This is a genomic window from Glycomyces niveus, assembly GCF_017592475.1.
Classification (GTDB): Bacteria; Actinomycetota; Actinomycetes; order Mycobacteriales; family Micromonosporaceae; genus Glycomyces; species Glycomyces niveus.
In genome coordinates this window covers 173,015-254,241 of the sequence record NZ_JAGFNP010000007.1, presented here as the reverse complement: position 1 = coordinate 254,241, position 81,227 = coordinate 173,015, and the positions used below count along the sequence as shown (strand labels likewise).

General features: G+C 67.5%; 72 protein-coding genes and 5 pseudogenes (1 of these 77 cut by a window edge). 38 read left to right on the top strand and 39 right to left on the bottom strand.

The annotated features are described in order from the left end of the window. Window positions 1–682 precede the first annotated feature (682 nt). Together J5V16_RS14805 and J5V16_RS14800 are read right to left on the bottom strand one after the other, a co-directional pair. Window positions 683–934 carry a DUF397 domain-containing protein gene (locus J5V16_RS14805; protein WP_208497130.1) on the bottom strand — a complete coding sequence of 84 codons (252 nt, stop codon included), beginning with the start codon at window positions 932–934 and terminating at the stop codon, window positions 683–685. Continuing rightward, the gene (locus J5V16_RS14800) at window positions 888–1,736 is read right to left on the bottom strand and encodes a Scr1 family TA system antitoxin-like transcriptional regulator (protein ID WP_208497128.1); all 849 of its coding nucleotides are present in this window, start codon (window positions 1,734–1,736) and stop codon (window positions 888–890) included. Before J5V16_RS14800 ends, J5V16_RS14805 begins: the two co-directional genes overlap by 47 nt. 563 nt (window positions 1,737–2,299) lie before the next feature. On the opposite strand from J5V16_RS14800, the gene J5V16_RS14795 reads away from it, so the two are divergent. From J5V16_RS14795 to J5V16_RS14785, 3 genes are all read left to right on the top strand, one after another. Then, window positions 2,300–2,635 (top strand): hypothetical protein, encoded by a 336-nt coding sequence (locus J5V16_RS14795; RefSeq protein ID WP_208497126.1) that lies wholly within the window; start codon window positions 2,300–2,302, stop codon window positions 2,633–2,635. A 146-nt stretch (window positions 2,636–2,781) separates the two neighbouring features. Further along, window positions 2,782–3,543 (top strand): hypothetical protein, encoded by a 762-nt coding sequence (locus J5V16_RS14790; protein ID WP_208497123.1) that lies wholly within the window; start codon window positions 2,782–2,784, stop codon window positions 3,541–3,543. Beyond that, window positions 3,543–4,001, top strand: a complete 459-nt coding sequence (locus J5V16_RS14785; RefSeq protein WP_208497121.1) for a hypothetical protein — start codon at window positions 3,543–3,545, stop codon at window positions 3,999–4,001. The genes J5V16_RS14790 and J5V16_RS14785 overlap by 1 nt, the downstream gene beginning before the upstream one ends. A gap of 166 nt (window positions 4,002–4,167) precedes the next feature. Here the strand turns inward: J5V16_RS14785 and J5V16_RS14780 are convergent, their stop codons facing one another. Next, on the bottom strand, window positions 4,168–5,289 hold the full coding sequence (locus tag J5V16_RS14780; protein ID WP_208497119.1) for a hypothetical protein: 1,122 nt from the start codon (window positions 5,287–5,289) through the stop codon (window positions 4,168–4,170). A 277-nt stretch (window positions 5,290–5,566) separates the two neighbouring features. Here J5V16_RS14780 and J5V16_RS14775 point away from each other — a divergent pair, with 277 nt between their 5' ends. Genes J5V16_RS14775 through J5V16_RS14765 form a run of 3 tightly spaced genes read left to right on the top strand, consistent with a single transcriptional unit; the run spans window position 5,567 to window position 8,768 of the window. Further along, window positions 5,567–6,538, top strand: a complete 972-nt coding sequence (locus J5V16_RS14775) for an MBL fold metallo-hydrolase (RefSeq protein ID WP_307792972.1) — start codon at window positions 5,567–5,569, stop codon at window positions 6,536–6,538. Window positions 6,539–6,582: 44 nt separating this feature from the next. Continuing rightward, window positions 6,583–7,497 carry a DUF6891 domain-containing protein gene (locus J5V16_RS14770; protein WP_208497117.1) on the top strand — a complete coding sequence of 305 codons (915 nt, stop codon included), beginning with the start codon at window positions 6,583–6,585 and terminating at the stop codon, window positions 7,495–7,497. Between the two features lie 47 nt (window positions 7,498–7,544). After that, a complete protein-coding gene (locus J5V16_RS14765; protein WP_208497115.1) occupies window positions 7,545–8,768 on the top strand; it encodes a hypothetical protein in 1,224 nt (407 codons plus the stop codon). Between the two features lie 48 nt (window positions 8,769–8,816). On the opposite strand, the gene J5V16_RS14760 is transcribed toward J5V16_RS14765, so the two are convergent. Next, on the bottom strand, window positions 8,817–9,671 hold the full coding sequence (locus J5V16_RS14760; RefSeq protein WP_208497112.1) for an NAD-dependent epimerase/dehydratase family protein: 855 nt from the start codon (window positions 9,669–9,671) through the stop codon (window positions 8,817–8,819). A gap of 283 nt (window positions 9,672–9,954) precedes the next feature. Here J5V16_RS14760 and J5V16_RS14755 point away from each other — a divergent pair, with 283 nt between their 5' ends. The 4 genes from J5V16_RS14755 (at window position 9,955) to J5V16_RS14740 (ending at window position 13,720) form a co-directional block, all read left to right on the top strand. Continuing rightward, window positions 9,955–10,800 carry an MBL fold metallo-hydrolase gene (locus J5V16_RS14755; protein WP_307792971.1) on the top strand — a complete coding sequence of 282 codons (846 nt, stop codon included), beginning with the start codon at window positions 9,955–9,957 and terminating at the stop codon, window positions 10,798–10,800. Between the two features lie 9 nt (window positions 10,801–10,809). After that, on the top strand, window positions 10,810–11,472 hold the full coding sequence (locus tag J5V16_RS14750) for a nucleoside/nucleotide kinase family protein (RefSeq protein WP_307792970.1): 663 nt from the start codon (window positions 10,810–10,812) through the stop codon (window positions 11,470–11,472). 509 nt (window positions 11,473–11,981) lie between these two features. After that, complete coding sequence (locus tag J5V16_RS14745) at window positions 11,982–12,350, top strand: PadR family transcriptional regulator (RefSeq protein WP_208497109.1); 369 nt, start codon at window positions 11,982–11,984, stop codon at window positions 12,348–12,350. 2 nt (window positions 12,351–12,352) lie between these two features. After that, window positions 12,353–13,720 (top strand): permease prefix domain 1-containing protein, encoded by a 1,368-nt coding sequence (locus tag J5V16_RS14740; RefSeq protein ID WP_208497106.1) that lies wholly within the window; start codon window positions 12,353–12,355, stop codon window positions 13,718–13,720. A 37-nt stretch (window positions 13,721–13,757) separates the two neighbouring features. Here the strand turns inward: J5V16_RS14740 and J5V16_RS14735 are convergent, their stop codons facing one another. From J5V16_RS14735 to J5V16_RS14705, 7 genes are read right to left on the bottom strand one after another with little or no spacing between them, the layout of a single operon-like run. Next, window positions 13,758–14,759, bottom strand: coding sequence for a sugar phosphate isomerase/epimerase family protein (locus J5V16_RS14735; RefSeq protein WP_208497105.1), 1,002 nt, complete (start codon window positions 14,757–14,759; stop codon window positions 13,758–13,760). Continuing rightward, window positions 14,752–15,597, bottom strand: coding sequence for a sugar phosphate isomerase/epimerase family protein (locus tag J5V16_RS14730; protein WP_208497104.1), 846 nt, complete (start codon window positions 15,595–15,597; stop codon window positions 14,752–14,754). The genes J5V16_RS14735 and J5V16_RS14730 overlap by 8 nt, the downstream gene beginning before the upstream one ends. Next, window positions 15,594–16,790, bottom strand: a complete 1,197-nt coding sequence (locus J5V16_RS14725; RefSeq protein WP_208497103.1) for a substrate-binding domain-containing protein — start codon at window positions 16,788–16,790, stop codon at window positions 15,594–15,596. The genes J5V16_RS14730 and J5V16_RS14725 overlap by 4 nt, the downstream gene beginning before the upstream one ends. A 17-nt stretch (window positions 16,791–16,807) precedes the next feature. After that, entirely contained in the window at window positions 16,808–17,797 is a 990-nt protein-coding gene (locus tag J5V16_RS14720; RefSeq protein WP_208497102.1) for an ABC transporter permease, read from the bottom strand. Then, complete coding sequence (locus J5V16_RS14715) at window positions 17,794–18,795, bottom strand: ABC transporter permease (protein ID WP_208497101.1); 1,002 nt, start codon at window positions 18,793–18,795, stop codon at window positions 17,794–17,796. The genes J5V16_RS14720 and J5V16_RS14715 overlap by 4 nt, the downstream gene beginning before the upstream one ends. Further along, complete coding sequence (locus J5V16_RS14710; RefSeq protein ID WP_208497100.1) at window positions 18,792–20,291, bottom strand: sugar ABC transporter ATP-binding protein; 1,500 nt, start codon at window positions 20,289–20,291, stop codon at window positions 18,792–18,794. The genes J5V16_RS14715 and J5V16_RS14710 overlap by 4 nt, the downstream gene beginning before the upstream one ends. Further along, the gene (locus J5V16_RS14705) at window positions 20,288–21,385 is read right to left on the bottom strand and encodes a Gfo/Idh/MocA family protein (RefSeq protein WP_208497099.1); all 1,098 of its coding nucleotides are present in this window, start codon (window positions 21,383–21,385) and stop codon (window positions 20,288–20,290) included. Before J5V16_RS14705 ends, J5V16_RS14710 begins: the two co-directional genes overlap by 4 nt. 70 nt (window positions 21,386–21,455) lie before the next feature. On the opposite strand from J5V16_RS14705, the gene J5V16_RS14700 reads away from it, so the two are divergent. Continuing rightward, entirely contained in the window at window positions 21,456–22,703 is a 1,248-nt protein-coding gene (locus J5V16_RS14700; protein WP_208497098.1) for an ROK family transcriptional regulator, read from the top strand. A gap of 2 nt (window positions 22,704–22,705) precedes the next feature. Beyond that, window positions 22,706–23,635, top strand: a complete 930-nt coding sequence (locus J5V16_RS14695; protein ID WP_208497097.1) for an aldo/keto reductase — start codon at window positions 22,706–22,708, stop codon at window positions 23,633–23,635. A 42-nt stretch (window positions 23,636–23,677) separates the two neighbouring features. Here J5V16_RS14695 and J5V16_RS25515 read toward each other — a convergent pair whose 3' ends face one another. Then, window positions 23,678–26,929 (bottom strand): DUF4132 domain-containing protein, encoded by a 3,252-nt coding sequence (locus J5V16_RS25515; RefSeq protein ID WP_208497096.1) that lies wholly within the window; start codon window positions 26,927–26,929, stop codon window positions 23,678–23,680. 59 nt (window positions 26,930–26,988) lie between these two features. Continuing rightward, window positions 26,989–27,192, bottom strand: coding sequence for a TetR/AcrR family transcriptional regulator C-terminal domain-containing protein (locus J5V16_RS14685; RefSeq protein ID WP_208497095.1), 204 nt, complete (start codon window positions 27,190–27,192; stop codon window positions 26,989–26,991). On the opposite strand from J5V16_RS14685, the pseudogene J5V16_RS25750 reads away from it, so the two are divergent. The 4 genes and pseudogenes from J5V16_RS25750 (at window position 27,098) to J5V16_RS14665 (ending at window position 29,332) form a co-directional block, all read left to right on the top strand. Next, window positions 27,098–27,350, top strand: a pseudogene (locus tag J5V16_RS25750) (DUF1905 domain-containing protein). The gene J5V16_RS14685 and the pseudogene J5V16_RS25750 sit on opposite strands and share 95 nt — an antisense overlap. A 304-nt stretch (window positions 27,351–27,654) precedes the next feature. Beyond that, window positions 27,655–27,966, top strand: coding sequence for a hypothetical protein (locus J5V16_RS14675; RefSeq protein WP_208497094.1), 312 nt, complete (start codon window positions 27,655–27,657; stop codon window positions 27,964–27,966). Window positions 27,967–28,053: 87 nt separating this feature from the next. After that, entirely contained in the window at window positions 28,054–28,764 is a 711-nt protein-coding gene (locus tag J5V16_RS14670; RefSeq protein ID WP_208497093.1) for a MerR family transcriptional regulator, read from the top strand. Between the two features lie 91 nt (window positions 28,765–28,855). Then, the gene (locus tag J5V16_RS14665) at window positions 28,856–29,332 is read left to right on the top strand and encodes a hypothetical protein (protein ID WP_208497092.1); all 477 of its coding nucleotides are present in this window, start codon (window positions 28,856–28,858) and stop codon (window positions 29,330–29,332) included. A 177-nt stretch (window positions 29,333–29,509) separates the two neighbouring features. Here the strand turns inward: J5V16_RS14665 and J5V16_RS14660 are convergent, their stop codons facing one another. Both J5V16_RS14660 and J5V16_RS14655 read right to left on the bottom strand, forming a co-directional pair. Next, on the bottom strand, window positions 29,510–30,520 hold the full coding sequence (locus tag J5V16_RS14660; protein WP_208497091.1) for a hypothetical protein: 1,011 nt from the start codon (window positions 30,518–30,520) through the stop codon (window positions 29,510–29,512). A gap of 103 nt (window positions 30,521–30,623) precedes the next feature. Then, window positions 30,624–30,992 carry a hypothetical protein gene (locus J5V16_RS14655; protein ID WP_208497090.1) on the bottom strand — a complete coding sequence of 123 codons (369 nt, stop codon included), beginning with the start codon at window positions 30,990–30,992 and terminating at the stop codon, window positions 30,624–30,626. 96 nt (window positions 30,993–31,088) lie between these two features. Here J5V16_RS14655 and J5V16_RS14650 point away from each other — a divergent pair. Then, window positions 31,089–31,193, top strand: a pseudogene (locus tag J5V16_RS14650) (endonuclease NucS); the annotation flags it as partial. Window positions 31,194–31,255: 62 nt separating this feature from the next. Beyond that, window positions 31,256–32,875, top strand: a complete 1,620-nt coding sequence (locus J5V16_RS14645; RefSeq protein WP_208497088.1) for a recombinase family protein — start codon at window positions 31,256–31,258, stop codon at window positions 32,873–32,875. 914 nt (window positions 32,876–33,789) lie between these two features. Here J5V16_RS14645 and J5V16_RS14640 read toward each other — a convergent pair. Next, complete coding sequence (locus tag J5V16_RS14640) at window positions 33,790–34,572, bottom strand: replication-relaxation family protein (RefSeq protein WP_208497087.1); 783 nt, start codon at window positions 34,570–34,572, stop codon at window positions 33,790–33,792. A gap of 23 nt (window positions 34,573–34,595) precedes the next feature. Further along, a complete protein-coding gene (locus J5V16_RS14635; RefSeq protein WP_208497086.1) occupies window positions 34,596–37,022 on the bottom strand; it encodes a type IV secretory system conjugative DNA transfer family protein in 2,427 nt (808 codons plus the stop codon). A gap of 604 nt (window positions 37,023–37,626) precedes the next feature. On the opposite strand from J5V16_RS14635, the gene J5V16_RS14630 reads away from it, so the two are divergent. Continuing rightward, a complete protein-coding gene (locus J5V16_RS14630; RefSeq protein ID WP_208497085.1) occupies window positions 37,627–38,391 on the top strand; it encodes a transposase in 765 nt (254 codons plus the stop codon). A gap of 772 nt (window positions 38,392–39,163) precedes the next feature. On the opposite strand, the gene cyaB is transcribed toward J5V16_RS14630, so the two are convergent. Continuing rightward, entirely contained in the window at window positions 39,164–39,715 is a 552-nt protein-coding gene (gene cyaB, locus J5V16_RS14625; RefSeq protein ID WP_208497084.1) for a class IV adenylate cyclase, read from the bottom strand. A gap of 14 nt (window positions 39,716–39,729) precedes the next feature. Next, on the bottom strand, window positions 39,730–40,569 hold the full coding sequence (locus J5V16_RS14620; RefSeq protein ID WP_208497083.1) for a hypothetical protein: 840 nt from the start codon (window positions 40,567–40,569) through the stop codon (window positions 39,730–39,732). Window positions 40,570–40,885: 316 nt separating this feature from the next. On the opposite strand from J5V16_RS14620, the gene J5V16_RS25080 reads away from it, so the two are divergent. From J5V16_RS25080 to J5V16_RS14600, 5 genes are all read left to right on the top strand, one after another. Then, window positions 40,886–41,020 carry a hypothetical protein gene (locus J5V16_RS25080; protein WP_255537420.1) on the top strand — a complete coding sequence of 45 codons (135 nt, stop codon included), beginning with the start codon at window positions 40,886–40,888 and terminating at the stop codon, window positions 41,018–41,020. Further along, complete coding sequence (locus J5V16_RS14615; protein ID WP_208497082.1) at window positions 41,017–41,301, top strand: hypothetical protein; 285 nt, start codon at window positions 41,017–41,019, stop codon at window positions 41,299–41,301. Before J5V16_RS25080 ends, J5V16_RS14615 begins: the two co-directional genes overlap by 4 nt. 218 nt (window positions 41,302–41,519) lie before the next feature. Continuing rightward, window positions 41,520–42,662: a TauD/TfdA family dioxygenase gene (locus J5V16_RS14610; RefSeq protein ID WP_208497081.1), complete on the top strand. Its 1,143-nt coding sequence runs from the start codon at window positions 41,520–41,522 to the stop codon at window positions 42,660–42,662. A 53-nt stretch (window positions 42,663–42,715) separates the two neighbouring features. Then, window positions 42,716–43,513 (top strand): DddA-like double-stranded DNA deaminase toxin, encoded by a 798-nt coding sequence (locus J5V16_RS14605; protein WP_208497080.1) that lies wholly within the window; start codon window positions 42,716–42,718, stop codon window positions 43,511–43,513. Continuing rightward, on the top strand, window positions 43,510–43,752 hold the full coding sequence (locus tag J5V16_RS14600; RefSeq protein ID WP_208497079.1) for a hypothetical protein: 243 nt from the start codon (window positions 43,510–43,512) through the stop codon (window positions 43,750–43,752). The genes J5V16_RS14605 and J5V16_RS14600 overlap by 4 nt, the downstream gene beginning before the upstream one ends. A 68-nt stretch (window positions 43,753–43,820) precedes the next feature. On the opposite strand, the gene J5V16_RS24495 is transcribed toward J5V16_RS14600, so the two are convergent. The 5 genes and pseudogenes from J5V16_RS24495 to J5V16_RS14580 all read right to left on the bottom strand — a co-directional run bounded on the left by J5V16_RS24495 (window position 43,821) and on the right by J5V16_RS14580 (window position 50,699). Further along, a complete protein-coding gene (locus J5V16_RS24495) occupies window positions 43,821–45,512 on the bottom strand; it encodes a helicase-related protein (protein WP_243901222.1) in 1,692 nt (563 codons plus the stop codon). Between the two features lie 534 nt (window positions 45,513–46,046). After that, window positions 46,047–46,955 (bottom strand): annotated as a pseudogene (locus tag J5V16_RS25745) (DEAD/DEAH box helicase); the annotation flags it as partial. Window positions 46,956–48,679: 1,724 nt separating this feature from the next. Next, window positions 48,680–49,432: an SLATT domain-containing protein gene (locus tag J5V16_RS14590; RefSeq protein WP_208497077.1), complete on the bottom strand. Its 753-nt coding sequence runs from the start codon at window positions 49,430–49,432 to the stop codon at window positions 48,680–48,682. Between the two features lie 192 nt (window positions 49,433–49,624). Next, window positions 49,625–50,101 (bottom strand): cell division protein SepF, encoded by a 477-nt coding sequence (gene sepF / locus J5V16_RS14585; protein ID WP_208497076.1) that lies wholly within the window; start codon window positions 50,099–50,101, stop codon window positions 49,625–49,627. A gap of 280 nt (window positions 50,102–50,381) precedes the next feature. Further along, entirely contained in the window at window positions 50,382–50,699 is a 318-nt protein-coding gene (locus tag J5V16_RS14580) for a hypothetical protein (protein WP_208497075.1), read from the bottom strand. A gap of 35 nt (window positions 50,700–50,734) precedes the next feature. On the opposite strand from J5V16_RS14580, the gene J5V16_RS14575 reads away from it, so the two are divergent. Then, on the top strand, window positions 50,735–51,397 hold the full coding sequence (locus tag J5V16_RS14575) for a hypothetical protein (protein WP_208497074.1): 663 nt from the start codon (window positions 50,735–50,737) through the stop codon (window positions 51,395–51,397). 9 nt (window positions 51,398–51,406) lie between these two features. Here J5V16_RS14575 and J5V16_RS14570 read toward each other — a convergent pair whose 3' ends face one another. Then, the gene (locus J5V16_RS14570) at window positions 51,407–51,949 is read right to left on the bottom strand and encodes a DUF3885 domain-containing protein (protein ID WP_307792968.1); all 543 of its coding nucleotides are present in this window, start codon (window positions 51,947–51,949) and stop codon (window positions 51,407–51,409) included. Window positions 51,950–52,010: 61 nt separating this feature from the next. On the opposite strand from J5V16_RS14570, the pseudogene J5V16_RS14565 reads away from it, so the two are divergent. Beyond that, a pseudogene (locus J5V16_RS14565) lies at window positions 52,011–52,109 on the top strand (endonuclease NucS); the annotation flags it as partial. Between the two features lie 39 nt (window positions 52,110–52,148). On the opposite strand, the gene J5V16_RS14560 reads toward J5V16_RS14565, so the two are convergent. Continuing rightward, window positions 52,149–52,808 carry a hypothetical protein gene (locus J5V16_RS14560; protein WP_208497072.1) on the bottom strand — a complete coding sequence of 220 codons (660 nt, stop codon included), beginning with the start codon at window positions 52,806–52,808 and terminating at the stop codon, window positions 52,149–52,151. Between the two features lie 36 nt (window positions 52,809–52,844). Further along, window positions 52,845–56,153, bottom strand: coding sequence for a DUF4132 domain-containing protein (locus J5V16_RS14555; RefSeq protein WP_208497071.1), 3,309 nt, complete (start codon window positions 56,151–56,153; stop codon window positions 52,845–52,847). 115 nt (window positions 56,154–56,268) lie between these two features. Here J5V16_RS14555 and nucS point away from each other — a divergent pair, with 115 nt between their 5' ends. Next, window positions 56,269–56,934: an endonuclease NucS gene (gene nucS, locus J5V16_RS14550; RefSeq protein ID WP_208497070.1), complete on the top strand. Its 666-nt coding sequence runs from the start codon at window positions 56,269–56,271 to the stop codon at window positions 56,932–56,934. A 55-nt stretch (window positions 56,935–56,989) separates the two neighbouring features. Here nucS and J5V16_RS14545 read toward each other — a convergent pair whose 3' ends face one another. Together J5V16_RS14545 and J5V16_RS14540 are read right to left on the bottom strand one after the other, a co-directional pair. Further along, window positions 56,990–57,421 carry a hypothetical protein gene (locus tag J5V16_RS14545; protein WP_208497069.1) on the bottom strand — a complete coding sequence of 144 codons (432 nt, stop codon included), beginning with the start codon at window positions 57,419–57,421 and terminating at the stop codon, window positions 56,990–56,992. A 187-nt stretch (window positions 57,422–57,608) separates the two neighbouring features. Next, on the bottom strand, window positions 57,609–59,699 hold the full coding sequence (locus J5V16_RS14540; RefSeq protein WP_208497068.1) for an alpha-galactosidase: 2,091 nt from the start codon (window positions 59,697–59,699) through the stop codon (window positions 57,609–57,611). A gap of 250 nt (window positions 59,700–59,949) precedes the next feature. Here J5V16_RS14540 and J5V16_RS14535 point away from each other — a divergent pair, with 250 nt between their 5' ends. The 3 genes and pseudogenes from J5V16_RS14535 to J5V16_RS14525 form a co-directional block, all read left to right on the top strand. Beyond that, window positions 59,950–61,038: a mannose-1-phosphate guanylyltransferase gene (locus J5V16_RS14535; RefSeq protein WP_208497067.1), complete on the top strand. Its 1,089-nt coding sequence runs from the start codon at window positions 59,950–59,952 to the stop codon at window positions 61,036–61,038. A gap of 7 nt (window positions 61,039–61,045) precedes the next feature. Beyond that, window positions 61,046–61,567, top strand: a complete 522-nt coding sequence (locus tag J5V16_RS14530; RefSeq protein WP_208497066.1) for a hypothetical protein — start codon at window positions 61,046–61,048, stop codon at window positions 61,565–61,567. A gap of 329 nt (window positions 61,568–61,896) precedes the next feature. Beyond that, a pseudogene (locus J5V16_RS14525) lies at window positions 61,897–62,148 on the top strand (WhiB family transcriptional regulator); the annotation flags it as partial. Window positions 62,149–62,476: 328 nt separating this feature from the next. On the opposite strand, the gene J5V16_RS14520 reads toward J5V16_RS14525, so the two are convergent. After that, a complete protein-coding gene (locus J5V16_RS14520; protein ID WP_208497065.1) occupies window positions 62,477–62,908 on the bottom strand; it encodes a metallopeptidase family protein in 432 nt (143 codons plus the stop codon). A 121-nt stretch (window positions 62,909–63,029) separates the two neighbouring features. On the opposite strand from J5V16_RS14520, the gene J5V16_RS14515 reads away from it, so the two are divergent. The 5 genes from J5V16_RS14515 to manA all read left to right on the top strand — a co-directional run bounded on the left by J5V16_RS14515 (window position 63,030) and on the right by manA (window position 67,751). Continuing rightward, complete coding sequence (locus J5V16_RS14515) at window positions 63,030–63,464, top strand: DUF3499 domain-containing protein (protein WP_208497064.1); 435 nt, start codon at window positions 63,030–63,032, stop codon at window positions 63,462–63,464. Between the two features lie 79 nt (window positions 63,465–63,543). After that, a complete protein-coding gene (locus J5V16_RS14510) occupies window positions 63,544–64,923 on the top strand; it encodes a phosphomannomutase/phosphoglucomutase (RefSeq protein ID WP_208497063.1) in 1,380 nt (459 codons plus the stop codon). A gap of 3 nt (window positions 64,924–64,926) precedes the next feature. Next, complete coding sequence (locus J5V16_RS14505) at window positions 64,927–65,100, top strand: Trm112 family protein (RefSeq protein ID WP_205326859.1); 174 nt, start codon at window positions 64,927–64,929, stop codon at window positions 65,098–65,100. Between the two features lie 153 nt (window positions 65,101–65,253). Further along, window positions 65,254–66,450 (top strand): SIS domain-containing protein, encoded by a 1,197-nt coding sequence (locus J5V16_RS14500; protein WP_208497062.1) that lies wholly within the window; start codon window positions 65,254–65,256, stop codon window positions 66,448–66,450. 152 nt (window positions 66,451–66,602) lie between these two features. Continuing rightward, window positions 66,603–67,751: a mannose-6-phosphate isomerase, class I gene (manA, locus tag J5V16_RS14495; RefSeq protein WP_208497061.1), complete on the top strand. Its 1,149-nt coding sequence runs from the start codon at window positions 66,603–66,605 to the stop codon at window positions 67,749–67,751. 74 nt (window positions 67,752–67,825) lie between these two features. Here the strand turns inward: manA and J5V16_RS14490 are convergent, their stop codons facing one another. Continuing rightward, window positions 67,826–68,860, bottom strand: coding sequence for a GNAT family N-acetyltransferase (locus J5V16_RS14490; protein ID WP_208497060.1), 1,035 nt, complete (start codon window positions 68,858–68,860; stop codon window positions 67,826–67,828). Window positions 68,861–69,197: 337 nt separating this feature from the next. Here J5V16_RS14490 and ahcY point away from each other — a divergent pair, with 337 nt between their 5' ends. After that, the gene (ahcY, locus tag J5V16_RS14485; RefSeq protein ID WP_208497059.1) at window positions 69,198–70,646 is read left to right on the top strand and encodes an adenosylhomocysteinase; all 1,449 of its coding nucleotides are present in this window, start codon (window positions 69,198–69,200) and stop codon (window positions 70,644–70,646) included. Between the two features lie 51 nt (window positions 70,647–70,697). Here ahcY and J5V16_RS14480 read toward each other — a convergent pair whose 3' ends face one another. The 6 genes from J5V16_RS14480 to J5V16_RS14455 form a co-directional block, all read right to left on the bottom strand. Further along, window positions 70,698–71,570, bottom strand: coding sequence for a hypothetical protein (locus J5V16_RS14480; protein WP_208497058.1), 873 nt, complete (start codon window positions 71,568–71,570; stop codon window positions 70,698–70,700). 125 nt (window positions 71,571–71,695) lie between these two features. Next, complete coding sequence (locus tag J5V16_RS14475) at window positions 71,696–72,586, bottom strand: serine hydrolase (protein WP_208497057.1); 891 nt, start codon at window positions 72,584–72,586, stop codon at window positions 71,696–71,698. A gap of 169 nt (window positions 72,587–72,755) precedes the next feature. After that, window positions 72,756–73,934, bottom strand: a complete 1,179-nt coding sequence (gene moeZ, locus J5V16_RS14470; protein WP_208497056.1) for an adenylyltransferase/sulfurtransferase MoeZ — start codon at window positions 73,932–73,934, stop codon at window positions 72,756–72,758. Window positions 73,935–74,033: 99 nt separating this feature from the next. Further along, entirely contained in the window at window positions 74,034–74,879 is an 846-nt protein-coding gene (locus J5V16_RS14465; protein ID WP_208497055.1) for a DUF3152 domain-containing protein, read from the bottom strand. Window positions 74,880–74,947: 68 nt separating this feature from the next. Further along, entirely contained in the window at window positions 74,948–75,934 is a 987-nt protein-coding gene (locus J5V16_RS14460) for an alpha/beta fold hydrolase (RefSeq protein ID WP_208497054.1), read from the bottom strand. Window positions 75,935–75,939: 5 nt separating this feature from the next. Further along, a complete protein-coding gene (locus tag J5V16_RS14455; RefSeq protein ID WP_208497053.1) occupies window positions 75,940–77,907 on the bottom strand; it encodes a hypothetical protein in 1,968 nt (655 codons plus the stop codon). A gap of 176 nt (window positions 77,908–78,083) precedes the next feature. Here J5V16_RS14455 and J5V16_RS14450 point away from each other — a divergent pair, with 176 nt between their 5' ends. Beyond that, on the top strand, window positions 78,084–78,710 hold the full coding sequence (locus J5V16_RS14450) for a TetR/AcrR family transcriptional regulator (RefSeq protein ID WP_307792966.1): 627 nt from the start codon (window positions 78,084–78,086) through the stop codon (window positions 78,708–78,710). A gap of 282 nt (window positions 78,711–78,992) precedes the next feature. Beyond that, a complete protein-coding gene (locus tag J5V16_RS14445) occupies window positions 78,993–79,220 on the top strand; it encodes a DUF3107 domain-containing protein (protein ID WP_208497051.1) in 228 nt (75 codons plus the stop codon). A gap of 117 nt (window positions 79,221–79,337) precedes the next feature. On the opposite strand, the gene J5V16_RS14440 is transcribed toward J5V16_RS14445, so the two are convergent. Both J5V16_RS14440 and mtrB read right to left on the bottom strand, forming a co-directional pair. Next, window positions 79,338–81,065 carry an LpqB family beta-propeller domain-containing protein gene (locus J5V16_RS14440; RefSeq protein ID WP_208497050.1) on the bottom strand — a complete coding sequence of 576 codons (1,728 nt, stop codon included), beginning with the start codon at window positions 81,063–81,065 and terminating at the stop codon, window positions 79,338–79,340. Further along, a protein-coding gene (gene mtrB, locus J5V16_RS14435) for an MtrAB system histidine kinase MtrB (RefSeq protein ID WP_208497049.1) crosses the window boundary here: on the bottom strand, window positions 81,049–81,227 show its 3' end. It continues 1,447 nt past the right edge of the window; only the last 179 of its 1,626 coding nucleotides appear in the window; the start codon falls outside the window, past its right edge — the gene reads right to left on this strand; the stop codon is at window positions 81,049–81,051. Before mtrB ends, J5V16_RS14440 begins: the two co-directional genes overlap by 17 nt.

Below are 81,227 nucleotides of genomic sequence, written 5' to 3'. Positions count from 1 at the left end.
ATGCCCAAAGCCGGAAACCGAGCCCGCCTCACACCCTCCCGTCGCTGCCCGCCTGAACCGCAACCCATTCCAGGCGGGCAGCCGAGGTCGCGCCCAAAGGCAATGGGACCTCGTTGTCGCCGCCCGCCTGAACCGCAAGCCATTCCTGGCGGGGAGCCGAGGTCCGGCCCAAGCGGAATGGGACCTCGTTGTCGCTGCCCGCCTGAACCGCAACCTATTCCTGGCGGGCAGCCGAGGTCGCGCCCAAAGGCAATGGGACCTCGTTGTCGCTGCCCGCCTGGACCGCAGGCTCCGCCTACCGGGCAGCCGATGATCCGACCCGAGAACGCTCAGACCTCTTTGTCGCCGCCTGATTGAACCCTGGACACGCCCCGCCAGAGAGCCGGAGAGCGACCCGCGCCCTGCTGCCACCTGGTTGTCGCTGCCCGATTGAACCCCGAACTCAGCTGGCCAGGAAGCCGGGAAGCGATCCGAGCCCAGCCGCCACCTGTTGTCGCTGCCTGATTGAACCCCGTGGCGATCGCTCCGGGCACCCGGAAATCGGCCAGGACTGTATGAGGCCTTGTTGTCGCCCTGCGGTTCCGCACTCTCAATCGCATTCGAAGGCGCTACCTGATGGCGCCAAAAGAGAGCGGCCGTGTTGATGCACCGACACGGCCGACTCCGAACGTTGAACGAGGTCTCAGCGAGCGTGGCCCAGGAGGCTTGTCAGGTCGCCGAGCGTGAGGGCAAAGACCGGGGAGGCATCGCCGAGCTTGGAGTCGCGGACATGGAACCCGTCGCCTTCCGGGCACGCGGCCAGCTCAACACAGTTGGAGTTGTTGTCACTGCCGCTGCGGCTGCTCTTACGCCAGGCACGGCGAAGCTCGACGCAGTTGGAGTTGTTGTCAACTCCGCTGCGGCTGCTCTTGCGCCAGGCGGTCACGTCGGTCATCCAAAAACTCCCTCAACGGTATCGATTTGCCCCAGAGGATCTGCCAGAGTTCATCGTAACGCGCGATCCGCTCGGCCTCCTCGATGCACCAGCTGACATCCCACACCTCCGTGTAAACGAATGGCGGGCTGCCGAAATCGGCGCCGCCGGGCTTGTAGATGTCGAACGCGTTGGCACCCTCCGGGAAGAAGGAATCTATGATGCGGATTTGCCAGTTGAGGCGGGAATCGAGTTCCCCCAATCGATCGATCTGCTCTGCGCGCGCCGCCTTCGTGAGGTGACACAGGCTGTCGAGCGCTGGAGCGGCGATGAGGAGAGTCACCTGCGGGTTGTCGGTGCGCCGGAGGAGGGCTTCCTGCCGATCCTTCTTGAACGCCCAACCTCTGTTCGCCTGTTCATCCGTGCCGTTTGAGGCAACCTTCACGAAATCGAAATGGTAAGCGCGCGTCTGGGCGATCCCCGGGATCAGGTGGGTCTCCCACTTGAAGATTTCTCCATTCGACCGCTCGGCCATGCTCAGACAGAGCGCGTTGAAGCGTCGGTCGGCCTGGAAGTTCTGTTCGTGTTCGTTCTCCGCGATCTGCATCATGTACGACTTGAGTTCGGCATCCATACCGAGCTGGTCAGCGAGCCGATACATCTGGTTCGGGTCAGGGCACTTCTCGCCTCGCTCCCATTTGGCGGCGGTCTGGTAGGTACGTGAGACAAGCCTGCCGATATCGGTCTGGCTGAGCTTCCTCTTAAGCCGGCGCTCCCGGATCTCTCTCCCCGGGAGCCATTTCGCGAGCTTCGATGACGGCACGGTGGGTTGCCTCCTACCTCAGCGGATTTCAATGCTGACCTCCAATGATGACATTGCGTTGCGACACGGTAAAAATCTGTCGCGGGAGGGCATCCGCAAACCATCACTACAAAATAGGCCCTCAAAATTCGCTACCAGGCTCTCCATATTTGCGACTCCCCAAGGGAACTGCCTGTTCAGAGGCTTGCTGACTCCGTAGGCTGAAGGAGTCCCGAGGCTTGGCCATAGGCCTCGGCACGGTGGGAGAGTCCGACGCCCGCTGGGCGCCAGCCATTGCGGTGGGCGTCGGACCAAAACTGTCGAGCATCTGACAGAGTCCGAAGTGGAGTGATATGAGATGGCCGACACGATTCGAACCGCAGCCGCCCAATCGCCGGAGCCTTTCGACCCGCTGCTGCGCGGCCAATTCACCGATGGGCGAACGAACTTCGCCGTCCGGAAGGTGTGGCTGGAGGACACCGCCTTCCGCCACTTCTACCGGGTCGCACGACCCTCTCCATACCCGAGGGGCCGCAACGGCGAGGCCGCCTCGGCGAGTCACCGCGAAGGGGTTCGGTTCTGCGATGGATAGCCCGACCACGCGAGCGAAGGACCCGAAGGACCGGTACAACCTCCGCTCAGACGGCGAGCCCGCCATTCACGGCCACCTCGGGTGGTTCCGGCGCGGACCTGCCGTGTTCACGCTGTATGAGATCCCGGCGGATCAGTCCTGCTACCCGAACACTCCGGCCTTCTACCTACTCGACTGCGACGACGGCGTCGGCCCGCACGAGGTGTGTCGCATCGAATCTGACGCCATGGATGAGCCGATATGGAACGGCGCGTGGAAGAACGACGAGTGGTGCCCGTGGCTGCTCAAGCGAATGCGCGCCCTTATCGCCGCCCCATTGGAAACTTGAGACCCTTTTCTCCCGGCAGGCCGGTCGACCTTGGTGGAGGTCGACCGGCCCAAAGCCATTCTTCAATGCGCCTCAACGACACAGGCGGGTTGAAATCAGACTGGATCCGATTTATCCTGACTAGACCCCTCCCGTAAGGAGCTCCGGTGTCGAGTATCGAAGAAGCTTTAGTATCTGTCGCGACCAACGCCGAAAGCGCGCGTGAACTCGCCGGCAGCATCACCTCCTCCAAAGACCTCATCGACACACTCGCAGCGCGACTCGACTCCATCGGAGCGGAGGCCACCGCGCAACGCGCGCACGCGACCGGTGACCGCGCCGAAGAACTCGCCGGGCGCGCCAATGCGCTGGCCGACGCGCTCGATTCCCTTCGGCAGCAGGTCGATGCACTCAAGGGTTTACTCGCGGGCGCCATTCGCGGGGGCGCCGGGAATCCGAGTTGGAACCGCCTGGTGGGCACTGCGTCCGCGCAGGAGCCCTTGCCGCTCAATGGACCGGTCGCCTCAGTTGCGCCGAACGGCATCAGCAAGCGGCACTTCCTCGGGAAGATCCAAATGAAGAGCCCGGCCAAGGAGCAGAACACGGTCGTGCTGCCCGGCGTTGACACTGACGCGGACATCGCCGAGATCTGGAGCGGCCGGGCTACATACGTGCGTGACAATTTGTACACGGTCAACGACCGTACGTACGGCGTCAAGCCCACGGGGACCGTCTATCCCGTGCGCGGCAAGGGGTTCGCAGAGCTGAACAAGCTCGAGTACACCGCACTAAAAGGGTTGAAGGAACACCAGGGAGACCGGGAAGCGGCCGAGCGAGACCCGCGAATCGCCCGATTTGCCCACCACATGACGGATAAAACGTGGGAAACTGCACGAAACGTGTTCAATCAGGGACAGGAGCGGGCCTGATGCGCGACTACACGATCGTGTTCATAGAACCGGTGGACCTCGGCCTCCTTGCCGCAGAAGTCGCCGACGCCTTCGCGATTCCCCGCGATCAGATCGAGGTCTGGGACGGCAGCGCCTTCGCCGCTCCCGTGGTCGAACCAGTCCTCGCCCAGGTCGCCGCCGGTTCGGAGCAGGGCTCGTATGCGGAGTTCGTCGGCTTCGACGCGTTCGCTTCACACGCGGGCGAACCCGAACTCCTCGATGTGGCCGTCAAGCTCGCCACGAGAACGAAGCGCCGGGTCCTGTTCGGGCCGGAGACGGCAGAGGAGTTCCGCTGGACCCTCGTCGCCGCCGACGGCAGCCACGGCAAAGTCGTGCTCGACGACGACCGGTTCGACGACGGCGAGATCGCGATAGTCGGCACCGTCGAACCCATAGACGGCGCACCCGAACTGCCGCGCGTACCCGAGTCGATCTGAGCCTTGGACCTGAGCCCTGGACCTGAGCCCAGCCATTACCCTCGGCCTTGCCTTGCCTTGCCTTGCCTTGCCTTGCCTTGCGGCGCAACGGCAACCGCAACCGCAACCGCAATGGGCCTAGTACCGGCACCGGCAGGCAACGGCATTGGCATCGGCTGCGGTGCGGCTACTTCCCGGCGAGGTACTCCTGGGCGTTGGCCAGGTACTCCTCGATCCGCTGCTCCCAGGCGTACACCTCGGCCTCACGGTCGATGACCTTCGCGACGCTCATGCGCGCCCAGGCCTCGTCGGTGCCTTCACGCAAGCCGGCCTCCTCGGCGCACTGGGCGAAGTCGAGGGCCATGGCGAACTCGTAGGCGACCGGGTCCTCGGCGTCCTCGGCCTCGTCGGTGAGGGGCGGTACGTTCTCCATGCCCCCGACGCCGCCGCCGTACAGCTGGTCCAAGTAGGACCGGGTCGGCAGCCACCCGAAGTCGTCGAACTCCCATTCGCCGTGCCCGCGTTCGCCGACGCAGACGAGGAAGTCCTCCTCCTGCTCGGCGTAGTCGGCCGAGAGTTCGGCGTACAGCTCGCCGTCGCCGATCCACGTGAGCGGGCTCTCCGTGTCGGGCTTGCTCCAGTACTCATCGCCCTCGACCTCGTGGTGGACCGGTTCGCCATAGACGATCTCGATCGTCTCCAGCTCGCAGCCGCCGAAGGGCGGCTGCTCGCCGACGTCGATGTCCTCGTACTCCGCGTCGGAGTCGGCCTCCTCGAACGCCTCCGACATGGCCGCGTCGTAGGCGGCGCGCTCGGCGCCGACGAACGCCGCGGTCCACTCCTCGTGGTACTCCTCGCCCATCGCCTGCCACTCCTCATAGGAGTCGTCCTCGGCCTCGGCCTCCAAGAGCCAGCCCATGTCGTCGGCGGTGAAGGCCAGGTAGTCGACGTCCTCGCGCATCGCGAGGGCCGCATCGGTGTCCGTGGCCTGCACCCAGGTGCCGAAGCCGAACTTCTCGGCCTGCGCGACCGTGGGGATGCGCGCGTAGGGGGCGTCGAACCCCTCGAAGCGGTTCGGGATCATGTTGCCGTGCAGGCGGCTCGTGTCGTGCACCGTGAACCCCTCGTCCTGCATGCACATGCTCGCGACCCGCGTCTCGGCCTGCGTCAGCTCCCAGGCCAGCGTGGAGCCGTTCACGAGGCTCGCTTCGATCGCGGCGACGTCCGCTTCGGTGACTTCGGGCTCCGGTTCGCTGCAGGCGGAGAGGACGAGCGCTCCGGCGAGCGCGGGTATGAGGAGGCGACGCATCGACCTTGCTTTCTGCGGGGCGGCGGGAACGCATGGAATACGCCGTTGCCGCGGGGCGGGGTTGCCCGGGTTCACGGGGTTTCTGCCGTCTCGTTCCCTGCGGGTGGAGGCGGGGCTCCGACCGGGGTCGGATTCGCCCTGCCACTTTGGTCGAGACTACTTGGGGCGCAGTTCGTCCGCGAAGTCGAGGTGCGGCGGCGCGGGGCCGGTGAGACTGGGTCTCCGCATCCGCGGGCCGGTCCGGCACCGTGGGGATGCGGAGTCGATCGGAGTCGCCGTGACCGTTGCAAGCCGCCGTTCCGTGCTCGCCGCCGGGGCGTTGAGTACGCTCGCCGCCGGGGCCGCCGCGTTCCATGCGCGGCCCGCGCACGCCGAGGAGGAGACCATGTCGCAGGTGAGGTTCCGTCCGGGCGGGTGCGTGCCGGACCTGGAGGCCGACTGGCACGCGGGCTGGCCGTCGCCCAAGCACGATCCGGCCCCGGAGATCCAGTCGCACCACGCCGACGAGCACACGGTGATCATGCGCCAGAACAAGTCGGTGAACTACGAAGCGCCGTTCATGTTCCTGCTGTTCGGGAATGACGCGGCGCTGCTCGTCGACACCGGGGCGACGCCAGAACCGGAGTACTTCCCGCTGCGTACGGTAGTGGACGCGCATCTCGCGGACTGGCTCGCGAAGCATCCGCGGCGCGGGTACCGGCTGATCGTCGCGCATACGCACGGGCACGGCGACCACAAGGCCGCCGACGCGCAATTCGCGGACCGGCCGGACACCACTGTGGTCGGTCCGGGTCTCGATGCGGTCAAGGCGTTCTACGGGTTCGCGGACTGGCCCGCGACGCCGCGGAAGCTCGACCTGGGCGGGCGCGTGGTCGACGTCGTGCCGGGGCCGGGCCACCACGCCTCGGCGACGGTGTTCTACGACCGGTGGACACAGCTGCTGCTGACCGGCGACACCTTCTACCCGGGCCGCCTGTACGTGCAGGACTGGGATGCCTTCGCAGCCACTGTGGACCGACTGGTGGCCTGGTGCGACGAGCACCCGGTCTCGCACCTGCTCGGGTGCCACGTCGAGATGTCGGTCCAACCCGACGTCGACTACCCGCGCGGGTGGACGTACCAGCCCGACGAGGCGGCGCTGCCGATGCGGGTCCCACAGCTTCGGGCGCTGCAAGAGGCCGTGCGCGAGATCGGCGGGGTGCCCGGCATCCACAAGTACGACGACTTCCACGTCTGGTACCAGGTCTGACCCGGCCGCTGCACCCGCTGGAGGCGGCGTCGTAGGGTGGCCGCATGAGCGACACCCCTGCCGCGCCGCTGCCGGTCCGCGGCCACGACGACCGGGACCGGCGCTTCGCGCACCCCACCGCGGACGCCCTCGCCGACCGGGTGCGCGGGTTGGACGACGGGTCCCTCGAGTGGATCGTCGTCCAGCGCGTCCCCGACCTGCCGCACGACTGCATCCAGGCCGCGGGCGACGAGGGCTCCGGACGCGTCGAAGTGTCGTTCCGCGTCGGCGACGAGCCCTGGATGGAGGCGTCGCTCGACGTGGAGGCGGCCGCTGCGGTGTTCGTGGCCTGGGCGCGCAACGAGACCGGTTGGGAGGGTGCGCATCCGTGGGAGCCCGCGGAGTGGTGGCACCCCGAGCCGGTGCCCGCGCCCGCCCCCGAGACGGCCGCGGAGACGACCGTGCTCGCGGCCCGGTACCTCTCCGAGGGCTACCTGTCGTTCGACGAGATGGTGCGGTCGCTTGTGGACATGTCGGAGGCCGATCCGCCGATCACCAAGGCGCAGGCGCGCGAGATCCTCGCGCCGATGTGGCGCGAACGCGTCGCCGAGCAGGCGGCCTGGGGCGAAACGGACTGCGACCGGCTGGCCGAGGCGTTCGCGGCGATCAGCCGCGGCGGCATCGTCGCCCGCGAGCACTTCGCGTGCTGCCAGAACTGCGGCACGACCGAGATCTGGGCCGAGGCCGGCCCCGAGGACCGCGGCTACGTCTTCTTCCACATGCAGGACACCGAGACCGCGGGCGACGGCGTCCTGTACCTCGCGTACGGGTCCCGGTCGAACGACCCGGACGACACCGTCGCGATCGGCCGCGAGGTGATCGCGGCGCTTGAGGCGCATGGTTTCCAGACCTCTTGGGACGGTTCGGCGAAGACCCGGCTGCAGATCACGGACCTCGAATGGCGCAAGCGCCTCGGTTAGTCCGCGGCGAAGGCAACCGCGCCCGCGGCCCGCGGCGTCTCCGGCGTATGCGGAAAACGGAACGGAACGGCCTCCCCGCGCCGCGCTGGCGGCACACGGCGGCGCTGATCGGGATCCTGGCCGCCGCGGCGGCGTGCACCGACGCGGGCGGCGGCTCCGACGAGGCGTCCGACAAGGCGGAGGGCGACGCGGTGGACGCGGCCGGGCTGCTCGAGATGGTCAACGAGAACATCCGGCTCACGAAGGAGCTGGACGCGGCCGAGGACCGGGTGATCGCCGACTGCCTCGAGGAGCAGGGCTTCACCGTGCACGACCAGCGCGAGCTGGGGCAGCACGAGCCGATCGTGCTCCTCTCGCTCGTCGACTACTATCCGACCCGGGACTTCCTGCCCGAGGCGGACATCGCGGCGGAGTGGGGCTTCGGCTGGTGGGCCGAGACCGAGGAGATGTTCGACTCCCAAGAGACGCAGGACTACTACGAGGCGACGTTCCCCGACTCTTTCACGGACGACGCCCCGGAGTTCGACAACTCGGCGTTCGAGTCGCTGCCCGACGACGAGCGGCGGGCGTGGAGCGTCGCGTACCAGGGCGAGGAGGCCACCGCGGGCCTCGAGGGCACGTGGACGCCGGAGGACGGCACTGAGTCCTCAGAGGACGGTTCGCTGGACTTCGGGGACGGCGCGACGCCGAGCGGGCCGAAGCCGGGCGGGTGCCAGCTCGAGATGATCGAGGCGCTGTACGGCGAGCCGCGGCAGGTCGAGATCGACATCGACGGCGGCTACCTCGACTGGCAGTGGCGGCCCGCGGAACCGTCCGTCGACTTCGCCGCGATCGAGGCCGCGTACGCGGAGCGGACGGCCGGCTCACAGGGCGGTTTCCTCGACTGCATCGGCGAGGCCGGCTACCCCGGTTGGGAGTTCGACGACTCGGGGCGGCTCGCGATGCTGGACTACTCCGCGATGCTCTACACCGGCGAACCGTTCGACCCCGGTTTCACACCCGAGGGCGGGACGAGTGCGGACACGAACCCGCCGGTGCCGGACCTGCCGCGGGACGTACCCGCCGACTTCGAGGGCAAGCGCGCGTACGAGGTCGACATGGCGGTGGCCTTCGCCGCGTGCGGGGACGAGACCGGTTACCGGAGCGCTGCGGATTCGACGTACGACGCGATCGTGGCCGAGCAGTACACGGCGATCGAGACCGACACGTTCGCGTGGCAGGAGGAGATCCGCGGCTACACCGCGAAGGCGCAGGAGCTGATCGCGGGCTGAGGGAACGGGAGAGGGCGGGACCGCGGTCCCGCCCTTCGCCGTCGGCGCTCAGACGTAGTCGCGCCAGGTGTGCTTCGGGTCGTAGCCGAGGATCCGGCGGGCCTTGTCGATCGAAAGCAGGGTCTCGTGGCCCTCGACGGGGCGCTTGAGTTCGAGGTCGGGGTAGTGGGTCTGCACGAGTTCCGGTGTGGGCGTGGACATCACGGTGTCGGGGGAGGCGATCACGAAGACCTCCTTGCCGGTGCCTTCGCGTTCGAGGCCGAGCCGGATCGCCAGCGCGCCGTCGCGGGCGTCGATGTACGACCAGAGGTTCCAGTTGCGCAGGGTCGGGTCGTCGTCGAAGGCGGGGAAGGCGGCGTAGTCCTCGACGTACATGACGTTGGAGAAGCGCAGGCCGGTGGCCTTGAGGGCGGGGTTCCAGCGGCAGAGCTGGCCGACCATGGCCTCTTCGAGGGTCTTGACGAGCGAGTAGGTGGATTCGGGGCGCGGCTCGTACTCCTCGTCGACGGGGAGGTAGGGCGGCGGGGTCTCGAAGGGGAGGCCGAGCACGGTTTCGCTTGAGGCCCAGACGATGTTGGCTATGCCGGCGGTCTTGGCGGCGGCGAACACGTTGTAGGTGCTTAGCATGTTGTTGTGGAAGGTCGCCGAGTCGGGCCGCAGGCCGGGGGCGGGGATGGCGGCGAGGTGGACGACGGCGTCGAGGCGGTCGTAGCGGTCGTCGACGCCGGTGAGCGCGGAGGCGACCTGGCCGTAGTCGGCGAGGTCGATCTGGAGGTAGGGCGCCAGGTTGTCGGGCGAGGGCGCGCGGTCGAGGTTGACGACCTCGTAGCCGTGCTCGATCAGGTCGCGGACGCAGGCGCGTCCGAGTTTGCCGCTGCCGCCGGTCACCGCCACGCGTGTCATGGCCTCGCCCCCTCTGGTTCGGTGTTACCGCTCGCAGCCTACGACCTGGAGTGGACTCCAGGGCAAACGGGCCGCGCATCGCGAAAGCGGACTGGTCGTCGGGGTGCTGTCGGTCGGGCACCGGGGCTTATTGTTTCACTGGGGCTTATTGGGGTGCTTGCGGTTGAATACCATCCCTAACCCCCACCCACCTGGGGACCGTAGTGCCCGGCTTCCCGCGCGGGTACGACAGCAACGCCCGGCCGCGGCGGCAAGTGTCACCCGATCGTGGCAGAATCGCGCCGTGATCCCATCCATCCGCATCGGTTCGACCGAGATCATCGCCCTGCACGACGGCACCGGCCCCTTCCCGTTCACCTCGCGGGAAGCGGCCTTCCCCGGCGCCACCCCCGCCCAGTGGGCGGCGGTCGACCGCTTCGACCACGGTGCGGTCGACGCCGACGGCGGCTGGTCCCTCGACTTCCGAGCGTTCGCGATCCGCAGCCCCGAGGGCCTGACCGTGGTCGACGCGGGGATCGGCCCGGCCGACGCCCCCGCGACCTGGACGCCCCTGCCCGGGAAGCTCCCGGAGTCCTTGGCGTCCGCCGGCATCGATCCGTCCGAAGTGGACGCCGTAGTGCTCACGCATCTCCACACCGACCACATCGGCTGGGCCGTGGTGGCCGAGGAGGCCGTGACCACCAGCGGGGACGGGCCGAGCACCGGCCTCAGCTCGTTCTTCCCCAACGCCGACTACCTGCTGCAGCGGGCCGAGTTCGACGCCGTCGACACACTCAACCCGCAGCTGCGCGGCTCCCTGCTCGAGCCGCTGCAGGACGCGGGGCAGCTGCGCCTCCTCGACGGCGACGCGCCGCTGCGCGGCCCGGCCCGGGTCGTGGCGACACCGGGCCACACGCCGGGGCATCAGAGCGTGGTCGTCGCGGACGGGCGCGATTCCCTGGTCGTGACGGGCGACCTGCTGGTGCACGCGATCCAGCTGCTCTACCCGGACCTGCCCTACGTCTACGAGATGGACCAGGAGCAGGCGCGCCGCTCCCGCGAGCGCCTGCTGCGGACCGAGGCGGGTTCCCGCCTACATGTGGCCACCTCGCACCTGACCGAGCCCTTCGTCGCGTTCCCGGTCGGATAGGTTCGGCGCGTGGACATCGCAGACGACCCTCGGCTCCTGCTCGACCGGGTGCGGGCCCTCCGCGCGGGCGGCGGGCGCGTGCTCATCGGCGTCGCCGGCTGCCCCGGGGCGGGCAAGTCGACCGTTGCCGCGTGGCTCGCGCGCGCCCTCGACCCGGCCGGGGAGCGCGCGGTGCAGGTGCCGATGGACGGGTTCCACCTCGCGAACGCCGAGCTCGTGCGGCTCGGCCGCCGCCAGCGGAAGGGCGCGATCGACACGTTCGACGGCCACGGCTACCTGGCCCTCCTCGAACGCATTGCGGCCCGGACGGATTCGACGGTGTACGCGCCGGAGTTCGACCGCCGCATCGGCGAGCCGGTGGCCGGGGCGATCGCGGTGCCGCCGAGCGCCGAGGTCGTGGTGACCGAGGGGAACTACCTGCTCGACGAGACCGGCCCCTGGCCGGAGGTGCGCAAGGCGCTCACCGAGGTCTGGTACTGCGAGACGCCCGAGCCGCTGCGCCTCGCTCGGCTGGTCGCGCGGCACGAGCGGTTCGGCAAGTCGCCGGAGCACGCGCGGTCATGGGTGGCCGAGGTCGACGAGCGCAACGCCGAACGCATCCGCGCGGCCCGGCCCCGGGCCGACCTCGTGATCGACTTCGAGCGGCTGCGGATCGGCCGACCGGAGGCCTGAGCCGCGGCCGGACGGCCCTGGCGCCCCAAGCGCGGCCCTTGGCGGGCGGTGCCGCTCCGCCCTGCCCTGCGCTGCCCTGCGCTGCCCTGCGCTGCGCGCTCGCGCGCGGGCTTACATCGGGAGCTGGTACTCGGTGCCGCCGGGAGCTGGTGCTCAGTGTCGGGAGCTGGTGCTCAGTGCCGTCGTAGGCGTAGCGCGGCGCGCGGGCGTACGGGTGGCCCGGGTACCCGCCCGTTCCCACCTTCACCACTACCAGTGAAAAGACACACCATCCCACAGGGGTCCGACAATCAATCGCCGTCGCACGTGATGCGACGGCGTTTCGCGTTTCCTCCGTCGGCCCGGCCGTCGCGCCCCGTCGCCCGCACGGTGCCACCGAGCCCCGGGGGCGTGCCGCGGGTGCGTCGCGCCGCGGGTGTTCGGCGTGGAGTTGACGGTCGGTAAACCCTAGCGCTACGATGCATAGAACCTCAAGGCATAGAACTACTAGGGTTAGGAGACACCCCCTCATGCACATCGCCAAAGACCTGGTCGCCGCCTCGGCGACCCCCCTGGTCCTCGGCATCCTCGCCGAGGAGGAGAGCTACGGGTACGCGATCCTCAAGGAGATCAGCGAGCGCTCCGGCGGCCGCCTCGAATGGACCGAGGGCCTGCTCTACCCCCTCCTCCACCGCCTCGAACGGCTCGGCTACGTCGAGGCCAACTGGCGCACCCCCGAGGGCGGGCGCCGCCGCAAGTACTACGCCATCACCCCCGAAGGCCGGCGCGAACTCGCCGAGCAGCGCAAGCAGTGGGACGCCGTCACCGAAGCACTGCAAGACATCTGGAACGCCACCCGATCGATCGGCCCGATCGTGGCGCCCGCACTGGAGGGGTGAACATGACCGAGAACGAGAACGACACCGAACTCGAAACGCAGATAGCCGAGTGGCGGGCCTACATGCTCCGCCGCCGCGCCGTCTCCGACGCCGATGTGGACGAACTCGAGGACCACCTCCGCGAGCGCGTCACCGACCTCACCGGCACGGGCCTGCACCCCGACGAGGCCTTCCTCATCGCCGTCAAGCGCATGGGCCGCATGGACGAGCTCTCCCGCGAGTTCGCCCGCGAGCACTCCGACCGGCTCTGGAAGCAGCTCGTCCTTACCGACGAGGACGCGTCCGCCTCCGCCGAGCGCCGCCGCGGCCTCCTCGTCATGGTCGTCTGCGCCGCCCTCGGCGCGCTCGCCGTGAAGCTCCCGGCCCTGTTCGGCTTCGGCTTCGACGACAGCGCCGAGTTCTACGTCCGCAACCTGGGCCTGCTCGTGCTCGCCCCGCTCGCGCTCTACTTCGCGCTGCGGCGGGACACCGGCCGCGGCACCGCCGCCGCGCTCATCGGGCTCTTCGCCCTCGGCGCCGTCGCCGCCAACGCCTACCCGTTCGACACCGACTCGCAGTCCATAGTGCTCACCGCGATCCACCTGCCGATCGCGCTGTGGCTCGTCGTCGGCATCGCCTACGCCGCGGGCGACTGGCGCTCCGGGCAGCGCCGCATGGACTTCATCCGCTTCACCGGCGAGTGGTTCATCTACCTCGTCCTCATCGGACTCGGCGGCGGCGTGCTCACCGGCATCACCGTGGGCACCTTCAGCGCCATCGGGATCGACGCCGAGACCTTCATCAGCGAATGGCTCCTCCCCTGCGGCGGCGCGGCCGCCGTCGTGGTCGCCGCCTGGCTGGTCGAGGCCAAGCAGAGCGTCATCGAGAACATGGCGCCCGTGCTCACCCGCGTCTTCACGCCCTTGTTCGCGGTGACGCTGGTGGCCGTGCTCGTCGCGATCGCGGTGACCACCAACGCGATCGACGTCGAGCGCGACATGCTCATCCTGTTCGACCTGCTCCTGGTGGTCGTGCTCGCCCTGGTCCTGTACTCGATCTCGGCCCGCGACCCGGGCGCGCCCGCCGGGGTCTTCGACTGGATGCAGCTCGCGCTCGTCGTCGCGGCCCTGCTCATCGACGTGCTCGTGCTCGTCGCGATCCTCGGCCGCATCACCGAGTTCGGGTTCACCCCGAACAAGAGCGCGGCGCTCGGCGAGAACCTCGTCCTGTTCGTCAACCTCGCCTGGTCGGCGTGGCTGTACTGGACCGTCGTCAGGCGGCGCGGGCGGTTCGCGCGGCTCGAACGCTGGCAGACCGACTACGTGCCGGTGTACGCCGCTTGGGCGTGGGTCGTCGTGCTGGTCTTCCCGCCGCTGTTCGCCTTCGCATAAGAGAATCCCGGGCCGCCGAGGCGGCCCGGGATTCGTCCTATTCGGAGCTGAACGCGGCGTCGAAGGACGCCGTCGGCCGCTCGAAGTTCAGGTCCCGCACGTACGCGAGGGCTTCGGGGGCGCCCCGCAGGCGGTCCATGCCCGCGTCCTCCCACTCGATCGAGATAGGCCCTTCGTAGCCGATCGCGTTGAGGACCCGGAAGCAGTCCTCCCAGGGCACGTCGCCGTGCCCGGTCGAGACGAAGTCCCAGCCGCGCCGCGGGTCGCCCCACGGCAGGTGCGAGCCGAGCCGGCCGTTGCGGCCGTCGAGCCGCTTCCTGGTGTCCTTGCAGTCCACGTGGTAGATCCGCTCCCGGAAGTCCCACAGGAACGCGGCCGGGTCGATGTCCTGCCACACCATGTGGCTCGGGTCCCAGTTGAGCCCGAACGCGGGCCGGTTCCCGACCGCCTCGAGGGCGCGCTGGGTCGACCAGTAGTCGTACGCGATCTCTGAGGGGTGGACCTCATGCGCGAACCGCACGCCGACCTCGTCGAACACGTCGAGGATCGGGTTCCAGCGCGCCGCGAAGTCCTCGTAGCCCGCCTCGATCACCGCCTCGGCGACCGGCGGGAACATGGCGACGTACTTCCACACGGCCGAGCCGGTGAAGCCGATGACGGTGTCCACGCCGAGCTTCGCGGCGGCGCGCGCGGTCGCCTTCATCTCCTCGGCGGCGCGGCGGCGGACCCCTTCGGGCTCACCGTCGCCCCATACCCGGGACGGGACGATCGCGCGGTGGCGGTCGTCGATCGGGTCGTCGCAGACCGCTTGGCCCACCAGGTGGTTCGAGATCGCCCAGAGGCCCAGGCCGTGGGATTCGAGGAGCTTCCTGCGCTCGGCGACGTAGTCGTCGTCCTCGGCGGCGCGCACGACGTCGAGGTGGTCGCCCCAGCAGGCCACCTCGAGCCCGTCGTAGCCCCACTCGGCGGCGAGGCGGCACACCTCCTCGAAGGGCAGGTCGGCCCATTGGCCCGTGAACAGGGTGATCGGTCTAGTCATCGGTGAGACTCCTCAGAAAGGTCAGTCCGTCGACGGTGAGGGCGTCTTGGGTCGGCGCGAGCGGCCGCCAGATGGAGGCGGCCGTCGCGATAGTGGCATTGTGCGCGGTGAACGATTCGATGACAAGGGGTCCGGTGTACCCGGCGAGGTCGAGGGCGTGCAGGATCTCGCGCCACGGCAGGTGGTCGCGGCCCGGCGCGCCCCGGTCGTTGGCGCACACCTGGACGTGCGCGATGCGGTCCCCGGCGCGCACGATCGCGGCCGGGATGTCGGTCTCCTCGATGTTCATGTGGTAGACGTCCAGCGCCAGCGCGGTGCCGGGCAGTCCGTCCAATGCGTCCAGTGCCTGGTCCACGGTGTTGATGAGGCTGGTCTCGTAGCGGTTCAAGGGTTCTACGGCGATGGTGACGCCGCGTTCGGCGGCGTACTCGGCGACCGGGGCGAGGTTGGCGCGCAGTTCGCGGTAGGCCGCGGCGCGGTCGGGGAGGCGCCAGGCGCGGCCGACCGAGGTGTACGCGGGCCCGGCGATCACCTTGGAGCCCAAGGTGACAGCGGTGTCGACGACGCGGCGCAGGTATTCCTGGGTCTCGGCGACGACGGCGTGCGGGGCGTCCACGAGTTCGCGGCCGGGCCCCATCACGAGGACGACCGTGGCGTCGAGGCCGAGTTCCCGCAGGAGCGCGTCGGCGCGATGCGGGTCCCAGTCGCCGGGGGACTCGACGGGGAGTTCGATCGCGTCGAACCCCCAGTCGCGCACGCGGGGCGCGAGCCGGGCCAGGGCCTCGTCGTCGAGCGGCGAGACCCAGACCCAGGTGTTGACGCCGAGCGCGCGGGTCAACGGTCGCGCCAGGCGTCGGGGAAGCCGGGCAGGTCCTCGCCGCCGAACTTGGCGTAGTGCAGCGAGGGCATGTCGGCGTTGCGCGCGAGGTAGTCGTCCAAGTCGGCCTCCGTGATCGGCTCCTGCGGCAGGATCCACTCGGCCGGGACCTGCTCGCCTCTGAGGATCATGGTCGCAGCCAGGACGGGCGTGCGCCACTGGAAGTTGGAGTAGACCGGGGCGATCGCGGTCATGCCGGTCTCGTCCCACTTGCGCAGGAAGGAGAGTTCGTCTTCGCCGGCCATGACCGGGTAGGGCTTGCCGGCGTCCTCGAACGCTTCGACGGCGGCCACGGCGCCGTCGCCGGCGTCCATCCAGATGCCGTCCACGTCGCCGCGCTGGAGGTACTGGGTGACGATGTTCTTGATCTCGGCGGCGTCGCCGCCGGTGAACTCGTCGCCGAGGACTTCGAGTTCGGAGTCGCCGAATATCTGCTGGGCGGCGGCCCAGCGGTGTTCGAGGACGTCGACGCCGGGGAGGATGCGCAGCGCGAGGACCTTCGAGCCCGGTTCGAGGTTCTCGACGAGGAACTCGGCGGCGTCGGCGCCGTACGCGTAGCCGCCGATCGGGTGGATGAACGTGGTGGCGCAGTCGGTGTTGACGCCGCGGTCGAAGACGATCACGGGAATCCCTGAGGCGCAGGCGGTCTCGACGGCGGGTGTGAGGGTCGCGGTGGTCGAGGGCGAGATGATGAGGGCGTCGCATTCGCCGGAGTCGACGAACGCCTGGATGTCGGAGATCTGCTGGTCGTCGTCGTCTCCGGCGTCGGAGGTGCGGAACTCGCCGATCTCGCCGGCCTCTTGGAGGACTTTCACCTGCTCCTGCATGGTGATCCAGCCGGTGACGCGCCACGGGTTGGAGACGGAGGCGTTGGAGAAGCACACGGTGGCGTCGCCGCCTTCGCGGGTGAACTCGCCGGTGTCGACCCATTCGGGTTCGATCGCCTGCAGCCAGGGCGTGGCCGGGTCGCCTTCGGGGGCGATGTCGCGCTGGGCGAGCTGGGCGTCGTACTCGGCTTGGACGAACCACTCGTCGCTTGAGCCTTCGGTGGTCGCGTCGTCGGCCGGTTCGGTGGGGGTGTCGGTGGTGCAGCCGGTGGCGAGGAGCAGCCCGAGGGCGGCCGCCGCGGCGAGGGCTAGGCGTGTCGTCTGCATGGTGCGGAACCTTCTTCTCATGAGGGAGCGGCGGTAGGTTGCGGTGCGGGTCGGAGGCGCCGCCGGGCCGCGTAGGCGACGGCGGCGATGATGATGGCGCCCTGGACCGCGGGCCGGAGCGTCGCGGGCAGCGCCATCTGGTTGAACAGGGTGAAGAGGGCTTCGATGGCGAGCGCCCCGGCCATGGCGGCGAGGGCGGTGCCGCGCCCGCCGCCGAGTGCGACGCCGCCGAGCACGACGGCGGTGATGACGGTGAACTCGAGGCCTTCGCCCACTTGGGCGCTGACGCCCGCAAATCCTCCGATGAGGACGCCCGCGATGGTGGCGGAGATCCCGGAGAGGACGAACGCGGCCGTTCGGACCGCGTCGACGCGGGCGCCGGAGAGCCGGGCGGCGAGCTCGTTGTCGCCGGAGGCGATGAGGATGCGGCCGAACCTGGTGCGCATCAGCAGGATCGCGCCCGCTCCGACGGCGAGCATGATGAGCAGCGCCCACGGGATCTGGCCGATGAGCGGCACGCCGGTGATGCCGAGCCGGCCGGGGGTGCGGAACGCCTCGGAGAGGTCGCCGGTGGGCGCGCCGCCGGTCCAGAGCCGGATCGCGCCGTAGAGGACGAGGAGCATGCCGAGGGTCGTGATGAACGACTGGACTTTGAGGACGGTGGTGATGAGGCCGTTGACGAGGCCTACGCCGATGCCGAAGGCGAGCATGACGAGCATGACCGGGACGGTGCGGGACTCGACGCCGTCGATGAGCCGGGCGGCGATCACCACCTGCGCGCCCACGAGTGCGCCCACGGAGAGGTCGAAGTTCCCGGAGACGACCACGAAGTACTGCCCGGCGGCGAGGACGACGAGCGGCGCGGCCTGCTTGAGGAATGCCATGACCGAGGGGGCTTCGAAGAACCCGGGGTTGACGACGGCGATGGCCGCGAAGGTGAGCGCGAGCAGGAGGAACACGGTGCCGGCGCCTTGGAGGGCGGCGCCGAGGGCGCGGACGCGCGTCATGACGGCCTCCTTGGCGTCGCGGCGAAGCGGGGTCTGCGGGCGGTGCGGTCGAGCTGGCGGCGGGCGTAGAGGGCGACGGCGGCGATGATGACGGCGCCGCGCAGCACGTCCTTGGCGAACGGGTCGATCTGCATCACGTTGAACACCGAGTCGAGCACGGCCAAAATCGCCACGCCCGCAACGGTTCCGGCGACGCCGCCCTTGCCGCCGAGGAGGAGGGTGCCGCCGAGGACGACCGCGGCGATCGCGTCGAGCTCGTACAGGTTGGTGTAGGCCTCGGCCGAGCCCGTGCCGAACCGGGCCGCGAGCAGCAGGCCCGCGAGGCCCGCGCACATGCCGCACAGGACATGGGCGGTGAGCAGGACCCGCGTGGTGCGGATGCCGGACATGCGGGCCACGTCGACGTCGCCGCCGACGGCGTACATGTGGTGGCCGGTGCGCGTCGAGCGCAGGAACCCGATCGCGGCGGCGGCGACCGCGAGCATCACCAGCGCCGAGACGGGCACGAACGCGATGCGCGTGTACCCGAACTGCTGGAAGACGGCGGGCACGTCCCCGGCCGGGCCCTGGTACTCGGTGTCGAGGTAGCCCTTGAGGATCAGGCCGGTGCCGAGGGTGGCGATGAACGGGTTGACCTTGAGGAAGGCGACGATCGCGCCGTTCGCGGCCCCGACGAGCCCGGAGACGAGCAGCACCAGGGCGACGGCGAGCGGGACGTTCGCGGCCTGCCCGTCCATGGTGGTGGCCGCGACGAGGCTGGAGAGGGCGGCGACGTACCCGACGGAGAGGTCGAGTGACCGGCACAGGATCACCAGGGTCATGCCGATGGCGAGGAACCCGGTGAGGCTGGTGCGGGTGAGCATGTCGACGAGGTTCGCGGTGGCGAAGAGGTTGCCGCCGTCGAGGGCGACGGCGGCGCCGCCGACCGCGAGGACCGCGGCGAGGGCGAGGTGGATGAGGGCCGTGGTGGAGAGGCGGCGAGGGGCGAAGGCGGTCATTCCTGATGCGTCCCTTCACGTCTGCCGGTCGCGTAGGCCATGACCTCCTGCTCGGTCGCGCCGCCGGGGAGCTCCCCGGCGATGCGGCCGTCGTGGAGGACCGCGATGCGGTCGGCCAGGCCGATGACCTCGATGAGCTCGGAGGCGATGAGGAGCACCGCGAGGCCTTCGGCCGCGAGCGAGCGGATCACCGAGTACAGCTTGTGCTTGGCGCCCACGTCGATCCCGCGCGTGGGCTCGTCGAGGACGATGACGCCGGGTTCGGCGGCGAGCCATTTCGCGACGACGACTTTCTGCTGATTGCCGCCGGAGAGGAACTGCACCTCCTGGTCGCCGCCGCGCGCGACGAGGTCGAGGCTGGAGAGGATGCCGTCGACGCGGGCGAGGCGCGCCCGGGAGTGGACGCGGGCGTTCGCGTCGAGGACCATGCGGGCGTTGGCCTTCACCGACTGCCGCAGCGCGAGACCTTGGGCCTTGCGGTCCTCGGTGACGAGCGCGATCCCGGCGGCGATGGCCTTGCGGGGCCGGGTGATCCGCACCGGACGGCCGTCGACCGCCATGGTGCCGCGCGTGAACGGGGCGATGCCGAAGACCGCTTCGGCGATCTCGGTGCGGCCCGAGCCTTGGAGTCCGGCGAGGCCCACGATCTCGCCGGCGCGCACTTCGAGGTCGATGCCGTCGACGTAGTCGTTGCCGCCGCCGGCGATCCGCAGCCGCACCTCGCCGCGTTCGGTGCCCGGCAGCGGGGGCGGGAACTGGGCCTCGATGCGCCGCCCGACCATGCGGGTCACCAGCTCGTCGGGGGTGATGTCGGCGGTGGCGACGCTGTCGACGAGGCGGCCGTCCTTGAGGATGGTGATCCGCTCGCACAGGTCGAAGATCTCCCGGAGCCGGTGCGACACATAGAGGACCGCGACGCCGCGCTCGCGCAGCCGCTCCACGAGCCGGTACAGCAGCGCCACTTCGGCGTCGGCGAGCGCGGCGGTCGGCTCGTCCATGCAGATGAGGTCAGCGCCCTGGGAGAGGGCCTTCGCGATCTCGGTGATCTGCTGGTGCGCGACCGAGAGCGAGCCCACGGCCGCGGTCGGGGCGAGGTCGGGGAAGCCGAGGTCGGCGAGGGCCGCGGCGGTCGCGTCGTTCATGGCGCGGCGGTCGATCCGGCCGCGGCGGCGCGGCTCGCGTCCCAAGTGGATGTTTTCGGCGACGGTGAGCTCGGGCAGGAGGTTGAACTCCTGGAACACGGTGGCGATGCCGGCGCGCTGGGCGGCGGCGGGGTGGGCGAAGGAGGCGGCGCGGCCGTCCAGCTCGATGGTGCCGGCGTCCGCGGTGTGGACGCCCGCGAGGATCTTCATGAGCGTGGACTTGCCGGCGCCGTTCTCCCCCACCAGGGCGTGAGCCTCGCCGCGATTGACCGTGAGGTCGACCCCGGCGAGGACGGGCACCCCGAGGAAGGCTTTCCCGATGCCGCGCATGGCGAGCAGTGGCGCGTCGGTCATCGCGGCACCTCCGCCCAGTCGCGGGTGCGGGCCGAGGCGGCGACGGCTTCGGCGAGGCGGGCGGCGCGGAGGCCGTCCGCGAACGTCGGCAGGCCGTCGGGGGCGTCGCCGTCGATGGCCGCGCGGGTGTCGGCCACGAAGGCGTCGAAGCAGTCCTGGTACCCCTGGGCGTGCCCGGCGGGGACGCGGGCGAGGCGGGCGGCGTCGGGGTGCAGGTGGTCGGGGTCGCGCATGAGGACCGCGTTCTGGTCGCGGCCGCCGACCCAGAGGGTCTCGGGCCGCTCCTGGTCGAAGGCGAGGGTGGATTCGGTGCCGGAGACCTCGAGCAGGAGCCGGTTCTTGCGCCCGGCCGAGACCTGGCTGATGACGGTGGAGCCGACCGCGCCCGCGGCGGTGGCGAACTGCAGCGTCACGATGTCCTCTGTGGATACCGCGCGCCCGGAGCGTTCGCGGTTGGCGGTGGCGAGCTGGGCGTTGACGGCGGTGATGCGGTCGCCGGTGACGAACTCGAGCAGGTCGCACCAGTGGGAGCCGATGTCGCCGAAAGCGCGCAGCGCCCCGCCCTTGTCGGCGTCCACGCGCCAGTTGTCGTCGTCGGGGCGCAGGAGCCAGTCCTGGAGGTAGGAGCCGTGCGCGAGGGTGACGCGGCCGATCTGTCCACTGGAGACCCTCGCGCGGGCCTCGCGGACCATCGGGTGGAAGCGGTAGACGAACGGGACCGTGGCGACGACGCCCGCCGCGGCGGCGGCCTCGGTCATGGCGAGGGCAGTCGCGGCGTCGGTGGCGAGGGGCTTCTCGCAGACGACGTGCTTGCCGGCGGCGATGGCGGCCAAGGCGATCGGGGCGTGGAGGTGGTTGGGGACGCAGACGTGGACGACGTCGGCGGCGTCGACGGCCGCGTCGAGGTCGTCGAAGACGGCGGCGGCGCGCAGGTCGGCGGCGGCCTCGCGGGCCTTGTCCGGCGTGGACCCCGCGATCCCGGCGACCGATCCTCCGGCGGCGGCGATGGCGCGCGCGTGGACGCGCCCCATGAAGCCGGTGCCGATGACCGCGGCTCGGTAGAGGGTCGGCGGGGTGATCGTGACGTGAGCCATATGACGACGGTAGGACGGACTTATGACAGAGCACAAGCAAAAGTTGTCGGCGTTATGAAACAGTTACGTCATGAGCTCGTCCAAACCCGTGTGGTTCACTAGTCCTGTGACAGATGGTTCTCCCGTGCCCCGCCGTCCCGCCCCCGGGGCCTCGGTCGGCGCCGGAGCGCTGCTCCGACTCCTGCGCGACGGCACGCCCCGGACCCGCTCCGAACTCTCGGCCATCACCGGCCTCGCCCGCTCCACCGTCACCGGCCGCGTCGACGCCCTCCTCGCCTCCGGCCTCATCGCCCCCACCGGCGAGACCGCCTCCACCGGCGGCCGGCCCCCCGCCACCTTCGCGTTCAACCCCGCCGCGCGCATCGTCCTCGGCGCCGACCTCGGCGCCACCCACGCCCGCCTCGCCGTCACCGACCTCGCCGGGAACGTCCTCGCCGCCACCACCGCCGACCTCGACATCGCCTTGGGCCCCAAGGCGGTCCTCGACTGGACCGTCGAACACGGCCTCGCGCTCCTCGCCGAGGCCGGACGCCCCGTCGGCGACCTCCTCGGCGTCGGCATCGGCCTGCCCGGACCCGTCGAGCACGACACCGGCCGCGCCGTCAACCCGCCGATCATGCCCGGCTGGGACGGCTTCGACGTCCCCTCCTACGTGCGCGAGCGCATCCCGGTGCCCGTCATGGTCGACAACGACGTCAACATCATGGCCCTCGGCGAGCACTTCACCGCCTGGCGCGAACACGAGCACCTGCTGTTCATCAAGGCCGCCACCGGCATCGGCTGCGGCATCATCGTCGGCGGCCAGGTCTACCGCGGCGCGCAGGGCGCCGCCGGCGACATGGGTCACATCCGCGTCGCCGGCGCCGACGACGTCCACTGCCGCTGCGGCAACACCGGCTGCCTCGAAGCCGTCGCCTCCGGCGCCGCCATCGCCAAGCGCCTCACCGACCAGGGCATCCGCGCGGGCGGCTCCCTCGACGTCGTCGAACTCGCCCGCTCCGGCTCCGTCCCTGCCCTGCGCCTGGTCCGCCAGGCCGGCCGCGACATCGGCGAAGTCCTCGCCGGGGCCGTCAACTTCTTCAACCCGTCGATCATCGTCATCGGCGGCTCCCTCGCACTGGCCGGCGACCACCTCATCGCGGGCGTCCGCGAGGTCATCTACCAGCGCTCGCTCCCCCTGGCCACCCGGCACCTGCGCATCGCGGCCGCCCGCACCGGCGAGGGCAGCGGCGCGATCGGCGCGGGCGTCATGGTCATCGAGCACGCCCTCGACCCCGCCCGCCTCGACGCGAGCACCGATTTCAAGACGAACGGATGATGATGCAGCGCAACACCCTCGGCCGCACCGGCCTCGAAGTCACGCCCCTGTGCATCGGCACCAGCACCCTCGCCGGGTTCGACGCGGTGTACGGGTACGAGGTGGACGACGAGCGGGCCGTCCAGACGATCCTCGCGGTCTTCGACAGCGAGGTGAACTACCTCGACACCGGCAACAACTACGGCAAGGACGGCCTCTCCGAGCGCCGCATCGGCGAGGCCATCCGCCGCCGCGGCGGCCTCCCCGAGGGCTTCGTCCTGCAGACCAAAGTGGACGCCGACCCGGAGACCGGCGACTACTCGGGCGACCGCGTGCGCCGCTCGCTCGAGGAGAGCCTGGAACGGCTCGGCGTCGACCGCCTGCCGATCCTCGCCCTGCACGACCCCGAGTTCATGAGCCAGGACGGCTTCGCACCCGGCGGCGCGCTCGAAGCCCTCGTCGAGATCCGCGAATCCGGCGTGGCCGAGCACCTCGCGGTGGCCTCGGGCGACGTGCGCCTGAGCCAGCGCTACCTCGACACCGGCGAATTCGACCTCGTGCTCAACCACAACCGGTACACCCTCCTCAACCGCGAGGCCGAAGAGCTCTTCACCAAGGCCAAGGCCGACGGCCTCGGCGTCCTCAACGCCGCCCCGTACGGCGGCGGCATGCTCGCGAAAGGCCCGGCGCAGCAGCCGAAGTACTGCTACGGCGAACGCGACGAGTCCATCGCCGCCGCGGCCTACAAGATGGCCGAGGCCTGCGAGCGCGCCGGCGTCCCGCTCATCGCGGCCGCGCTCCAGTTCTCGACCCGCTCACCGCTCGTCGACTCCACCGTGGTCGGCATCTCCCGCCCCGAGCGCGCGGCCGAGACCATCGCGCTGCTCGACGTCGAGATCCCCGAATCCCTGTGGGAGGAGCTGGAGGCGCTGGCGCCCGACGCCCGGATCTGATGCGGGCGGTCCCCGGGGCCGACAGGCCCCGGGGACCGGCGCCTACTGCGCCGAGCGGCTGAGCCGCGCGATCACGAGCATGACCTCCGAGGCGACCACCGGGTCGATGCCGCCTTCGGGGAGCGAGAGTTCGACGCGGTCGAGCGTCTGGTCGCCGTTGTCGTATCCGTAGCCGGGGTGGACCCCGGGGTTCGAGTCGAGGTAGACCCAGCCGCCGCCCGGGAGCTCGCGGTAGAGGCCGTAACCGCCGCGACCGGGAGGCCCGCCGAACTTCCAGCCGCGGTTGAGCAGGCCGAGCAGCGGTCCGCCGCCGGTCGTGGCGCCTTCGAACCGGCTCAGGCGACCGGTCTTTCCATCCTCTTCGGACAGTTCGAAGACGGGCCGGGCGAGCTGGTCGAACGGCTGCAGGATCTCGTAGTCGGCGAACACCTCCGCCCATGCGGCGACCTCGTCGCCGAGGGTGAGCGGGTGCGCCAGGCGCACCGCGGCGTCCTCGGGCAGCTCGAACGGCTCGTCCTCGGCGTCGGCGAGCGTCCAGTCCTCCGCGAGTCGGAACGAGGCGTCCCCGGCCTGCCACACCAGGCGGCTCGAGAGCTGCCGCATGAGCGGGTGGTCGACCAGGAACTCCTGGAACTCCGCCCGGGACCAGGTGCGGCCCGCGGCCATGGCCGCCTCGAGCCGCTTGACCTGCTCGGCGGCCGTGGCCTTGAGGTCCTTGCGCAGCGCGGCGAACCGCTCGTACGCGGGCTGCGCGATCTCCAGGTCGTCCTTCGCGTTCGGCTTGGGTGCGCTGGCGCGCCGCTTGCCCTTGTCGTCGATCACGTACGGCTTGAGCGCCTCGTCGAACTTGATCGTGAAGGACCGCGGCCCGTAGTCGAGGACCAGGGACTCCTCGGCCAGGCCGAAGTCGGGCACGAGCCGGTCGCCGAGCTGCTCGAGGGTGAGTTCCAGCCGCTCGGCGATGACCTCGATCTGCTCGCCCGCGGTCTTCTTGAGCGCCTTGAACTTCGCCTTCTGCGCGATGGCGTGCACCGCGCGCAGCGCCGACTCGGAGCCGACTCCGCCCAAGACCTCCACGCCGCGCACGGCCTTGCGGTTCTGGCTCTGGCCGGGCCATTCGCGGATGAGGTCGGCCAGGCGCCGCACCGCGTAGTCGTCGGCGAAGCGCCGCAGCTGGTCCATCGCCCACGCGTCCTTCGACGGCGCGCCGACCGAGAGCCACAGTTCGAACAGGCCCCACGAGAACGCCGCGAGCGAGGCCGGATCGCATTCGGCCGCAAGGGCGTCGACGCCCGGGTACGGCCGCTCGGGCGTGTCCATCACGAGTGCGGTCATGAGCGTGCGCACCGCCGCGTCGGGCAGCGCCGCGGAGCGGTCGGCGAGCAGGACCTGCGGAAGCAGATTCGGATCGGCCCAGGCGCCGGGCTTGGGGATGCGCGGCAGCTGCGGGTCGAACGGGTCGGCGTCGAGCAGCGCCGTGACGGCGGCGGACGCCTCGTCCCCGTGCACCGCGGCCTGTGCCTCCACGACGGACCGTTCGAGGTACCGGAGCGCGTCGGTGGCGGTCTTGCGGAACTTGGGGTCCTTGCCGACCGCGTCCGGGACGAGGAGCGCGGCGGCCGCCTCCGCGTGGCGGTCGAGCCAGGCCTTGGCGGCGGTGCGCTCGTTGCGAGTGCGCGAGAGCCAGCCCGCGCACAGCCGCGCGATGTCGAGGTTCACGAAGGGCGCCAAGGCGTCGCGGAGCGATGACTTGCGCTTGAGCAGCGCCGTCGAGCGCGCCTTCGCCTCGTCGCCGTAGCGGGCGATGATCGCCTGGAAGGTCTGGGCGGAGAGGTATTCGGAGTTGCCGTCCCACTTCTCGAACGCCGTGCGCGAGCGTGCTTCCGGGCCGTAGGCGACGAGCTGGTTGTAGTAGTAGTGCTTCGGGTCGTCGAGTTCGCCGTGGCGGTACCGGCTCCACACCTTCGAGTCGCGCCAGTACCCGGCGTGCTCGTTGGCCTCCAGCCACGACTGCTGTTCGTCTGCGGCCCAGCGCAGTTCGTCGATCGCGGGAGGCGTGAGGTCCAGTGCCGCCCGCTTGGAGGCGGGTTTCGCGTACGGGGCCCAAGGCGGCGTGGCGAAATGCGCGGGCAGGGTCGCGGCGTCGGCGTGGCGGCGCTCCACCAGGGCGGTGACGAGCTCCCGTTCGGCCTTGCTCAGGGCGTCGGCGCGGTCGAGCAGGCCGTTCCCGCGGGCGAATCCGGCGAGGCGGACCCTGGTGGCGGCGTGGGCGTTCGGGGCGAGCGAGGCGATCGCGCGCAGGTAGCGGACCGGGAACCGGCGGGCGCCGTGGACCGCCGCCGCGGCCGCGAGCGGGTTGGTGAGGTGGCCGAGGAGGTACGCGGCGGCCGCTTCGGAGGGCAGGCGGCCGATGGTGTCGAAGAGGAGTTCGCGCACTTCGGCGTCGGGCCGGTTCTCGCCTTCGAGGGTGTTGACGAGCACGGCCAGCGAGTCCGCGCCGAGCGCGTCGACGAGCAGGGCGGCCCGCTCGGCGACCTTGCCGTAGACGCCGAGCACGCGCGCGCCTGCGAGTTCGGCCTGCTCCCGGTCCGAAGCGATCGCCCAGATGAGGCCGTATCCCCATGCGCCGTTGCGCGATCCGTAGTGGAGCTTGAGCGCTTCCTCGGCCCAGTCCGCCTGGTCGGGCATGAGCAGCGCGGCGCCGAAGCGCTTCGCTTCCGAGGTGCGGCGCGCCGCGACGGCGTCGCGCACCGCCTCGTACTCGTCGTCGGGAAGGCCCGCAAGGAGGGAGCGCAGCGTGCTGATCCGGTCCACATGATCGAGGATGAGCGCTACACGCTCCACATCGGGCTCCATGATCCGCGCGCGGATCTGGTAGTGCCGCGCGCGGGGGTAGTGCACGTCGTAGCCGATGAGCTCGGTCATGGCCTGGCACGCGAAGGCCAAGCCGTGCATGCCGATCCACGCGTCCCGGCCGAGCTCCTCGGTCGTGCGTCGGCCCCCCGGCGCGATCTGCGCGAGGAACAGCAGGGCGAGCGCCGCCCCCTGCGGGTCGGCCTCGCCGGCCATGCCTGCGCGGATCGCCGCCGCGTACCCCGCGACCTCAGGTCGGGCGGCCACCTCCTCCATCGCCTCGGCGTGCTTGGCGAAGAGCGCCTTCAGCTGCTGCGGCGCATCGGGATCGACGGTGACCTCGCGGGGCGTGCCGCGCCCGCGCCGGTCCAGTGTGAGTTCGCGCCACTCGTCGGGGAAGTCGACGCGGTCTTCGGAGATTGAGGGATCAGTTCCATTCACGCACACGAGCATAGGAACCGAGTACGACACCGCCTCGGCGATCCGTCGAACACCGGCGCCTAGGTCCCGTACCCGGCGAGGAAGAGGTCCACGGCGTCCGCGACGGGAGCGGCGTCCTCCGCGGCGCCCTCGGTTCCAGTAAGGAGGCACCGGTTCAAGGGCGAGCCGATCACGAGCCAGGTCAACTGGTCGGCGGCGGCGAGCCGACCCGGCGACACCTGGACCTGCGTCCAACTGCCCGGTTCCGCAGCGATCTTCGGCACCCGCGGCCTCGTCAAAGTCACCGGCACGATCGACGGCGTGCCCTTCCAGGGCTCGGCGACGGCACCCACAAACTCCCCGTCGTCGCGGCCATCCGCAAGAACTCGGCAGGACCGACGGCGACAACGTCGAAGTACGACTCACCGAACGCCTGAACTAGCCAGGCCCACCCGCGAAGCGACTCAGAAGAAGGTGGAGGGCGGGGACACGGAATACTTTCGAGTCCCGGGCCGGCTGCCGGGGACCTTCTCTACCCGCCCTCCATGGCCGCGAGTCCCTAACGATCTCCGTCCGGCACAACACCAGAACCGTACGCGCCCCCACCGACAGCACACCGGTCCTGCAACTACGAGCACCCCGAAGTCCAAAGCCGCTCATCCACACCTCACCTCGGTGCCGGGTTCGCGGAGCGCATCAGACCACACCGGTAAGGTGCTGGGCATGCGCCGACCCTCAGGCCTCCGATGATCCGCCACGGCGACGTCTGGACCCTCCAACACGGCGACCGCGTGATCGGCCGCATCACCATTGACGACATCGACTTCCCCTGGCTCGAAGGCAAATTCGAACCCCTGCCGGGCTTCGAAGGGTTCAAGCCCCTCTTCGACCGCAGCCTCGAACTCGTCGAGGACCATCCCGAAGCATGGGAGCCGGTCTACACCGAGATCGAGACCCAGCTCGAACTTCACTCCGAAGAAGGCCCCGCAGCCGAGTTCCTTCTCCACATCGAGAACGACCGCGCCTGGTTCCGCTGGAGCGACACCCCCTTCGACTGAGCGCCGGTCCACGCTTCCGGATTCGGGCGAAGAACGTTCCGACGAAGGCTTGACCCTCAGGTGACCGGAGCTCATAGCGTGGTCGTCATGAGTCACCGCGAACTGCTCAGCATCGGCGAGTTCTCCGTGAAGACGGGTCTGTCGATACCGGCGCTGCGCCACTACGACGATGTCGGACTGCTGCGACCGGCCCGGGTCGACCCGGGCACGGGCTACCGGCGCTACCGGCTCGACCAAGCGCCGCAAGCGAAGCTGATCCGTCACCTGCGTTCGGTGGACCTGCCCATCGAACAGATCCGGACCGCACTGGCCGACCGGAGCGGCCGGGAGACCGCGGCGGTGCTGCACCTGCACCGCGAGCGGGTCCTGGAGCGGGCTCATGCCATCGCACAACTGGCCGAGACCATCGGCCGGCACTTCGAAGAAGGGAACGATATGAACATCGCGAAAGAAGACCGAGTGGTCCAGGTGACGGTTCCGGCACGGAACCTCGACACGGCCGTCACGTTCTACACCGAGGCCTTCGGCCTCGAGTACGACCAGAGCATCGCCTCGTTCCAATTCGGGGCGTGGGAGACCGACTCGTTCTTCCTGCTGACGCTCGAGGCGGGCGCGAACCATGACCGCCCGGCCCCGGCGAGGTTCGGGCTCTACGTCGACGACCTGGACGCCGCGCACGCGACCGCGATCAACGCAGGCGCCGCACTGGTCCAGCCGCCCCAGGAGTCGGACTACGCGCCCCGCCGTTCCGTCGTCGCCGACCCCAGCGGCAACGAGATCTCGCTCTACCAGCGCTAACGAGCGGCCTGGAGGAAGCTTGATCACCTTCCTCCAGCCACCGCGAACCTTTGAGGAAGCCTAGAAGACCTCGTCGGTAGCCTTGGGACGCATGAGCGAGCAAGCGGACCCCCAGGGGCGTGAGAGCAGATCCGCCTTGCGGCGCAGGGGACGCGAGGTTGCCATGGGCAAGACCCTTGTGGTCAGTCTCGCTCAGGTCGCCGCTGCCGCTGGGGTCACGTTCGGCGGCGATACCGTCTCCTCATCCTGGGCTGACAGCTCAGAAGAGTTCGCCCCCGGCGCGGGCATACCGTACATGCTGGCCCTCCTGCTGATCGCCCCACTCATCGCGATGGTCCTCGGACCCCTAGTAGCCGTGAAGCTGCGACTCGCCGCCCCCGGCATCTACAGCCTCTCCTTCGTCGCCGGCTATCTGGTCTGGCTATTGGCATTGTGGAACCCGAGTGGCTCCGGAAACGTGCTGCTTCTCCTCCTGGTTCTGGCCGCTGTAAACCTGCTCATCGGCTATAGCGCTGGCATGCATCGAAGCTGGTCGCCCCCACTGGACACGTCCAGCTCAACATCTTGATCAGTCCCCCGTTGGCGTGCAACGGGTCTGCTGACTCGCCAACCGAGACACGCTCTTGATGCTCAACTCGACTGCAGCCGTCGGGAACCGAAAGGTTCCCGCGTCACTGCCGGACAGCCGAGCGCACCACCGTTCAGCTCTGCCCAACTCCTCAGGTCAGCTCGTTGTTGACTTGGGCTAGAAAATCTCGGTGCGGTTTGTGTGGTGTTCGGATTCTGGGCAGTAGTGGAGCTGGAATTTGTTGCCACGGCCGAGGTGCACTCCGACCGGGTCGGAGAGGCTCCATCCCGCATTGGCCTCCTCGATCGGCTGCCAGCTCACAGTGCCGGAGTCGAATTCACCAGAGGCAGCAGTGAGCAGCGGCAGCTGTTCCGCGCCGCACTCGCACACCATGGGGTAGGGCTCGTAGAGACTCCAGCAACCACCGTGCCCCATGGCCTTCCATCCGGGAGCGAGCGCGATGTCGAAGCCGTAGTCGACTCCGTCACCGATGCGGTCCTCCCAGTCGGTAACGGCTTCCTGCAAGTGCTCAGGAAGGTCGTCGTAGTTGGGAAATTCGGTCACGAGCTCAGGGCGCACCACGCATGGGCGAGGCATGTACTCCTCGACGCACATCACCGGCTGCGGTGCCTCGGCGGCCTGCATCTCGACCTCCGCTGCCATACGCCACCGGACCTGGAACGCAGGGCAGTAGGGGGTGATGGTCTGAGACCCAGTGTGGTTGAGCGGGCACCACAGGATCTGCAGCAGGTCGTACCGATCGGGCCAGGGCAAGCCGGGAACGTCACGGTAGTACAGCTGGGCGACCGGTATCAGCGGCACCGGATCGCCCGGATCGAAACCGGGGTGCGCTTCCTGAACAATGCGGAGCATTAGCTCACGTTCTGCATCTTCTTGCCGTTGCTGGTCGAACGGGCCGGTCCGCGCTTCGAACAGGCGCCGGTCCTCCTTGGCGAATCGAAGCCGCAATGCCTGAGCGAGAGGCCGCTCACCGATGGGATCGTGTGCCAATCGGCAGAGGGGCCGTGGCTCGTCGGCCGGCCACAGCAAGGGCCCGCCAACCGAGGACTCGTCTGTTCGCGGAGCACCCTCCCGAGGATGAAGGCGCACCGCGAGGCGGGAGTGTTCGGCCAACTCGGGAAGGTATTCGAAAAGGTTGTGGGGGCGCGGAGGGGTCGTGAGGGGCATGGGCTGGACCTTTTATCAACTGGCAGGGGTGGGAGGAGCTTAACTGCACTCGGTGAGGCCAACCCAGAAGGCGGTCAGAGGCCCACGTTGATGTGGAGCGGCGTCAGTCTCCTGAGTGCCCCCAGAAGACGACCAGCTCAGGCTCGCTTTCGCCCCAGAGCACGAGGTGCCGGGCACTGTCCCTGTCGGCCTCGTACTCCCAGAGTTCCTCAGCCTTCACTCCGCCGATGCGCTCCCAGTCCTCGATAGTGGGCGTCGCCGATCCGAGCAGCGCGACCAACTCGTCCGAGGCGAGGGCCAAACTCTGCTGGGGCAGCAAATCGTCGACGCCGACACCAGAAACGACCTCGCGGATATCCACGATCGAGTGCGCCCCGGGATAGTCGTTGCCGTACTTCGAGCCGTCCCACTCACAACCGCGTCGGGCAGGTGCGAGAAAGCTAGCGCAGTGGTCCGACACCCGGACTTTCATCGCACCCTCAGCGACGCGGGCGGTAGCAAACCAGCAGTCCACTGGTCCAACCCCGTCGTTCCCGTGCGTCGGGGCGTCACCGGTAGGGTCTTCGGCATGCGTTTGTTGGTGGCACGGTGCCAGGTTGATTACACGGGGCGGCTTTCGGCCCATTTGCCCATGGCTACCCGGTTGATCATTTGGAAGGCGGACGGGACGGTCCTCTGATTTTCCAAACCGCCGGTTTAGCCGCTCCCTGTCCGTTTTGAGGGGAGAATGGCGACATGAAAGTCCTTCCTGTCAAGCGCATCAGCAGGGACACCGAATCGTCCAGCGCACTGGAGCGCCAGGACATCGAACTGCGGGAAGCCATCGCACTCGGGAACCACGAGCTCGTTCACATGGTCGAAGACGCGACGGTCTCAGGCGCGATCAACCTCGATGAACGCCCCTCACTCGGCGAATGGCTGAGCGAGCCGAAAGTCTACGAGTGGGACGCCCTGATGGTCACCACCCAGGACCGAATCACCCGCGACGACATGCACTGGTGGCAGTTCGTCGGCTGGGTGCTCAAGAACGCCAAGTCCGTGATCGTGCTCGACGATCCCTCGCTCGACCTCACGACCGAGGACGGTCGCATGATCGCGGGAATCAAGGCGACGCAGGCGGCGAAGTACCGCAAGACCGTCCAGGAGAAGAAGCTCAAGCAGACCGCCTATTACCGCGAGGCCAACCTGTGGAGCGGCGGAGTCTGGCCCTTCGGCTACCGGACCGAGGCGATTCAGTTCAACGGCGCCAAGCGCCTGCGTCTCGTCAAGGACCCGTATACCGCCGGCTTGATCCGCGAGGCCTACGAGCAGATCGTCGACCTCGGATCGAGCATGAACCGCATCTGCATCGACTGGAACGCGCGCGGGATCCTCACTGCGACCGACTACCAGAAGTCCGAGAACGCCAAGGAGAACAAGCAGGAGGCCAAGACCAAGCCTCGAGGCGTGCGCTGGCAGCCCAAGATCCTCAAGACGGTGCTCGCCAGCCCGACCTTGATGGGCTACGCGACGCACAAGGGCAGCGTGATCCGCAAGGACGGCCTGCCTGTCCAACGCGCGGAGCCGATTCTCACCCGCGCCGAGTTCGACAAGCTTCAGGAGGCGCTCGCGAAACTCAAGAGCGCAGGACTCCGGCCCCACTATCCGCCCACGGTGCTGTCCGGCCTCGTCTTCTGCATCTGCGGACGCCCGCTGTACTCCAACTCCTCACGTCGCAAACTCGCCGACGGCTCGCTCCGGGAGTATCGCTACTACCTCTGCTCGGCCAGGTTCGCCGACCAGATGTGCCCGCACCGCGTCTCGTGGGATCGGGATTTCCTCAAGGAAGCACTGGAGAGCTACTTCCTCGAGACAGTCGGCGACCTCGAGATCATGAACCGCGCCTTCGTCCCCGGCCGCGATCTGACCTCGGAGATCGCTGAACTCGAAGGAGCGATTGAGAATCTGACACAGGCCATCGCCGCAGCGGAATCACCGATCGTCGTCACCGCACTGACCAGCTCGATGGAGAGACACGCGAAGAACCTCGAGACGCTCAAGGCCGTGCCGGTGGTTCCTTCCTCATGGCAGGAGCAAGGCACGGGCGTCACCTACCGCCAGAAGTGGGAATCCCAGTCAGACTGGGACGGCAGGGCGGAGCTGCTTCGCAAGGGCGGCTTCAAGATGTACTGCTCAGGCACCCTCGCCGCTCCGGTGCTTCACTTCCACATGCCCGAGAACATCGAACGCCGACTTGACCTCCGAGCGATCGACTATCGCCCAGAGATCGAGCTGCGGGAAGGCATCCCGTACGACCGCGCGTCGGGCAGGCCGGTCGCCTCGCTGCTGGAGGCTGGGGAGCGTCAGCGAAGCTAATCCGAACTGCTCGCCTTGGTAGCTGAAGGCGCCGTTCGGCTTCATGGGGATGAGGACGGGCCTGACAACCCCGTCCTCGATCTCCAACACCGCGAATCCCGGCCCTCTGCCAAGGCCAGGTTTCCGCATCTCGGCGTTGTGGCTCGGCGCCCTCATTTGGCCGACCTCCACGGCATGAAGCGTCTGCCTCTGCTCAGTCGGACCGCGGGTTTCCGAAACAACTCCGAGGAACCCGGAACACCCGCAAACCACATTGACCCCGAGCTTCCTCGCCTCGGCCAGCGCGGTCGCTCCCACGGTCGATCGACGGCGAACGCCGAGCGCCGCACATGCAATCACCCATCCAGGAACCAGGTCGAGGTGACTGGGAAGCATCGCCACTTCGAATTCGGGGAGCAGCCCCATCAACGCGATTGACGAATCCGTGCTCCGTATCGGACGGATCTGACGAGGAATCGGAGCACTCACGCTCGACGCGGGCATACCGACTGGCCCTTCGTACACCGCTCGCAGTGGACTCAGATATTCCTGGACTACGGACTCCACCAGTGCCTTATCCTCACAGCCCCTCCGTTCAGAATGGCTCGCGAGGAGTCCGCCGATGTTGACCACGGCAGCTGGCTGAATCCGCTCGATGAAGGCCAGGTGGCTGGTGAGCAACCTTGACCCGTGGAACGGAAATTCGATCGGGCTGGTGATCACGACGGTCCCGGAACCGAATTCACCGAAGAAGGCTCCGCCTTTGTCCCCACGGGGAGTATGTTTCGGAGTTGCGGTGCCCCTCTCAATCTCCCCTTGACCTGGCGATACGGCCTCAATCGACCCCGCGCCTTGTGTAGGGGCAGTGTGGGGGCCGACCGCAGGACCGGTGTGGCCTGCAGCGTGGGGGCCGGTGTGCCCCGATTTCCGGCTGGTCATGACCACGCCCCCGCCCCGAGTTCACTCAACCTCACGGTTCGTTCGGAGCCGACCAGCCGCCAACGCGCACCGAGCAATCCGGCCCTCGTACTTGTAGTGGCGATCGGGAACGGGAACTGTCGATCGACAAGCGAGTCATGAAGGTTGCGCTCACGACCGGGCCGGACGATTTGCAGCAGGACTGGTCGATGCCCGCCCGCCGGCTGCTTCGCGGCATAGCGGTCGAGCTTCGCAGCCAAATACGCGAGCGGCTCGGTCCCGGTGTCGTACTCGAGGAAAAACGGCATCGCGCCGCTTTCCGCGGTGAGGACTCCGGCCCCGTCAGGTCGAACCTTCCCCAAGAAGAGCCCCGCGGCCTCGTCCTCGGACAGCCACTCGCTCAAAGCCACGCCGCCGACTTGGCGGGATTCAGCGTTCAACCGAGTGAAGAACGTGTTCACCCCCTCCAAGTGACCGCGTTTGCGAGACACCGCAAGCTGGTGGGCCGCAAGCGCAACCGCCGCCTTCGTCGGAGCTGGTTCTCCTCGCCGCCAGGCATGGAAGCCAGCGCCCCAGTATCCAAGCGTGTACCGGTACGCCTTGCGGTTGTCGTCCCTGAACCGGGCGAGCACTTCCATCTCGAAGAGCGTCACCGCGCGCACCCGTGCGGCCCACGTCGACGGGAAGCACAGGTCGGCCAGTTGTACCGCAGTGAAGACCCGATGACGGGCGAGAGCGTCGATGAGCTCCATGTCCCGCCCGGTCAGGCGTTCGAGGATTTCTGTGAAGTCCTTCGTCACCTGACCGGGTATCCGCTGTGCGCTCAAGCGGCCTCACCGAACCTTTCCTCGTCGGCCTGGCGCTGCCGCAGGATCTTCTTAAGTTGATCCGTCTTCTTCCTAGGCTGCCTCCCGGTGGCCTCGGCACGGATCTCCTCAGCCTTGCCGACGATCGGCGCAGGCGGGTCGGTCCGGAGCGTGAACGCCGGAGTCGCGACACCGTCCACGATCAGACGGCAGCCCGCCTCCCAGGCGCCCATCCGAGCGAGGTCCTCTTCCCCGAGTTCGGGCAGCGTGTGCCGCTGAAGCCGGTGCGCGTCTTCGGGGCTGGCGTTGAAGAACACCTTGTTCCGCGCGTTCGCCGAGATCCCGTCCGCCAGCTCGCGGCCCAACTGCCCCAGATGCTGATGCGCGAGTACCAGCCCCATGTGCAGCCCGCGTGCCTCAGCGAGCAGGTCCTCGATCGCATAGGGCAGGTTGAGGAAGTTGTGCGCCTCATCGATGTACAGCACCGTCTCCGGTCGCTTCCGGTCCGGAAGCTCGGAGCGGCGCATGGCCGTCTGCCACGCCTTCGCGACCAGCACCGACCCCATCAGCGGCACTGCCGACTCGGGCATCTCACCCTTCGGCAGGCGGGCGAACACGATCCCGCCGGAGTCGAGCACCTCGCCGATGTCGACCGGCTTCGTCGGCTTTCCGAAGGTGGCGCGCATGAACTCGTTGCCGAACAGCGCGTCGAAACGCGAGAGGATCGGCCCGATTGCCTGGTAGCGACTGGTCTTGTCCATGTCCTCCCACCAGACCCAGAACCCGAGCATTTGCTCATCGCCTGGGTCGAGGCGTTTGACGACTTCCCGCCAGTAGTCGCGTTTCATCATCAGACCGGGCAGGTCCACCAGGTCCAGACCCGCGGTGAGGACGGTCCGCAGACCGTTGCGCAGGATGTAGTCCGCGCGAGGCCCCCAGTGCCGCTCCCACAGCTTGTTGCAGATCCCAACCATGTGATCGACCGCGATCTCGCTGTTCGGTCCCGACAGCGGCAAGAATCCATGCCCGTCCGGCTCCGACGGGTCGATCAACATCAAACGGCCCTTGACTGTCTCGGGATCGAGCCGGTCGAGCAGGTCGTTGATCAGATCGCCCTTCGGGTCGATGACCATGAGCCCCTTCCGGTTCTTGATGTCAGCGAGGATCATGTTCTGCTGCAGCGTGGACTTTCCGGTGCCGGTAGCGCCGAGGATGTGCACATGCTGGCGGGCATCGGCAGCGGCCAGTCCGACCTTCCGGCCGCCCTGAGCGGACCGTCCGAGCGGCGTGACGTTCCGGCCACCCGACCGCACTACCTCGACCGGGCGCACCCTGCGCGCCCTGGCACGCTCCAAGACCGGCACCGTCTCGTCGAACGGCAAATGCGCCAGCGTGGCGATCTCGGGCGTGTTCAACGTGACCGTCGCCCCGAGCGCCCACGTGTTGACCAGCCGCTCGGGCCGGAGCAGCCCGCGCCGGTAGACACCATTGGACCCGGCGAGTGAGTAGACCGAGGCGCCGACCTGGGTATTGATGGCCTTCAGCCGGGCCCCCTGCCCCTCCGGCATGGAGATGGCCCATCGGGCCGAGCCTGACCACAAGCTCCCCTTGGACACCCGTTCCTGCAGGAGCTTGCGCTTGTGCGAGACCCAGGCCGTCTCCGGTATCGGCCTGCGTGTTCCCGAACTCGGTGACGAGGCCGGGTGCACGACGTCGAGCGCCTCGTTGACAAGGCTCTTCATGAATGAGGAGCCCCCGCCCCCACCGTTCGACCAGGCCGCCTTCGACATCCGCGACATTTGGCGACGGCTCGCCGGACAGACTCCGACCTGCACCACCAGACACGTGTCGACGTCGAGATCACCGATGTCGTGCAGCAGGAACCGCATCACATCGAACCCCGCGGGTCCAGGCGCCACCGGCACATCAACACTCCGAGCCCAGGCGAGCCTGCCGCCTTTGACGAGCGGCTGCATCCGCAGCGGCGACTCAGCCTCTATGACGGTCGTGGAAGCGCCGGGCCAGGCAGCCTCGACCGCGCCCTCGATGAGCGCGGTGTCGATGCACGAGGGCACCCACACCCGCACCGTCAGACGTCGGCGTTCGACCCGCATCTCCCACAGCACCCACGGCTGGCCGTACCAGTACCGCCGCCAGGCAGGCCGGGCGATCGAACCGAGGTGATCCCAGAACACCTCCCCTCCCGACTCCGGTACCACGCCGGGCGCGGCGATCTCGACGTAATGCGACCCGGCCTGCCAGCGGGCCTGCTCGCGGCCGTGCAGAACGCGCCGCAGGACTTGCACGGCCAGCACCACGCCGAGCCCCACCAGGAGCACCGCAGCGAGCATGCGGACTTGCGGGGAATGCCACAAATGCGTGAGCAGTCCCCACGGCCCGCCCTCCATGAGCGCGGGTATATTCGAATTCGAGAACGTGTGCATGAAAACCTCCATTTGTTGAATGAGCACACTGAATGACAGTCACCGGGTCCTCTGAACCGGCAACTCGTGACATGGCAGCCGCTATAGGTCAGCGACTGTCACCGATATGCAGTTGGAAACTATTGGAGCCAAGAGACGTCGATCGAGGAACACTCGAGAGCGCCTGGCAAGGTTCGGGAGGAACGGCACCGCTAGCGCCGCGTCGAGCGCGCCGGGGCCGTGAGAAACTCACGCCATCTGTGAAGTTGATGGCCTTCCAGTTGAGCTCGTTACTGCGGTTACTGTCAAGCGCCCCGATAACCATCCAGCTCAAACCCGGTTACCAGAATAGCCAGTAACCGATAACCCCCGATAACCTTCCCTCGGCAGACCGGTAACTGAACCTGCTGCCGGAAGAATCCGCGCCCGTCGTTTGAGGACGGGTACGGGCCGATGGGCGATCGGTTCGGTGCCTGGAAAACAAGCCCCATATGTATAGGCAGCCAGAGGCCAGTTTTCCGCGCCCCGAAAGCCCTCGTTCATCAAATTGTTATGACTGAAGCTCGCTATTGCACCTAAAGGCTGTCCCGTTATTGCTTGTGCTGCAGGGGTTTAGGATGCCCGGGTGGGTGTGGTGACAGCGGCTGAGGAGTGTTGGATCGAGCCGTTCTCAGGGCTGCGGCCCAGGGTGTTCTCCCGCCTCGTGCGCCAGCTCGAACGCGAGGGCGCCGACGCTGTCCGCCGGGGACGGCCGTGGAGCCTGCCACTGGCCGACCGGGTCCTACTGGTCGCCGCATACTGGCGGACCAACCTCACCTTGCGCCAGCTCGCGCCGCTGTTCGGCGTCTCGAAGTCCGCGGCCGACCGCATCATCGACGACCTCGGGCCGAAGCTGGCCCTGCGCCCGCGCAAGCGCTTCGCCCCTGGCACGGTGCTGATCGTTGACGGCACCCTCGTCCCCACCCGTGACCGTTCTATCGCCGCACCGAGCAAGAACTACCGCTACTCCACCAACCACCAGGTGGTCATCGATGCCGACACCCAGCTCGTGGTCGTCGTCGGCACACCGTTGCCGGGCAACCGCAACGACTGCAAGGCCTTCGGCGAGTCCGGCGCCGAGCACGCGGTCCGCAACGCGACGGTGATCGGCGACGGCGGCTACATCGCGACTTCCGCGATCATCCCGCACCGACGCCGCCCCGGCGAGGACCTGGCCGCATGGAAAGCCGAGCACAACGCCTCACACCGGCAGGTCCGCGCTCGTGTCGAGCACGCATTCGCCCGGATGAAGACCTGGAAGATCCTGCGCGACTGCCGGCTCCGCGGCGACGGTGTCACCGAAGCAATGCTCGGCATCGCACGCCTCCACAACCTCGCCCGCGCCGCCTGAACGGCTCCAGACAGCCACGGCCAACACGACGATCAGCAACTCCCAGAACCAATAACGGGACAGCCTTTAGGCAGGCACAGACCCGACCGGCTCACGAGCCAACCCGATTCACCGACTCCGAGCCCGCTCAGCGAGTCGGAGTCGGATGAAATCGCGCGAAGCGAACCCGTGCTTCCATGCGCTGTACCTCCAAGTTGCCAGCCGCGACATGCACTGCCCCGCGGCCCGCCAGCGCCTGTTCGCCGACCACTCCATGAACGCTCGTGCCGGGGGTCACCGTCAAGGGGTTGTGACAGCTTGTGACCGCACAAGATCCTCACAGGCACCCGCACAGACTCGGCTGTGACAGCGAGAACCGCAGCTCAGCACAGCATCGGAACGCGCTGGCTCCGTCAGCGGTCACGTGGAGCTACGGCCTGTCACAAGCTGTCACGCTGGCCCTGTCGTGCGGGGTTGTGCGGGGCAGTCGGCTCGCAAACCACTCGCCGCTGCGTCGGAGCGGCAACCGCGTTATCGTCGCCCTCGTGACCCCTGCGAGGAAATCGACCCAGCGAATCGCTCGCTGGGTGATGATCATCTGCGCCGTGCTTATCGGTCTGCTCGTTCTCGGATGTGTGCTCCGCCTGACCCTTCCCAAGGAATGGTTCTGGGAGGACTACGGCGCATGCAAGATCGCGCCGGAGAACAGCTGGGACCCAGACGACCCGCGAGAGATCCGGTGCTGACCGCAGGCACTGCGGACCCTCCGGGTATTACGGGACATTCGCCAGATCTAGCGTGACCGTGCTTCGAGGACTGCGTCCGTATAAGTACCGGTTTCGAGCTCGTTCTCAAGCCCCAATTCCCTGAGCAAGCCCTTCAGCGCTTCGAGCGCGGCGTCGAGCTGTTCGTCACCGACAAGGGTCTCTACTTCAAGAAACGCCCCGTCGAGCTCGGGCACGTGGACAAGTGTGGCAAGGATGTCGTAGCCGGCGAACTCGAACGAGTAGTTCTGGCAGTGCTTGGTCAGGCGGACGTACTCCGAAAACCCGATGTCGAGTAGCAAACTCGCTACAGCGTCCGGAACAATGACCTCGGTTTCATGCTCAGGCTTCGAACCGCTTTCCTCGTCAACACGCGCCTGCTTGTAGGTCAATATCGAGCGCTGAGCATTTGCGGTGCTGACAGTTCGGACGCGGAGCTCCCGGTCGCTACGCGTCAGCTCGTCGCCCTTGTCGTAATAGATGTCCTGGTAGGTGGCATCTTCCGGGGTCGCTTGGCGGCCCAACCAGCCCTTGACCGAAGCAACGTCTTTGACACGCGCTTTGAGTTCCGCCTCAATCACGAGGGCTCCCTTCGCTAGATCACGACAGCCGAGGACTGCCACACTTCGTCGAACTGCCGCTCGAAACCCGTCCACAGCAGGTTGTACTGAGCCGCTACCAGCTTGTACACGCTCGACTGATGGCCTTCCGACGACGGGTGGAACATCGACAGGTACAGCACGTCGTCCAGCCGGATGCAGCGCCAGACGGGAAGTGCGCTGTACTTTCTCACCGACACGTCGACGTTCGGTCGTCCCGTGAGTTCTTCGAGTCGAGCGATCGACAGGTTGATGCCCGCGCAAAACGACGCGGGCGACTCACGGATCTCTCGCGCTCGAATGCCCGCGGCCTCACAATCGGGGTCGAGCAGCAGGACACGCAGCCGGAGCGGTTCCCGGCGTTCTGCGGTCACTGCCGGTCGAAGCAGCGACTCGTTGAGCCCGATCAACCCGAGCGCACGGACAACGAGCAGATCGATCCGCTTCGCGTCCCTGGCGCGAGCTGTGATCTCCTCGGCGGCTTCACCTTGCGACGCGAAAATCTGGGTGATGCCGACTCGGTCAAGCTGCGACATGGATTCGATGGAATCCTCAAGTCGCGGAGCGAGGCCAAGACGCAACCGCGCTCGGCTCGGCATGTTGAGGCCATCTGCGATCCGCTGCAGCACTTCGATACTGGTCACTTCACGGTGACCATGGATGATCTCGCTGACGCGCCCTTGAGGCATGCCGATGGCAATTCCGATACGAGACTGGCTCGAACCGACCCACTGCTGAGCGACCTTGAAGAGCTTAGCTATGTCTCGGCTCGTGAGCGCTTTCTGGACATCATCCTTGTCCCATACCGCGTCGGGTATGCGAATCGGTTCATACATGTCCCCAGGCATAGCACCCACACGGTATCTCATCGTGAGATACCTGTCCAGGGATGGAAACGGCCGTTTCACAGGGGAACCATCAAGGGAGACAACCTCTGCACCCCCGCAGTAGAGAACGGCATTCACGATCGCTCGAAGGGGAACGGCGATGACAGCACCGACAGCCGAAGTGAAACGCGGGTCCTTCGTACAGGACGGAGCAACGTTCGACGTGTGCGCATCGAGCGCACACGCACCCGAAGCCATGCGGGTATATCCGGCTGGGGACCACAGCGTACTGGCGCTCGTGGTCTCAGGTCTCAACTCCGGTGACATGAAAGCGAACTGGGGCCAGCCATGGCGCGACTACCCCGCGCAGTGGCGCGACGACTTCGAAGAACGCGCGTACCGCGCGTACGTCTCTCGAACCGCTGAACCGCACGCCTCGGTCCGAGTCTGCGAAGGGTGACCGACATGCGACCAACGCCAAGGGCGATCAATCCGAGAGGCTTCGAGGTTGAGGGCCAGAAGTATGAGCTCGCCGAGTACCGGAACGACATGGGCGGCCCACACCTCAAGGTCACCAAGCTGACCGAGAAGCCGTTCACCGTGATGACCCGAGGACTCGACTACGGCGCGCAGCCGTTCTGGATCGGTGGATACGCCATCGGTCAGCCCGAGCTGCGGGACCGAATCACATCGGCGGTGGCCGCACTCCACGACGGTCCCGCCACCTCGGGAACTACATGAGAACTCGGGCGTCGCGTGTCTCCCCAGGACCACGCGCCGCCCGCCTGTCGCCCTCCGCGTTGTCCACAGCTTGTGGAGGGCCAACATGCCGAGCGAAAGGGTCATTGGTGGATCGCTCGGCAACCTCGCTATGGGCATAGCGAGGTCTGAGGGCCGCTGTTCGACCGAGCGACGGGAACAGCGGCCCTCATCTCGACGAAGAGAAGAAGGAAGGCTCAATGCTTGCTCTCACCCCGACCCTTGACGACCCTGCCGAAGACCTGCACTTCCGCGGATACACCCTCCTTCGGACGGAACCTGAAATCGAGGCTATGACCGGAGCGGCAAGTGCGCTCGCCGAGCATCTTGGTGCCAGCTGGATGGGCCGACGAGCCCTTGTATCCAGTGGTGATCCAGCATGGCTTCCCCGGCACACCGAACAGCTTGACGACGATGAGCCCCTTCGCTTCTTCGCGCTCGGTTGCCTCACCCCTGCCGTCGAAGGCGGGTCTACCTGCCTGTACGACGGACGCGCTGCAGCGAGCACCCTACTTGCCCAGCGAAACAGCTTCGCCTCGGTCCGAATCACGTATAAGTCGAAGTGGCGTCCAAACCATGCGACACACCCGCTCGTCAACGCAGGCGCCCACGGCCCCACGCTCCGATTTCGCTCCAAGCAGGAGACGAACAACGTGACTGAACTTCCTGCCGACCTCACCGAAGACGAGATGTACAGCCTCGTTGAGTCAGCGCTTGCCGAGGCCGTCGTGTTGGTGCACAAGTGGCGAGCTGGAGACCTCCTGGTCGTGAACAACCACGCCATGGTCCACGCTCGCCAGCCGTTCAAAGGCACACGCCGAATGATCCGGTTCCGCTACGACGACCCGTCACTTCCGGACCGTCACACTGAAGCCATGAGACACATCCGGCTGCCAGTACCCATCCTCCGCGCTCTCGCACCCGCCCACCGACTCTGGTGGCGAGTCCGCAAGCCGAGCACATTCGGAGTCAAGGTCCTGTTGCGCGACAACGCCGGTCGATTCCTGGTAGTCCGCCACTCCTACACAGATCCAACGCGGTGGGGTCTGCCCGGAGGCGGCTACCGCCCCAACCGCGAGACCCCCGCCGAAGCCGGCGCCCGAGAGATGGCCGAAGAACTCGGACTCATGCTCAACCCAGGCGACCTCACCGAGCTGAACACCGTCACTACAACCCTCGAAGCCAAGCGAGACACGTTGACCATCCTCACCGCGACCGCTCCGACAACGACGGTCACCGCCTCGCCAGAACTCGCAGAGACGCGCTGGATCTCCGACCTCAGCGACCTCTCCGACGCACCAATTTCGCGCTGGCTGCTAGCCGCGCTCGCGCACACCGTGTGAGTCGTGAAGAACAACCATGACCAATCACGACCCAGTCACGGAAGGTTCACCCCATGACCAGCGTGGATGAAGTCGCTGCGTCTCTCGGCGGGAACAAGAGTGAAGCCGAAGGGCTCGCCGGTCAGCTCGCGGCATCGAAGCAGCAGGCCGAAGAACTTCGAGGCGCGATCGCCGCAGCCGGCGCAGAAGGTACGGCGAACCGTGCCAGCGCCGCTGTTCAGACCATCGAACAACTCGTTGCCGAAGCGGCCGGGCTCGCCGAGCGCATCGGCGAAGCACAAGCTGAAGTCCTCGCAATCGGACAGAGCAGTTTACTGACCACGAGCACCGGAACTCCGGCCACATCCACCGCGCCGACCTGGTACGCCCATCGCCTTGCCGATTTCAACCCGAGGCGCTCACATCCTGAGGCTGTCAAGGAGGTCCGTCGTGTCGGGTATCCCCGAAACGCCGAAGGTCGGACCTCAGCGCGTGCCTTCGTCTACACCGCCGACGGCAGGCAGCTCAACGGCGAACCGCTCAAGCCCTACCGCAAAGGCGAGGCACCGATACGCCCCGAGCTCCGCGAACCCTGGGCGTCGTCGGAGGATATGAAGACCACGTGGCACGTCGAAGGCGACGCAGCAGCGATGATCCGCAAGGACCATTTGCAAGACGCGGCGTTCTATCTCAACGTGCCCTTGTGCGGGTCACGACAAGACGAGTCCGAAATTCCCGACCCAAAGGGCTGCGCCGAAAACTTCCGGCACGTCATACCGCGCGACACGGTCGCATACGTCCATGTCATCCGTGAGGGGCGAGTGCCGTACCGTCAGAAGATCATCGGGACTGGAGAGGGAATCAAGGAATGATCGACTACGACCGCCCCGTCGAAGCTCCCCCCGAGACCCTTGCCGAGCTAAGGCGACGCTTTGATGACGACCTTGACTCGCGAGGGCTCGCGGCATACGCGCGCGAGCTAGGCGTGACTCCCCCGCCTGAGCCCGAGGGCTACCAGGGCTGGGAAATCGTGGAAGCCTACCCCAACGACGACTTCGAGCATGGTGTCCTCTACTGGCTTGGACCCCAAGAAGACCACGCCGACAATTAAGCTTCTTCGCCTACCCACCACGCCGAACTCAAGCTAAAGTTCGGTCGCCTCGTGATCGGCGATAGCGGCTAGGACCGGGAAATGTACAGCTGTTCCCTTTGGAGGTCCATCGTGACCCGCAGGCCACTCCGAAGGACTGCGGTGACGTCGAGATGATCTCCCGCCCGCACACGCCCACAAACATCTCCTTCGGCATCAAGAATATCGATCTCTTGCGCTGGATTGTCCTCAGACCAGCGCAAAGTCGCTGACGAGTATCGAATCGGACCGATTACGTCAACCTCTATCGAAATAGAACCATCTCTCAGTAGCCCGCGGAGCAGACTCCGCCTGCGGATGCGAACATATTCAAGGAGATCCTCTATTTCGAGGTCGCTTGGGGCGTAAACGGATCGCCATCCTGAAATGTGCTGGTCCGCAAGCCATTGACGCTGAACAGAGGATGGGATTCCTTGTGCGTCAGCTTGTCGGCCGATAGCGTGAGCCAGCGCGCGGGAATGCACCCCCCGGGTGAGCAGGTGGATGGCCTGTTCTGTGTCGACTCCGTATCTCAAGTGCCAGGCAGTGTCGGGTCGCAGGAGTAGTGGTGATTCAGCCCGGGAAAGGTGCTCGTTAGTCATGTGAATGAGAGCACCAAGCGTCCATGAAAGGTAGTGCTCGAAGGTCGTACTTATATTCGCTACTGCTTGTTCCAAAGCCCAGTCTGTCTCGGCATCAGGCAACCATTGGCGTGCTAGCGCTGGAATGGGGGTCCCATCGATCCACGCACGCATCGCTTCTCGTACATCGACATTGATGGCCTGTCGGTTTCTTGTAGCTCGCCGGTCGTAGAACATCCAAGCACTCCGACGCTCGGGAAGCTTCAGGAGTTCAGTGAATGCAAGTTCTTCGTCGAGCAGACGGAGGGTATCGCCGAGTGCGAAAACCTCAGGATCATCGCCCTCCGAGTTACTGTAAGACTCCAAGGCGGGTTCATTCAATACACGAACCGCAAGACGGCGCGCCATATTGTCGAGGGCTCGAGCACTGCTAAGACTTGTACCCGTGGTGGTCCACCGACGCCGAGTTTCAGACGCCGTAGTCAGATAGTGTTCCTGAGTTTTCTGTGCCAGACGTTGCCATCGAGTCTTTATCTCGGGGGGCAACTGTTGCATCGCCAAGAGCCTATCAACTGCATCCAATGGAGGGGCATCAGTTGCAAGATGATCATGAGCGTCAAGAACGAACCAAACGTAGGTGATAAAATCACTTGCAAGTGATTCAGTAACGGCCATTACACTATCAGCGCTTTCTGCGATGAGTTGCTCGGCAGCTGCTAGATCTACAAGTGCCTGCTCTCGAGTGAGCGCTGATTCGACTCGTAGGTCTTCAGCCGCTGGAGTGAACAATTCATGGTCGCTGGATTTGATCCTGCGGTTGAGCGCTAGGAGTATCCACCCTTCACTTTCGCGGCCCGCCCGACCTGCCCTCCCCACAGCATTGAGCAATTTTGCAGCGTCCAAACCAGGAACTCCATTGACCTGCGGCCGCTGATCATCGTCAAGAGCAGCGGTAATGACGACAGTTCGGACAGGAAGATTAACGCCATCGGTGAGTGTAGTGGTGCTAACCACCGCCCGGATGCGCTCACTGCGAAGGGCATCCTCTATTGCTTCGAGCACATCGGTGGGAAGGGCTGCATGATGAAACGCTATACCGCTGCGCAAGCAGCTAACCAAAGGATGTTCGCTACCCAGCTCCGCTCTGACCCGCTCGGTCAAGGGACGTGCCGTCACATGCTCCGGCAAGTGGCTTGCCATCGCTCGGGCAGTGTCTTGTGCAAGTCGTCGAGTGCTAGTCACCACGAGCATCGGGCCCGCTGAGAGGAAGTATGTCGCCGCCTGGGCAAACATTTTGTACGCGGGTGTGCTCAGATTCGAATCCCTTTGCGAACGCTCCCGAGAGGTATCGTCCGGTCCCTTCCTTCGGAAGACAAGTTCGCCGAGAGGCTGACTTCGGTTGGTTGTGAGCTCCGTGACCGCGACTGCCTCTGCTGGACGAATGCTGATCCGCACAGTTACTGGGAATCGCACTGTCCAGGGCCAGTCCGTAGACCTACGTGGGGAAACGGTCTTCTGCTCCCAGTTAGCATCTGTGGTCAGAAGACCATGAAGGCGCCGCGGGCCACGCCACGGAGAGGTAAATAGGACCTCTGGCTTATCCGGCTCGAGCCATTGGGCAAGAGCCGCCCCATTGCCAACGGCGGCTGAAAGCAAGACCAATCTCGGGGACTCTGGCAAGGTCTGACAGAAGGCAAGCAGACCTTCCAACAGAAATCCGCGCTGCCCCTGGGTGATGTGGTGGGCTTCATCGACAACGATCAGGGAGACATCGCGAAGAACACCTTCCGGATCGTGGCGCAGTGCGTACATCAGACGCTCGGGTGTAACCACCTCGATATCCGCCTCATGGTCGAACTGAAGGAACGCTCCTCCGTCGAGAGGAAAGTCAGGGGTGTCTGCTCCTAGTTCACGGTCAAGGACTCGAAGTCGGTCACGCAGCGAGCTTCGCATTTCCCTGGTCAGACTCCGCAGTGGTGACACGTAGATTACGCGACCCGGCGAGGTCGCCAAGTGCGTGCACATAACCAACTGCGAACATAGACTCTTGCCTGCGCTAGTAGGAACACTGATCAGGAGACGGCTGGTGTTTGGGTCTAGGGGATTCGCAGACGGCCTAGTGAGGAGTTCCCGTTGCGGAGGCCATAGATTCAGAATTGGAGGAGAAGTAAGGGTGAACGCCTGAGCCACCACAGGCGCAGCGTCAGGAGGCAAAATGTCATGCAAACTGCCTTTGGCAAGTTCACCAATAAGACCCAGAAGGTGGGCAGCCACCCATCGCGCATTGAGATCTCCCCTACCCGCTCGTCCGTTGACCACGCCCAGCAAGCTGGTCTCCGCCGCTGCGAGTCGCTCGCGAGTCCCAAAGATTAGGAAAGATGTCGTTGCATCCACGGCATCTACGACCGCCTCAGCTGGACCGAAAATTGTCCCGCTCAGGTCCCATGAGCGAAGATCACGTGCTAGCGCTCGGAGCTGGTTTCGCCAGTAATTTACCAACCGTCTAACTACTGCAGTTTGCAGCCCGAGGAAGGCAACACCTACTTCGAGCGCCAGAGTTTCAATATGCTCAGACACCGCTGTAAATGACTCATCCGAGGACATTGTTGCTTCGACTGCAGTTGGACCATGGAGAAGATGCCGGATCCGACGGAATACCGCAGCCGCGTTCGGATCTTGGCCGGCACGCAGATATCCCACCTGTGCCGCGAACGCAAGCGATAGCAGATTCTCCGGGGTAGTTCTATCCTCTCTTGCGATAGCAAGATCGAAGATATGTGCGCTGACTGCGAATGCCCGCTGGCGCCTTGCCGGTGAATATAGCTCGCCTGCCTCCGACGCCGCACAGACTCCATGGAGATACCAGGCCGTACGAATAACGCCACTATCAATATCGAAACGGTTCATTATCGCCCCGACTTCGATATCAGCGATTAGACGTATTAGTTCCTCCGGACTTGGAAGAGCACCTTGCGGAAGCGAACCTAGTGCCTCACGCAATGCTTGCAAATTTAGAGTGCGCTCCACAAGTACCTCCGAACCTCTTCAGAAAACCCTACGAAATCCTCGACTGCTACTAGCAGTCCACGCAACTGACCAGGTTCCTTCAGCTTTGGTAGATACCCTTGGACTTGGGTGAACGCGGCCTTCCTGGGAGTGCTCGACATATTAGTCGCCACACTTATCCCAGCTCCGCCACGCGGATCAGCCCGAATCCAAAGCTCGGTCAGCTCACTCATTAGGCGGCCCAGATCACCAGGCTGCCTCGCATGAGCGTGGGAGACTTTCGCTACGTATTCACCACCACGCTCAGCAAGCTGGGAGGCTGCCCCCGTTATCGTCCCGCTGATAGATCCGGCGCCGGTGAATTTCTTCGCCTCCCAGAGACGAAAGATCAGTTTTGTCCCACTACCAATTGGGATTTGATAGACGACAAAACCATCAGCCCCTCCATCTGTAACACTCCAGCTAGGGGGGTCAAGGAGCGCCAGTTCATGCGTTTCAATCTGGCTCTCACTTGTCAGGAGATACCAGAGCCATTCACCAATGTGTCCAGGAACGTGATCTTCATTCTCCGGGGGAGCCTCTGGAAGGCCGAATACTGGCCGCAGTAGTGTCCTTACCAAAATCGTGTCGTCTCCCTCCAAGGGAGAAGAACCAAGCACAGCCTGTCTCCATAGGTCGTATGCTCGCGAGTTCCCAGATCGCTCTTTCATGATCGAGTCCGCGATCAGCCATGCTACTGCGCCTCGATCTTGAACATCCTCACGCTTAAGGCTAACCAGATGCCACGGACAGGAGTCACCCGGAGCATTTTCCGACAGATCCACAAATGGGGACAATCGGTAGTTGCATTGAGCGGCCAGTTCATCCGCATCCGCAGCAACCACCACGGGAGATTGAGAACGCACCAGCACATCACCTCGCAACTAGTTCCGGGAATGTCTGTATTGAGAGCTCAAGGTTGGACTGCGTCTTGTGCTGCGTACTATTATACGACCATGCCTAGCGTCCCGTGTCAATTGCCTTCTTCAAGATTTCTACGCAGGCAAAGTAGTGCTGGACTGATATCTCCCTCGACCATGCGAGCTCGCTGCCTCGCGCTACCTCACTCCTGCAGGAAGCCCTTCCTCAGAGCCACTGCGACGACGGACCCGCAGCCGAGTTCCTCCTTCACGTCGAGAACGACCGCGCCTGGTTCCGCGGAGCGACAATATCCTTCGACTAAGCATCCCGAGCTCAGGAAGCTGCCCCCACCCCTCGCTGAGCCGGTCAGGTGTTTATCCCAACCGAGAATCGCGCCGAGGGGCGGTCGGGCACTCCGCCGATTATTCTCCCGAGTTTCGCAGTTCCGGAGGTTGCTCGAGGTTCTGTTGCCGCTTCTTCTGTTCCGATTTGAGCCGATGAACTTCCTCGACGAATTCCTCGAGCCGTTCAGCTTCTGTTGTGAGCCGCTTGTATCTACCCACACCAACTTCTGCCGCCTCCCATTCCTGCTCGATCGCATCGGCGGTCTGCTGAAGGTAGAAGCTGCGTTCCTTGTACTTGAAATATCCCATGAACCCGCTGGAGATTCCGACCAAGAACGTCATACCAAGTAGCGCCCAGCGGACGATCGGAAACTGAGCGGCAATACCAGCTGTGCCCGTGGCAGCCAACGAGCCGATGATCACCACCCCTTGCAGCGTATTGTTAATGCTCCTGTATCGCTTACTTTCCGTTCGGAGTTCATCGATATCCGAGTAGGCGTCCTCCTTGTAGGCTGTTCTACGGATTGAGATGTCAATGCTGGCGTCAGCGAGCTGCTGCTTCCGCTCTTCGCGGATCTCGGAAACTTGTAGTTCCAGGTCGCCTTCGCTGGTCCTGTTTCGATTGCCGAGCAACGCATCGAAGAATACCCGCCAGTCGTCTCGATTATCCCTCCCGTTGGGGTACACGACCGGACCGCCTGGAGATCGCTTCAATCTGAACGAGGCGATTGAGAACCCGAGCACCACCGGGATGATGGGGATGGTCACTGCGACCTTGACCGTCTCGTTGATAGCCGGGACCCACCACATCGAGTAAAGCAAGATGATCATGACGGGACCGAACACCAGTGAGATGTTCGACCAGCGCCTGCGGGACTGAGCGACCCTGAGATGGTGTCCCGTCACCCTAAGCTTATGGCTTATCCGAAGCAACTCAGCTCGCTCGTGGATTCCCTCAGTATTCGGCATCTGACTCCTTCATCAAGTTTCTAGGACATAAATTCGGCCCGGTGGAGAATATTTTCATTGATCGATAATCAATCCGGGAGTGAGAATGATTGCAGTTTCCGTCATGTGAAAAATCCAACCTGAGCACATCGAAGTAGCCCCACTGCAAAAATCCACCAGTCTGCTCGCTTGTCGGCGATCCAGCGATGAGAGGTCGATCGATACGGTCCGGCCTTCACGAAGGCTCTTTGGAATATCTGCGACGGCGGCGGTGAAACTAACCGGGGATAGTCTTACCGCGGATTGAAGCCGGATCAAAGGATCAGGATTCCGGGTAGACGCAGCAGCGTTCAGTTGCACGGCCTCCTCGATCGCGTTCTTCAATGTCTCGCCATTCAAGTCTCCATGGAATCCTGAAGTTCGCGTGTCAAGGTGTTGACGCGATCGGTCGAGCGGTGCGGCAATCTTCAACAGACGAATGGAAATCGCAGCGACGAGGACGGAGAACATCAAGAGCAGGGTGGTGGCTATTGTCTCTACGAGGTCGGTCAATTCCGACCCACCTTTCCTAGTGATAGCTTTGGAATAGGTTGTCGAGGAAAATCATCGATCGACATGGGACTCCACGGGAGGCGAGCTGGGGTGCGAGCAAGGCAAAGCCGTAAAATTCTATCTAGGTTCGGGCGTCCGCGGGGGCCTGGAAGTGTGGGCCTCCTCCGGAGCTCACCTTGCATCCCAACGGGTAAGACCAGGGCGACGACCGCACCTCGTTCCGCTGGAGTGACAGCACCCGTCGACTGAGCATCCCGAACTCAAGAGTCCGACCCTACGGTCAGAGGACCGGCACCGACATCTCAACGTGTCGGAACCGCTGGACATCGCACTCGGCCAGCCGGGAACACCCCTGAGCGGCCAGCCGCTGCACTTCGACTTCGAAGACGGAACCGTCCTCGAAGACCAGCCGAAAATACGGGCTCATCCCGTTCAACAGTTCCCATGCCTCGGCCGATGCAGAGCCAGCCAGCGCCTTGAGCGCACCGCGGGCGACCAGCTCGGCACCGGCTTCCTCGATCACGAGCTGAACGTCGAATCGCAAGCAAATGTTTGAATTGCCCCACCATTCAAGCTGCGCTGCAAGCGGTTCCTCCACGCGGGAAGTCTCGCACCCGGCACTACGCTATGTCCATGGACAAAGCAGCCGCGATGCACGCCCGCCTGATCGAGCAGGTCTCGATGATGCTGCGCCGCGCCGGCATGTATGCCACCCACGATCAGGACTTCGAAGTCCTGAGCTTGCTGCGCCTGTGCGATCTGCGGTTCCTCGACGGCCTGCCGGAGCCGTCCAAGGACGATCTCGGACTGTCGGACAAGTACCGGTCGTGCGGCATCCCCGGGCCGTTCCGGGAAGCCTTCGGCGACGAACGCTGCTACTACAACGAGGTCGCCTCGGTCTTCGCCGAGATCTTCCACCACTACGGATACCTCGTCGCAGACCGGCTGGTCCCGGACGACGAATGGACCGCCCTACTCGCCGCGGCCGAGGCCGCATACACCGAGTGGGATGCCCGGCTGGGCGAGATCGTCGAAGCCTTCGGACCGCCGAGCTTTAAGATCGGCAAGTGGCTCCTCTGCTACGCACCGGAGAACGGGACCGGCTGGGTCTTCTTCGACGGGTTCGAATACATTCCCGACGTCAACGGTGTGTCGCAGACGCCCTTTCCGGGCTACCCCGATGACCCGATCCTCCGCAGCATCCGTCTGCCCGGACCCGACTTCGAAGCCGGTCTGCGCCTCACCCCGCGCGGCAAGGCCCTCCAACGCCGCGTCCGCATGGAGCAGCTCGCCTGAGCACGTGGCTCAGTAGCCTTCCGGGTGCTTGGACAACCAGTCGCGGTGTCGGTCTCGCAGGGCGTCTCGATCTGCGGTCGTCGGGGCGATGACGTCCATGCCGCCGTCGTAGGGGTGGAACAGCCAGCGCAGGTCCGGATCGGCGATGATCACGCCTGCTTCCACGTCATCGGCCACGCGGCGCAGCAGACCGTCGATCGTGCCCGGCTCCCACACCTTTTGGGCGAGAAACAAATGCCCGTAGGACTCAAAGCCCGGCTCGTCATCGAATTGCGCGATCCGCCAAGGTTCTTCCCCACCTGGCCAATCAGGCGAGGCTGTGTAGACAGGGGTCATGACGTAGATCTGGTCGCTGAACAACTCGGCCATAACCGTGTTGTAGCGGCCGAGCACGATCTCGTACTCATGCTTAGTCTCCGGATACCGCTTCGATTCCGGCAGGCAGTGAAACCGAACCCATAGGTCCGGATACTCGATCTTCAGCCGGTAGGGAAGGCAGGGGTGGACCTTCGGCCAGCGCCGATCCCACAGATCCGTGAGCTGTTCATGCACGCGTCTCAGGCTAGCCACGGCACACCCGGCCGCGTCCGGCCACACCGGTAGGGTGCTGGGCATGCGTTTGTTGGTGGCACGGTGCCAGGTTGATTACACAGGGCGACTTTCCGCCCATTTGCCCATGGCTACCCGTTTGCTAATATGGAAAGCGGACGGGAGAACCGCCAACACGAGCGCCTGAGAATGAGTCGCCCGCTTACGGCAGTCCCCGGTTCGCCAGCCAATTGAGATCACCCGTGAACCTCAGTGCCACACGCGACTGAGGCGCGTCGAAAGCCTCGACCTCACCCGAGCAGCAGGCGACGAGCACACCGTCGCCCCGCCACCATCTGTCGGTGATGCCCGCGACTACCTCGATGGGTTCGAGTTCGGTGAAATCGATGGTTTCCACACGGGTGCCGGTATATCGGGTGACCCGCTCGGCGTAGACGAAGGCATCGTGCGCCAGCGAGAGCGATTCAATCCATCCCTCAATCGTGCCGTGCAACGGCACCCACCGGCCCGTGTCGATCCCGAATGCACCCTCGGGCCCGATCATGAATCCGTACGGAACGGCGGTCCTCGAAGGCCCGACCTCGAACAGCCACTCGCCACTCTCGGAGCGCTCGAAACCCCCGACATCGAAGTACCTGGGACCGCCGTCGTAGAACGGACCCGGAGGCAGAACGAGGCCGCCCCAGAGCCTCTGGATCGCAACGGCTCGGTCCACCACTTCTACCGGAATACCGTGACCGATCCAGTCTTCCCGATATTGGTCCAGCAGCCGGGGCTCCGTCCGAACACCATGGGAGTAGACAAAGCCGCTCGCGCTCGGAGTCAGCCGGCCGAGCATCGCATCATCAGATCGAACATCCATCAGTAGAAAGCTCCCGAATCTCTCAGGTCGTGTGCCTCACGTCCGTAGGGATCGAGCGATCCTGGCGATTGCAGCGAGCGCTTCCGAAAACAGCACGGTATCGATCTCCTGGTTCGTAGCAGGCAGCGCCAACTCGACGTGATCCAGGGTGAGGTTGTCGTCCGGACGGTAGGACGGGTAGAAGGACGGCTCGGTCTCCATCGCGATGAAGCCGCCATCGGGGAACTCGAAGTAGACGCTACGCCGATTTCCCTTAGGATCGGGGTCGCCGTACTGCCAGCCGCGTTTGAGAAGCCCCATCAGAGGGCCGCCATCCACGACCCGGCCCTCGAATCGACTCAGCCGCCCGGACAGCCGCTCTTCCTCGGTCAGTACAAGCACAGGACGCGCGAGCTGATCGAACGGTTGGAGGATCTCGTAGTCGGCTAGGACCGCGGCCCACTGCTCGACCTCATCGCCCAAGGTGGCCGGGTGTGCGAGTTGGACGACGGCATCTTCAATCAGGACCATCGGCTCGTCTTCGAGATCAGCAAAAGTGCGGTCCTCTGCGAGACGGAACGAGGTCCGTCCTGAAGCAGAGTCGGCCCGCCAGACCAGGCGACTCGTGAGGTGCCTCAGCAGCGGATGGTCGACCATGTAGGTCTGGAACTCATCGCCGGTCCAGGTGCGGCCGTTGACCATCGCGGATTCGAGGCGCCGCACCTGCTCTACCGCGACCTTCTTGAGGTCCTTGCGCATCGCTGTGAATCGCTCATATGCCGGCTGGGCAAGCTCGAGGTCGTCCTTCGCACCGGGCTTCGGCAGGTTGGCGCGACGTTTCCCCGAGTCCTCGACCACGTAGGGCCGCAGCTGCTCGTCGAACTTGACGGTAAAGGAGCGGGGACCGTAATCGAGGATGGGCGGTGTATCCGCATCCAGGCCGAAGTCTGGGACGAGACGGTCGGCGAGCTGTTCGCGATCGAGGCCGAGCCGCTGCGCGATCGCGTCGATCTGATCGGCGGCCGCTTTCTTGAGCGCCTTGAACTTCGTCTCCTCCGCGATCCCCCGCACCGCCCAGAGCGCAGCCTCGGTCCCCGTGGCGCCGAGAACCTCGACGCCTCTGACGGCTTTGGCGCTCTGCCCCTGTCCGGCCCAGTCGCGGATCAGCGTGGCGAGGCGTCGCACCGTGTGCTCATCGGCGAACCTCGCCAACTGCGTCATGGCCCATACGTCCTTGGAGGGGCAGCCCGCGGCCGTCCACAGCTCGTACAAGGCCCACGAGAACGCGGTGAGTGAAGCCGCATCGCATTCGATAACGAGCACGTCGACACCCCCATAAGGCCCCTCGAGTCCATCGATCGCCAGCGCGAGCATCAGCGTCTTGACAGCATCCGCAGGCAACGCGGTAGCACCGCCCGCGAGCAGTACCTGCGGCAGCGAGTGCGGATCAGCCCATGTGCCGATACGCGGAAGGCTGTCGAGTTTCGGGTCGAACGGATCAGGCTCGATAAGCGCGCGAACCGCCTCCGCAGCAGGCTCGCCGTGCTGCTTCGCCTGGGTGTCCAGGACTTCCCGGCTTGGCTGGGCCAGGTACCGCAGCGCTCTGACAGCAGGTCCTCGCAACTTCGCGTCTGCACCGAGCGCGTCCGGGATGAGTAGCGCCGCCGCAGCGTCGGGATGCCGGTCGAGCCAGGCCAATGCGACGGCGCGGTCGCTTTGCGACCGCGTCATGCAGTCGGCTGCAGTCCTGGCCGCCTCGATGTTCACGATGGGAAGCATGGCCGGACGGAAGTCCTTCTTCGACCGGACGATCTGCATGACACGGTCGACGACGGCGTCCGAGTGCCGGGCGAGAATCGCCTTCACCGTGGAAACCGAGGCCGAGCGGGCCTGACCCTCCCATTGGTCGAGCGCCGATCCGACCAGCTCCTCGGGGGCGTAAGCGAGGAACTCCGGGAACCACAAGTGATCGGTTCGCGGACCGTCCGGCATCGAACGTTCCCAGAACCCCTCGTGGGCGATGTAGTTCTCGTCATCGGCAAGGACCTGGAAGGCCTCCTGTTCGCCTTCGTTCCAACGCAGTTCATTCAGCGGGGGTGCAGAAAGTCCAGCGAGCGGAGTCGGTGCTGCTTGGTTCACGTAAGCCGCCCACGGCGGCGATGTGAAGCACGCTGGCAGTGTGGCTTTGCCAGCCACCGGAACCCCCGCAGACATTGCCTGGAGCTGCTCGATCTCCTTTCGATCGACTTCGTCGAGCATCGCGACCGCCTTCTGTATCAATGCATTCGACTGCGAGATTCCAGCGAGCCTGGACTTGGCAGGGCCGGTAGATGCCCCCGACACCGAGGCGATCGCCCGCAGTGTCCGGACCGGGAAGCGCTTCGCCGCTGCACGCGCCGCAGCCATCGGCCGCGCTTCGCCACTGCGTTCGAGAAGGTATTCGATCGCCGGGTCAGAAGGCAGCATGCCGAGCGCGTCGACCATCGCCCGTGCTACCTCAGGACGCTTGACCGACCGGCTATCCAGGGACTTCACCAGGACCGGAAACGCCTCGACACCCAGCGCATCTACGAGGCGGGCTACCGTTCCCACTTCGCACTGATAGGCATCGATCATCGAAGCACCACTGACTTCGAGGTGTTCCCGCCTCGACACGAAGGACCACAGGGCATCCTTGCCGACGTTCAACGGGCCTTGCGACCCATGGAGCAGACAAGCTTCCTCGACCCAAGACTCCTGGTCAGGAAACAGCATGGCGCTGGCGAACCGTTTCGCATCATCCGATCGCATGCCACCGATCGAGGCAACCGCCTCGGCATACGCCGAGGAGTCAAGCGCAGCGAGCAACGACCGGATGGGGCTGATCCAGCTGGCGACTCCCCAAGTCCCTGCCAAGTGCGCGATATGCAGCGGCCCGATTCGGACCTGCTGCCGAGAAACGACCCGAGGATGCAGCCAGGAAACGCTGGTACTCAACAGCTCGACCGCGGCTTTAGCAGTAAAGCCGATTCCGTACTGTGCAATCCAGGCATCCCGGGCAAGCTCCCGGTTATCGCTAGAAGCATCCACCCAATCTAGCAATTTCACTGCCAGCGCGGCTCCGTGTGGGTCCGGTTCTCCAGCGATACCAGCGCGAATGGGCGCTTCGAGGGAGGGGTCAGGGAGCGCACGGAACGCGTACTCGAGATACCGGGCACTCTGTGTGAATCGTTTGTTGAGTTCGGCCGGGGCGTCTTGCTTGATCTCGACCGGCCGAGGCGCTCCACGGCCGGGCCGGTCGAAGGTGTGCTGCTGCCAGGATTTGGGCAGCTCAAGCAGGCTTTCATCGGGAAGTTGGCGAGGGGTCGAGGGGTTCACTCTCTTCATAGGAGTAAGGCTATGAGACAGGTGTGACACTCGTTCGCGACCCTGGACCTGTCACGCCGCACAGACGGATGCGTGGCGCGGTCTGTGCCGCAGCACGGCCGGTAGGGTCTTCTGCATGCGTTTGTTGGTGGCAAGGTGCCAGGTTGATTACACAGGTCGGCTTTCCGCCCATTTGCCCATGGCTACCCGTTTGCTAATATGGAAGGCGGACGGGAGCGTGCTGGTGCACGCCGACGGGGGGTCGTACAAGCCGCTGAACTGGATGACGCCGCCGTGCACGGTGGTCGAGGCGGCCACGGAGTGGACGGTGACGTCGAAGAAGACCGGGGACCAGTTGAAGATCACCATCGAGGAGGTCTTCCACGACTCGAGCCACGAGCTCGGCGTCGACCCCGGGCTGCAGAAGGACGGCGTCGAGGCGCACCTCCAGGAGCTGCTGGCCGCCGACACGGCGCCGCTCGGGAAGGGCTGGTCGCTGGTGCGCCGCGAGTACCCGACCGCGATCGGGCCGGTGGACCTCATGTGCCGGGACTCGGACGGGAAGCACGTCGCCGTGGAGATCAAGCGGCGCGGCGAGATCGACGGCGTCGAGCAGTTGACCCGGTACCTCGAGCTGCTCAACCGCGACCCGCTGCTCGCCCCGGTCGACGGCGTCTTCGCCGCCCAGGCCATCAAGCCCCAGGCCCGCGTCCTCGCCGAGGACCGCGGCATCCGCTGCGTCGTCCTCGACTACGACGACTTGCGGGGCGCCGTGGACGAGAGCCAGCCGAGGCTGTTCTAGACGGATGACGAAGGGCCGCAGCGTAACCGCTGCGGCCCTTTCGTGTTTGCGGGGGCTACTGCTCGAGCTCGAAGTCCTCGGCGTCGTCCCAGAGCTGCTGGCACTCCGCCTCGGTGCCGTAGCCGGAGTCGACGCAGTCCTGGATCGTGTCCTGCTCGATCTGGTCGGCCTCGTCCTTGACGGCGTTGAACACGAAGACGGTCATCGCGATCGCGCCGATGATGGCGACGAGCCCCAGGATGAGGCCGGTGCCGCCGGTGCCCTTGCCCTTGCCGCCGCGCGAGCCGGCCTTGGCCAGCGCGACGATGCCGAAGATGACGGCGAGCAGGCCGAGCGGGATGGCGGTGAAAAGGTTGATCCCGGGGATCCACGAGAAGATGAGCAGGCCGACGAGACCGAGCACGAGTGCGGTCACGCCGAAGCCGTTGCCCTGCTTGACGGGGGCGACGGGCGGGGCGGCGGGGGCCGGGGCGGGCTGGTAGGCCACGGGGTAACTCCTATTGATGTTGGTCGATCGGGTTGTTCGGGCGGAACAGCGTGGAGTCTAGGGCAATGGTGCAAATCGGTGAACGGTGGCCAACTGGCCGATACCCGAGATACTGCTCACTTCAACCCTTAGGGCCAGGATCGTCACCGAACGTGTTCGCCCTATTGGCAATCACCCAGAGGAGGCGTTACTCCACCCTGCGCAGTCGCAGGATCGCCGAGTCCCAGTCCGCGCCGCTCCATCGCAGTGGCAGTCCAGTCACGTTCAGTGTCGCTCCCCAGTGGATCTCACCGGTGTCCTCGTCCACCCAGCGCGAGTCGGCCGCGATGCCCTCGGGCCGCAGCGGCGCCAGCGCCCGGTTGGAGTGCCACGAGGTCTTGAACGCCAGCACCGCGATCCGGTCGCCGTGCACGTACTGCACGCCGGTGAGCGGCGAGGCCGCCGGGTCGCCGAGGCGGTACTGGACGCCGTGCTGGACGACCGGCCGCAGCCGCTTGTACAGGGCCACATGCTCGGCGGCCTCGTCCAGCTCGGCCTCGGACCACTCGCTGAGGTTGCCGCCCACCGCGAGCACGCCGGCGCTGGCGACGTGGAAGCGGAACCGGAGCGAGGTGGTGCGGCGGTTGAACTCGCTGGGCTCGTCGGTGATCCAGGTGTCCATGACCCGCGCGGGGTAGGCGTGGCTGAAGCCGTGCTGGATGCCGACGCGGTCGCCCGCGTCGGTGTTGTCCGAGGTCCACACCGTGTCGACGTGGCGGAGCATGCCGGGGTCGACGCGGCCGCCGCCGCCCGCGCAGCCTTCGATGCGCACGTGCGGGTGCGCCGCTCGCAGCCGCTCTTTGATCGAGTAGACGGCCTCGACGTGCTCGAACCAGGCCCGGTCCGGGTCGGGGTCGCCGGGGCGGCCGACCTCGGTGAAGGGCCGGTTGTGGTCCCATTTGACGAAGTCGATCGCGTTGCCGCTCAAGAGCTCGTCGAGGCTGTCGTAAGCCCACTCGGCGACTTCGGGCCGCCCGTAGTCGAGCACCATCTGGTGGCGCCGCTGCGTGCGGTCGCGCCCGGCCTGGTGGAGGACCCAGTCGGGGTGGGCGCGGTAGAGGTCGGAGTCGGGGTTGACCATCTCGGGTTCGACCCAGATGCCGAACTTCATGCCCTTGGCGTGCACGGCGTCGATGAGCGGCGCAAGCCCGTCGGGGAACCGGTCGGGGTTGGGCTCCCAGTCGCCGAGGCCGGCGTGGTCGTCGACGCGGCCGCCGAACCAGCCGTCGTCGACGACGAACTGCTCGCAGCCGATGCGCGCGGCGAGGTCGACCAGCGGCAGCTGCTTCTCCACCGAGACGTCGAAGTACACGGCTTCCCAGGAATTGAACAGGACCGGCGCGTCCTCCTCCGGGGTCGGCAGGACATGGCGGCGCAGGTGCTCGTGCCAGGCTCGCGAGGCCCCGCCGAAGCCGCCGGTGCCGCAGAGGCCCGAGTACACCGGGGTCGTCCAGGTCTCGCCGCGCCGCAGGCGCCATTGCAGGCCTTCGTGTCCGGCGCCGCCGGTGATCGAGACGCGGCCCTGCGGGGAGCGGCGCAGCAGCACGCGCCACGAGCCCGACCAGGCGAGGTTGGTGGAATAGACGAGGCCGGCGGTCTCGGTGGCGGTGCCGTCGTCGAGCGCGGTCCACGGATTGGCCTGGTGGCTGGTGGAGCCGCGCCGGGAGCCGATAGCGGTCTCCCCCACCGGGAGCGGGACGCGCTCGAGCTGCCATTCAGCGGCCCAGTCGCCGTTGAGGTGCGAGAGCCGGTAGTCGGCCCAGTGCGGGAGCGTCCACGCGGCCGAGTCGAAGCGGGTAACTTCGACGGGCGCGCCGGCGTCGAGCGAGGCCCAGCGGTCGAGCACGCCGGTGTCCCACAGCCGGTAGTGCAGCGTCAGCACGAGGTCCCGGTCGGTGAACGCGATGGCCAGGTGGTCGCCGTCCGCGGCGCTCTCAGTGATCCGGTGGTCGCGGTAGTGCCAGTCGAAGCCCTTCGCGCCGTCGGGATGCCGCAGCTGCAGCGACGGCGTGGCGAATTGCGGGCCGAGTTCGCCGAGGAGTTCGGCGCCGGTGTGGAGGGCGTCGTTCCAGGAGACGCCGTTGTCCTGCACCGAGGCGAGCGCGGGCACAGCCTCGTCGGGGATCGCCTCACCCCAGTGCAGCTGGCGGGGCAGGCCGTCGCGGATGCCGACGACGTAGGAGAGGCCGGGCCCGGCGAGGTGCCAGGCGAGGGCGGCTTCGTCGAAGCGGATGGGCATGGAGTCTCCTCAAGATCTGATCGGCTCCAGTCTGCCCCGGAGATCGCCGCCTATAGAAACCGGTATCACGATCTGGGCGACGCTTGCGAGCCCTCAATTCGCAGAGCGGGCGACGCTTGCGAGCCCTCAATTCGCAGAGCGAGGGGCCTTGTTGCCCGGTTCTTCACGCCACCGCAACTCCAGCGTCACCGCACCGGTCCCGCCGCAGGTGGTGAACCGGCACGTGGGAGCGGCATGCAAGACTATTGGCATGCTTCACGCGGTGGTCCCCGCGGGCGGTTCCGGAACTCGGCTCTGGCCCCTGTCTCGCGCGCAACGACCCAAGTTCCTGCTGCCCCTCACGGGCACTGACTCGTCGTTGCTGCAATCGACCGTCGAGCGCGCCCGGCTGCTGTCCGACCCCGACCACGTCTACGTCGTCACCGGCGCGGCGCACGCCGTCGACGTGGCCCGCCAGCTCCCCGAGGTCCCCGGCGACAACATCCTCGTCGAGCCCTCGCCCCGCGACTCCGCCGCCGCGATCAGCCTCGCCGCCGCCGTCATCGCCGAGCGCGAGCCGACCGCGATCATGGGCTCCTTCGCCGCCGACCACCTCGTGCTCGACGGCGAGGCCTTCGCCAAGACCGTGCAGAAGGCGATGGAGCTGGCCGCGACCGGCCTGCTCATGACCATCGGCATCACCCCCACCGGCCCCGACACCGGCTTCGGCTACCTGCGGCTCGGCCCGCCGGTCGGCCCCGGCTACCAGCTGGGCGCGTTCGTCGAGAAGCCCGACCAGGTCTCCGCGGTCGAGTACGTCTCGGCCGGGAACTACCTGTGGAACGCCGGCATGTTCGTCTGGCGCGTCGACGTCTACCTCGCCGAGCTCAAGCGCCACCGCCCCGCCCTCCACGACGCCGTGCGCACCCTCGCCGCGGCCTGGGACTCCAACCGCCGCGAGGCCCTGTTCGCGCAGTTGTGGCCGACCCTCGAGAAGATCTCGATCGACTACGCCGTCATGGAGCCCGCCGCCGCCGCGGGCCGGGTCGGCGTCGTCCCCGGCGACTTCGAATGGCACGACGTGGGCGACTACAACACCCTCGGCCAGGTCCTCAAGGCCAACGACAAGGTCGGCAACGTCGTCGTCGAGCCGCGCGGCTCCGGCCAGGCGCTGCTGACCGAGTCCAAGCGGAACGTGGTCGTCCCGGCCGCCGGGCGGCTCGTCGCCACCGTCGGCGTCGACGACCTCATCATCGTCGACACCCCTGACGCGCTCCTGGTGTGCCCCAGGGACCGTGCCCAGGAGGTCAAGGGCCTGGTCGAGGAACTCAAGCAGGCCAATAGAACCGATCTGGTCTAATGGCGCCATGAAGCTCCGGTCACGCCAGCGGTCGGTCCTCGCGATCGTCCTGCTCGCCATCGCGGTCGTCGTCATCGCGGTCGCCCTGTCCCAGTGGCTCTTCGGAGTCGGCCTCGACCCGCGCGACGACACGATCCGCCGAGCCGCCGGCATCGGCTTCACCGACGACGCCCGGAGCACCCTCTTCTCGATCCTCCCGGTCGCCCTGCCAGCGGTTGCGGCGTTCCTCGCCCCCGACACCCGACCCGGACGGGTGAGTGTCCGCCTTACCCGTCTCGTTTATGTCTGCTACCTCGTTATCGGTGTACTGCTGGCACTGTCGGCAGCCCGGTACGGATTCGACGACGCCAGGCAATTGGCTGAGGAAGGGCAGGTCTTCATCGACACCCGCGCCGCCGTCGAGCGACTGCTGCTCGACACGGCTTGGCTGACACTGGCCGGCATCGGTCTTGTCCTGGTGCGATGGAACGGAAAGCGCGAGCGATCCTCCACTCCGGAACCTGTCAAGTTAAGTCCCCCACAAGCGTGAGTCTGAGGGGTCCTTCCATCATTCAGTTCACTGTGCGCTATCGTCTGATATCGAACCGTGACCGAATAGCGATGAACACTCATCGTCCATAGCGACGAGTAATGGCGGTGCGGCCCCATCAGCAGGCCGCCCGCGGGCACCGGGCTTCACCAGAAGCACGACCAATGCAGGACAGGCAACAGCGGACCGCCGGCGGGTCCGCAGCAGGGCCGTACGCGTTTCAGGGGAGGTAACGCGTCCAGCCCGCCATCCGCATCCCGGTGCAGCGCAAGTGATTGCAAGGGGGGAGCACCGGTTCTACCGGTGCGCGAACGAGGAGGCGGACGTATATGGACGGCCGTGACTACTTGGCCGACCTGTTGGGTAACGTTCCGGAGTGGCAGGCTCGCGCATTGTGCGCGCAGACCGATCCGGAGGCGTTCTTCCCTGAAAAAGGGGGTTCCACGCGGGATGCGAAACGCATCTGCGCGCGGTGCGAGGTCAAAGAGAACTGTCTGCAGTACGCACTCGACCACGATGAGCGCTTCGGCATCTGGGGCGGGCTGTCCGAGCGGGAGCGCCGCAAGATCAAGCGCCAGGCGCGCGAAGCGGCACGGCGGCGCACCGAGCGCCTGCCGGTGGTGGTGTGCTTCCCGAGCCCGATGATCAACCCCGCGCTGGCGTCCGAGGTCGTCTTCGCGGCCGAGCAGCGCCACGCCGAGCCCGTCCTGGTCGGCAGCGGCATCGGCGGCCAGGTGGGCCTGCTGGAGGAGCTGGTCGGCGGCCGCCTGCCCGCACCGATCGGCGAACTCGCGGAGGAACCGGTGGTGCAGGAGCGCATCCCGGTCGCCGCGTAAGCACATCCCTGCGAGCGAGCGGCGGGGGCGGGACGTCGAAGTCCCGCCCCTGCGCCGTGTCGAGGCGGCGCCGCTAGAACTCCAGGTCCTCCGGCGGCAGCCCCAGCAGCGACCCGAGCTGCTCGGCCAGCACCGAGCGCACCAGGCCTTCCATCTCCGCCTTGCCTTCGGCGCGAAGCTCGATCGGCCTGCGGTACAGCACGATCCGCGGTGCTGCCGCGACCGTGCCCGGCTGCGCGGGATACAGCTTCGAGAGCGGCACCCCGCGGTCCTCCACGATGTCCGCGTCGTAGTGCTGGGACTCCGGCGGGACCTCGTCGACGGCGAACTCGATGTGCCGCAGGTCGGTGAACTTCGAGCCCAATGAGTCTGCGAGGCGGCGCTCGATCTCGGCCACCGAATCCATCACCAGGGTGTCGAACTGCTCGACCGGCGTGCGACGCAGCGGCAGGGCGCGCGGCGCCAGCGGCCCCCGCATCCCCCGTCCGTGTCGATCTCTGCGCATGGGGAAACCATAGCCTTCGCGACCGACGATTTCGGTCCCCGTGATCCCGATCCGGACAATTCCGCATCGGGCCACAGTTCAGCGCCGCTGACTTCGCCACAGCGAGTGGTAGTTTCGTGGTGTGAGGTCGGATCGGCGTTGCTCCCGGAACGGCTGCCGCCAGCCTGCGGTGGCCACTTTGACATATATCTACTCGGATTCGACGGCTGTGGTCGGACCGCTCTCGACGACTCGGGAGCCCCACAGCTATGACCTGTGTGATGCGCATGCCCGGCGCCTCACCGTGCCCCACGGCTGGGAACTGGTCCGCCACCAAGGCGACTACACCGTGCCCATGCCCACCGACGACGACCTGGTCGCCCTGGCCAACGCCGTGCGGGAGGCCGCCGTAGGGGAAAGGCACGACATCGAGCCGAGCGAGCCGGGCCCCGTCACGGGGAGCCGGTACGAGGGGCCGGATGCGTCTCAGCGCCAAGGGCTCCGCCCGACCGCGCCGCAGATCGGTGCCCGGCGTCACCTCCGGGTGGTGTCCGGCGACGAGGACCTACAGCGCTAGTCTCGTCACGGGGCGGCCTCTAGCGGTGCTGCCAGACGCGCCCCGACCGGACCCGCAACACCGGAAAGGCGGCAACTGAGTGGCACCCAACCTCAGCGATTTCGTGAAGGCCTACGACGTGCGCGGACTCGTCGGTTCGCAACTCACCCCCGAGGTCATGGAGGCCATCGGCGCGGCCGCCGTGGCCGTCACCGGTGAGCGGACCTGGGCCGTCGGCCACGACATGCGCGACTCCGGACCCGGCTTCGCCGAGGCCTTCGCGCGCGGGGCGTCCCGCGCCGGCGCGGACGTCATCGAGGCCGGCCTCTGCTCGACCGACATGCTCTACTTCATCGCCGGCCAGCGGAACGTCGCCGGCGCGATGTGCACCGCCAGCCACAACCCGGCCGAGTACAACGGCCTGAAGCTGTGCCTGCCCGCCGCCCGCCCGATCGGCCTCGACACCGGTCTGGCCGACATCCGCGACAAGGCCCAGGCCATCCTCGACGGCGAACCGGCCCCCGAAGCCGACGAGCCGGGGACGGTCACCCGCGAGGACTTCCTCGCCGCTTACGCCTCCTACATGCGCGAACTCGTCGACCTCTCGAACATCCGCCCGCTCAAGATCGTCGTCGACGCGGGCAACGGCATGGGCGGCCACACCGTCCCCGCCGTCCTCGGCGACCAGCTGCTCGCCGGTCTCCCCCTCGAGATCGACCCGATGTACTTCGAGCTCGACGGCTCCTTCCCCAACCACGAGGCCAACCCCCTCGAACCGGCGAACATCGTCGACCTGCAGGCCCGTGTCAAGGAGGTCGGCGCCGACCTCGGCCTGGCCTTCGACGGCGACGCCGACCGCTGCTTCGTCGTGGACGCCGACGGCGAGCCGATCACGCCGTCCGCGATCACCGCGCTCATCGCCACCCGCGAACTCGCCAAGCACCCCGGGGCCGCGATCTGCCACAACCTGATCACCTCGAAGGCCGTCCCCGAGATCGTCGCCGAGCACGGCGGCCGCCCGCTGCGCACCCGCGTCGGCCACTCCTACATCAAGGCCGACATGGCCGAGGAGGAAGCGGTGTTCGGCGGCGAGCACTCCGCGCACTACTACTTCAAGGACTTCTGGTTCGCCGACACCGGCATGCTCGCCGCCATGCACGTCCTCGCCGCCGTCGGCGAAGGCGACCGCAGCGCCAAGGAGCTCTCCGCCGAGTTCGTGCGCTACGTGCCCTCCGGCGAGATCAACTCGAAGGTCGCCGACCCGCACGCGAAGATCGAAGAGGTCGCCGCGCAGTACAGTGCGCGGGAAGGGGTTTCGACCGACCGCCTCGACGGCCTCACCGTCTCGCTCGAAGACGGCTCGTGGGCCAACCTGCGCCCGTCCAACACCGAACCGCTGCTGCGCCTCAACGCCGAGGGCCCCGACCAGGCGTCCATGGAGCGGCTGCGGGACGACATCCTCCGCACCGTTAGGAACTAGCCCATGCCCGCCACCGCGCCGAAGCCAGTGCTCCTCGAGCTGCTGCGCTGCCCCGAGCCCCACCACGCCCCGCTCTCCTACGACCGCGAGGCGAACGCGCTCACCTGCTCGGAGTGCGCCAAGGTCTTCCGGGTCGAGGACGGCATCCCCGTGATGCTCCTCGACGGCCCGGAATAACCGCACCGCTCGGCCTCCGGGCCGAGGAGTGCGCGCACAGCGGGGCCCGCGGAGCGAAGGCGAGCCTGCTCGGCCACGCCCGCGAGCCGTGCATCCGCACCGCCCGGCAATGAAGCGAACCGTCTAGGCCGCAGGCCAAGGAGGAGTTACAGCATGGGTCTTGAGGACGACGGCCTCGCCGGGATCACCGGCGACCGGCTCCCCGACGAGCGCCGCATCGAAGGCGACTTGAGCGAGTCGATCCGGCCCGGGGGCGCCCTCTGGGCGCTCGCCTCGGCCGGGCCGCAGCTGCGCGAGTCCGCCGCGCTCGCCGCCGACGCCGGCCTCACCGCGCTCGCCGAAGAGGGCCGCCCCCGGGCGGTCGTGGTCGCGGGCGTCGGCACCGCCGCGCGCACCGGCGACATCCTCGCCACCGTGGCCGGGCCCCGCTGCCCGGTCCCGATCCTCGGCCACCGCTCCGCCGGCGTCCCCGGCTGGGTCGGCGCCGCCGACGTCGTCATCGCCGTCTCGGCCTCCGGCCGCAGCCCCGAGGCGCTCGCCGCCGCCGAGGCCGCCGCCCGCCGCGGCGCGCGCCTCGTCGCGATCGGCGCCCCCGACTCGGAGCTGCAGGCGCTCGCCGAACGCGCCCGCGCCTCCTTCGTGGCCGTCCCGCGCCGCGCCCCCGCGCGCCTGAGCCTGTGGGCGCTCACCGTCCCGGTCCTCATGGCCGCCAGGGAACTCGGGCTCGTGAACCTGGTCGAGGCCGACATCGCCGAGACCGCCCGCCGGCTCGACGAGGACGCCGAGCGCTGCCGCCCCGACGCCGACGCGTACGTCAACCCGGCGAAGGAGCTGGCGATGAACCTGGCCGGGTCCATCCCGGTCGTGTGGGGCTCGAGCCCGCTCGCGGGCGTCGCCGCCCGCCGCTTCGGCGACATGCTCGCCGCGAACTCCCGCTACCCGGTCGTCTCCGGCGAGCTCGGGGAGGTCGGCCGCGGCCGCGTGGGCCTCCTCGACGGTGTGTTCGGCTCGCTCGCCGAAGGCCAGACGGACATCTTCGCCGACCCCGAGGACGACGACCAGCTGACCCGGCTGCGGATCGTGCTCATGCGCGACGACGGCCTCGACGGCGACGATTCCGGCCCCAAGCCGGACGTGCGCCGCGCCGACGCCGTCGCCGACCTGGCGGCGCGCCGCGGCGTCCGCTGCGACGTGCTCCCCGCCGAGGGCGGCTGCTCGCTCGAGCGGCTCGCCTCCCTCATCGCCGTCCCCGACTTCGCCTCGGTCTACCTGGCACTCGCGCACGGCCTCGACCCGATGCGCGTCCCGGCCGTCTCCGAGATGAAGGACGCCATGCTCGGCTCTGAGTAGCCGAAACGCAAGGGCCGCAAGGCTTGCGAGGCCGCGCACGGCACCGCCGCGCGCGGCCTCCGCCATACCGCGCTCAGGCGGGCCGGGGTGGCGGGCCGCGCTTGCCGAACCGTTAGAGTTGAGGCCTTCAACCCGAACAGTGAGGAGCGGCGGTGCAGGGGCTCTACGGTGTCATCCGCAACTACGCGTGGGGATCGCAAGTCGACATCGCCCAGTTGCAAGGCCGGGAGGTGCCCGCCGACCTCCCCGAAGCCGAGGAGTGGCTCGGGGCCCACCACAGCGCGCCCTCGACGCTCGACGACGGCCGGCCCCTGGACGACGCCATCGCGTCCGCCCCCGCCGCCATGCTCGGCCAGCGCGTCCTCGACCGCTTCGGCCCCAAGCTCCCCTTCCTGCTCAAGCTGCTCGCGGCAGGCAAGCCCCTGTCGCTGCAGGCGCACCCGAACCTGCGCCAGGCGAACTCGGGCCACCAGCGCGAGCTGCGCATCGGCATCGACGCCGCTTACCGCAACTACGTGGACGACAACCACAAGCCCGAACTCCTGGTGGCGCTCACCGAGTTCCGCGCGATGTGCGGCTTCCGCGACCCGCTCGAGGCCGCGGCCGACATCGAGGCGCTCGGCGTCCCCGAGCTCGAATCGCTCGCCGCGACCCTGCGCGACCCGAAGGCCGGGCTGCGCCGGGCCGTGCCCGACCTGCTGGGCCTGGGGCGCGAGGAGTGCCGGGGCATCATCGACGCGGCCGCGAAGGCGGCCGCCGAACTCTCGACGCAGGACGCGGCGGACCTGGTGAACCTGGCCCGCACCTACCCGGACGACCCGGGCGTCCTGGTGAGCCTGCTGCTCAACCACATCACGCTCCAGCCGGGCGAGGGCGTGTACATGCCCGCGGGGAACCTGCACGCGTACCTCAAGGGCTTCGGCGTGGAGATCATGGCCGCGAGCGACAATGTGCTGCGCGGCGGCCTGACGAACAAGCGGGTCGACGTGCCCGAGCTGCTGCGGGTCCTGGACTTCAACGCGATCGACGAGCCGCGCGCGCTCATCGAGGACGCCGGGCCGGTGCGCTCGTGGCCGGTCCCGATCGAGGACTTCGCGCTGCGCCGCGTCGAGCTCACCGGCGAGCCGCAGACCATCGTGATCGACGGCCCGCGGATCTGCCTGAGCACCGGCGGGAGCGTCACCGTGGCGGACGACGAGGGCGAGGTGGCCCTCTCCCCCGGCCGCGCGGCGTTCTCGGCGGGCACCGCCGGGCCTGTCGTCGCGAGCGGCACGGGCGAGCTGTTCATCGCCAGCGCCTGACGTCCCCGAAGCGAATGACCGGCCCCGCGCTTGAGCGCGGGGCCGGTTCCCTTTGCAACGCGGGAATTCCTGGCTTAGGAGAGCTTCTTCTGCACGTCGAGGTCGCGGCACAGGGCGCGGTAGCCCATGGCCTCGTTGATGGCGATCATGTGGTCGTTGACCTCGGCGTTCCAGGTGTGGATGTAGCGGATCTGCGGGCGGTACTTGCGCAGCAGGCGCTGGTTGGCGATCTTGAGGATCATGCCGAGGCGGTGGCCGCGGTGCTTCTCCTCGACGATCGTGTCCTCCTGCCAGGCGTGCAGCTCCTCGCCGGGGACGGTGCCGAGGCCGGACATGCCGGCGACCTCGCCGGACTCGACGTGGACTACCGCGGAGATGAACCGGGCCTGGCCGCGTTCGGCCGTGGTCCACTCCATGTTGCGGATGCGCGCGGCGTCGTAGACCGCGGGCCGGATGTCGAGTTCCTCGCCCATGGGCGGGTCGGTGTACATGCGCTCGTTGAGGGCGGCGTACCCGTCGATGATGTCGTCGGGGCAGGCCCCGGTCCACTGCACCAGTTCGTATCCGGCGGCCTTCTCCCACGCGTCGGCGTAGAGCTCGGCGAGTTCGTCGTCGCCGACGAGGGTGAGGTCGTTGCGGCGGTGGATCTCCTGATCGACGGTCTTGTAGCCGCGGGCCTTCGCGAAATGCTGGCCCGAGTGGTCGAACTGCGGCGCGTCGGGGAGGGAGTCGACGGCGAAGGCGAGGATCGTGTCGCGGCCGAGTTCGGCGGCGCGCTGCTCGGTGAATTCGACGAGTCGGGTGCCGATGCCCTGGCGGCGGCGGTCGGGGCGGACGTCGAGTTCGAGTTCGAGGAGGTGCTGGTTGTCCTGGTTCGGCATCGAGTACTGGAGCGAACCGACGACCTCGCCGTCCTGGACGGCCACGTACCGCTCGACGTCGAGGGAGTCGGGCCACAGCAGGAGCCGGAGGCGCTGGAAGGCGGGGCTCGGCAGCGGTTCGCCGGGCTGGTCGTGCTCGACGGCGGCGCGCTGGGCGCGGATCCAGCCGTTGACCTGGTCGCGGTTCAACGGGTCGATCGGCAGGATCTGAAGGTCAGGGTTGCTCACATGCCGACTTTCCCGCAGATCGGGACGGTGCGCAAACGAATTTCCGGACAACGCTTGCCAATGCACGCAAAAATGTGCCGGGCGGCCACCCCAGACCGCCCGGCACTCCCCCCGGTTTGGTATTCCCCGGCGTCTCGGTGAAGGTTCTGGACCCTGTGGGCCCTCCCGCATCTCCGTGACGCTGTGTATCTGCAATATTACCCACAGCCCCGGCAGTGTCAAGCAGAAACACGCGTTGCTGGAAAATTTTTTTCCGTGGCCTCCGCCTCAGTGCTCCAGGCGTCCGCCGCGGTGGCGTTCTTCAGGTCTAGCGGGCGCGGCGCGTAGCATTTCTGCCATGACGAACACGCTGCGTGCCGACGACTACAAGGTCGCCGACCTCAAGCTGGCCGACTTCGGCCGCCACGAGATCCGCCTGGCCGAACACGAGATGCCCGGCCTGATGGCCTTGCGCGAGCGTTACGGCGCGTCCCGCCCACTGGAGGGTGCCCGCATCACCGGGTCCCTACACATGACGATCCAGACCGCCGTGCTCATCGAGACGCTGACCGCGCTCGGAGCGGACGTCCGCTGGGCCTCGTGCAACATCTTCTCCACTCAGGACCACGCCGCCGCCGCGATCGCGGTCGGCCCGAACGGCACTCCCGAAGCGCCGCAGGGCGTCCCGGTGTTCGCCTGGAAGGGCGAGACCCTGGAGGAGTACTGGTGGTGCACCGAGCGCGCCCTCGACTGGGGCGACGAGGAGCCGAACCTCATCCTCGACGACGGCGGCGACGCCACGATGCTCGTGGTCAACGGCGCCAAGTTCGAGGCCGAAGGGGTCGTGCCCGACCTCTCCTCCGCCGAGAGCGAGGAGGAGGGCGTCGTGCTGGCGCTGCTCGCCCGCTCGCTCAAGGAGGACCCGACCCGCTTCTCCCGCAAGACCGCCGCCGTCAAGGGCGTCACCGAGGAGACCACCACCGGCGTGCACCGCCTCTACGAGCTCGAGCGCGAAGGCCGCCTGCCGTTCCCGGCGATCAACGTGAACGACTCGGTCACCAAGTCGAAGTTCGACAACAAGTACGGCGTGCGCCACTCGCTGCCCGACGGCATCAACCGCGCCACCGACGTGCTCATCGGCGGCAAGGTGGCCGTGGTCTGCGGCTACGGCGACGTCGGCAAGGGCTCGGCGGAGTCGCTGCGGGGCCAGGGCGCGCGCGTCATCGTCACCGAGGTCGACCCGATCTGCGCGCTGCAGGCGGCGATGGACGGCTACCAGGTTCTCACCCTCGAGGACGCGGTCGAGTACGCCGACATCTTCATCACCACCACCGGCAACCGCGACATCATCTCGATCGAGCACATGCGCCGCATGAAGCACCAGGCGATCGTGGGCAACATCGGCCACTTCGACAACGAGATCGACATGGCCGGCCTCGCCGCCGAGCCGGGCATCAAGAAGCTCGAGGTCAAGCCGCAGGTGCACGAGTGGCAGTTCGCGGACGGGCACTCGATCATCGTGCTCAGCGAGGGCCGCCTGCTCAACCTGGGCAACGCGACCGGCCACCCCAGCTTCGTGATGAGCAACAGCTTCACCAACCAGGTGCTCGCCCAGATGGAGCTGCACACCAAGCTCGACGAGTACCCGATCGGCGTCTACACGCTGCCGAAGAAGCTCGACGAGGAGGTCGCCCGCCTCCACCTCGACGCGCTCGGCGTCAAGCTGACCAAGCTGTCGAAGAAGCAGGCCGACTACATCGGCGTGGACGTGGAAGGGCCGTTCAAGCCCGACCACTACCGTTACTAGACACGGAAGCAGCGGCTCGGACCTCGTCGGTCCGGGCCGCTTTCTCCGTGTCTAGAGGACGGCCTTGTTGATGACCGCGCGGGAGATCTTGGCGATCTCCTTGACGATCGCGACGCCCTTGGTGTGGTTGGGGGCCTTGCTGGTCAGGATCGACATGCGGATCGCGGTCTGGTTCGGCACGTTGATGACGCCGCACGAGTTGACGACCCACAGCCCGCCGAGCGAGGCGCGGGAGTCCCAGCCGTTCTTGATCCAGACCTTCTCGCCGGTCTTCGCCGCCGCGCTGATCCCCCACGCCTGCGAGGAGGCGACGCCGCCCATGAGCCAGCGCGCGTGGTCGACCTCGGCCTGCGTGAGCCGTCCCTTGTAGAGGAGCTGGTTGATGATCTTCAGCTGGTCGGTGACGTTGGTGGTGGTGAGCCCCCAGCGGCAGTCCGCGGAGGACTTCGTGTACTGCAGGCCGTAGCGGGTGTGCGCCGCCGAGAGCTTGCTGCAGCCGCCAAGGTGGTTGTACACCTTGGTGGTCGAGTCGTTGTTGGACCAGATGATCATCTGCCGGGCGTGCTCGCGGATGTCGGAGGGGATCGCGCTGATCCCGTTGTACTTCTCCAGGAGCATCAGCAGGATCTCCATCTTCACGATGGAGGCGGTGTCGTGGATCTTGGTCTTGTTGGACGTGATGAGGCGCGAGCCGCGCTGGACGGCGACCGAGGCGATGGTCTGGGTCCCGGTGGTGGCCAGGTAGGTCTTGACGCGGGCGGCGAGTTCGGCCGAGAGCTCGGTGTCAGTGGGGCCTGCGGCGGAGGCCGTTGCGGCGCCGAAGAGGGCGGTCCCGCCGGCGAGGGCGACGGCGGCGGGGATGCCGGCGCGCAGGAAGGTGCGCCGGGAGGGGATGAAGGGGTGTCGTTCCGGGGCGTGCGTCATGGCGCAAGCGTATGAGACCCTCTCTCGTGCAATGGAGGTGGCCCGGGTCTCATGCCGGGCGCGCAGCGGGCGCCCGGCCGGAGCCGGACGCCCGTGCAGTTCGCTTGCGCCGCAGTCGTTTCGGACTACTCGGTCTCCACGACGTCGCGGGCGATCCGGGCGATCTCCTCGACGACCGGGATGCCTTCGACGTCGTCGACCGCGCCGCTGGTGAGGACGACGAGCTTCACCGGGTCGTCGCCGTCGCCGCCGAGCACGCCGATGGAGTTGACGACCCAGAGCCCGTCGAGCTGCGACTCGACGTCCCAGCCGTTCTTGAGCCAGACGGTCTCGCCCTCCTTGGCGGCGGCCGAGATCCCCCAGGCCTGCTCTTCGACGACCGAGCCCATGAGTTCGCGGGCGAGCTCGACCTGCTCGGCGGCGAGGACGCCTTCGTAGAGGTTGAGGTCGGTGATGATGAGCTGGTCGGGGGCGCTGGACCAGCCGACGCCCCAGCGGCCCTGGGCGTCGACGGTGGTGTCCTGGAGGCCGTAGCGCTCGTGGGCGGCCTCGAGGGCCGCGGCGCCGCCGAGGAAGTTGTAGAGCGCGCTCGCCGAGCTGTTGTCGGACTCGGTGATCATGAGCTCGAGGTCTTCGCGCTGGTCGGCGGGGATGGCGTCGACCGAGCCCCAGTACTGCTGGACCATCGCCATGATCTCGGCCTTGACGATGGAGGCGGTGATGTGGGTCTGCCCGGCGTTGTACTCGAGGTGGCGGTCGCCGCGCTCGATCGCGACGGAGGCCTCGATCGCGGTGCCGGTGCCCGCGAGGTAGTCGTCGATCCGGGCCTTGAGGTCGGCCTCGAGCTCTTCGCGGGAGGGGCCGAAGAGCGAGCCGATGCCGCCTTCGGCGGCGTTCGCGGCGACGGTGGCTATCGCCCCGCCGCCCACGAGCACGGCGGCGGGCACGCCGATGCGGAGCAGATTGCGGCGGGTGGGCGTGAGGCGTCGGGGGGAGGCTTCGCTTTTGCGGATCATCCTTGCGAGGGTACGGAACCGGTCAAGCGAGAGTCAATGCCCCATCAATGAATTCAGCGCCCGGCAGGGGTTCGAAATCTCATATCAGGCCGAGGCAACCAAATGGCACTGTGGAAGGTACGGAAAGGGCGTGCGGCTTGGAGCCGCACGCCCTTCGATGCCATTCGCCCTAGTAGGCGGGCAGGCTCGGGTCGACCTGGTTGATCCAGCCGAGCACGCCGCCCTGGACGTGGACGGCGTTCTTCAGGCCGGCGGCCTTGGCCGCGGCCAGCGCCTCGGCGGAGCGGACGCCCGCCTTGCAGTAGAACACCGCCTGCCTCTCCGTGGGCAGATCGGCGAGCGCGGCACCGGAGACGATGTCGCCCTTGGGGATCAGCCGGGAGCCGGGGATGCGCACGATCTCGTACTCGGCGGGCTCGCGCACGTCGATGAGGTCGATGTCGCGGCCTTCCTTGATCCACGTCTCCAGCTCGCGCGGGGTGATCGTGGAGCCGATGACGGCCTCGGCGGCCTCGTCGGTGACCGCGCCGCAGAAGTCCTCGTAGTCGATGAGCTCGGTGACCGTGGCGTTGGGGCCGCAGACCGCGCAGTTGGGATCCTTGCGGACCTTGATCTTGCGGTAGGTCATCTCGAGCGCGTCGTAGACCATGAGCGAGCCGACGAGCGGGTCGCCGATGCCGGTGAGGAGCTTGATGGCCTCGGTGACCTGGATCGAGCCGATCGAGGCGCAGAGGACGCCGAGCACGCCGCCCTCGGCGCAGCTCGGGACCATGCCGGGCGGCGGGGGCTCGGGGTAGAGGCAGCGGTAGCACGGGCCCTGGTCGGCCCAGAAGACCGACGCCTGGCCGTCGAAGCGGTAGATCGAGCCCCACACGTACGGCTTGCCGAGCAGCACGGCCGCGTCGTTGACCATGTAGCGGGTGGCGAAGTTGTCCGTGCCGTCGATGATGAGGTCGTACTGCTCGAAGATCCCGAACACGTTGTCGTTGTCGAGCACCGTGTTGTGGATGACGACGTTGACGTACGGGTTGATCTCGCGGACCGAGGCGGCGGCCGACTCGGACTTGGGGCGGCCGATGTCGGACTGGCCGTGGATGATCTGGCGCTGCAGGTTCGACTCGTCGACCGTGTCGAACTCGGCGATGCCGATCGTGCCGACCCCGGCCGCGGCCAGGTACATCAGGGCGGGGGACCCGAGGCCGCCCGCGCCCACACAGAGCACCTTGGCGTTCTTGAGTCGTTTCTGACCGTCCATGGCGACGTCGGGGATGATGAGGTGGCGCGAATAGCGGCGCACCTCGTCGACCGACAGCTCGGAGGCTGGTTCGACCAGCGGCGGCAAACTCATATGGTCAATAATGCATGTCCACGGGCTGGATATTCCACCGGGAAGCCCAGTGTGCGGTTCTTCACGCGCATGGGACGGCTTGTCCCATATGGCGGAACGCTACTGGTCGACGAAGTCGTCCGGCGGGAGGTCGGGGCCGTTGTAGTCGCCCGCGGGGCCGGAGACGTAGCTCGTGCCGTCGGGGTAGGGCCAGGCGTTGCCGACGCAGCCCGCGAGCTGGTAGGTCTGCTGGGCCATCACCGGGGAGAGCTCGCCCTCGGAGGGGCAGACCTCGTGGCCGTGGCCGAGCCGGTGGCCCACTTCGTGGTTCACGGCGTACTGGCGGTAGGACTCGAGGGTGCCGTCCCAGTGCTCGACGCCGGCGATCCAGCGGGCCGAGTTGATGACGACGTTGTCGCCGTTGCGGCACGAGACCGTCGTGTTCTGCGAACCGCACAGGTAGGCGCGCTGCTCGGGGCTGGCGAGGTAGACCGTGAAGTCGGCGCCCGCGCCCTGGGGCACCTGCTCGAACCGCCACGCGCCCCCGGCGGTCCAGGACCGGGGGTCGGCGAGTGTCTCGTTGACGAACGCGCCGAACTCGGCGGCGTCGAGCTCGAGGCCGTTCTCTACGGCCACGTCGTACTGCAGGAGGGTCCCCGCGTCGCCGACGACCGCGTTGTTCACGGGCTGGGCATAGGTCCAGGTGCCGGTGCCGGAAAAGTAGAGCGGGGTAATCGGGGGTTCGGGGCTGGGCGAGGGGGCGGTGGGTTCTGGGGAGGTGGTGTCGGCGATCGTGGTCGGGGAGGCGATCCGCTCCTCCTCGTCCAGGGCCTGGGGTTTCTCGGAGCCGCCGATGCCGAAGGCGAAGTAGAGTCCGGCGCCCGCCATGAGGACGAGGATCGAGAAGAACACGAGCCGGCGCCGCCTGCGAAGCCTGCGCTTGCGATCCAGCCGTCCCTCAGTCACCCGCCGAGTCTAAGCCAGACGGAGCCCCGCGGGGCCGACACCTGAGTCTCGTGTGGCGCGTTTCTTGTTCACAATACGGACATAGCATTATCAGTGGGTTCCAACGGTAGCCGGGCCTCCTCGAACATTGCCGCCATCGCGCGGGCCACGGCCTGCGGGCGCTCCATCATCGCCACGTGCCCGGTCCGGTCGAGGATGAGCAGCCGCGAGTCGGGGATCGCGAGGGCAGCGGGCGGGGCCTGGCGCACGTCGATGACCCGGTCCTGCTTGCCCCATACGACGAGGGTCGGGCACTCGATGTGCTTGGCGAGCCGCCACAGCGAGTGCGTGCCCGGCACGAACGCCTGGAAGAAGGAGGCCATGAGGCCCCGGTAGGTCTGGATGTACGCGCGGGAGTTCCACGGGACGGAGAGGCGGCGGCGGGCTTCGGCGATCGCCTCGCGGCGGCGCTGCGGGTGGATCAGGTCCGGGTCGGCCCAGGTGCCGAGGACGATGTCGTCCACGACCTGCTCGGGCGTGCGCCCCTTCATCGCCCGGTCCGCGAACCACGCCATGCGCGGGACCGCGAGCATCGCCACGTACCGCGCCTGGTGGGAGCGGCGCGGGTTCGCGAACGGCATCGCGGGCGACACGAGCGTCAGCGTGCGCACCAGGTTCGGGCGGGTCGCGGCCAGGTAGACCGAGACGGCCCCGCCCAGCGAGTGGCCCGCCAGGTGCACGGGGGCGCGGCCGGACTCGACGATCCACGCGGCCACGTCCTGCGCCAGGAGCGGGACGGTGACGCGCGGGGCCGGGGCCGAGTGCCCGAATCCGGGCAGGTCGATCGCATCGACCGAGATGTGGTCGGAGAGGGCGTCGGCGAGGTCCGTCCAGTTCTGCGATGATCCGCCGAGCCCGTGCACGAACACGGCGGGCTCGGCGCCCGGCGCCGTCGGCGGCGTATGCCTGATGAACAGCCGACGGCGGCTGAGCTGGTGCTCCATGCCCGGGAACGGCGGGTGAGGGCGGGCCGGAGTGCGAATCTCTCCGACCTCGGCCAGCCGTGCCCGTTTCATGGGACCTAGTGTGTCACTTCACCGGCCAGCGCGCCCAAGGTAGCCGAAACCACCGCGCGGGAGCGCTCGGCGGTCACCACGGAGGCGCCTGAGAGGCGGCGCACGGAGCGGCCGTCGAGCCAGAGGATGACGACGACGGCGGTCTTCACGGGCCCGGTGGGCACGATCGAGGCGTGCTCGACTTCGACGCGCACGTCGTTCGCGCCGAGGCGCGGGCGCAGGGCCTCGACGGTGGCCGCGGCGGCGGCGTGCTGGATGTGCCAGTCGATCGGCGGGACCGCGACCTTGCCCGTGGACTCGACGTCGCCGAGCGCAAGGGTCACGCTGACCTCGGCTTCGAGCCCGGCGGACTCGATGTCGACGCGGCGCAGCTCGACCGGGCCGACCTTGGCGACCTCGATCTCGGAGGACGGGGACTCGACGTGGTCGTGGACCTCCGGCTCGTCGGCGGTCTGGGGGCCGGGCTCGACCGCGCGCTGCTCGGCGACGACGGCCGAGACGACCGCGTGGACCTCGTCGGGGTCGACGCCCTCCTCGAGTTCGAGGCGGAGGCTGGAGTTCCCGTCGGGGGCGGTCACGTGGAAGGCGTCGCGGACGCCGGGGACCTGGCGCACGGCGTCGACGAGGCGCGCGGATTCGGGGTCGTTCACGTCTTTCTCTACTGTCGCGGGAGGCGTGGGCTCGGCGAGCGGCGGGCGGTCGGCCGGGGCCGTGCGCAGCGGGGCCTGCTCGGTGACGGGCGGGCTGGGGACCGCCGCGGGCGAGACCTCGGTGACCGGCGCCGGGGGCTGCACGATCGGGAACTGCTCGGTCTGCTGCTCCGCGTTGGGAATCGCGTGCGGCGTGGGCGCGCTCGGCGCGGGGGGCGCGGCCTGCTGCGGGAGCTCGATCGGGCCGGTGTGCTGCTGCGGCCCGGGGGTGCGGACCGGCGGGGGCGCGGTCGGTTCCCGCGGTGCCTCAGGCGCCGGGGCCTCCTGCGGAGTGGCGGGCGCGGCGCTGTACTCCTGCGCGGGGGCGGCGCCGTTCGCGCTCGGGGGCGCGAGGTACTCCTGCGGGGCGCTGAAGTCCTGCTGCTGGCCCGGCTGCACGCCGAACTCCTGGGGCGGGCCGAACTGCGGGTTCGCGGGCGGCGCGCTCGGCGGCATCTGGCGGGGGGCGCTGTAGAACTGCTGTGCGGGGGCGTTCGGGTCCTGCGCGGGCGGCGCGGGCTGCTCCTGGGCCGGCGCGGAGCCGTTGGCGCTGGGGGCGGCGAACTCCTGGTTCGGTCCCGGGGGCGCGTACTCCTGGTTCATGCCGGGCGGGGCGTTGAACTCCTGGTTCGGTTGCGGCGCAGCCTGGTTGGAGTGCTGCGGGGCTGCGTAGTCGCCGGGCAGCGGCGGGGCGCTGTAGCCGGGGTGCTGCTGCGGCATGCCTTGATCCTGCGCGGGAGGGGCGCTGTACTGCTGATCAGGCTGCGGCGCACTGTACTGCTGGTCGACACCGGGAGGCGCGTTGTACTGCTGGTCCGCGCCGGGCGGCGTCGCATTGTATTGCTGGTCGGCACCAGACGGAGGCGCACTGTAGTCATGGTTCGCGCCTGGCGGCGCGAACGGCGACTGCTGCTGGGGCTGCTGCTGGTCGGCCGAAAAGCTTTGGGGCGCTTGGGAATGCTGCGGGGCGGGCGGGATCGGCTCGAACTGCTCGCCGGGCGAGGGGCGGCGGGTGGCCGGGACCATCGGGCCGGTCTCGGCGATCTCTACGGGCACGTTCGGCACCTGCCCGGTGGGGTCCTCGCTGTAGCGGTGGCGGCGGCCCCGGTCCGGGTCGAACCGGTACTGCTCGGGCGCCTGGCCCATCCCCTGCCGCGCCTCCTCGGCGGGCTCGGGAGCCTCCTCGGCCGGCGGTCCCCAGGACCTGCCGATGCGCCTGCGGGCGGCCCGTTCCTCCCCGCTCGGACGCTGCGGCTCATCCGGTCGGTTCTGGTCATACACCACTAGACAACTCCTTCATATTCCCGCCCTCAAGGTACCGTGGCGTGCCCAGTGACTCGAACCCGCGTTTGTCGCCCCCGTACGCTGGGAGACTGTATTCAGGTTTCCGTAAACTTCGTTCAGGTCGCAAGAGCGGGCTACTGACGGATGGCCGACATGTGCCGAGGAGAGGTGCCGTGGTGAACAGCGCTGGTGAGGGCCGGGTCCGACTGCCCAGGAGCGAACGCCGGGCGCAGCTGCTGCGAGCCGCCCAGGACGTCTTCGTGTCGAAGGGCTACCACAGCACCTCCATGGACGACATCGCCGAGAACGCCGGCGTCTCGAAGCCCGTGCTGTACCAGCATTTCACGTCGAAACTCGAGCTGTACCTGGCGCTCCTCGACGGCCGTGCGGCCGAGCTCGTCGGACAGGTGCGCGACGCTCTTTCGTCCACTGAGGACAACAAGGAGCGCGTCAACCGCGCCATGCGCGCCTACTTCGAGTTCGTGGACGCGCAGGGCGAGGCGTTCCGCCTGGTGTTCGAATCCGACCAGCGCAACGACCCCGAAGTCGCCGAGCGGGTCCTGAAGATGGAGGCCGACTGCGTGGCCGCCATGGCCGAGACGATCATGGGCGACACCCACGTCGACAAGGCCCGCGCCGAACTCCTCGCCACCGGCCTGCTCGGCATCGCCGAGATCTCCGCCCGGAAATGGATCGCCTCCGGCCGCGCCATCCCCAAGGGCGAGGCCATCCAGCTCATGAGCACCCTGGCCTGGCGCGGGATCTCCCACTTCCCGCGCGAAGGCGAAGCCGAGCACGGGTAAGAGGAAGCAGAGCAGAGCCCGCGCGAAGGCGAAGCCGAGCACGGGTGAAAGCAAGCAGAGCCCCCGAGAAGGCGAAGCCGAGCACGGGTGAAAGCAAGCAGAGCCCCGAGAAGGCGAAGAGCATCGGTAGCCCGAGCGCTTTCGAAACGATTCGCGTGAGCCTCGCCACGTACGTTTCGCGGCCGCGTTCGCTCTCGGCGCACTGCGCCGCACCGGTCCCGGGCGGCGGCCCCGAGTAGTCTTGCCACCGAGACGTCACAGTATTTCGATTGAGGAGGGCCCGTGGAGGTCAAGATCGGTGTCCAGTACGCCCCACGCGAACTGGTGTTGGAGAGCAAGCTGTCGCCGAAGGACCTGTCCGAGACGATCGAGCAGGCCGTGACGAACGGCGGCGTCCTCCGTCTCGAAGACGACAAGGGCCGGCAGGTGTTCATCCCCGTCGAGAAGATCGCCTACGTCGAGGTCGCCGCGACCAACGTGCGGTCCGTCGGCTTCACGGTCGGCACCTGAGCTTGCGAAGGCGGCGGGCCGTGAACCAGAAGCACGGCACCGTCGGGGCGTGAACACAGCGACTGCAAAGGCCCGGAGCGGATGCTCCGGGCCTTTCGCGTTGCAGCAGTAGCGGTTTCAGGGGGCCGAGAGGACCGTGAAGGGCGCGGTGCCGCCCGCCGGATGGTCACCGTTGCTGATCTCGCTCGGACCGCTCGTGTAGACGCGGTAGAGGGTCTGGCTCGCCACGATGATCACCGGCTCGCCGCGGTCGGCGTTCGGCCGCGTCGGGTCCGCCGGGTTCGCCGCGATCTGCGTGATCGGCAGGAACGTCCCCGTCCCCTCCTGCGGCACTGTCCGCGAGTTGTCGATCGCGACGCGGAACAGCTGCTCGTCGTCCCGCTCCCCCGCGACCCACAGGTAGTTCTCCGAACTCCAGGCCACATCGGTCACGTTCTCGATGTCCGGCCCGATCCGCCGCGGGTCGCCCACGGTCAGGTTCGCGTCCGCGTCCAGGCCGAGCGGCGCCACGAACGCGTGGCCGCCCTCGACGTACGCCAGGCGCCGCCCGTCCGCCGCGAGCGCCATCCCCGTCACCTGCTGGCCCACGCCGAGCGCCTGCGTGGCCCCCGACGACGGGATCACCAGGGTCGGCACGCCGTCGTCGATCACCAGCACGGTCTCGTCGTCGAGCCACTGCGGGTCCGAGAGGGCGCCGCCGAGCCCGATCACCTCGCGCATCGTCGACGTCGTGACCCCGGTCTGCAGCACGTCGCCCGCCGAACCGGCCACGACCGCCGCGATCCGGCCCTGCGGCCCGACCGCGACCTGCTGGAGCCCGCCCGCCTTGAAGCCGACCCACGGGTGATCGGTCGAACGCTGCGTGACCCCCTGCTCCGAGGAGTACTCCCACACGGTGTTGTCCGCGATGAAGTACGCGGTCTCGGGCAGGTTCGGCGGGATGGCGTTCCAGTTCCGCCAATCGGAGGCGTCGCCCTCGGCGCGCACCTCCCCGTCGGTCGTGAGCGTGAAATCGCCGCTGAGGTTGAGGCTCCACACGATCTGCGCCGCGATCGCCTGCGCGGTGTCGTCGGAGATGGTCTCGCTCGGCGAGAGGTCGACCCGGAAGCCGTCCTCGTCCGAGGGCTCGCCGACCGTGCCGTTCGGGATCGCGTTCCGCGCCGACACGCCCGCGAAGTCGCCCGGGCTCGCGAACAGCCAGGAGAACACCACGCGCTGGCGCGTCTCCGCGTCGAGCTCCTTGTAGACCCAGCGCAGGTCCGGGACGAGCAGCTCGGCCGGCCCCGCCTGGAAGTACACGGGCGCCTGCTCGTACATGGTCGTGAAGTGGCTGTAGTCGAGGGCGACCCGCACCGGCAGCGCGCTCATCTTCCACGGCTCGGCGATCTCCTTGCGCTGCAAGGTGAACGTCTCCTCGTAGTCGCCCGCGGTCGCGTCCATGCGGACCGAACCGTCCTCGAGGTAGGTGCCGACGACCGAGCCGGTCACCGTCACCGTGACCGAGTTGAGGTCGCTCGAGTCGTTGACGGCTACGTCGAGGGAGGCGACCAGGCGGATGCCCTCCGAGGGCTCGGAGAACTGGGCGTCGCCGTCCACCGTGAAGCTGTTGAGCCGGTCGTCGCGGCTGTCCGGGTCGCCCGAGGCGGCCTTGAAGAAGTTCGCGACGGTCTCCTCGGCGACCTCGGTCGGCCCGTACACGGTCGGGTTCGCGCCCGAGGACGAGTCGAAGTCCGTGGGCGCGTCGCTCACGACCTCCGGCGCCTTGTCCGTGGGGATGCCGCACGCCGTCAGCGCCCAGGCGGCGCCGAGCGCGGCCGCGGCGGCAAGGCTAGTCCTGCGTCGCACGGGGGGCCTCCTTCGGCTGGAGTCGCAGCGGGATCGGCGAGTTGATGACCCGGTTGCCCGCCTGCAGCGGGAGCGTGAGCACGAACAGCGTGCCCTCGCCCTGCTCCCCCACCGCCTGGAGCGTGCCCGAGTGGAGCTTCGCGTCCTCCAGGCTGATGGCCA

Excerpts from the sequence above, each read along its gene's own strand:
- nucS (WP_208497070.1), top strand. The coding sequence starts at position 56,269 with ATGCGTTTGTTGGTGGCAAGGTGCCAGGTTGATTACACAGGTCGGCTT.
- J5V16_RS14560 (WP_208497072.1), bottom strand. The coding sequence starts at position 52,808 with ATGGATGTTCGATCTGATGATGCGATGCTCGGCCGGCTGACTCCGAGC.
- J5V16_RS14780 (WP_208497119.1), bottom strand. The coding sequence starts at position 5,289 with ATGCGTCGCCTCCTCATACCCGCGCTCGCCGGAGCGCTCGTCCTCTCC.
- J5V16_RS14705 (WP_208497099.1), bottom strand. The coding sequence starts at position 21,385 with ATGGCTCACGTCACGATCACCCCGCCGACCCTCTACCGAGCCGCGGTC.
- J5V16_RS14590 (WP_208497077.1), bottom strand. The coding sequence starts at position 49,432 with ATGATCATCTTGCTTTACTCGATGTGGTGGGTCCCGGCTATCAACGAG.
- J5V16_RS14735 (WP_208497105.1), bottom strand. The coding sequence starts at position 14,759 with ATGACTAGACCGATCACCCTGTTCACGGGCCAATGGGCCGACCTGCCC.
- J5V16_RS25080 (WP_255537420.1), top strand. The coding sequence starts at position 40,886 with ATGAAAGCGAACTGGGGCCAGCCATGGCGCGACTACCCCGCGCAGTGG.
- J5V16_RS14460 (WP_208497054.1), bottom strand. The coding sequence starts at position 75,934 with ATGAAACGGGCACGGCTGGCCGAGGTCGGAGAGATTCGCACTCCGGCC.
- J5V16_RS14795 (WP_208497126.1), top strand. The coding sequence starts at position 2,300 with ATGGATAGCCCGACCACGCGAGCGAAGGACCCGAAGGACCGGTACAAC.
- J5V16_RS14480 (WP_208497058.1), bottom strand. The coding sequence starts at position 71,570 with ATGACGCACGCCCCGGAACGACACCCCTTCATCCCCTCCCGGCGCACC.
- J5V16_RS14805 (WP_208497130.1), bottom strand. The coding sequence starts at position 934 with ATGACCGACGTGACCGCCTGGCGCAAGAGCAGCCGCAGCGGAGTTGAC.
- ahcY (WP_208497059.1), top strand. The coding sequence starts at position 69,198 with ATGACGAACACGCTGCGTGCCGACGACTACAAGGTCGCCGACCTCAAG.
- J5V16_RS14765 (WP_208497115.1), top strand. The coding sequence starts at position 7,545 with ATGCGGAAAACGGAACGGAACGGCCTCCCCGCGCCGCGCTGGCGGCAC.
- J5V16_RS14770 (WP_208497117.1), top strand. The coding sequence starts at position 6,583 with ATGAGCGACACCCCTGCCGCGCCGCTGCCGGTCCGCGGCCACGACGAC.
- J5V16_RS14645 (WP_208497088.1), top strand. The coding sequence starts at position 31,256 with ATGAAAGTCCTTCCTGTCAAGCGCATCAGCAGGGACACCGAATCGTCC.
- J5V16_RS14660 (WP_208497091.1), bottom strand. The coding sequence starts at position 30,520 with ATGCCCCTCACGACCCCTCCGCGCCCCCACAACCTTTTCGAATACCTT.
- J5V16_RS14720 (WP_208497102.1), bottom strand. The coding sequence starts at position 17,797 with ATGACGCGCGTCCGCGCCCTCGGCGCCGCCCTCCAAGGCGCCGGCACC.
- J5V16_RS14700 (WP_208497098.1), top strand. The coding sequence starts at position 21,456 with ATGAGCTCGTCCAAACCCGTGTGGTTCACTAGTCCTGTGACAGATGGT.
- J5V16_RS14760 (WP_208497112.1), bottom strand. The coding sequence starts at position 9,671 with ATGACACGCGTGGCGGTGACCGGCGGCAGCGGCAAACTCGGACGCGCC.
- J5V16_RS14475 (WP_208497057.1), bottom strand. The coding sequence starts at position 72,586 with ATGATCCGCAAAAGCGAAGCCTCCCCCCGACGCCTCACGCCCACCCGC.
- J5V16_RS14785 (WP_208497121.1), top strand. The coding sequence starts at position 3,543 with ATGCGCGACTACACGATCGTGTTCATAGAACCGGTGGACCTCGGCCTC.
- J5V16_RS14575 (WP_208497074.1), top strand. The coding sequence starts at position 50,735 with ATGGACAAAGCAGCCGCGATGCACGCCCGCCTGATCGAGCAGGTCTCG.
- J5V16_RS14665 (WP_208497092.1), top strand. The coding sequence starts at position 28,856 with ATGAGCGAGCAAGCGGACCCCCAGGGGCGTGAGAGCAGATCCGCCTTG.
- J5V16_RS14715 (WP_208497101.1), bottom strand. The coding sequence starts at position 18,795 with ATGACCGCCTTCGCCCCTCGCCGCCTCTCCACCACGGCCCTCATCCAC.
- J5V16_RS14725 (WP_208497103.1), bottom strand. The coding sequence starts at position 16,790 with ATGCAGACGACACGCCTAGCCCTCGCCGCGGCGGCCGCCCTCGGGCTG.
- J5V16_RS14670 (WP_208497093.1), top strand. The coding sequence starts at position 28,054 with ATGAGTCACCGCGAACTGCTCAGCATCGGCGAGTTCTCCGTGAAGACG.
- J5V16_RS14535 (WP_208497067.1), top strand. The coding sequence starts at position 59,950 with ATGCTTCACGCGGTGGTCCCCGCGGGCGGTTCCGGAACTCGGCTCTGG.
- J5V16_RS14710 (WP_208497100.1), bottom strand. The coding sequence starts at position 20,291 with ATGACCGACGCGCCACTGCTCGCCATGCGCGGCATCGGGAAAGCCTTC.
- J5V16_RS14540 (WP_208497068.1), bottom strand. The coding sequence starts at position 59,699 with ATGCCCATCCGCTTCGACGAAGCCGCCCTCGCCTGGCACCTCGCCGGG.
- J5V16_RS14520 (WP_208497065.1), bottom strand. The coding sequence starts at position 62,908 with ATGCGCAGAGATCGACACGGACGGGGGATGCGGGGGCCGCTGGCGCCG.
- moeZ (WP_208497056.1), bottom strand. The coding sequence starts at position 73,934 with ATGAGTTTGCCGCCGCTGGTCGAACCAGCCTCCGAGCTGTCGGTCGAC.
- J5V16_RS14695 (WP_208497097.1), top strand. The coding sequence starts at position 22,706 with ATGCAGCGCAACACCCTCGGCCGCACCGGCCTCGAAGTCACGCCCCTG.
- J5V16_RS14505 (WP_205326859.1), top strand. The coding sequence starts at position 64,927 with ATGCCCGCCACCGCGCCGAAGCCAGTGCTCCTCGAGCTGCTGCGCTGC.
- J5V16_RS14675 (WP_208497094.1), top strand. The coding sequence starts at position 27,655 with ATGATCCGCCACGGCGACGTCTGGACCCTCCAACACGGCGACCGCGTG.
- J5V16_RS14635 (WP_208497086.1), bottom strand. The coding sequence starts at position 37,022 with ATGCACACGTTCTCGAATTCGAATATACCCGCGCTCATGGAGGGCGGG.
- J5V16_RS14500 (WP_208497062.1), top strand. The coding sequence starts at position 65,254 with ATGGGTCTTGAGGACGACGGCCTCGCCGGGATCACCGGCGACCGGCTC.
- J5V16_RS14605 (WP_208497080.1), top strand. The coding sequence starts at position 42,716 with ATGACCAGCGTGGATGAAGTCGCTGCGTCTCTCGGCGGGAACAAGAGT.
- J5V16_RS14655 (WP_208497090.1), bottom strand. The coding sequence starts at position 30,992 with ATGAAAGTCCGGGTGTCGGACCACTGCGCTAGCTTTCTCGCACCTGCC.
- J5V16_RS14600 (WP_208497079.1), top strand. The coding sequence starts at position 43,510 with ATGATCGACTACGACCGCCCCGTCGAAGCTCCCCCCGAGACCCTTGCC.
- J5V16_RS14745 (WP_208497109.1), top strand. The coding sequence starts at position 11,982 with ATGCACATCGCCAAAGACCTGGTCGCCGCCTCGGCGACCCCCCTGGTC.
- J5V16_RS14610 (WP_208497081.1), top strand. The coding sequence starts at position 41,520 with ATGCTTGCTCTCACCCCGACCCTTGACGACCCTGCCGAAGACCTGCAC.
- J5V16_RS14555 (WP_208497071.1), bottom strand. The coding sequence starts at position 56,153 with ATGAAGAGAGTGAACCCCTCGACCCCTCGCCAACTTCCCGATGAAAGC.
- J5V16_RS14740 (WP_208497106.1), top strand. The coding sequence starts at position 12,353 with ATGACCGAGAACGAGAACGACACCGAACTCGAAACGCAGATAGCCGAG.
- J5V16_RS14620 (WP_208497083.1), bottom strand. The coding sequence starts at position 40,569 with ATGTATGAACCGATTCGCATACCCGACGCGGTATGGGACAAGGATGAT.
- J5V16_RS14530 (WP_208497066.1), top strand. The coding sequence starts at position 61,046 with ATGAAGCTCCGGTCACGCCAGCGGTCGGTCCTCGCGATCGTCCTGCTC.